This is a genomic window from Paenibacillus chitinolyticus (assembly GCF_045038035.1).
Taxonomy (GTDB): Bacteria; Bacillota; Bacilli; order Paenibacillales; family NBRC-103111; genus Paenibacillus_F; species Paenibacillus_F chitinolyticus_A.
The window spans coordinates 4,313,742-4,429,084 of record NZ_CP173427.1; the positions used below are offsets into that span (position 1 = coordinate 4,313,742).

A 115,343-nucleotide genomic window follows, 5' to 3' on the forward strand; every position below is an offset into this window, starting at 1 on the left:
AGGTACTGGGAGACTACACCGGAAGATGGGAACAGGAAGACGGGGCGGCTTCCCCCGAAGATGCGCTTCAGATTTATAAGCAGGAGTGGCAAAAACTGCGGAAGCTGCGCCCCCGGGGCCACCGTCCCAGCGAAGAAATGCGGATAGCCTGCCTGGAAAAGGCGCTGCACGCTTTTCCCATATCGGTAAACGAAACGTTTGCCAAAGGCTTTTTCGAACAAATTGAAGAAACGGAAGGAAACTACGTCCGGCTTTTTCCCGGCGTCGAAGAAACGCTGGCGACTTTGGGCGAGCGCTACAAGCTGGCGGTCATCAGCAACGGCAGCCGCAAAAGGCTGGAGAGGGACATCGGGCGGCTCCGGCTGTCCTCCTTTTTCCCCGAGGAACTGCTCTTCAGCTCCACGAAAGACGGGCCGCGCAAGCCGCATCCGGGTTTGTACCGGACCGCCCTGAAGGAAACCGGCATAGCCCCGGGCCAGGGCGTCATGGTCGGCAACTCGTGGAAAAACGACATCATCGGCTCCACCCGCTGCGGCCTGGATGCCGTCTGGATCTACCCGCCCCATGTGAAAAAGATTTCCCAGCGGAAAGTCGGCCGCCAGAAAGTCATTATCGTGCGGTCCGTCAAGCAGCTGGTGCATGTGCTCTAGCCCCGGCTTTTTAGGTGCCGTCTCCTTAATACCCGGCAGGAACCCTCTCATAAAATCATGCGCACAGCCGCCCCGAAGGGCGGTTTTTTATCGGCCTTGCCTTGCCCGCACAGACGACTTTTACCGTACACGTCCGGCGATAGGCGGCAATACATGCGGATTAGGATTTCTCGTCTGCTCCTGTCATAAAGAAACAGCCTGCCGGGAAGTTCCCGACAAGCTGTTTTCCGGTCTCGCTTCTTTGTAGCGCAGGCTGAATACGGCTATTTTCTCTGTGCCGCCCGCCATCCTTACAGGGTTACATCCTTGCATTCTGCATACCAGCCGGGTCCTCCGAAACGTACGGCCCGGTGGCCCGGTATCAGACGGCAATGAAGCCGTTCTACACGTTCAAGTCTTTTCGTTTGCCCGTGACCATGTAAATTACGCTTTCGCCGATATTCGTCACATGGTCGGCCACCCGCTCCAAGTAATGGGCCACCATGATCAGATGCGTCAGCTGACGGTTGCGGGTGAAATCCGCATTCATCATCCCGATCACATCGGTCATGATGCGGCTGAATATTTTGTCCACCTGATCGTCCTTCTCCGCCAGTGAAGCGGCCATATGAACGTTGCGGTTCATATAAGCGACCAGGCTTTCGCGGAGCATCTCTTTGGAGATTTCGGCCATCTGGGGAATGTCGATCAATTCCTTGGCCAGCGTCTCTCCGGACAGGCGGATCGTAATCTTCGCGATGTCCACGGCATGGTCGGCGATCCGCTCAAGATCCGTCGCTATGCTGAGCGCCGTGCCGATAATCCGCAGATCGCCCGCCATAGGCTGCTGCAGCGCGATCAGCTTCAGGCACATTTCTTCGATGCGAAGCGTCAGTTCGTCCACCGCGTCGTCATCCTCGACCGTGCGCCGCGCGAGATTCGTATCCAGCCGGGTAAGCGCTTCTACAGCCTGGTGAATGGAATTTTCAACCATAGAGCCTAAATCGAGCAGTTCGTTCTGCAGATCGTCAATCGAATGCTGAAAATTAAGGCGATTATTCATTGAAGCCCCCTTAGAGTTAACCGAAACGGCCGGTGATGTAATCTTCGGTGCGCTGGTCGTTCGGATTTGTGAAAATCTTGTCGGTCTGATCGGTCTCAACGAGAATTCCGTTGAGGAAGAAAGACGTGCGGTCGGAGATACGCGCGGCCTGCTGCATGTTGTGCGTCACGATAATGATCGTGTAGCGCTCCTTCAGCGTCTGCGTCAGCTCCTCCACCTTCAAGGTGGAAATCGGATCGAGCGCCGAGGTCGGTTCGTCCATCAGCAGCACTTCCGGCTCGACCGCCAGCAGACGGGCGATGCACAGACGCTGCTGCTGACCGCCGGACAGGCCCAGGGCCGACTTGTTCAGGCGGTCCTTCACTTCGTCCCAGAGGGCCGCCTGACGCAGGCTGCGTTCCACGATTTCGTCGAGAACGGCGCGTTTTTTCTGGCCGTGGATGCGAGGTCCGTAAGCGATGTTGTCGTAGATGCTCATCGGGAACGGATTCGGACGCTGGAAAACCATACCCACGCGTTTGCGCAGGGACACGATATCGCTCTCCGGCGAATAAATATCTTGGCCGTCCACCTTAATGGTGCCGTTAATTCTTACGCTGTCGATCAGGTCGTTCATCCGGTTGAGCGTGCGCAGAAAGGTCGATTTCCCGCAGCCGGAAGGCCCGATCAGGGCGGACACGGTATTCGGCGCGATGTCCAGATCAATGCTGTGAAGGGCTTGGTTGTCTCCGTAAAAAAGATCCAGCCCGTTTACTTTTATTTTCGTATCGGTCGCAATATTCATGGCAGGAGCTGTCAAGGTTATTTCCCTCCCGTAAGTCTTTTTTGGATGATTCGGCTTGGAATGCCGATAAGCAGGTTGAAGATCAGAACGACTACAAGAAGGAGCGCCGCGCTGCCTTCCGCGATTTTCTTCGCATCCGGCACGATGGCTTCCGCCTGGATGTACCATAAGTGCGTGGAGAGCGTCTCGCCCATCGTCAGCGGATTGAAATCCGGGAAATGCCGGGAAACGGAAAGCCCCGACGTATAAATCAGGATGGCCGATTCACCCAGTGCGCGTCCGGCTACGAGCGTAATGCCCGTAATCAGGCTCGGCAGTGCGGAGGGAATCAGTACTTTGCGGATCGCCTGCCATTTGGTCGAACCGAGTGCGAGACTCGCTTCCCAGTACGATTCGGGCACGGTACGGATGGATTCCTCCGTGACCCGGACAAGAACCGGCAGATTCAGAAGCGCCAAAGCCAGGGAACCGCTCAAAATCGAAATTTTAAAATTCATCAAGTCCACGAAGAGGAGAAATCCGAACAAACCGAATACGATGGATGGCACGGAAGACAGCGTCTCGACGGACATGCGGACAATTTCGGTAAAACGTGATTTTTTGGCATACACCGCCAGGTAAATCCCTGCTCCCAGCCCGATAGGCAGCGAGAACAGCAGAGAAAGGAACAAGATATAGAACGAGTTGAAGAGCTGCGGTCCGACGCCGCCGCCTGCCACGATATCCTCCGGCTTGCCCGTGATGAAATCCCAAGTAAGATGCGGCAGTCCCGCACCGAGAATCCGGATCAGGAACCAGGCCAGGATCAGCAGGATAAAGATGCCGGTTGCCCAGAAGAACAGCGTGGCGATCCGGTCAGTCGTTTTACTGTTCATTTCACTTCACTCCTTCTTGATACGACACGGATGATGAGAATCAGCAGCAGAGAAGTGATCAAGAGAACAAAGGCCATCAAATAAAGCGCGTTGTTCCAGGTCGATCCGTAGTTCGTGTTCCCCATGTCCTTGACGATTGCCGTCGTCAGAACCGTGGTCGAGTCAATCAGCGATTTGGGCATCTGCGGCGAGTTCCCGATGACCATAAACACCGCCATCGTCTCTCCGATGGCCCGTCCGATTCCAAGCACCACGCCGGTCAGGATCCCCGGCCGTGCCGCGGGAAGCAGCACGCGCCATATCGTCTGCCAGCGGGTGGCTCCGAGCGCCAGCGACGCTTCTTCCAGCCGCGGAGGCAGTGCGCGGATCGCATCTTCCGAGATGGACAGGATAGTCGGCAGAATCATAATCGCGAGGATGATTCCCGCCGGCAAAATACCGTATCCTGTCCCGTTCACCACTTTTCCGATAAAAGGCACAATGACCGTAAGGCCGATCAGGCCGTATACGACCGACGGAATGCCCACGAACAGGTCCGTTGCCGGGCGCATGATCTCTCTCACCCATTTCGGTGCGACCTTCGCCATGAAGACGGCTCCCGCTACGGCGAGAGGGACCGCAAGTACAATGGAGAGCATCGTTAACAGAAAAGTACTGAACAGGAACGGAAACGCTCCGTATTTGTCCGCGCTTGGCGTCCAGTCTGTCGAAAAGAAAAATTCAATCGGGCTGACGCCCGAGAAGGTGCGCATGCCTTGTACACCGACAAACAAAATAATCGAAAATATGACAATCGAGACGAGTGCCGCACTGCCGACAAACAGCAGCTTCATCACGCTGTCCTGCCGTTTTTGCAGTTTCATCCAGCGCGTGGGTCCTTTCTGGCTTTGACGGTTTTGTCGGCTCTGCTCCTTCGTCTTCGTTGTTTGCTGAGCGTAAGTGTTCACAAACGGGAAGCCCCCTTCAATCGGAATGCGTGCATAGTCGGTAAGCACAAAGTACTAAATGATTCTTCTTAATCATAGGCCCTGTTTGTAAATACAAAATTAATCAATTGTAAAGCCCGTGTAAATTTTGCGGCAAAAAAAAAAGATGCCCCGAAGTTGGTAAGCTTCAGGACATCCCACGGAAGTAAAAAATTTTATTTTTTCAGAAGGTCAGCCGGAAGGAACTTCAGTTCTTCGACTTTTTTCGTTTGGAACTCAGGGCTCATGATGTAGTCAAGGAAAGCTTTGGTCGCGCCGGTAGGCTCGCCTTTCGTGTACATGCGCTCGGTTCCGAACAGTTTGTAGCTGCCGTCTTTGATCGTTTCTTTGGAGAAAGCGACGTTGTCGAATTTCAGAGCTTTAACGGTATTGTCCAGGTAAGGCGTATCGATGTATCCGATGGAGCCAGATTGGCTGCCTACAGCCGTTTTAACCGCGCCCGTGCTTTCTTGAACGACGCCTTCTTTAGTGAAGTCTTTACCGTCCAGCACGATTTGCTGAACAAGCTTACGGGAACCGGAAGCGTCCGGACGGTGAACGACGTTAATCGGAGCGTCCTTGCCGCCTACTTCTTTCCAGTTTTTGACCTTGCCCATGAAAATATCGGCTGCCTGCTGCTTCGTCAAGCCATCGAGACCGACGTCAGGATTTACGATAAGTGCGAACGGAGCGATCGCAACCACGTGTTCTTTCAGGTTCTTGTCTTTGTATTCGTCGCCGGCGGCAACGTCGGAGTTGCCGATATTCGAAATGCCGTCCGCTACGTCCTTAAGACCTTTGCCGGAACCGCCGGCCGTCGGGTTGATCGTAACTTTCGGATTTTTTTCCATGAACAGCTTCGCCGCTTCTTTCACGAGCGGGAGAAGAGCGCTGGAACCGGAAGCCGTAACCGTACCGGAAATTTCTTGAGCCGCCGTTGTTTCGGTAGGCTTGTTCGATGTTGCTGCGCCGCCTGCGTTTGTGTCTGTCTTTCCGCAGCCAGCCAATACCCCCAGAGTAAGTACTGCAGCTAGCGAGATGGATAACCCTTTTTTCGACATGAACTTCAACATGTTGTACATGTCCTCCTTTGACGTTTCTTTCTTTGTTTTGTGTTTCCTAGGACATCGTAACAAGCGAATGTAAACTGCAAGTCGTCCAAACGTAAATTTCATGTAAAACTTTTTACAGGCTGCCCCTCCCCCCTCAACCTCCTTCGAAATGAGCCTATTTAACTCCCGTTTTACAAAATCCTTCACGTTCTCTAATACTGAAGACTTATAGTTAAAGCGACTATAGACCTATATAAAGGTTAATTTTCAAACAAAAAGACCTATCGGAGGGTGAACATGGGGAATTTCTTCTATCTAAGTACAATGAAACGCAAATTGATCGCCAGCTTCGGGGTTCTGATTCTGCTGTTTGTGGCCATGGCCTTTTTCCTCGTTCATCAAATCAGTAAAATCAACACGCAGATCGCGCTGCAAAACGAGCGGGTCGCCATGAAAACGACTGCGCTTGAGCTGAAAGAAACGGTTCAGGAACTCAGCATTATCGCTTCCGGCCTGGAGCTTTCCAAAGATCCTTCCTATATAGAGAGATACGAGCAGACGAGAAAGGCGTATAGCCGTCTTCTCGACGCCATCAAGGAAACCGCCCGGACCGAAGAGGAAAAAGCGTGGCGCGGTGGGCTTATCGTCGCTTCCGCGGATTACATAAACAATTTCGACGCGGCCGCCAAGCTCGTCCAGGAGAAGAAAGTCAGCCCCAAAGAGATGGAGCTGAGCATGCTTCATTATTACGGCGAAGGGCAGACGCTGCGCGAAACGATTTTCAAGCTGGTCGACAAGTTTTATATCGCCTTCTCGGCCGATGCCCAGGCGGCTGTCGACGACTCACAGAAAGTCATCGCGCAGACCGTGACCGTCACCGTCGCCGCGGCCGTCTTCGTCCTTCTCGCTTCCGCGGTTGTCGCCGTCCTGCTGATCCGCTCCTTCCTCATTCCGGTGCGCAAGCTCCAAGAAGCGGTCGCTCGCATGGCGTCCGGCGATCTGCGGCATGAAATCGGAAGCCGCACGCAGGACGAGCTGGGCGAGCTCAGCCGCAGCTTCGACCGGATGACCGCCCAGGTCCGCGGCATGCTCGAGCATACGAGCGGCATCGCGACGGCGCTGGCCGGGCAGTCGGTCACGTTCCGCCGGGTGTCCACCGACACGGCGGCGGCCAACGCGGACATCGTCCAGGCGATGTCCGCCATTGCCCGCGGCGCTTCCGAGCAGGCGGCGGACTCCGAGCACGCGTCCGTCTCCGTCGCCGGGCTCGAAAGCGAGACGCGCGAGATCGCCGAGTATGCGGCGGTGATGAGCCGGGCGAGCCGGGAAGCGGCGGAAGTCACCGTGCAGGGTTCCCGCTCCGTGCACTCGCTGGAGGAAGCCAGCGGCGCTACGCGGCGGGTGCTCGGGCAGGTGCAGGAAGCGATGGCTACGCTGGCGGGCGATTCCCGCCGCATCGGCACCATCCTGGACGCGATTACCGAGATCGCGTCCAGGACCCACCTGCTGGCGCTGAACGCCGCCATCGAAGCGGCCGCCGCCGGCTCCAGCGGGCGCGGCTTCGCCGTCATCGCCGCGGAAGTGCGTCAGCTCGCGCAGCAGTCGAGCGACGAAGCCCGCCGCGCCGCGGGTACGATCGCATCCGTCGAGAGCCGGATGCTCGAGATGCAGGCCCGCGTCACGGACGCGAGGCGCCATGCGGACGCCCAAGAGCTGACTGTCCGCGAATCGCTCGGCTCGTTCGAAGCGATCGAACGCGCGATGGAAGTCGTGACGAATCAGATTCAATTCGTCAACGGCCGCATCGAGCGTTCCCTGCACAGCAGCGCGCAGCTTGTCGGCACGATCCGCCACATGGCGGAAATTGCCGAGCAGACGTCCGCGGGCGTGCAGGAAGTCACCTCGGCTTCGACCGAGAACGACGCCTCCATCCGGAGCATCGCCGTGCAGGCCGACGAGATGAACGGACTCGCGGAAAGCCTGTACCGCGAAATCAACAAGTTCAAGATCGGCGAAGCTTCGTAAACGCCGGAAACAACCCGCAAGAGCACCCCGTCATGGCGGTGCTTTTTTACATGCCGAGGAGACATTTCTGTGCGGCTCCCGCGGATTTTTTCAAGACAATTGGTTATCGCTCATGAAACCCTCCATTTTAATTGACCCTTGTTCATCTTTCATGTCAGTTCCATGTAAGAAAAGGGCGAAAAATAGAGAAACTTCTCCCTTATCGTCTAATGTTATCCCTTTTGCTTCCCGCCGTTTTCCTTGATACTGAAATTAGTTAGCCGGTTTCATCGCGAGAAGAAGAACCTTGTGCTTTCGCATTTTTCAAACTCGTTCGCCTGTCGCTTATATCCAAGCTTATCAAGGCCGATCGTTCAACTTTCCCCCTTCTTCTCCCATTCCGAACGGTTATCTCATAAAGGAGGTGCATGCAGCCAGGAACCGCAACCCATGCGGAACACTCCGGATGCTGTTGAAGTTTTGTGGACCCTTATTCATGAAAGCGTTACCATTTCCCTTATCCGAAAAGGAGGCATTACTTAATGAACCTGAAATCCCGGCAATCCGCCAAAACCCGGCGTTCCCACTCACCGGCCCGGGTTGCGCTCCGCATCCTGCTGATCGTAACCCTCATTGTGTCTTTATTCCCGTTCCTGGGCTTAAGCGCGCAGAAAGCGTCGGCGGCTGAATCTTATAAAATCGTAGGTTATTACCCTTCGTGGGCGGCTTACGGCCGCAATTACAACGTCGCCGACATAGATGCTTCGAAAGTTACGCACATTAACTACGCTTTCGCCGATATCTGCTGGAACGGCAAACACGGCAACCCCGACCCGACCGGTCCGAATCCGCAAACGTGGGCCTGCCAAGATGCTGCGGGCGCCAACATTAACGTCCCGAACGGCACGATCGTTCTCGGCGATCCTTGGATCGACACGCAGAAAAGCTTCCCCGGGGATACGTGGGATGAGCCGGTCCGCGGCAACCTGAAACAGCTGATCAAGCTGAAACAGGCCAACCCGAACCTCAAGACGATCATCTCCGTAGGCGGCTGGTCCTGGTCCAACCGTTTCTCCGATGTAGCGGCAAGCGCTGCGACACGCGAAGTATTCGCAAACTCCGCGGTCGACTTCATCCGCAAGTATCAGTTCGACGGCGTCGACCTCGACTGGGAGTATCCGGTTGGCGGCGGCCTTGCAGGCAACTCCGCCCGTCCGGAAGATAAGCAGAACTACACGCTGCTCCTCCAGAAGATCCGCGAGAAGCTGGACGCCGCAGGCACGGCGGACAACAAGAAATACTTCCTGACCATCGCTTCCGGCGCAGGTCCGACTTACGCGGCCAACACCGAGCTCGGCAATATGGCCAAGTATCTCGATTGGATCAACATCATGACGTACGACTTTAACGGCGGCTGGCAGACGGTCAGCGCTCACAACGCTCCACTCTATGCCGATCCGGCCGCAATTGCCGCAGGCGTACCGAATGCGGACACGTTCAATGTGGAAAAAGGCGTACAAGGACACCTCAACGCCGGCGTTCCGGCAAGCAAAATCGTTCTCGGCCTCGCTTTCTACGGACGCGGCTGGAGCGGCTGCAAGAACACGGCTAACGGCGAATACCAGCAGTGCGCCGGTCTGGCGACTACCGGAACGTGGGAGAAAGGCTCTTTCGACTTCTACGATCTGGAAGCCAACTACATCAACAAAAACGGATACACCCGCTACTGGAATAACACGTCCAAAGTTCCGTTCCTGTACAACGCTTCGAACGGCACGTTCATCTCTTACGACGATGCCGAATCCATCGGGTATAAAACAAGCTTTATCAAGTCCAAAGGTCTTGGCGGCGGCATGCTCTGGGAATTCAGCGGCGACCGCAATAAGACGCTTCTGAAGAAAGTCACGACCGACCTGTCGGGTTCCGCACCGGTCGGCGATACGATCGCGCCTTCCGTACCGGCCAACCTGACATCGACGGCTAAAACGTCCACAAGCGTTACGCTTTCGTGGAGCGCTTCGACGGACAATGTCGGCGTGACCGGCTACACGGTCACTTACGGCACCAAGACGGTTGACGTTTCGGCGACTACCGCCACAATCACAGGTCTTACGCCAAGCACGGCTTATTCCTTCACGGTAAAAGCGAAGGATGCGGCGGGCAACGTATCCGCGGCAAGCTCCGCCGTATCCGTTACCACCGATGCAAACTCGGGCGGCGGAACGGATACGACGGCACCGACGGCTCCAACCAATCTGGCCGTAACCGCCAAAACATCGACCAGCGTAACTCTCGGCTGGACGGCTTCCACCGACAACGTAGGCGTAACCGGCTACACCGTATCTTACGGCAGCACGAGCGTCAACGTCACCGGCACAACCGCAACGATCAGCGGCCTTACGGCCGGCACCGCTTATACGTTCAGCGTAAAAGCGAAGGATGCGGCGGGCAATCTCTCCGCGGCGGCGACCGTTTCGGCTACGACGGACAGCGGCTCCGGCGGCGCTGTTTGCCCGGCGGCTTGGGACACAAGCAAATCGTATACGGCGGCACAACGCGTCTCCTACAACGGCAAAATCTATGAAGCAAAATGGTGGACGCAAGGCGAACGCCCGGATCTTTCCGGTCCGTACGGCGTCTGGAAATATGTCAGTGATTGCGGAGCGGGAGCGGGTTCTCCCGCTTCTGTTTCTTCCGGCGGCGCGGCGCTTGCCTCTAATCTGATCGCAGGCGCAGGCGCGGCTTTACCCGCCATCGCACCGGGCAGCTCCGCTGCAAGCACATCTTCGGCCCTGGCTCCGAGCACCAAGGTGCTCGTCGGCTACTGGCACAACTTCGACAACGGTTCCGGTTTCATTCGTCTGCGCGATATCTCCCCCAAGTTCGATGTCATTAACGTTTCCTTCGCCGAGCCGGTAGGCGGATCGACGACAGGAACGATCGGATTCACGCCTTTCAACTACACAGATGCGGATTTTAAAGCCGATGTCGCTTATCTGCAAAGCCAAGGCAAGAAAGTCATTATTTCCATCGGCGGCGCGAACGGCCAGGTCCAGTTGACAACGGCCGGCGCACGCAGCAATTTTGTAAGCTCCATGAAGTCCATCATTTCCAAATACGGCTTCGACGGCCTGGATATTGATTTCGAGGGCCATTCCCTGTACCTGAACCCGGGCGATGCCGATTTCAAAAACCCGACCACACCGGTCATTACGAACCTGATTTCCGCTATCCGCGAGCTGCATGATTCCTTTGGCGACAAATTCATGCTGACTATGGCTCCGGAAACGTTTTTCGTCCAGCTCGGCTACTCCTTCTACGGCGGCACTTGCAGCGGCTGCGATACGCGTGCCGGGGCTTACCTGCCGGTGATTTACGGCGTACGCGATATTTTGGACTGGCTGCAGGTTCAGCTCTATAACTCCGGCCCTATCACGGGACTGGACGATCAGTACCACACGATGGGCGTAGCCGATTTCCATGTGGCCATGACCGACATGCTGCTTACGGGCTTCCCAATCGCCAAAAATCCGAACTCCTTCTTCCCGGCGCTCCGTCCGGATCAAGTCGTGGTCGGACTTCCGGCTAACGGCAACGCGGGCGGCGGCTTCACAAGCGTCTCCGAAGTGCAAAAAGCGCTGGACTATCTGATGAAAGGCAAAGCTTTCGGCTCCTATACTCTTCGCGGTTCCGTTCAACCGGGACTGAGAGGTCTGATGACCTGGTCCATCAACTGGGACAAATTCAACAACTTCGAGTTCTCGAACAGCCACCGCGCCTATCTGGACAGCTTCGGCCCGGGAACTCCCGGAGATACTCAGGCACCTACCGTTCCGGGGAACCTCCGTTCTTCCAACGTAACGGCTACGGGCGTCACGCTTACGTGGAACGCATCCACGGATAATACCGGCGTAACCGGCTACGAAGTCTATCAGGGATCGGTCAAAATTGCCGATACGGCAAGCACGACCTATAACGTCGGCAATCTAACGGCAAACACCTCCTACACGTTTACCGTAAAAGCGAAAGACGCGGCCGGCAACGTATCCGCGGCAAGCACGCCGCTGGCCGTCACAACCGCTAACGGCGGCGGCTCCGGCGACACTTCGGCCCCTACGGCGCCAACGGCTCTGAAAGTAACGGCAAAATCTTCGAACAGTGTCAGCCTCGGCTGGACCGCTTCAACGGATAATGTCGGCGTAACGGGCTACTCCGTTTCGTACGGTACCGGCACTGTGAACGTCACAGGTACGACTGCCGTCATCACAGGGCTGACCGCTAACACGACCTATACGTTCACCGTAAAAGCCAAGGATGCGGCAGGTAACGTATCCGCAGCCGCTTCCATCCAGGCAACGACGGACCCGGCAGCTCCCGGAGGTCCAGCCGCATGGGCAGCCGGCGTCAGCTACAAGGTTAATGACGAAGTCACCTACAACGGCTCGACTTATATCTGCCGCCAGCCGCACACCTCCCTGCAGGGATGGGAGCCCTCTAACGTGCCGGCTCTCTGGACTAAAAAATAAGCACTGATCCGGCAGCCATGTCCGACTGACATGAAAGCCAAAAACAGCAGCTCCGCCCCGTTTTGACGGGCGGGCTGCTGTTTTTTATTTTTTCTTCATGGTATCCAGTAAAATCTGCTTTTCTTTGGAAAGGGACTGTTCGATTTTATCTCGTGCGTCCGCGATAATCTGTTTGGTAGCCAGTCTTTTCTCAATGCCGCTTGCGATCTCACTCTCCCAGATCTCCTGGGCTTTGGCGTCCAGCGGCGTGGTCGGAAATTCTTTCACCCGGGACATCAAATCCTCATGAAGCGCATAGGTTCTCTGTCCCCCCAGGAACGAATTCGTGGCCGCCAATTCCTTCGCATTACCGCGGGCGGGTAAATAGGCCGGGACCGCTCCGCTGAGGCCTTCCTTGCTGTATTCGGTAACGGCGAATTCAATGAATTTCCAGCCCATCTCCTTGTTGGCGCCGTCCGAAGGAAGAAGGAAATTGGTGCTGTTCTGCCAGCCGTACAAGCCGAAAGGAAGTCTCGTTTCGCGCCATTTGCCGGCCGTCTCGGGCGCCCATGCTTTAATCTGTTCGACTCCCCATGTCCCAAAATACATCATGGCGATCGTTCCGTCCTGGACCGCCTTCCGGCCCATATCGCCCCATACGTCCAGATGGGCCTCCAAGCCGAAATCGTTGACTTTTTTGGCAATGTCCACCGCTTTGTGAAACGCTTCGTTATACCGCATAAAATTCAGTTTGCGGTCGAAAATGCCTTCCGAACGCTCGAAGAGCTGGATCGTTTCGTTCACCCACTGCGTCAAATAAATATTGTGCTCCCGCAGCTTCTTGGCCATCTGCAGCCAGTTTGCGGGGTCTTCCATATACTTGGCAAGCTCCTCGGGCTCCGAAGGAAACCCGTACTGCCTCATAATGTCCTCCCGGTAGTAGGTGACGGTAGGGGCCGTGGAAAGCGGAAGGGCAATCAGCTCCCTTCCGTCCACCGACATGCCGCTGTCCCAGAGGGACGGGCTGAAGTCATTCCGGTATTTTCCCGCCTGATAAGGAGGCTTGAGCAGATCCTCCACCCCTTCGATCGCGGAGAAATTGCCGAAATCGCTGCTGTCGACCATCATGACGTCCGGCGGTTTCCCGTCCGCCAGCGCCTGCAGATAAGCTCCCACATATTCCGAGTAAGGAATGACCTTCACATCTACGTTTAGATCCGGATAGCTTTCTTTGAATTTGGCGGCCATGGTCTCAATGCCTCCGTAATGGGTCCATATCGACAAATGGTTCGGAACGGCCGCTTGGCCCGTGGAGGGAGCCGGCTTTTCGGCGGGAGCGGTTGAAGCGGGAATGAGCGGCTCGGACCGGAAACAGCCCGCGGTGGTTACTGTGAGCAGGAGCAGCAGCACGAAGATTTTAGTAAGTTTGACCACAACTCGTTTCCTCCCATCGTATAGCTAATCTGTATATCCCCCGGCAAAAAGTCCGGCATAGTTTCCTCTTTGGAGAAGTCTGGAAAATTCCAGGGCAGGCAGAGGTCTGCTGAAATAGTAGCCTTGGAGTTCATCGCACCGGCACTGGGTAAAATAGTCCGATTCCTCGGCGGTTTCGACTCCCTCCGCCACGACGGTCATATTCATGCTGTGAGCCAGCTCGATGATCGCCTTGGCCACGGCGGCTTTTTTGGGTTCCCCGCCGATATCCCGGATAAAAGAGCGGTCCAGCTTCACATGTGAAATCGGCAGCCGCTGAAGCTGGTTAAGGGAAGAGTACCCGGTCCCGAAATCGTCGATCGAAATATGGATCCCCCGCTCCCGGATCCGGCTAATGATTCCGATGACCTGTTCGACATTCTCTATAAATACTCCTTCCGTAATTTCCAGAGTCAGATAGGATTCTTCCAGTCCCGATTCTTCCAGCGCGCTTTCAATCATATCCAGCAGGTTCGTCTGGGAAAAATGCAGAGCCGAAATGTTCACGGCAACCGGCACTTTGGGGAGCCCCTCCTCCTGCCACGCTTTATTCTGACGGCAGGCTTCCTTCAGAACCCATTCGTCGATTTTGTAAATAATCCCCGATCTTTCGGCCAGGGGGATAAATTTATCGGGCGAAATGCGGCCCAGCTCGGGATGCTCCCAGCGCACCAGTGCCTCGATTCCGCTGATCGCGCCGGTAGACGTATCGACTTTCGGCTGATAGTGCAGGACGAGCTGATTGTTCGCAATCGCTTCCTGAATACCGTTATCGATCATCATTTCTTCGGAAAAACGGATTTTCAGTTCTTCTTCATAGAATTGATGACTGTTGCTGCAGCCCGTGGATTTGGCGAAGTACATTGCCATATCCGCGTTTTTGACAATGGTTTCCATCGTGTCTCCGTCTCGGGGAAACATGCTGATGCCGATGCTGACCGAGCTGTACAAGGTCGATTCCATCAGCCGGACCGGTTCCTCCAGAGCGGCGAACATGCTGAGCGCCACGGCCGTCGCTTTCGCGTCATCGGCATCTTCAATGACGATGACGAACTCGTCTCCGCCGATCCGGAACAGCTTGCACGATTCCGTAGCGCTGCGGGCAAATCTCTCGCCGATTTCTTTGAGCAGCAGATCGCCGATATCGTGGCCCAGCGTATCGTTAATCTGCTTGAAGCGGTTTAAATCGGCGAACATGACCGCCACCTGCTTGGGCGCGTGTGCCGCCTCCGAAAGCACGCTCTGCAGGTAGGTTGTGAAATACAGGCGGTTGGGAAGCCCGGTGAGGATATCGTAAAAAGCGAGCTGATGAAGCTTTTCCTCCGAAAGACGAAGCTTATCGGTCTGCTCCTGCAAGCGCTGGTTCATGTTCTGCGCTTGATGAAACATGCTCATCAGGTTCAGCGACATCTGCCGGAAGTTATAGGTCAGCGAGGTAATCTCCGAAACACGGCTGCTCGGCCACTCGATTTCTTTCATCTGCTTTAATTTTTCCGGCAGGTCCGTTGTGGAGGTCGCCAGTTTGGACAGCCCGTGGACCAGAACGCGGCTTAAATATAATGCGGTGGCGGCTGCCGCTGCCGCGAATAAAAGCAGGTACCAGAGCTGCGATAAATAATGCGAGAACACACTGACCTGATAATGGCGGATCGGAATGTCGATGTACACGTGCAGGGGCATCCTGGCGACCGCATTGTCGTAGATGTAGCTGCCCTCTCTCCACTGCTGAGCGGGCAGAGCCGTTCCCTCCCGGACGGGCAGGACCTGGTAAAAATTGTCGTCCAGACCCACTATATTGTTGCCGCCCCTCCAGTCGTAAACCTGGTTCAGCGTGTAGCTCTGACGGTCGGCCGCCAGAACTTTGTTGGACCTGTCCGTAATGACGATCCGGAACAACTGTTCCGAGGTGTATTTATTCACCAGTTCCTGCAGATAACCCACTTGTATCCGCCCCTTGAGCCTGATGCCGAGAATATCCTCGGCCCCCCATTGGTTCAGCTCCTGGTTGATGCTGTTGGCCGTGTTTACCGCAAGCTGCTTGGAGTTCTGGATGGACAATTTCTCGGAATACCAGCTGTTCATCACGATATAAAGGAGCGACGGAAGCGCCACGGCCATAATCGACAAGTGGAACAAGACCTTGCTGTAGGAGTAAGTTCTTTCCCGCTCTTTGACGAGGCCGAACCAGTGGAAAAGAGGCAGGTACTTCAGCAAAATATCGGCGATCAGCGCGTTGAACAGCCCGTTCGAGAGCGTAATCAGGAGCATCAAAATCAGCTCGTCCGATACAAATTTGTAGAAGCCGTAGTAAATGACGATCATCAGCGGAAGCCCGATCAGCAGCCAGTAAATACTGTCCCAGACCAGCAGCCGCCCCGGTTTTTTCCGGTTAAGGAGTCCGACCCCGGCAATTTCAAGAAGGCCGATCCATTCGAATGTAGGATGGTGTAGAAAGAAGAAGGAGAAGAGTTGGGTAATGACGCCGGCCAGGAGGCCCAGACGGACGCCGAACAACGATACGGCAAACAGGAGAAAAATACTGGAAAATTGAAAAGCGATTCCGTAGATAAGATGAAGCCTGCTAGCTTCGAAAAGAAGCGCCAAAGCGATACAGAGCAGGTATCCCAGCGTTAAGCGGGCTTTATTTTGTAAAAGGGACTGAATAGTTTTCACACGCTGTCCTCCATTTCTGCCGAAAAGTACGAATGTGAGCACTGCCCCATGTCCGAACTTACTTAATGGATACCGGCAAAAATAAAAGACCGCTTACAAAACAGCAGCCTCCACTTCCACTTATCCAACTTCGGTAACCCGGCTGTCTAGCTGCGCTTTAGACCCGTGGCTTTGCGTCCTATGCTTTCGCGATAGTTTGCCTTTATCGAGTTATTCAACTAAAGATTCGTTAGTTGATAATTTCGACGCACTGGGTCCTTCTCCTCTTTTTTTCAACAATAAAATAGGGCAAAAGTCGCAGTTTTTTAAAAAAATTAACTAATAGCCGAATGATACGGAAAATAAATCCTTTTAACGGATGAAAATCATTTTTTCCTGAGGGAAGAAGATCCTGCTTTTGCCTCAGGGCGGCTCCGAGAGCGGGAATTTGCCTGGACGCTGCAGCATTGCTCTCTCGGTTCGTCACATCGGCATAAATCTGCATGCATCGGATCGGCAGACGGTTTTTCTACGGGAGCCATCTCTGCTTGGACGCGGAAACCGCTGCCGAAAATCTTTTTCTGGTATCGCTTACATTTCATCGGTACAAAACGGGCCTTTCCTGCGCGGGTTTGACTTTCTTTTTATTATATAAGGAATCCCCAAGGATTACCGCTTTTTTTACGATTGATCCAGAAAATTTCTCTCCGCAGCGTACCGGACGATGTTGGACGGAAGCTTTCCTTGCTCCCGCTGACTTTCCGTTTCATGCATAGTTTTGGCCTTCTCTGAAAATAATGGAAACAGTCTAACAAGAGCAGGAGGAATGGGGTCATGAAAAACGAGATCAACAACGGCACAGCCGTAACGGGAGTCGGCGGCCCTGCCGACCAAAGGCTCGCCGAAGGCGAGCAGGAAACGACGCTGACCAACCGGCAGGGTCATCCGATTACCGATAATCAGAATATCCGCACTGTCGGAAACCGGGGTCCTTCCACCCTGGAAAATTACCATTTTCTCGAGAAAATTTCCCACTTCGACCGCGAGAAAATTCCCGAGCGCGTTGTACACGCCCGCGGCGCAGGCGCTCACGGCTATTTTGAGGCGTACGGTAAAGTCGGCGAAGAGCCGGTCGCCAAGTATACACGCGCCAAGCTTTTTCAGGAGGCCGGTAAAAAAACGCCGGTATTCGTCCGGTTCTCCACAGTCGTGCACGGTGTTCATTCACCCGAAACGCTCCGGGACCCGCGAGGCTTTGCCGTCAAATTTTATACGGAAGACGGGAACTGGGACCTCGTGGGCAACAACCTGAAAATCTTTTTTATCCGCGATCCGCTCAAATTCCCGGACATGGTTCACGCCTTCCGCCCGGACCCGGTTTCGGGTGTTCAAAATATGGAGAGAATGTTCGATTTCCTCTCCAATTCCCCGGAAGCGACGCATATGGTGACGTTCCTGTTCTCGCCTTGGGGAATTCCGGCCAATTACAGGGAAATGCAGGGGTCGGGCGTCAACACGTACAAATGGGTCAATGCGGACGGCGAGGGAGTGCTGATCAAGTACCACTGGGAACCGATCAATAACAGCATCCGCAACCTGACCCAGAACGAAGCGGACGAGATCCAGGGTAAGAACTACAGCCACGCTACCCAGGATCTGTACGAAGCGATCGAACGCGGCGACTATCCCGAATGGGAACTCAGCGTTCAGATTCTGAGCGACGACGAGCACCCCGAGCTGGATTTCGATCCGCTTGACCCGACTAAGCTGTGGGACCACGAGAAATTCCCGTTCCTCCCGGTCGGCAAAATGGTCCTGAACAAAAACCCCGAGAACTACTTCGCGGAAGTTGAGCAAGCCGCCTTCGGTACGGGCGTCCTTGTAGACGGGCTGGATTTCTCCGACGACAAGCTTCTCCAGGGCCGTACTTTCTCCTACTCGGATACGCAGCGCCACCGGGTCGGGACCAACTACCTGCAGCTGCCCGTCAACGCTCCGAAGAAGCACGTCGCTACGAACCAACGCGACGGCCAGATGACTTACTTCGTGGACCGGGCGCCCGGTCAAAATCCTCACGTCAACTACGAACCTTCTTCGCTCGGCGGACTGCAGGAAGCGCCGCCGCGCGGACGGGAACACGAACCGGCATATAACGCCAAGCTCGTCCGCGAGAAAATCGACCGGCCGAACGATTTCGGACAGGCGGGCGACACGTACCGGAAGTTCGAGCCGTGGGAGAAAGACGAGCTGATCTCCAATCTCGTCAACAACCTCAAGATCTGCAAGCCTGTCATCCGCGACAAGATGGTGAACTATTTCACCCAGTCGGATGCGGAATACGGACGCCGCGTAGCGGAAGAACTGGGCAAGGCAATTGCCTCGTCCGAGCACACGGGGACGGTTCAAAACCGGGAAGGCGCCGAGCAGGCGAAACAAGCCGGCCGCAAAACGGACGGCTATTAATAGCGGCTGACGGGCTCGCCCCCGAAAACGGAGAACAGGGAACTGTTTTCCGTTTTTGCGTTTTTCGTTTTTGCAAACCACTATTATATAGAAGCTTCTGCTGTCCGCCGCCGCAAAATATCCTATCACTTTCCATCCTCTATTTAGGAAGCCTAAATGTTTACTAAGTCCGGGATATCTTCTATAATAGATGCATGAATCCTCAAGTTACTCCTCTATAACGGTAGGAAAGGGCGATCCCTTTTCTACCGTTGTTGATTGAACGCAGCCTTTTCTCCTAAACTTAGATTAGACAGGTGGTACTAGCCATGAACGATACGAAGCAGCCTTACCGCATTTTGCTTTACTATAAATTCGTGCCGATCGCAAATCCCGAGGAATTCGCGGCCGAGCACCGGGAATACTGCAAAAATCTCGGCCTGAAAGGCCGCATTCTAATTGCCGCGGAAGGCATCAACGGGACCGTATCCGGTACGGTCGAGCAGACGGAGCAGTACATGTCGGACATGCATGCCAACCCTCTTTTTGCCGATATGGTGTTCAAAACCGATCCGGCCGATGAGCATGCTTTCAAAAAAATGTTCGTCCGCTTCAAACAAGAGCTGGTCACTTTCCGTTACGACGAAGAGCTGGACCCTAACGTGATCAGCGGTAAAAGATTGTCTCCGGCCGAGTTCCACGAGCAGCTTCAAAACGAAGACGTGATCGTCCTCGACGGACGCAGCAACTATGAGTACGATCTGGGTCACTTCCGTAACGCGATCCGTCCGGACGTGGAAGCGTTCCGCGAATTTCCGGAATGGATCCGGGATAACATGGCGGATCTGAAGGATAAGACGATCCTTACGTACTGTACGGGCGGTATCCGCTGCGAGAAGCTGACCGGCTTCCTGATCAAGGAAGGCTTCAAGGATGTCGCGCAGCTTGAAGGCGGCATCGTCACTTACGGGCAGGACCCGGAAGTGAAAGGCAGACTTTTCGACGGCAAATGCTACGTCTTCGACGAGCGGATTTCGGTGCCGATTAATCACACCGAAGAAGATATCGTCGTGGGCAAATGCCATCACTGCGGCAAACCTGCCGACACGTTCATCAACTGCGCGAACGACTTCTGCCATCTCCAGCATATCTGCTGTCCGGAATGCGAAGAGGAGCACAGCGGCTGCTGCTCGGACAAATGCGAGGAGCTCGTTCTTTCCGCGCGTTAAGCAGCTGCACATGTCGGCGCGGCGCTTTACTCAAAGCGGCCGTATCGTCCGCCGCATCGAAACCCCAGGCCTACTTCCGACAAGGAGGGCCGGGGGTTTTTCTTTTTGCGGGAAAGAGCAGCGGAGTTCCGCTATAATGGAAGAAGAACATTCGAGGAGGAGACTTTATGCGCATTGGTATTATCGGGCTCGGCGACATCGCCCGCAAAGCTTACCTGCCGGTGATCACCGCTAGAAACGACGTGGAACTTATCTTCTGTACGCGAAATACCGCTGCCCTTGAGCAGCTTGCCGCCACTTACCGGATAAGCGAAACCGTTACGGAGGTCGGCGAGCTGATCGGCCGGGGCATTCGGGCCGCATTCGTCCATTCTTCAACGGAATCCCACGCGGAAATAACGAAGCAGCTTCTGCAAAACGGCGTTCACGTCTATGTGGACAAGCCTATTGCCTATACATACGAGGAGTCCTTGAAGCTTACGGAACTTGCCGAAAAAAACGGCCTCATTCTGATGGTCGGCTTCAACCGGCGTTTCGCTCCTCTCTACGTTTCCGTTAAAGAGAAATCATCACCGAACCTGATTCTGATGCAAAAAAACCGCCCCCACTCCCCCGACTTTGCGCGCCGGTTCATCCTCGACGATTTCATCCATGTCGTCGATACGCTGCGCTATCTTGTGCCGGGAGACGTACGGGACGTTAACGTTACGTCCCGCCATCAGGACGGCAAGCTGTACCATGTGATGCTTCAGCTGGGCGGTGACGGCTATACGGCCGTCGGCATCATGAACCGGGACAGCGGCGGCAGCGAAGAGACCGTGGAAGCGATCGGCGGAGGCCGCAAATGGTCGGTGAAGGATCTCAATACCGCGGTAGAGCTGGCGGACGGCGGCGAGCGGCATTACAAATTCAACGATTGGGACCCCGTTCTGCACCGCCGGGGGTTCCATGCCATCATCGATCATTTTATCCAAACGGTAAAAGAAGGCGGACAGCCTCTGCAGTCAACGCGGGATGCCCTCGAAACCCACCGCATCTGCGAGGAGATCGTTAAAGAGCTTGAAAAGAACGGAGTATCCGCCTGGGGATAAGGAATGCCCGTTCTCCTGCCGGTCATCTGCAAAGACAACCTTTCATATGAATGCCCTTCATTTGTCCGGCAGTACGGATCGGCCGCCCTTCGTTTAAAGGGACCCGTTCTCGCTTAAACTAAGAAAGAGTGCCTCCCGTTAAACGGGTACCCGTACACTGGACACTTCAAAAAAAAGTGTTTCGCGTACGGGTACCCGTTTACGTTTCCGTGAGGCATGCGCTCTTTCTTTTTGTTTTTATCGCATTAGCGGTTTACCCAACTAACCGAAACCGGAGGTACCGATGAAAATCATCACGACCGCGCAGTGGGATGATAAGCTTTGGCGGGAAGCGGAGCCCCTTTATAATGAGGCTTTTCCGGATCACGGAAGAAAGCCTATCCCGATCATCCGTCAGATGTTCCAAAGGAAGCTCTGCTTCCTTCATCTCGGGATCGTTGAAAATAAGGCCGCCGTAATGGCGATTACCGGAGAGCTGCCTTCGGTACGGGCGCTTCTGATCGACTACATCGCCGTCCGTCACGATTGCCGCGGACAAGGCACCGGCCGGCTTTTTATAGAAGAGCTTAAAGATTGGACCCGAGAGGAAGGCCTCAGCGGCATGCTGATCGAAGCGGAGGCCGGCGACGGACCCGGCCATCGGAGCCGGCGGCGTTTCTGGGAAGCCTGCGGGTTTCATCTGACGGAATATGTCCACGAATACAGCTGGGTGCCGGAGCGTTATCAGGCGATGTATGTGAATTTAAGCCCCGAAGGAAAGCTGGTGGACGACGGCCGGCTTCTTTTTGAGTCGATCACCGATTTTCATAAAAGATCTTATCGGCGCACCTAGTCGAAGGGAGTCGATCGCCGCCCTTTGTTTCCCTGCCGCCTCGTCCTACTTCTGCCGCATGGACAAATGAGCTTCCTTGCGCTATTTTTAAAGAAGCAGGCGACTTTTGGAAAAAAGGAGTACGTATGGACCAACAACGGAAACCGAAAGTGTTTATCGGCTCTTCCAGAGAAGCGATTCCTATCGCGGAAGGTGTACTGGAAAATCTCTCCCCGGCCGCACAGGTGAACCCCTGGTTTGCCGGCGCCTTCAATCCCGGGCGGTATACCATGGAAGATTTGGATAAACAGGTACAAAACAACGATTTCGCTCTTTTCATCTTATCGACGGACGACGTCGTTCAAATCCGCGGCAAGCAGTATGCCTCGGCCAGGGATAACACCATTTTTGAAATGGGGCTTTTTATGAGCCGCCTGGGCAGGGAACGCGTCTTTTTTCTTATGCCGGATCATATTCCTGAAAGCGTTAACGAAACGGCCGTCGGCGGGCTGCGGACACCTTCGGACCTGTTCGGAGTCAATGCCCTAACGTTCGAAATCCGTTCCGAAGCCGACGAGTGGGTTCAGGCGACGGCCGCGGCTTGCAGCACCGTCAAAAGAAAGATGCGCGAATTGGGCTGCCTTTCGGAGCAGCCGACGATCTCCCAGCTCGCACGCATTCTGCGCCTTTTTCGTACCCTGTTAAAGGGGGTTCCCTTCAAACCGGAGGAGGAAAATTCCCTCCAGACGCTAAGCGAAGGAATCCGGATCTCCTACACGTGCCCGCCCCAGTTTACGGTTAAGGGCGTCACGATTCACAGCGCGGAGCAGGACGAGTGGATCAAGCAGGTCGCGGGCACCTCGAACATCGGCACGATGAACCGGACGTACCCCTTGACGGCCAATGAAAATCTGGGCCCCGGAGACAAGCGTATCCTCGTGGTAGACGCTCATTTGAATAACAGAGTCACGATGAATCTGCACTCTTCCTCCATTGAAAATGAATATTTGATATGTTATCCTTTAGCTAAGAAGGTTGTGCTGACCGTGCATATGATCGGCCAGGACACATTAAGTTCGGAGCAGTTGAATAAGATAGCCGGCCTGAACGGGCAGCTGATCAGTTCGGTAAACGATTTGTTGGGAGGGGAATAAGATGAAACCGGTCAGAAACAGATCGAACAGCGGATTAAAGCGTCGGCGTTCCGCCAAATCTGCTGGCAAAGTCTTGACCCAACGGAATTCCTCGGGTCCCATTTATTCCATCGGTCCTTCCGTAGACGGGAAAGAGCAGTCTTTCCAGCTCGTTTTGGAGAAAGAAGCCGTGTACGAAACTCCCGTCTATCTTCAAGGCTGACGCCCATACAGAATGAGAAAAACCCGCTTCCTTTCTTGCGAAAGGAAGCGGGTTTTTGGTGTTGCAGACGCCCGGGTATCCGGAGGTTCGGCTATGATTGCGGGCAGTATGGAAGCGTGGAAGCTTGGAGGTACGGAGGATGGGAGGATGGCATACGGATACATCTGAGTTTGGATCAACGGAACCCTAGAAGCCGCCTTTCCGTCCCCTCGCGGTACTCTTTATTTCGCTAACCGGAATGGGCCCGCCGGATCCGTTTCAGCTGGTGAATATGACCCCACTCGTGAAAAGCGCTGAATTGCAGCCACTGGCAGGCATTCAGCTCCACGCCGAGGGGATGGCGGGACACCAGACGGTTCGTCTCTCTTGCGGCCAAAAGCGGCAAAAACGCTTTCAGTTCGCCGCGGACCTCCGCAAGCCGTTCGAGCCCGTCCTCATACGCCACTTTTCCGGTAGGAAACGCGGAAGGCGGAGATTTTTTCGGCGTGCCGAGCAGCCCGTGCTTCTCGAACAGCGCCGTGATATCCACCAGCTTCCGTTCCTCCGGCTCGGACGGCCGGACCGCTTCGCCGTTCAGCAGCCTTCCGATTTCGGCGACGACCTGCTTCTCCACAATGCCCAGGTGCTCGACGATCTGGACCGGGTTCCAGCCGCCCTCGTACTCGCTCAGGTGCCGTTCACCCGGACCGAAAGCGTCCAGCGCCGCCAGAAGCTCCCGCCTTTTTTTAACCAGAAAGGGTTCCAGTTCGGAAAAAATCATGCGTCCTGCCTCCTTGTTTGAAAGCGTCATCTCCTTCCCATCATACCGCGTCCCCGCTTTTTCTTCATCCTCAAAATCCACACTTCCGGTATCGCAAAGCCTCAATGCGTATAGGTATAGTGAGCCGAATCGTACTGCGGGCCGGATTTCTCGTAGGTGAACCACAGCTCGACCTGCTGACCGGCCGCCAGTCCCTGGATCGTATGCGTCCAACTGCCCCCGCTGGCGGTCATCCGCACGTTTTGCTGGTTCGCTCCGTTCACCTTGTAGTGGATGTCCACATAGGCCGCAGACGTCTTCGGAGCGAACACGACCGTTTCCGAAGCGCCCGACTTCGTAACAGTAGCGGTATAGTCCGAAGCGGGATAGGTCAGCACGTTGTCCGCCGATCCGAACTGCAGCCAGTTCAGGTTGAATTGCGGACCGCTGATAGCGACCCGCAGCGTCTGCGGACCTGCCGCCAGCTGCACCTGCGCCGAGACCGTCGTCCAGGTCTGCCAGCCTCCGGTGTTCGGGACATTCACCGTCGCCAGCGTACTGCTGCCGGAGCGGAGCTGGAACTGGCCGGTGCCGTTCGGACTGGCCACCCGCGCCTGCAGCGTATAGGTTCCGGCCTTCGCGACATTGACGCTGTAGTCCATCCAGTCCCCCGTGTCCAGATAGCCGACATTGAGGCCGCCTCCCGTGTCCGTCGTCGTTTCCGTCTGGACGCCGCTCATCGAAGCGTAGCTTTCGGCTTCGATTTTGCCGGGAATCGGCGCAGCCGACGGAGCCGGTGTCGGCGATGGTGTAGCGGTCGGTGTCGGTGTAGGAGTTGACGTTGGCGTCGGCGTAGGAGTTGGCGTCGAACCTCCCGCCCCTTCCGTGTTCGAACCGTTCGCAGGCACCGACATCGTCTTGCCGTCGGAGAACGTGACCGTAATCGCGGAACTGCCCGCGTTGTATGCCGTGTAGGTGCGGACGCCGTTCTTCACGAATACGGCATAGAGCGGCGTATTGGCTGTCACGGTACGGTCTTGGACACCCATTGCGTCCAGATTGTAGATCCAATGATACGCAAACGCCTTGGAGTTCCCGGCTTCGGCCGAAAGCGCATTGCCGCGCGAGGACCAGAAGCTTTTCGCTTCGGCCGGATTCGATATCGCCCGGTACATATAGACGAGGTCTTCCCAAGCGTCGAAATTCGTGCCGCCGTTCTCCGATACCAGCGCGTTATAATTTTTGGCGGCATAGTCGGGATATTGCGTCAGATAAAGCGAAGCTCCCGTGAAAGGCAGCCAGTTGATGCCGTGAACCTCTTCCGGATTGCCGGTCCACCAGGTTCCGTCGCCGACGGTTTTGCCGCCCCAGACCATGCTCGCCGTCGCCCGGGTGAAACCTGCGGGACGGTTTGCGCCCATCACGTCAAACCAATATTCGTTGATCGCGTTCATCTTGGTCGTGTACAGAGAGATGCCCGTGTCGCGGACAGTGGTGTCGCCCGTCGCCTGTCCCCACAAAATCATGCCCGCCCAGGCGTTCATGCCCTCGGAAGACGATTCGTTGTTGTTGCCGTCTCCGAACCGTGCATGGCCCGAAGCCCATGAGTGGCCGGCATACGGATCAAAGTTGCGGAGGTAAGGGAACATCGTGTCCGTCCGGCTGCTGCCGGCGATGTCGCGGATCAGCAAATTCACCATCGGCCCCCAGGCGGAAGCCCAGGCTTTGTCCACACGTGCGACCTCCGCGGCAGCCTTGATGAAATAGCCATAGTGAAAATGGTGGTCGTTCAGCTCGTTGTTGGAGCCGTAGCTGGCCGGGTAGCCGATCACGGTGCCCCAGTTGCGGTTATAGTAAAACACGTTGCCGCTCTTAAGATTACCGCTGCCGTCGCTCGCCTTGAACCAGCTCTGCAGAATGCTCTTGATCTCGCTGCGGAACTTATTCGCCGCCGCCGTATCGCCGATCTGGTCGGCGATCGGAGCCAGCGAGGCGAGTTTGCCGAGGCGCTTGCCGATCCAGTAGGTGTCGCCGTCGCCGGTGTACGTCTCGGCCTCCGCTTGGTCGATGTACTGCTGCAGCTGCCCGCGGTCGTAGGAACCCTTGTCCGGCAGCGCCGGGAGGACGCCGTTAAACTTCATGCGGGTCTGGAAGGAACTTCCCTCGCCCGTCTTCATCAGGCCGCGCACCGAACCGTACGTATAGGACAGAAGCGGCGTCGGGCTGTTCTTCCATTGATGCGGATACAGGGCAAAAATCGTGCCGCTTTGCGTGCCCTGCTTAGCCTGCGTCGTGAAAGTGAAAGTCGATGTCACCTCGCTTGCGGCGGCATTGTAGCTATAGGACACCTGCGTGCCGGTGACATGGGAGTAAGCGTACTGGGCGAACTTGTTCAGCGTCGACTGGCTGTTATCCGGCAAGACCGCGACGGAAAAGTACGAGCTGCCGTTGTTCGTCAGCGTGCCGCTGCCGATCCCGCTCCATGTGCTGCCGTTCGCCCCGAACAAGCCGTAGTGAGCGCCCGCGACCGTAATGCCGAGCACCGGCGTGCTCGCGCTTCCGGACCATACGGCAGGCGCGTCGTAGAAGCTCAGCTTGGGACTGCCGCCCGCGTAAGTGAAATAGACATACGGCGAACCATGCCCGTAGCTGACGTTCATTTCACTGGCGCCGCTCTTGTACTGCGCCTTCACAAACCAGTCGCTGTAGCCGTCCACCTTCGCGTCGGGAAAAGCGGTCACGCCCGAGTGGCCGACTGTGAAGTCGTGAATATCGTTGATCCAGCCGCAGACGCAGCTGGAATTCGCCGTGATCCGGTTGCCCGGATAATAAATGCGGATGCCGCCGGAGCCGTTTTTCATCGCCAGCGGATGCGGATACTGGGCTTCCGAGAAAGTGTCCCAGGCGAGATTGCTCCACCAGTCGTTGGTCGGCATCGCTCCGGTGACGTTCGCGGTCTTGTAGATCGCGCTCTGTGTATCGACGGCTCCCGGAGGCAGCACGGTCGAGTAAGAGCCCGAACCCAGTGAAACCTCGCCGTTAAAAGCGGAAGTGCCTCGTTCGGGAAGCAAAGAAACGAGCAGGACCAGTGCAAGCAGACCGGCAAAAAGTTTTTTCATTTCGTTCCTCCTTAAAAGTTTATTAACAGGGAAACGCTTTCATTTTATTGGGATTCGAACCTATCCTCTCCTTTCCGTTAGAATGAACGGACAGAGCCCGCACGTCTTCATCGTATCAGCCTATTGAGGGCCTCGAACAGGCGCCTCATTTCGGATCGATTCTCTTTTTTTCTCCTTCCCCCTTCAACGGAACAAAAGAGACACCGAAAAACGCAGCCCGAAGGACTGCGCTTGCAGAAGTACACGGTTAGGATGAACGGAAAACAGTCCTTTCCTTTAAGCCTCCGAACCACCGGACACTTGAGCAATCGGCCGGAGCCACCGGACAAAACCGCCGGATAGCACGTCATCCCGCCAGAGCTATTCCTTCATATTTTGAAGCAGCTGAACCCGGTAAGCTTCGCTCTCCAGCCCCTGAATCTCTTTGTATTCCTCTGCCGTCAGCCTTCTGGGCTCCCCGGCCGATTTGGCGATCATATAAATTTTCGCGCTCTCTTCCATCACTTCGGTCCGGTAATACGCTTCCCGGAGATTTTTGCCCGTCGTCACCAGACCGTGATTTTTAAGCAGCATGGAACTGTAACGGTCGGCCTTCTCCGCCACAAGATGAGCGAGTTTATCCGTCGTGGGCACGACATAAGGGATAAACGCGACATCCCCTACGAGAGCCGCCTGATCCGGAAAAAGCATGGGCAGCTCGTTGTCCACGAGCGTCAAGGCAATGCAGTAGGCGGGATGCGTGTGCACGATAGCCTGAAGCAGAGGGTTCGCCCGGTAGCAGAACAGATGCATCAGCACTTCGGATGAAGGCCGGAAGGCGGTGCCCCCGATTTCACCGGTAGGAATGTGGACCGGCACCCACTGATCCGGCACGATATCTTCCAGCGCAAATCCGCTGGGCGACAGATACATAAATTCTCCGGACCTTGCGCTTATATTGCCTCCGGGGCCGACTACCAGACCTTTCGCTACGCTTTTGGCGGCGTACTTCGTCAATTCTTCTCTTACTTTCCGTTCAGTCATTTCCGTTGACGCTCCTTTCGGAATGATGGGCGTTTGCATTGATCTTCCTGTAACGCGCATAAGCTTCCCGCCACCGGCCGGTATCCTCGGGAGAGTACAAATCCGGCGGGAACGAGGCCAGCACGACCTGGCGCATTTCGTCCCGGGTATGAAGCTCGCCGCGGGCCTTCGCCTGTATAAGCAAGCTGCCGACGGCGGTCGCCTCGATCGGCCCCGCGATGACGCACCGGCCCGTGATGTTCGCCGTCAGCTGGCAGAGCAGCCGGTTGCGGATGCCTCCGCCGACCATATGGACGGCGTCCAGCCTCCGGCCCAGCAGCTCCTCGATTTCGTGGAGGGTCTGGCTGAATTTCATCGCCAGGCTTTCCACGATGCAGCGGATCATCTGCGCCTTCGTCTGCGGAACGGGCTGGCCGGTCTGCCCGCACCAGCTGCGGATGCGCTGCGGCATGTTCCCCGGCGCCAGGAACACGGGGTCTTCCGGATCGACGTAGGCAGCCGCCGCTTCTTCTCCCGCCGCCATCGCCTGCATGTCCCCAAAGGTAAGCGTCTCGCCTTCCAGCTCCCAATACCGGCGGCATTCCTGCAAAAGCCACAGGCCCATAATGTTCTTCTGCAGCCGGATACGGCCGTCCGCTCCGCCTTCATTCGTGAAGGCGAGAATCCGGCTCTGTTCGGTGATGACGGGCCGCTCCGTCTCCACCCCCATCAGCGACCAGGTGCCGCAGCTGATAAACGCATAGCTGCCGCCGGCTTGCGCGGGGACGGACACTACGGCCGAGGCCGTGTCATGGGAAGCTGCCGCCACGACCGGGAAGCTGCGCATCTGCAGCTCCTCGGCTAATGAGGCGCGCAGACTGCCTGCGGCGGTTCCCGGCATCACGATGGAAGGGAACATCGCCCGCGGATGCGGAAGCAGGGCAAGCACTTCTTCATCCCAGCCGCGCAGCTGCGGGTCGAGCAGGCCGGACGTGCTGGCGATGGTGTATTCCGCCGAAATTTCTCCGCATAAATAGTAGCGGAACAAATCGGGCATAAACAGCATCCGCACATCCTCGCCGGCCAGGGAGGACGCCTCCCCTTCCGCTTCGAGCTGAAACAGCGTGTTGATGGACTGGGTCTGGATGCCTGTGCGCCGGTACAGTTCTTCTTCCGGTATCCGGTTCAGCACCCGCCGCATCGCGGGCTCGTTCCGGGAATCCCGGTAGTGATACGGATTCCCGAGCAGCCTGCCCCTGCCGTCCACAAGTCCGTAATCGACGCCCCACGTGTCTACGGCAAGCGAAGCGGGGGCCACCGCCGTAAACGACTTATAGGCCCGGATGCCCTGGAGCAGCTCGTGAAACAGCCGCAGAAAATCCCAGTGAAGATTGCCGCCTAGTCTGACGGGATCATTGGAGAACCGGTGGATTTCCTCAACGGCCAGACGCGATCCGTTGTAAGTGCCGAGCACCGTCCGCCCGCTGCTCGCTCCGAAGTCCACGGCCAGCATGTGAAGGCCGTTCTTCTCTACTCCCATGAAAAGTCCCCCTCCCTGTCCGGCTTTTATTTATACAAAGGGCCGAAGTTTGCGCACGCGCGGAAGTCCGCCGCTTCCCCATCCCGGGTCCCGAAAGAGCTCCATACGCGCGGCCGGAATATATTCTTCTCATCGACGTTGTGCATGGAAACGGGAATTCTCAGCATCGCCGCCAAGGTAATGAGGTCGGCCCCGATGTGCCCGCAGCTGATGGAACCGTGATTGGAGCCCCAATTGTCCATCACGGAATAAACATCGCGGAAAGAGCCTTCTCCTGTCAGGACCGGCGCGAACCAGGTCGTCGGCCACGTGGGGTCGGTCCGCTTATCCAGCGCGTCGTGCACGTTATCCGGCAGGTCGACCGTATAGCCCTCGGCAAGCTGAAGCACCGGACCGAGGCCCTTCACCAGATTGATCCGGGTCATCGTGACGGGCATCCCGCCCTTCGTCAGGAAGTCCGACGAGTAACCGCCGCCCCGGAAATACTCCACGGCCGCGGGCCGCCATGAAGTTTCACCAAGGCATTTGCCCACCTCTTCCTCGGTAATCTCCCAAAAGGGCTTCATGGCCGGCGCACCGTCCCGGGATTGCTGCCCCGTACCGTCCAATGCCGCCGGGCCGGAATTGATGAGATGGAGAATCCCGTGCTCCGCGGCCCCTTCCAGCGTATAACCCGTCACGCGCTTCACCGATTCGGGGCTCCAGTACGTGCGGACGTCGGCGAAAATTTGGGCGGTGTGCGTAAGAAGGTATCCCATCAGCATCGCAACGCCGTTCAGACTGTCGTTCTCGGTCGCCACGAGATAAGGTGCTCTTCTTCCGTTCCAGTCGAAGGAGCTGTTCAGGATCGCTTCCATGAAGTCCCCGTTCGGGAAGTGATCCGTCCAGTGGCGCTGCCCCTGGAAGCCGGACAAAATCGCGTTATGCCCCATCGCTTCCTCGCCGAAACCGAGTTCAGCCAGCTTCGGATTCCCGGTCATCAGATCGCGGACGATCAGGGACATTTTAACGACGGTTTCCCAGTCCTTGTCCTTACGTTCCCGGGACGTTTGAATGGCCGCAGGATTGTTGTCCGGGCCTTCCTTGCAGTTGTCCTTCACCCAGGCGAGCGCGAGCCCGTACTCCTCCTTGTCGTAAATCTCTTCTTCCATCCGGCGGACAAGCTCCGACATATCCACGTATTCATTGCGCATGCCAAGGTAATTCTGGAACAGCTCCTCGTTGACGATCGAACCCGCAATTCCCATGGAAACGGAGCCGACGGACAAGTAGGACGTTCCTTTCATCACCGCCACGGCCAGAGCCGCCCTTGCAAAACGGAGCAGTTTCTCCCTCACGTCTTCGGGAATGCCGGCCGCGCCGGCGTCCTGCACATCCTTGCCGTAGATGCCGAACGCCGGAATTCCTTTCTGCGCATGGGCCGAAAGCACGGCGGCCAAATAAACGGCTCCCGGACGCTCCGTCCCGTTAAAGCCCCAAATGGCATTCGGAATGGAGGCGTTCATATCCATCGTCTCGGTTCCGTAGCACCAGCAAGGAGTCACGGTGACGGATACGCCCACGCCCGACCGGGCGAATTTGTCCGCAGCCGCAGCCGCTTCGGCTACGCCGCCGATACAGGTGTCGGCAATGACGCATTCCACCGGCGTTCCGTCGGGGTAGCGCAAATTGCCGCTGAGCAGGGCGGCAGCCGCCTTCGCCATGTTCATGGTCTGTTCTTCAAGCGACTCGCGCACCCCTTTGCGGCGTCCGTCGATGGTCGGACGGATGCCGATTTTCGGAAAAGGCCGGCTCCATCTGTGTTCACGGTTATTCATTTGATCTTCCCCCTTGTGGAGTTATCGATAAACCCCTTCGTAAAAAATATCCTTCGCAGACACGTCACGTAACGATGCCTTTTCTCAAAATAACGTTCGCATATAAAGCGCTTTCACTCGTGGCGGCAACGGCATAAGCTTCTTTAGCCCGTGCGTAGAAAGCGAATCGTTCCAGCTGACCGATTTGGGCTTCCGGCAAATGCCTTCCGATCAATTCGCCATACGTTTCCCAAATCACCGGCTGAACCGGATCGCCCGGAACGACCGCCATAAGCTGGGCCGGGTGATCTCCGTATGTATCGAGCGGGAACAAGGCAAGAACCGCCTCCAACAGCTCGGGCACGCCGTGACCGTCGCAGCGGACCAGACGTTTGGCATGGCTCGCCGCCGGAAAGTTGCCGTCCCCCAGGACAATCTCATCCCCATGGCCCATCTCCATCAGCACTTTCAGAAGTTCCGGCGAAAGAATGGATGGAATTCCTTTCAGCATCCGCTTGTCTCCTCTCTGCAATTCAGGTAGAATTTGAGTTACCGATAACACAAAATTAACAGCTGCCTCTCTTGCTGTCAACGGTTTTCTTTTATACAATAAACTCACTTAAGCATGAAAAGGTGATAACGATTGATTACCATCTATGATATAGCCGAGAAAGCAAATGTCTCCGCCATGACCGTTTCCAGAGTTATCAATAACTCCGGAAGAATCAGCGAGGCGACCCGTAAGCGCGTCCGCAAGGTGATGGAAGAGCTGAATTATATCCCCAACTCCATGGCCCGCGGCCTCGTTCTGCAAAAAACGAAGCTGTTGTCGCTGTTGATCACGGATATTACGAATCCTTTTTACACCACGATTGCGCGGGGAGCCGAGGATACGGCGAAGCGGTCCGGCTACAAGCTTCTATTCGGCAACAGCGACGAGGATTACGGCAAGGAAAAAGACTACGTGGAGATGATCCTCTCCACTCGGGTGGACGGCGTCCTGTTCGCGCCTACCGGAGACGCTTCTCTTGAGCAGCTCCGGCAGCTGCAGAAGCACGGGATTCCGTTCGTGATTCTGGACCGTGAAGTGCCCGGCATCGAAACGGACGTCGTCCTCGGCGACAGCAAAGAAGGGGCGAGAAAACTGGTCGAGCACCTGATCGGCCTCGGTCATCGACGCATCGCTCTGGTCAACGGCTCGCCCGATGTATCTACGGCCCGGCTCCGGTATACCGGCTACCGGGAAGCTCTTCTGCTCGGCGGACTGCCTCTCGACGAGAGCCTGGTTGTGTCGCTGAACTACCGCCAGTTTCAGGACGAAGCCTCGCTGCAGGCGCTGCTCGCGCTTCCTTCCCCGCCGACGGCGATTTTCGCGGCAAACAATCTGCTCGCCGTGGGGATTATTCAAGCGCTTCGTCAGAAAGGCTTGTCCGTTCCGGAAGATGTATCGGTTGTCTGCTTCGACGACTTCGGTCCCGCCGAGACCGTGAATCCTTTTCTGACCGTAGCCTCCCAACCCGCGTATCAGTTCGGTGCCCTCGGCATGCAGCTTCTGATCGAACGGATCGAGAACGGACCCGGTTCCGAAAGCCGCAAAATCATGCTGCCCTCCGAACTTCTCATCCGTTCCTCGACCCGCACATGGGACAGGTAAGCCGCCGGACTGACTCATAACAGCCGGATTCCTTCTTGGATGTCTTTCCGCCGGTCTTCGATATACTGCTCGATCACTTCAGGCTCCGACCGGAACAGGGACAGACTTTTTTGACGGCCGGGGTCCTTATATACATCCCGGGCAATGCGTCCGTGCATCTCATACACAACGGGCATAATCCGGTCCTTCGTAAACGCCGTGCCCGTAAGGTGTTTCAAAAGAGCCTTGTACCGCTGCCGCGCCTCCTTGCTTTCCAGCACTTTTTCGGTCAAGTCGTTATACCCGGTGATCCTCACCAGATTACTGTCTACTCTTTTCCCGTAACAATTCCGCCCCCAAGTGCCTTCATAATCCCACGGAATCATCCGGTACCTCCGGGTCGGCTTATGCTCGTAGATCGCATAGTTATGCTCGAAACCGTCATAATTCCCCGTCATCACGGCCCCGGCCAGCCACCGCAAGTAATTGTCGAGATCCACATGCTTCCCCAAAAAAGCCTTCAGCCGGTCGCCTTTAAGCGCATGCATGGATTGGATGAACGCTTTCATCTTGTTCCGGTCCTGACCCGTTCCGATAATGAGATCGTATCCGGCAAACAAGGTCTTTTTTCGCTTGCGGGTATCCGGATCTTTCAGTGAAAAATTCGCGCGGTCGTTGCTTGCATAGAGGAGAGACTTCATAAGAATCCCCCTCCGCCGGAAAAAAGACCGCTTAACCGCCTCGATCAGCACATACACGCCTTCATTTCTGCCGTCGATCGTCAGTACGACATGGCGGGTATGCGGACTCGGCACGCCGATCATGCGGAAAAAACGGAACGACAGCGCGTTGCGGATCAGCGAAGGATCGTCGTATTCGGCATTCAGATGATAGGTCCTTCCCTTCATCCGGATTTCATACGATTTTTTCGCATATTCGCGGGTATGCCCGCCCCGGTATCCGATCCGGATAGGCACGCTGCTGCTCCCGTCCGATAACATCGCCGGTACGAAGCGGCTGCTCCATACGTTTTGCCGGAGTTTACGGTCCGCTCCGGAACCGACCGTCAGTTGAAAATAAGGAAGCGACATCAGATTCTTCCGCCTTTCGCTATAAGAAAACAGCCTATCCGTCAGGATAGGCTGTTCTTGTTACGTTACCTTATGCGAAATGCAGGCGCGGCGGCACGGCGCGGACCGACAAAGTCCAACCTACCGCTTTCCGTACGGTTCCGACGCGGGAGCGGTCAGCCGTGCGGGGAGCCCGTGTGTCCGGCGTCCTCCCGTACGATTCCCTTCAGTTCTGTTTCCTCCCGTGCGATTCCCGTCCGTACGGTTTCCTCTCGTACGGTTTCTTCCCGTACGGCTGCCTCCCGTACGATTCCCGCTCGTACGGTTCCCTCCCGTACGGCTGCCCCCGGTATGCCTGTCCCAGGTACGGTCTTCCCTCGCGAATTCCCCCTCCGGACGATCTATAGACGCATTCCATGGAATCGGCCAGATTCCTCCGGGACGGTTTTGCGGATACTGCCGGCCGTAATGGTCTCTCCGCCCTTCCGTCCGGTTACCCCGCGTGCGGTTTTCTTCTTTTCGGTTTCCGCCGCTTCGACCACCTGCAGTACGACGACCTAGGGTCCGACTACCTCCTGTGCGGTTACCCAAAGCCCGGTGATCTGCGGGACGGTTTCCCTTTGTCCGGCTGTCCCCTGCCAAATCCCCTGCCGTACGACCGGCCAAACGATCCCTCCGAAAGCCGGTAGTTTCTTTTATACCTTCAACCGACTGGGCTCGTTCATCCTTTGCCCACCAACTTTCGAACAAATCGGGATACTCGCTCATTTGAACTACCTCCATCTATCAAGATAGTATATACATATGAGATGGCTCGCAGATTGGTATGGTCATTGGTGTACTCTTATCTGGTTTTTGAAATATCCGCCGTAAACAGAGCAAGGGACGTTCGGCAGCCTTCGTTTGTAATTCCGCGCTGCTTAAGATTGTGCCGCAGCCTGGACTTTCAGGTCTGCCGCGTCTTTTTTCGGACCTACGATCGGGGCCTTAGCCTTGTTCAAAAAGCCGGGACAACGGCAACGCCGTATTTGTCCAAGATAAATTTCTTCACTTCCGGGCCGGTAAGCGCCGCATCGAGCTTTTTGATTTCGTCCCGGCTCTCATCGCCTTTGCGGACTACGATCACATTCGCGTAAGGAGAGTTGGCATCTTCCCGGAATAAGGCCGATTTGGGATCGAGCTTGGCTTCCAGAACGAGATTGGTATTAATAATCGCACCGTCCAAATCCGGCAGCGCCCTCGGCAGCGTAGCGGAGTCCGTTTCGAAAAATTTCAGGTTTTTCGGATTATCCGCGATATCCTTCGGCGTAGCCTCGTACGTGGTCAGCCCCTCTTTCAGCTTGATAAGACCCTGCTGCTGCAGGAGGACCAGCGCCCGGTATTCATTGGAGGGATTGTTCGGAATGCCGATCTTCGCGCCGTCTTTGATCTCGTCCTTGGATTTCAGCTTGCTCGAATAAAACCCGATGGGTTCCACATGAACCTTGGCGGTCACCGCAAAGTCAAAGCCTTTCTCTTTCTTGACCGAATCCAGGTACGGCACGTGCTGAAAATAGTTCGCGTCGATCTGTTTGTCTTTCAAAGCCGGATTCAACTGGCCTTCGTCATCGAACACTTTAATGTCCAGGTTGATTCCCTGCTCTTTCAATTTCGGTTTTACGACTTCCAGGATCTCCGCATGCGGAACGGCCGCTGCTCCTACGGTAAGTTTCACCTCTTTGGCGGGTTCTTTGGACGCTCCCGGCGTGCTGCCGGTTTTCTCCGAAGCGGCAACCTCTCCTTTGCCTTGGCTTCCGCAGCCGGCGGCCGTCAACGTGACTGCCAGCAGAATGGCGGCTATAGCGCTTAATCGTGTATGTGTCATGGAATATGCCTTCTTTCTTCTATGTAATGAATAAAAAACAGATAAAGCGGACGAGCCGTTTATTCCAGTTTGTAGCGTTTGCGGATGACCGATTTGGCGATGGAGTCGCCGGACCACTGGATAATCTGGACAATCAGAATAATAAGAATAACGGTGGCAATCAGGATATCTTCCCGGAAGCGCTGGTAACCGAACCGGATGGCCAGGCTGCCGAGGCCTCCCGCGCCGATGGCGCCCGCTACCGCCGTAAATTCCGTGATCGCGATGACGCCGATCGTGACCGCCCGGATCAGGGCCGGAAGCGCCTCCGGAATCAGCACGCGGAGTATGATGGTCCACGGCGAGGCGCCGACCGATTTGGCCGCTTCGATTTTGCCGGAGCTGACTTCTTTCAGCGAGTTTTCGATAATCCGTCCCAGAAAAGGAGCGGCTCCGATCGAGAGGGACACAATCGCCGCCGTCGGTCCCAGTGTCGTGCCGACAAGGAGCCTGGCAAGCGGGAGGAGCAGCACGATCAGAATAATGAACGGCAGGGACCGTACCGCATTGATGGCGGTCCCGATCACTTTATTCAGCTTCGGAGCCGCAAGAATGCCGCCTTTTTCCGTAACCACCAGAGTGATGCCGAGCGCGCTGCCCAGCAGGAAAGCGAACAGCGAGGCCCACACGACCATGAAAAGCGTCTCCTGCAGCCCTTCGACCAGCAAATCGACCAAATCGTCTCTCATATGCCTGCTCCCGCTCCTTCCAGAACCGTCCGCTTGCTGCGGTAGTGGTCGATAATGCTGACGAATCTTCTTGCGGTATCGCTCTCCGGCTGGAGAAAAAACTTATCCACAGTTCCGGTCTCTACAATTCTACCTTTTTCTATGACCGCCATATTGCGGCAGATGTGCTGGAGGACGTCCAGCTCGTGCGTGATCAGCACAATCGTCAAATTCAGCTGGCGGTTAATGTCTTTGAGCAGCTCCAGCGTGGAATAAGTCGTTTGCGGATCGAGCGCCGAGGTCGCTTCGTCGCTCAGAAGCACATCGGGTTCGTTCACAAGCGCCCGGGCAATCCCGACCCGCTGCTTCTGGCCTCCGCTGAGCTGGGACGGGTAGACGTTCTCTTTGTCCCCGAGCTGCACCAGATCCAGAATCTCTCTCACTCTCTCGGCCAGAAGCGGTTTGGGAACTCCCGCCACTTTAAGGGGAAACGCCACGTTCTGGAACACGGTTTTGGAATCGAGCAGATTAAACTGCTGAAAAATCATGCCGATTTTACGCCGGGCCATCCGCAGCTCCTTCTCGCCCAGATCGGTGATGCGCAGCCCCTCGATTTCCACCGTGCCCGAATCGGGCTCCTCCAGCCGGTTGAGGCAGCGGATTAATGTGGATTTCCCCGCCCCGCTAAATCCGATGATGCCGAAAATATCCCCCTTTTGTATGCGCAGATTGATGTTTTCCAGGGCCGTTACGGGACCGCTGGCGCTTTTGTACGACTTGGTCAGATTTTCTACGAGAATCATGTGCCTACACCTGCCCGGAAATTTTTTCAATAAAAAAAACCAAGCCCATCTTACCGGCCGTCCGGTAAAGAGCTTAGTTTCCAGCTATCTGGTCAACTAACGACTTATGAAGTTATTTCCGACTAAACCAATGTCTTTTGTTTAATTTATCTCAGCTTTCGTATCTTGTCAACCGCCTTTTAAGAATAAAAACGAGGATTGACGGCCTCCGGCGCTTGATGTTAATGTTTAACATATTATTCCTATAAAATAACTAGGTTATGAGGAGGAACCCCCTTGGCAGCTAACAGACAAATCAAGCTATCCGCCTACCTCGTGGGCACCGGAATGCATGTCGCCTCGTGGAAACATCCGAACGCGCAAAGAAGCGCCAGCATCTCCATCGATTACTACAAAGCGCTCGCCCAAACGGCCGAACGCGGCAAGTTCGATATCGCTTTTATCGCGGACAGTCTCGCCATCAACGAGGATTCCCATCCGAATATCCTGAACCGTTTCGAACCGGTTACCCTCATTACCGCGCTTGCGGGCGCCACATCCAAAATCGGCGTCGTCGCCACCGCTTCCACGTCCTATATCGAGCCGTTCAATCTGGCTCGTTCCCTGCTATCCGTCGATCAGATCAGCAAAGGCCGGGCAGGCTGGAATATCGTGACGACACGCGATCTGTCCGGCAGCACGGCCCGGAATTTCGGAGCGCAGGATCATCTGGAGCACGGATTCCGTTACAAAAGGGCGGAGGAATTCGTCGAGGTCGTGACGGGGCTCTGGGATTCCTGGGAGGACGACGCCTTCGTGCAGGACAAGGAAAGCGGGGTCTTCTTCTATCCGGATAAAATGCACCGTCTTAACCATCAAGGCGAATTTTTCTCTGTCGAAGGGCCGCTGAATATCGCGCGTTCACCACAAGGGTATCCGGTGCTGGTGCAGGCGGGGACCTCGGAATCCGGCCAGCAGTTCGCCGCCAAGCGGGCGGAAGTGATTTTCTCCATCAAGTACAGCAAGCAGGAAGCCCGGGAGTTTTACGACACGTTCAAAAGCAAAGTCGCCTCTTTCGGCCGGTCACCCGACGAGGTCGTCATTTTGCAGGGAATCTTTCCGGTTATCGGCCGAACCCAGGAAGAAGCGGACGAGAAATACAGGCGGCTCGAATCGTATATTTCCGAGGAAACGGATTTCAGCTTCCTGCAAGACTATTTCCCCGGTGTCGATTTCGCGGGCTTAACGCTGGAATCCCGTGCCGCCGATGCGGGGCTGGACCGCCTTGATCTGGACAAATCGGATTACCGGAAGCACCGGCCTGTCATTGCCCGGGAGAATCCGACGCTCCGTGAAGTCTATTCCCTTCTTACCGGCTCCTTCAGCCGGGAAGACTGGGTCGGCACCCCGGAGAAAATCGCGGATACGCTCGAAGAGTGGTTTACGGAGCGCGCTGCCGACGGCTTTATGCTGATGGCCCCGCTGCTGCCGGACGGGCTTGACGATTTCGTGGAGGAAGTCGCCCCGCTTCTGCAGCAGCGCGGGCTGTTCCGCACGGAGTATGCGGGCGACACGCTCCGTGAGCATCTCGGTCTGCGCGTGCCGGAGAACCGCTACGCCCGGGAGGAAGTCTCCCGCCCGTAAACGGGCGCCCGCGAGCGCGCGCCGGAGGGCGGCCGCTTGCTTCGCGCGGGCTTTTGCAGCGGTTATGTGCCGCCGCAAAAAAGCACACATAGAAAAGGAGCCCGGATTGCACGGGCTCCTTTTGGCGTGGCTGCTAAGGTAAACGGAAGCACGGCTTCAAACATCGTAAAGCCCCGTGCTTAAATATCGCTCCCCCGTATCGGGAGCGATGCAGAGCACCTTCTTCCCTCTTCCGAGCTTCCGGGCAATCCGCATACCCGCCCACACGGCCGCTCCCGAGGAAGGCCCGAGAAGCAGCCCTTCCCGTCGGGCAAGCTCCCTGGCCGTCTCATGCGCGTCCTCGTCCCCTACCTGCAGCACCTCGTCGTAAAGCTGCGTGTTGAGAACCGGCGGAATAAAGCTGGGACTGATTCCCGGGATAAGGTGAGTCCCCGGCTCGCCGCCGGAGAGCAGAGGCGAACAGCGCGATTCGACGACATAAACGCGCAAATCCGGAAGTCTGGATTTAAGCGACTCGCCCGTGCCCGTTATCGTGCCTCCGGTGCCCGAGGTACATACGAATGCGTCCAGCCTTCCCTGCATCTGCTCCCATATTTCCGCAGCGGTCGTAAACCGGTGAACGTCGGCGTTGCCGGCATTCTCGAACTGGACGGGAAAGAAGCTCCCGGGAATCCGCCTTTCCAGCTCCCTGGCCCTTCGGAGGCCGCCTTCGATCTTTTCTTCCGCAGGGTAGAGGACGACTTCCGCCCCGTATGCCCGCAAAATTCCCGCCCGCTCCGAAGACATGTTATCGGACATGACCACGATAAGCTTGTAGCCTTTGACGGCCGCCACCATCGCCATGCCGATGCCCGTGTTTCCGCTGGTCACTTCGATGATCGTTCCGCCGGGGAGCAGCCTGCCGTCCCGTTCGGCCTGCCCGATCATGTGCCGGGCCGCGCGATCTTTCACGCTTCCGCCGGGGTTTAGCGACTCCAGCTTGACGTAAAGCTCGGCGTCGTTCTCATCACAGAGCCGCCGGATACGGACGACCGGAGTATCGCCGATCAGCTCCAGTACGCTGCCCGCCATTGCGGGACTATTTCCGGCCCCCTCAACCCTTTGCCCCTCCCTTGCAGACATGAGAGCCGCCTCCTCCCGCCTCCCGGATCGCCGATATCAGCTTCCGACCGTTACTTCTCCCGCCTCTCCGCTGCCGGAAGAGTGCAGTACCTTCCCCGTTATTTCCTGGGGTCTTTGCAGCAGATTCAAGATAGGGCAGACTTCCTCGACCCCCCGGTGAAGCTCGGCGATTTCTTCCTTGGAAGCGGCCGACTCGATGTGCAGGGTGTAGCGGATGTTGTGAGGCCAGAAAGGAATCTCCTCGTAGCCGTCTTTCCCGGCAAACTTATGCAGCTCCCCTTCGACCTCCACCTCCAGCGATTCCAGCGGAACTCCGCGCAGAGCCGCCTGAATCAGCGTGATGTGCGTCAGGCAGCTTCCGAGAACGCCGAGCTGAATCTCCGCCGAATTCGGCCCCAGGTCAAATCCGGCGAAATCCGGCAGGCTGTCGCTAAGAATCTGGAAATTCCGGATACGGGTTTCCCTTACGCCGCTCCGGTCCTTGGCTCTTACCTTGGCCTTCAGCACGTCCGACGGCCGATTCGCGACTCGTTTGCGCTCCTCCTCGCGTTCCTCCAGCGACTTCTTTTTGGCCGCCAAATAATCGTTTAACTGGCTCATAACGCTCACTCCCGTTCCCATAGATTGAACTGCCGTTCCTTAACTAGCCCCGCCCGCTCTAAAGAACCCCTTCAGAACGGATCAGGTTACGACCGCCCGACGAGCGGACTCCCCGCCCACGGCCCTGTTTCCGCACGCATCCTCTACGCAACCGCGCAGCAACGCAGCCAAACTCTATCCAACCGGCTCAAACTGTCTCCGGCTGTTTCGTATACCGGTTGGCCGGCACCGGCAGCCCGAGGTTGCCCCGGAGCGTATCGCTTTCGTACTCCGTACGGAAGATGCCTCGCTGCTGGAGGATCGGCACCACATGATCCACGAAATCCTCCAGTCCGGTCGGTACGGCGGCGGAAAGCATAAAGCCGTCCACGGCGCCCGCTTCGAAATACTCCTGGATAAGGTCCGCGACCTTTTCGGGCGTTCCGACGAAACGTCCTTTCGGCGTTGCGGCCTGCAAAGCTACCTGACGAAGCGTAAGGTTTTTCTCTTTCGCTTCCTGCTTGATTTTGTCGGTCCCGCTCTGGAAGCTGTTCTTGCCGAGATCGCCGAGATCCGGGAACGGCTCATCCAAGGGATACTGCGAGAAATCGTGATGCTCGAAAAAACGGCCCAAATAATCGAGCGCCGTCTCGATCGTCACGAGGTCCGCAACCTCTTGGTACTTGCGCTCCGCTTCCTCTTCGGTCGATCCGATAATCGGCCCGATGCCCGGGAAAATAAGCACTTCGTCCGGCGAACGCCCGTGCGAAGCGGCCCTCTCCTTCACTTCCTTGTAGAAACGGACGGCGTCTTCCAAGTTCTCATGCCCGGCGAAAATGGCGTCCGCCACTTTAGCCGCATAGTTTTTGCCCACTTCGGAGGCTCCCGCCTGGAAAATAACCGGCTGCCCCTGTCTGGAACGGGCAATGTTCAGCGGTCCCCGGACGGAGAAAAATTCCCCCTGGTGATTCAAAGTGTGCAGCTTCTCCGGATCGAAAAATACGCCGGAATCCTTATCCCGTACGAAAGCGTCGTCTTCCCAGGAGTCCCACAATCCTTTCGTCACATCCAAGTATTCTTCCGCGATTTTGTAGCGCAGATCGTGTTCGGGATGCGATTTGCCGTAGTTTAGCGCGGACCCTTCGAGCGGTGAAGTGACGACGTTCCACCCCGCGCGCCCGCCGCTGATGGCGTCGAGGGAAGCGAACTGCCGGGCCACCGTAAACGGTTCGCTGTACGAGGTCGACAGGGTTCCGACGAGGCCGATGTGTGTACTTACGGCAGCCAAAGCGCTCAGAATCGTAATCGGTTCAAAACGGTTCAGGAAATGCGGGATCGACTTCTCGTTGATATACAAGCCGTCGGCAATGAAAATCAGATCGAACTTGCCCGCTTCCGCCTTCCGCACCCATTTTTTGTAGAGCTCGAAATTCACACTCGCGTCCGGCTGCGCATCCGGGTGTCTCCACATGGCCGGGTTACCGCCGACCCCGTGCAGAAGCGCGCCCAGCTTTAACTGTCTTTTTTTACTCATAATCGTTCCTCCCCTTCCGCTTGTCTTACACCGCCGCTACCACGGATTTGATCCGTTCGATTTGCGCCAGATGAGTTTGCACGTGCGCCGTAAAAGCATTCACGACAGACGCCAGGGTGACGGTCTCCCCTTTGAAATTGACACCGGTTTTCTCCCAGTCTTCCTCCGTAAGCCGCCGGAACAACACCGCGTTGTAGTGCAGCAGTGCCGCATAAGCGTCCAATAGTTCGGCAACGCCGCTTTCATTCGCCCGCTGTCCTTCCACCCATGGGTCCTGGGCGAATCCCGGCAGAGTCTTAGCCGAGCCCGCCAAAATTTCGCGGATGCGGAACGAAACCACGATATTGTGGTCGGCCAGATGCGCCAGCACCTCCGTAATGCTCCATTTTCCCGGAGCTTCTTTCCGCTTGAGCTGCTCTTCGTCCAGTCCCGCGACCGCCAGTTTTAATTGATCGTAAACCGATAAATAAAGTTGGATATCTACGTTTAAAATGCCGGAACCGCTCATTGTTCTTCCTCCTTATGCAGTCGTCCGGGGACTTTGGGCCCCTTGTGTAAAACGCGTCAAAGCAAACGGCCGGATATCGAACGGCGTCCGTCCGTACAGCGTCAGATCGGCGAGAATCTCCCCGACGACACTGGAAAATTTGAATCCGTGACCGGAAAATCCTCCCGCCACAAGAACGGACGGATGGGCCGGGTGACGGTCGATCATGAACGCTTCGTCGGGGGAAAGCTCGTATTTGCAGACGGCGCCCCGGTTCAGACGGCCGGCCGCCCGGGGCATATAAGCGTCCAGCGCCCGGCGCAGATCCCCTTCGTCCTCCTCGTAACGGCCGAAAGGCTCCAGCGCCTCTCCCGCCGTCCATTCCACCCCGGTGTCGTGTCTGCCGATCTTCACCCCCGCGCCGCCGATGTCCGGAAAGCCGTAGTAGCTCCCCGTGCCGTCGCCGATAGTGAAGCCCGGGAAGCGGCCCGCACCGAATAGGGGCTGTTTCGGCTGGAACCAGCCCACCGCTTTGCGGACCGCCCGGACGGGCAGCTTCACGAACGGCTCCAGCGTCCGGAACCAGGCGCCGGTTGCGAGGATCGCCTGCTGCGCATGGTACACGCCCTGGTCCGTATGGACCGCGACGCCGCCCTCCCGGGCGTTCAACTGGCGCACGGGCGTATCCGGCAGCAGCCGGGCTCCCGCCTCTTCGGCCAGCCTCCGGTAGGCGGCGACGCACTTCTCGCTGAAGAGATAGCCGGCGTCCGGCTCATACATCCCGCCGAAATGCTCCGGCAGCTCGAAGCCCGGCCAGCGGCGTCCGATCTCGGCCGCGTCCAGCAGCTCGGCACGGACGCCGAGCTTCCGGGCGTCTTCGGCCCGGGTGCGGAACGCGTCCGCACCCGCAATGTTAATGACCCCGGACGGGACCATCAGCTCCGCGCCGGTCTCCGCCTGGAGCTCCTCCCAGAGCTCCTGGGCGCGCAGCGCCATCGTGATATAGGCGGGCCCTCCGCTGTATGCGTGGCGGATGAGCCGGGGCTCTCCGTGATGGCTGCCTTCCCCGTGCGGCGGGTTGAAAGCGTCGATGAGCAGCGTCCGCACTCCCTGCTTCGCCAGGTGATAGCCTGCGCTCATGCCCATCGAGCCCGCTCCGACCACGATAACGTCGTACGTCATCCCGCCGTTCATCCGTTTGCTCCTGCGGGCCGTTCGGAGAGTTCCAGAAGCGCACGCCGGGCCAGTTCCGAGAAAAATCTCGCGCTCACCGGAAGGGCCGCTTCATCCAGGTCGAACGCCGGATGATGCCACTCGTGCGGTCCGTCCGTCCCGACGAAGACGAAAAGCCCGGGCACTTCCCGCTGATAGAAGGCGAAGTCTTCGCCTGCCGGAGACGGAAGCGGCGTCACCGCTATGTAGCCCAGGCTCTCGGCCGTGTTTCTCGCGAGCACTGCCAGCTCGGCCGAATTGTTCACGGGAGGCGGACCCTGGATCCAGCGGAGCGACGCTTTCGTCCCGCTGGCCGCCGCCACTCCCTCGACGACCTCGCGGAAACGCGTCAGCACGCGGCTCCGGACGCCTTCGTCGAAGGTGCGGATTGTGCCCTCCAGCAGCGCTTTCTCCGGAATCACGTTCCAGGCGGTGCCGCTGTGCAGCTTCGTCACGCTGACGACGGCGCTGTCCAGCGAGCTGATGTTGCGGCTGACGATGGACTGGACCGCCGAAACGATCTGCGCGGACGCCACGATCGGGTCGCTGCCGGCTTCGGGCAGGGCCGCGTGCGAGCCCCGGCCCTCTATCTCCGCGATGAAGCCGTCCGCAGCCGCCATCTGCGGGCCTTCCTTAATGCCGAGCGTCCCGACCGGCAGATCGGGTTTGTTGTGCAGCCCGAATACGGCCCGCACGTTCTCCAGCGCTCCGCTGCCGATCACTTTGAGAGCGCCGCTCGCTTTCTCCTCGGCCGGCTGAAACAGGAAGCGGACTGTGCCCGGAAGCTCCTCTTCCCTCTGCTTGAGCAGATAAGCCGCTCCCAGAACGGCCGCCGTGTGAAAATCGTGGCCGCAGGCGTGCATTTTCCCCGGAATCTTGGACGCGTAAGGAAGGCCGGTCTCTTCCCGGATCGGCAGCGCGTCAATGTCCGCCCGGATGGCGACCACCGGGCCCGGACGCAACCCTCCCACTTCGGCAATCACTCCGGTCCGCAGGGAATAGGGGGCGATGCGGATGCCGGCCTCTTCCAGCCAGGCTTTAATAAAAGCCGTCGTTTCGAATTCTTCGTGAGACAACTCCGGATTCTCGTGCAGATGGCGCCGGACCGCGACAAGTCTTGCGGCCAGCTCTTCCAGCTGCTCTTGCTGCGTCAGCGTTTCGCTGGTCATGGCTTTCACCCTCCTCTTGACTGAGATTGCTTCAGGCTGCTAAAGAAGCGCGATGCGGCGGATTGCCGTCCGCCAATCGGGTGGCAGCTCAAGCCTCTACCGATACGCGCTGCCCGGCCGTGTCCGCTTCTGCTTCCGTTTCAGCCGCCGTGTCCGCACCCGACAGCGCTTCGATCAGCAGCTCGAACGACCGCACCCGCTTCGCAAAATCTTTGACCGCGGTCAAAACGATAAATTCGTCCACGCCGGTCGCCCGCTGAAGCTCCAGCAGCTCTTTCTTCACGGTCTCGACCGTCCCTTTCGTCACCGAAGGCTCCTTCACCTCGATCGTGAAGTTCTCGCTGCTCTGCTTACCGAATTCCTCCGCATGCTCCAAGGTGCTGACCGTAATCGTCCGGCCGCTCTCCAGATGGATCTTGACCAGCTTATGGTCCCCGGCCAGCTCCTCCGCTTCTTCCTCGCTTCCGGCCGCGATGACGGACAAAGCGAGTATGGCCGCCGGTTCGGCGCCGTGCGCGTAATTGAACTCGCTCCGGTACGTCCCGATGGCTTCCACGGCCGTCTGCGGGTCCCCGTTAATAAACAGCGAGAACACGTAAGGCAGACCCAGTTCCGCCGCAAGGCGGGCGCTTCCCGTGCTCGCTCCGAGTACGTAAAGATCGGCGGGCCGATCAGGTACCGGATTCGCACGAAGGCCGGCCAGCGGGTGATCTTCTTCCAGCCGGTTGTGCAGAAATTTGCGCAGCTCGACGATTTTGTCGGTCAGGGAAGCGGCATCCACGACGTTTTTTTGGAGCGCCTGCGTCGATCTCGGCAGGCCGCCTGGAGCGCGGCCGATCCCCAGATCGATCCTTCCCGGTCCGAGCGCGGACAGCACGTTAAAGTTTTCAGCGACTTTGTACGGGCTGTAATGCTGGAGCATGACGCCTCCCGAGCCGAGCCGGATGCGTTCGGTTTTGGCCAGTAGATGGGAGATCAGCACTTCCGGCGAAGAACCGGCGACGTGCGCGGAATCGTGATGCTCCGCCACCCAGAAGCGGTGGTAGCCGAGCTCCTCCGCCCGCCGGGCCAGAGCGACGGTCCGCTTGAAAGCCTCCGTTCCGGTTTCGCCTTCGTAGACAGGGGTCTGGTCCAGAATACTCAGTTTAATGGCCATAACTTGGTTTCCTCCTTGTAAAAAACGAATTCCGGCCGTACGGACAGAACCGTTTTTGCAGCTGCGTTTTTGCACTTGCGTTTTAGCGGCTCCTTCTTTCACCGGCTCCGCGTTTTAAATGGAATAGCTCAGTTCGGGCGTAATCCGCTTCAGAAACTGCCGGGTGCGCTCTTCCTTGGGCGCGTTGAACAGCTCTCCCGGCGGACCCTCCTCGACGATTACGCCGCCGTCCATAAAGACCACATGATTGGACACCTCTCTGGCGAATCCCATTTCATGCGTCACGACAATCATCGTAATGCCCTCTTTGGCGATCTTGCGGATAACCGCAAGCACTTCGCCGACCAGCTCGGGGTCCAGAGCCGACGTCGGTTCGTCGAATAGAATCACTTCCGGATTCAGCGCCAGTGCCCGCGCGATTCCGACGCGCTGCTGCTGACCGCCGGACAATTGGCTCGGATAGTCGTCCAGTTTCCCGGACAGGCCCACTTTCAAAAGCACTTCCGCGCTTCGCGCACGCGCCTCGTCTTTCGGAAGCTTCTGCGCGACGACCAGTCCCTCCATCACATTTTCCAGAACGGTCTTGTGTTTAAACAAATTGTACTGCTGGAACACCATGGCGGTTTTCTTGCGCAGCGTATGAATGTCTTTGCGGCCCGAGCGCTTGCAGTCGACGGTAAAATCCCCGATCGTCACTGCGCCGGCATTCGCTTTTTCCAGAAAATTAATGCACCGCAGCAGCGTCGTTTTGCCCGATCCGCTCGGCCCCAGGATAACGACGACTTCACCTTTATGCACGGTCAGGTCGATGCCTTTCAGCACTTCCTGCTTCCCGAACGATTTTGAAATGCCGGTCAGTTTAATCATGCCACTCCACCCCGATTGTAAAGAGTAAACCGCTTCTCCAGAGCGGACGATGCCTTTTCCACCAGAACCGTAATCCCCCAGAACAGAAGAGCGGCCGCTATATAGGCTTCGAAAAACTTCCAGTTCGTAGACGCCACGATGTTGGCCTGGGCGTTAATTTCCACCACCGAGATGGTAAAAGCGAGCGTAGTCGCATGCAGCATGGAAATGACGGAGTTCGTCAAATTGGGCAGGCTGACCGCAAATGCCTGGGGAAACACGATGCGACGCAGCGCCTGCACAGTCGTCAGGCCGACGGCGTAAGCCGCCTCGATCTGTCCCCGGTCCACCGCCCCGATGCCCGCCCGGACCACTTCGGACATATAAGCCCCCGCCGTGATGGAGAAAGCGATGATCACGAAAGAGACGAGCGGGATGGAGCCCGAGTTGAAGGACCATCCGTAACGGTCCGCGAGCGTATCCAGAACGGCCGGAAGTCCGAAATAAACGAGGAACAGGTGCATCAGCATCGGCGTTCCCCGGATAAAGGTCACATACGCAACCGCCGCCGGATGCAGAACCGGCACCCGGTAAATGCGCACCAGCGCGATGCCCGTACCGATCAGCAGCCCTCCCAGAACGGAGACGGCCGTGATATACAGGGTCACCGGCAGAGCTGACAGCAGGCTTAGAAAAGCCGTGCCGATGAAAGAAGGATCAAGGTTCATAGCCCGGCGCCTCCTTTTTGATTCCCGGCTGGAGCCGTCTGAAGATGTTCGGGCGCGCAGCCGTTTTACCGGCCGTGTCCGCAAGCGGCCTGCTGTGGCGCAGCAGCCTTTTCTCGGCGGCATCGAAGCCTTTCTGCAAAATAAAGCTGACGACGAAATAAATCAGCGAAAGCGCGATATAAATTTCGATAAAATGCTGCGTCGCCGTGCCCAGCGTCTCGGATTTGCCCGTCATTTCCATAACGCCGTGCGTAAAGGCGAGCGAGGAGTCTTTCAGGTTGCCGATGACCAGGTTGCCGAAAACGGGCAGCGCAATCCCGAGCGCCTGCGGCAGGACGATCCGGGTGAACGCTTCGTACCCGTTCATGCCTACCGCGTAGGCCGCCTCCACCTGCCCCCGGTCAACGGCCGCCACCGCCGACCGGATCATCTCGGAGACATAAGCGCCGGTGTGCAGCGAATAGGTGAGAATAACGAACAGGAGCACCGGCGTTTTGGACACGTCCACCTGGACGATTTTCAGCAGTTCCGGCAGTCCGTAGTAGATCAGGAACAGCTGGATGAGAATCGGCGTCCCCCTGAAGAAGGACACGTAGACTCCACTGATCCGCCTCAGGACGGGCACGTTATACAGCCGGGGCAAAGCGATAAGAAACCCGATGATCAGCCCCAGCAGGATGGAGCTTCCCACGATCAGCAGCGTGATGTGCAGATAGGAAAGCAGCTTCGGAATAAAGAAGAAGATATAGTCCGCCTCGAATCTTCTGCCCATGGTACCACCTCTCTCGTACGAACCTTCGGGTTCTTATTTCTTCTGCTTGCCCACCTGCGAGAAATCCTGGCCGAGCCACTGAATGCTCAGCTTGGACAGCGTTCCGTCCGCCTTCACTTCCTTGATCGCCTGGTCGATCCGGTCGGCCAGCTTTCCGTCCGTTTTGCGGAAGACATACAGCACATCCGATTCTGTCAGAGGTTCGCCGACCGTCTTCAGCGCTACCTTGCCGTCTTTGTCCGTATAGTTGCGGAGCGCGAAATCCGACGTCACCGTGGCATCGATGCGCCCTTTGCGGATTTTATCGACCAGATCGTTGGCCGTGGCGTTGTCGTACACGATCTCGATGGCGTTGTTGTTCTTCTTGTTATACTCCTGGAGGATGTACGCTTCGTTGCTTGTCGCTCCGGTACGGACTTTTTTCCCTTTCAGATCGTCGATGGATTTGATGGTGTCGTTGTTGATCTCGACGGCGACTTTGTTCAGGAAAATGCTGTACGGCTCTTTATTGAACAAATATTTCTGCTCGCGCTCCGGATTTTTCTCCATTTGATGGGCAATCAAGTCGATCTTGTTCGTTTCCAGGCTGAGCAGCAGACTCTGGAACTCCATCGTTTTGAATTCGAACTCGTATTCCGGTATCCGCTTGTCGAGCTCTTTGATCAGCTCCACGTCAAACCCCGTCAGCTTGCCGTTCTGGTCGATAAAGCACACCTGCGGGAACTTGGTCCCCGTGCCGACGATGACCTTCTGGACCTTGCCCGCCGGGCTTTCTCCCGGTTTGTCCGTGGCCGCCGAGGTCGTCCCTCCGCCTGTTTCAACGGCTTTGCCGCAGCCAGCGGACGCTGCCGCCAACACTAAAATTCCCGCTCCCGCCAACCATTTGCTAACCTGTTTCTTCATTAGACTTGCTCCCCCGCTTCATTATGGATAGTTGAGAATGTATAGTGATCGTCCAGCCCCGATTAAGTCCGAACCCATGGGGTGTATGTTGCTTGCGGCTGAAGGTCGGCCTGTTTCGTCATCTGGCGCCCCCGGTCTCCTAAATAAAATTTTTTTCTATGAGGCCGTAAAAAAGACGGATTCGCGCAGCTCCAGCCGGTAGCTTTTGACAAGCACCTCGCCGTTATGGAACTCCTTGTCGAACGCCCGCTGGAATCCCAGCCGCTCATACAGGCTCACGGCGGAAGCCATCATATCGGACGTATGAAGATGAAGCGTGGAGGCCCCAAGCTCCAGGGAGCGCTTCGCGCTTTCTTTAATAAGCTCCGTCGCGACGCCTCTGCCCCGCGCTTCCGGCGATACGGACAAATAGCGGATAATCGGCGTATAGATTTCCAGCTCCGGCCTGCCGTAAGCCGCCTCCGAAGAAACGAACAACTGGACGGTTCCGACGATTCTCCCGTCCGCCTCGGCGACCAGCCGCGCGACGGGATTGCCTTTGTCGGCGGCGGCGCCGATATCTTCGCGGTACTGCTGCCATCTTTGCGCGGACATGACGTCGGCATATTGCAGATAAGCTTCAAGCATCACCGCGCGGACCGCTTCGCGATCCGCCTCTGCCGCTTCACGGATGACGATGGAGGGTGAGCTTCCCATAGATCTGACACTCCTTTTTCTCCTAGGTGTGGAACTCCGCGTAACAACGCAAAAAGCCAGAGAGGTCACTAGAAGCGACTTCTCCGGCTGTCCGGTCGATACTCGACAATTCAAAGCGGAATACTAAGTTTTTAATACTGTACCACTAAAGCGGGACGTTATCAACCATTTTTTGTTGTTTTTTTGGGGAAGCCGAACGGTTAAAGTTTTATGAAGATTCCGGAACCCGCCTACCCGGCTGAATACGGCTCCGGCTGTCCGACCTTTACCTCGCGGACCCCGCTCGCGATAAACGGGCTGCACAAAAAAAGGCTGCATGCCGCAGCCGTCTTACAGCTTTTTCTCATACAGGTTGGCGCTCCATCCGTCTCCCGGCACGGTTTCCAAATAAACGAAGCCGGCGTTCCGGTAATACGCGTTGAGCCCGGAATTCTCCGACATGCAGTCCAGCCGGAAATACGTTTTGCCCGCCCGCCTGATGTAACTTTCCGCCCATTCGAGCAGCCGGGTTCCCAGCCGGAGTCCGCTGAGCTTGCGCGTCACAACGAGCCGGTGGAGATACCCCGCATCGCCGCGGTCCCTTTCTCCCCAAAGAGACTTGTCGCTCCACTGGAGCGTGAAGCAGCCTGCGGCCTCGCCGCCCGAATAAGCGATAAACAATTCGTAATCGGCCATCAGGCCCGCGATATACTCCCGGGTGAACGTCTTTTCGTCCCAGAGCAGAATACCCTGCGAAACTCTCCAGCGGGCCGCTTCCACATACAGCTCCTGCAAAAGAACCGTGTCGGCCGGACCCGCTCTTCTGATGTCCAAATCTGCCCCCGCGTCCGGACACATACTCACCGGCAAAACCTCCTTTAAGTCCAGTCGTCCTTATGTTCAGAGATGAACTTAATGTCATTTTGATAATGTTCAAGATGACCGGCATCTAGCATCTTTTGAAAAGCAAGGTCGCCTTCGCCCGCTCTTCTCGTTATCGTTTTACATAATCCTTCCAATCGCAGCAGTACCATTTCTATATAGTTTTCCGCAACTTCTTCCCCGTAAGAATCAAAAAATAGCTTAACTCTGTTTTTAACGCGGGAAGCATCTTGAAAAGAATCATAATAAACGATTTCGCCTGTTTCAGTCAGATACAATCTGCTTAACGGCACACAAGTGTACAGCGTATAAGCTATGTCCCAAAGCCGCGGACCAGGTCCGGCTGCATCAAAATCAATAATACCTATCGGTTTTTCCTGCTGAAAAATAATGTTGTATACGGCAAAATCGTTGTGGCATATTATCTCCGAAGGTTGCGGAGTATTATCCAAAGACCGCCAGTCGTCATCAAATGAAAAGCCGCTTACGGCATCATGATAGAGACGAAGCATTTTCGCAATTTCCTGTAAGACATCGTCTGACCGCATATAGTTTTTCAGAGGATAGTTTCCGGCTTCTCCTTCGATAAAGGATAACATTTCTCTTCCTTTTTCATCGATACCCAGGTATTTAGGGGCATACCCGTATCCTTTGTCGGCAAGATGGTTTAACAGGGCATGAATTTGGGGGCTATTCGGCTTTAATTCCCGTCTGACTGTATGACCCGACCTATATACCTTTGAAACGTTGCCACCGGCTAACAATTCCTCATTAGAATGATTAGACATCTAAACACCTCCTTTTTTTTGTTCGCACCCGAAAAGAAGTACACTCGGCAGATCCGAGCTTTCTACTCCCGGATCTCCGAGGCCCGGACAGTTCCTTCCTCCCATACGCGCTCCAGAATCGCATCCACGGTTTCCTCCGGCGTGAGACCTGTCGAGTCCAGCCACAAACCGACCCGCGGGGTTTCCGCGTGCAGCACGGCGTTCAGCGCGGATACGGTCCATATGCCGTATCCTTTTTTGGCCCGGGCCGCTTCTCTGCGCGCGACTTCTTCCTCGGCGGGACACAATACGATCACGTACAGGGGCCGGTCCTCCAGCAGCGTAAGGAAATCGTTCAGCACGCGGCCTACCACGACATCCTGCATCACGACGGTGAATCCGGCGGAATAGTAGGCGTCCGCAGCTTGAGCCGCCAGCCTGTACCGCAGGAGAAGCTGCTCCATCTGATCCGCTTGTGCATCCGGATGGACTTCCTTGCGGTCGTTGACGATCATTTTACGGAAATGATCTCCCCGGAGATGAACCGATTTCTCGAATCGCTCCGCCAACAGCTGCGCGACCGTCGATTTGCCGCTTGCCATAATGCCGGTCACCAAAAACATCGCATGAATATCCCGAATCATGCCAATCTCCCCCCTTTTGCGGACGATTTCACCTATTTCCATTGTAGCCAATCGCCGGCAAGGCACCGTAAGGAGAGTTTCGTTATAATCAAACCTGCCGACGCACATCCGTGGACCGGCGTATCCTCTGCCGGCATGCGGATGGCCCGGATTCCATACACTAAGATATAACACCTCTTGCATCCAGAAAGGAGACCGGCCATGTACGGTTTTGCACCCCCGCCGCCGCTTCCTCCATCACCCGGATACCGGGCAGGCAAACCCGCCTCCATTGAAGTTACGGGCGACGGAATCGTCTCGGTCGTACCCGACCGGGCGGTGATCGTGCTCGGAGCCGTCACGGAGGGAGAAGCCCTCTCGCTCTTGCAGGCCGAGAACGCCCGGATCATCTCGGCCGTGATCGACTCCCTGCTGCAGCTCGGAATACCCCGGGATAACATCCAGACGGACGAATTCCGGATCGATCCCCAGTACGACTTCCAGGACGGCAAACAAATTTTCCGCGGCTACCGGGTCACTCATCTGCTGAAAATTACGACGGAACGGGTCGGAGAAACCGGGACGATTGTCGATACCGCCGTCTCCAAAGGCGCCAACTCCGTCTCCGGGGTCTCCTTCCGGACGTCCCAGCCGCAGAAATACAGCAAGGAAGCGCTGACCCTCGCCGTCCGGAACGCCCGGGAGAAGGCGCAGACGATAGCGGCTTCCCTCGGGGTCACCCTGGCGGCGGTTCCGCAGTCCGTCCAGGAGCTCGGCCACCAGAACGAGCCTGTCCCGTTCAAGGCCTCGGTGCTGGCCGCCAGTCCGGCCACCCCGATCCAGCCGGGAGAGCTGCAGGTTTATGCGGCGGTGAGCGCGCGGTACACCTTCAGCTAGCGCGGGGCCGGACGCACCGAAAAAAGAGCGCAGCTCGTCAGTTGGGATACGCTCTTTTTTCGGTTAGGGCCGGACAGCACAACGAAGAGAGCGAATCCCGTCAGCCGTGATTCGCTCTCTTTCGCTGGAGCAGGGTCGCGAAAGGCGTTCGCTCCCGCAATGCCCGAACGCGCACCCGGGATTCCCGGGCGGTCCCCGCCCGCTTACGACGCGCTCGCCGCAGCCGCAGGCTCCGAGACGATGCGCGTTACGCTCTTGCGGCCGTCCACGCCGACCGGGACTTCGCCGGCAATCGTGACCCGGCGGACGACCCGGTGCTGGTCGCCGTAATCGTTCACGGCGTAATGCTGCGTGGCGCGGTTATCCCAAACCGCCACGTCGCCCTCGGCCCAGCGCCAGCGCACGGTATTTTCCAGACTTGTGATATGTTCCTGGAACAAGGCGATAAGCTTCTGGGAATCGGCTACGGAGAAGCCTTCGATTTTTTTGGCGAAGCCGCCCAAAACCAGTGTCTTCTCTCCCGTTTCCGGGTGAACGCGGACGAGCGGATGCTCCGTTTCGTAGACCGTGGAAGCGAAGCTCTCCCGGTATTTGCGGGCCGCTTCGCTGCCCAGGGCGTTGACCGTTCTGGCTGTGGCCGCATAATCGAAATCATTGGTGTGCAGCACCCGCAGCTTGTCGGCCAGCTCGCGCAGCTCCGCAGGAAGGAGCTCATAAGCGGCCGCCGTATTCGCCCACACCGTATCTCCGCCCGATTCGGGAATCACAATTCCCCGGAGGATGGAAGCGGCCGGATATGCATCGACAAACGTCACATCCGTGTGCCACACGTTGGCGCGTCCACCGTGAGTCGAATCCAGCTCCAGAACGTAATCCGTGCCGTCTTTGGGCTTGATCGTCGGATGGGCGATGGGACTGCCGAGCAGCTTTGTAAACTCTTCCTGTCCGGCATTGTCCAGGTGATTCTGGCCCCGGAAGAAAATAACCTTATGCTTTAGCAACTTTTCACGGATAAAACCTACCGTGCTTTCATCGAGACTGCCGGACAACGAAATCCCTTCAATAATAGCACCAATTCTTCCTGAAACCGGGGTTACTTTCACTTGTTCACTCATGTTCTTTTCCTCCTTTAAAATGGTTGATTTATCGTCAGCGGCAAGCCCGGTCCGGCAGCACGGCTGCCTTACCCGGGACTATCCCTTGTAATTGTCGCGCCACTTCAGCAGCCGCTCTTCCAGCAGCCGCACGACGGAATCCACAAGCTTGCCGACAACAGCGAAAATAAGGATGCCCACAAACACGGCCGTCGTTCTGGAAAACTGTCTGGCATCCTGGATCATATACCCGATGCCTTCGCTCGATCCCATCAGCTCCGCAACGACGAGCCCCAGCCAGGCGACGCCCAGCGACAGCCTGAGTCCGAGCAGGACATTCGGCAGCGCCGAGGGGAGCACCAGCTTCGTAATTTGCCGGAAGCGGCTGAACTCCAGCACTTTGGCTACGTCAAACAGCTTGGAATCCACGTTCCGGACACCGAGGAATGTGTTCACATACAGCGGGAAGAAAGCTCCCAGCGCGATCAGCAAAATTTTGGACAACTCGTCGAACCCGAACCAGAGTATAAAAAGCGGCGTGATCGCAAGATGCGGAACGGTGCGGAGCATCTGTAAAGTAGGATCGAGCATGTACTCGGCTCTTTTCCTCAAACCGACCAGCAGACCGGTCAGAAGACCGAGCGAGCCGCCGAGCAAAAAGCCGTAGGCCGCCCGCTGCACGCTCACCCTCAGATGATGGAAAAGCTCGCCGGATTGAACCATTGCCGCGAATTCCTCCGCAATGCTGAGCGGTGAAGGAAATAGCGTCGCGGAGACCAGTTTCAGCCCGCTTACCGTCTGCCAGACGGCAAGCGCCGCCAGCGGCAGCACGAGCCCGAGCAGGGCGATTTTCAGTTTGCCTCCTCGTTTGGCGGATGCTCTGTCCGCTGCGGATTGTCTCCCTTCCCTCTCTTCCAGGCCTTTGGCGGCCGGAGAAGACGGATTTAATTGTCCCAAAGCTGACACGGTCTTCGCCTCCTTCTCCTTATTTAGCCGGTTTCACGGCTTCAATCGCTTTGCTGTCCGTGTTTTGCGTCACGTCGATTTTCTTCTTGATAAATCCCGCTTCCAAGAGGATGTCCGCCGAAGCCTGCTGGATGCCGAAAATCTCTTTCGAAATGGGAACGTTCGAATATTCGGTATTTTGTACCACCAGCTCGATCGTCGCCCGGTCCGCCTTCTTCGCCTTCGCTATGAACTCGACGACCTCATCCCGGTGCCCCTTCTGAAAATCGACCGCCTTCTCGAATCCTTTCAGGAAAGCTTCCGCCGCTCCCGGGTGCTCCTTGATAAAATCGGTCCGGCCGATCGTGAGCACCGGCGCTTTGATGTTCAGGGCTTCCCCGCTCGTCAGGACGCGCGCGCCGTTTTTGGCGATCTGGATGCTCGTATACGGGTCCAGTCCGACCCAAGCATCCACCGCTCCCGATTCGAAAGCGGCGACAGATTCTTCCGCCTGGAGCTGGATAAGCTGGAAGTCGGATTCTTTCAGCCCCGCCTGCTTAACCGCTTTGATAAAAAAAACGTGAAGCGTAGTCCCCTTGGCAATGGCGATCTTTTTCCCTTTCAAATCCGCTAGGCTTTGGGCGGTGCTCCGGGCCGGGACGATCACGATGTTGAGCCCTTTCAAGCCTTCGGAGAGCAGAGACAGTGTCGTGACCGGCAGGTTGTTCGCCTGAGCGGATATCGCCGCCCCGTCGCCGAGCCAGGAGAAATCGACGCGTCCCGCGGCCAGTGCCTCCAGAAGAGCCGGTCCGCTCGGAAACTCGGACCATTTGACGTCCCCGCCGATTTTGGCGAACTCCTCTTCGAACCAGCCTTTCTCCTTGGCCAGGAGAAGCAGCCCGCCGCCCCCGTTGTTTGCGAGGTTGACGGTATATTTGCCCTTGGGCGCGTCCGTTCCGGAGGCGTTTGTCGCGGCCTGTCCGGCGCCGCATCCCGTAAGGCCGGCCAAGCCTATGGCGAGTGCCGCAGCCGCTAACGTTGCTTGAAGTTTGTTCATGCGCCGTGCCCCTTTTCACAAAAATTTTGGGTACAAAAAAGACACCCGACAGCGCGCGTTAAGCGGGCCGTGCAAGGTGCCACCAGTGGACCGGTAGGATACCAGAGTTATCCGTTCATACCTAAAAACAATTAAACCTAATATTCGCATAAAAATAGTTGGTTTTAAGATCCGACTAACTGACTAGTCAGTCAGTGCTTGTTGGAATGATTCTATCAGCCCCTTTTTGGGAAGTCAATACTTTTTTAGCAATACTTGAAAAGAAGGCGGCAATCCGTCCGTATCCGCCGGCTTATTTGCAAAGCAAACCGACCAGCTGCTCTTCATCCGGGCTCGCTACGGCGCCCAGTCCTCTGCGCCGGGCCCCGCTGACTCCGTTGAGCAGCGCGAAATAAAGCACCGCCAAATCCTCGGGTCTTCCTTCCCGGAATGTCCCCTCTTCTTGTCCCTGCTTCACGATCGCGATAATCGGCTGGAGATTCTCGACGGCCCTGCGCGGTATTTCCCGCTTTTCCTCCGCGGAAATACTGGCGATCGTCTCCGCATGCAGAACGACATGCATGCCGTTCAACGCATTCTCGTCCTCCCCGATTTTCCGGGCATGCCAAAGAAGCTTATCGCGCGCATTTCCTTCCCGGCGGCGGGCTTCTTCGCAGACTCTGCCGTATCTTTCCTGAAGCATTTTGACCAGGCTGACGAACAGCTCTTCCTTGGAGGAGTAATAGTTGTATACATGGCCGTGGGAAATGCCCGCCGCTTCCGCAATATCCGATATTTTGGCCGCCGCGAGGCCCTTTTTCGCGAAAATTCCGATAGACGCATGCAGAATCTGCGACCTGCGTTCTTCTCTCTGCTGCGTAACTTTTTCCGGGTTGTTCACAGACATGGCGGGTCCCCTTTCTCCGATACCGTGGATTATAACATATTTAAGGAATCTGAAAACTGAGGTTTCTCCCGGCTCCTGGAAATATTCGTTTTGAGCCCCAGGAAATTTCCCCTTCTTGCCGAATAGTGTAGGGATCAGATGAATAAAACCATGTCCAGAGGGTGAGCGATATTGGCACAGATCAAGGATCTTATACTTCAGCTCTTTTTTTCCCTTATGCCTTTCGTACTGTACAGTTTCTATTACCGGGACAAGGACACCAATTACTCCAAGAAATTTATTCTAACGACCTCCATGATCTGCCTGTTTCTTTCCATGACATTCGCTTCCAGCGTCGAAAAAGGCATCCAGTTCGATGTCCGTTACGTCATCCTTTTTTTCGCGCTTGTGTTCGGCGGGTTCCGCATCGGCCTTCTGCTTATGCTCGAGTTTGTTCTGTACCGCCTTTATTTGGGAGGACCCGGTACCTCTTCGGCTATGAGCATTTTGCTGGTTACGTTCCCCCTGTCGGTCTTGCTGTGCCATGTCTACCACAGGACAAGCCAGAAATACCTGGTCGCCCTTATGGCCGGACTTTGCTACTCTTTCTTCCCCCTTCTTCTTCTGTATATCGACCGGCCCGATTATATTCTGACTCATTTGACTTACCATATTTTGATCATGCCCGTTCACAATTTGGTCGGAGTTTTGCTGCTGATCTACTTGTTCGAGAAATCCGCGACGGATAAGGACATGTACCTGAGGTACCTGCAAAGCGAGAAAATCGAGGCCGTCGGCCAGGTCGCCGCATCCCTCGTGCATGAAGTGCGCAACCCGCTTACAACCGTGCTCGGTTTTTTGAAGCTGATCCGCCAAGACCAGGCAATGCCTCCCGAAAAACTTCACCGGTTCATTGACATCAGCATCGAGGAAGTGAAGCGAACGGAAGCGATTCTGTCGGAGTATTTATCCATGTCCAAGCCTTTGACCCAGAAGCGCGAAGAAATCGATCTCGTCCACGAGCTGGAGGCTGTCGCGGAGGTTATGACTCCCTATGCCACCATGAACAATGTGTCGCTGATCCTGCAAGTCCCGTCCGAACCCGTACGGCTAACCGCTAACGGAGCCGAAATGAAACAGCTTCTTGTCAATTTCGTAAAAAACGCCGTCGAAGCCTGTTCCGCCATACAAAAAGGTAACGTCACGCTGCGTATGCATACGGATGGGCAGCTCGTGAAAGTACATATCCGGGACAATGGGATCGGGATGAACAAAGAACAGCTGAGACGGCTCGGCTCGATTTATTATTCCACCAAAAATACGGGCACCGGCCTGGGCCTCACGTATTCTTATCAAGTGATCCGGTCCATGAACGGCACGGTCTCGGTGTTCAGCGAGCTTCACGGGGGAACGGAATTCACTCTCTCGCTCCCCCTTGCTTCCGATGGCCACGACGGACGATAAAAAAACCGCCGGTCCTTACATGCTCTGTCGGAGCATAACGGGACTGGCGGTTTCATTGATTGGCCGCGGACGGCCGGGATTGTACATGGCGGGTACTTACAGGGTGTTACACCTGATAAGCCAGCTTCCCCTTCTCCATGACCAGCTTGCCGTCCAGATATACGGTCGGCTCCTTAACGAGTCCGTCGATATGGACGCCGGCCGTGATCGTTCCTCCGAACGTATTGTTGCTGCCGAAGGCCACATGTATCGTGCCGTACACCTTCTCGTCTTCCAGGATGACGCCGGTGATTCTCGCTTTATCGTTCGTTCCGACTCCGAATTCGCAGAGAAGCCGGCCGTATTTGTCTCCGAGCATGCCCAGTAGCCGCGGTCCGGCTTCGCCTTCCGCCTTTACGATACGGCCCTGCTCGATGGTGAGCAGAAGAGGCTCGCTCAGCTTGCCTATTCCGGCAATGGACCCGTCGATCAGGATTTGCCCTTCCGCCGTTCCTTCCAGCGGCGCGATGTACGCTTCGCCGGACGGCAAATTTCCCGACTCGCCGGGATTAAGATACAGCCCTGTGCTCGGCACGCCGTCTCTTCCCTCCACAGGGAAAGTGAGCGTGTAGCCGCCCTTCTCGATGCGCACCTCCCGGGCCCCGGTTAAGAGCTTAGTCACTTGCTCCGTCAGACGTTTAACCCCGGCATAATCGGCCGTGATGGCGCCGTGAAGGAACATATCCTCCGTAATGCCCGGCATCGTGGCCAGCCTTGCTCCGGCGGCAGCCGCATTTTTGCGGGCCTGCGTATGTGTGAGAGACTGCTTCGTGATGCAGACGACCGCGTTCGAGGTGATCATGGCGGCGGCAACTGCGGCAGGAGGCTCTTCCCCCGGTCTGTACCGGTCCTTCATGACCATAAGCACAGCCTCTGCTCCAAGAGCTTTTCCCGCTTCGTAAAGCGGTTCCGCGAGATGTCTCTTGTCCTCGTCCGAGACGACCAGGAAGGATTCCCGCGCCTGCAGGCCCAGACAGCTTTGCAGCACGTGTTTGCCGACTTCAATGAGTGATTCGTTCATGATCTTCATCCTTTCCGATTCGGGAATAGAGCGGGAAGAGGCTGACGTCCGATTGCTTCCCCCATCAGCCTCAGCCCGTCTCAACATGGCTTCTTCTATATCATTTCCGATACGAGCTTGCCCATCAGAGCATTGGACAGAACCACCGGCCTGCCCGAGGCCTCCGCCATGAACTGCCTTGCTTCCTCCGTGTACCCCATACAGTCCAGCACGATGATATCGCTCTTCTCTTTCAGTTCCCCGGCGGCACGCCGGAATTCGGCTTCGTCCAGTTTATACGGCGAAGCGACGGCAAAAACCGGGCCCAAGCCGTAGGGCTCATACTTCTGCGCGAGCGTTGCGCACTGCTCCGCCAGCGGTACGAGCACGCCGAGCCTGCGGCCGCCGGCCATCGCTTTGACAGCGGGAGGGATCAGGTGGTCAGGCTCGATCAGATACGACCGCTCTGTAGTAAGGCCGGGGAATACGCCTGTGCACAGCAGCAAAATGTGCCGGATTCCGGCCTCCTCGAACTCGCTAATCCGCTTCTGCAGCAGAGGCTGCAGCTTCTCGCGCGACATCACGACGGATTCTCCGGTCGCCAGACGCGACGTCAGCACGTACTGCCCTTCTTCCGGATAAAGGTCCCTCTCGATGTCCGCTTTGCCAAGCCCGTCCAAGGCACCGCCCTGAACGAGCTCGGCGCGCCCCTCCAGGCAGCGCTCCACAATCGGCGCCACGTCTGTCCTCGGCGCTTGGCCGATTGTGATCATTCCTAGTTTTTCCATGTTCTCCACCCCCATGAAAGATCCGCCCGAAGCGGCTGAAAAAAAAGGACAGGGGAAACTCCCCTGCCTGCTGTCCCTGTCTGGCTGTCCGTTCCCCGCTTACTTGCCGCTGGTCTGCAAAATTTTCATGGACCCGTACAGCTTTGTGATCCGGCTAAATTCCTCCGGGTCGTAGAAAGCGCACGTGCCCGCCGTCATCTCCTTGGCCGCTTCAATGGCGAAACGCGCCGCCGCCGCGATGTCCGTCTCGTGGCTCGCTCCCGTTCCGCAGCCCGGCACGACGGATTGCGCCGTTACCGCAACACCGACAACGGGAGCATCCGTCGCTACGGCCGGCTGAAGGATGGAGTTGATGTGATACAGGTCGTTGCCGTACGGCGTGATGTCCTGCATCGTAACCGGGAACGTCACCGCATGCCGGCCGGTCGTCATCTCCATAATGCGGAGCAGATCGTCGCTGACGCGGAGGATGTACCCTTCCTTCACGGTCGGCGAAATCGCGATGCCTTTGTGATTGATCACGCGGTTGCCCTTCGTCGTGTCGATGGACAGAATCGCGTCCATTTCGGGCACGACTTCCTCCCGGTTCATCGTCAGGATATCGACCGGCGAATCCATAAAATCGACCGGTTCATGCGGACGGGTCGGCGCGTCCGGGCAGATGTGAGTCGTGACGATCACATCGCCCGGGAGCGCGTCGCCCTTCGTCTGCATATCCGCCAGCTTCAATGCGGCGGCAACAGCCGCAACCGCTCCGTCGGCATCGGAGACGAGTCCGATGCGGCTGGGGCGTGCCCCGATGCCGCCGAGACGGCCGATAATGCCGAAAGTCGGCGCGCTGCCGCCCTTGCTTTTGCCGTCCGTGCCGGGGATCACGACTTTGACGAAATCCGTGCTTCCTTTTTCCCCGCTGACTTTGGAAACGGTCACCGATACGCCGGGATAGGCGTCGAACAATTCTTTTACCTTCGCTCCGCTTGCATAAATGCTGTCGAGTGTATCGAGAACGGTCATCGTTTGTTTAAGGGTCATGTTAATTTCCTCCGTATGAATTCACTTTGATGTCGAAATGAACGAGTCCGGATTTAATCCAGGTAAGAAAGCACCGGTTTCTTGATAATGTCTTCCACCGCTTGCAGCAGCTTGCGGTTTCTCATCGTCGTGCTGAGCAGCAGTTTCTCGGCGGGCACGGTAATGACGGCAATGTGCTGCCCTTTCGCGATGGCGGCCGATACGATCGGCTTCGCAGTTTTCGCGTCCAGCGTCATGATCAGATCCGGGAAGGTGCCGAAGCGCTCCCCGTCTTTCTCGAGCGTCATGTACTCGTTCCAGAAGGTCATCTCGTACGCGTCGTCGATCCGGACGGTTCCGGCATCGAAGCCGCCCGCCGTTTCCAGCACGAAGTCCGTTACCGTGCCGGCGGTCACGATTTTACCTCCGAGCTGCGCGACCACGGCCTCGATGGCGGCCTCCCCCTTGGCGGAAAGCAGCGCCCGGCCGACTTCGATCGCCTGCGTGATGGCCCCCGCCGCGCCGTTGGCTCTCGCGTAAGCCGCGGTCACCGGGTTCCGCGCCACGGCCACGAGGCCGCCCGCTTCGATGGAAGCCTTGCGGATCATCGTCGACGCCTTGTCCAGCGTCCCGGAGATGCTCAGCTCGATGTAGCGGTCGCCACGGCCGCCTGCGGCAGCTTGATGGGACACATAGTCCTCCACCTCGGACAAGTTCATCGAGCCCATGGAGCCGGTCGGGTGAGCCCGGCCGTTGCAGGCGAAATCGACGAGCGGCACGCCGGTGATCGCCGACTGGAACCAGCCGTTGACCGTCGTCCCGGCCCCGTTCTCGTTCGTGTGGAGCCCCTGGATGGGCCGGCCGATCTGGGCCGCGAGCATCTCAAGCGCCTTCGCGTAGTGAACGGGCTTCACGAACTGTTCTTTGGCGGCCGGAGCGCCGACCATGGAGACGGTGACCAGCAGGTCGTCGTCCCCGAATTCGTCGAGAGAGATCAGCTCGGGCTCGCCGACTTCCAGCGCCAGGCGTCCGAGCTTCAGCCCCTCCTCGATCCAGCCGCCGCCACCGCCGCCCAGAACGGCGCCGCCGTATACGGCCTGCTCTGCCATTTCTTCGTTCAGCTTAAGTCTCGTCATCGGAGTCACCTCATTTTTTCAGTTTGAATACGGAGCTAAAGAAGCTGTACAGGGCATCCCCCGCGATAAAGCCGGCGGCGAGAATGCTCATCGGTGTTTCGGCTTCCTTCTTGAAAATTTTCAGAACGACGATCCGGATCAGAATACCGGCGAGTACCGCCCAGCACGCATTCGGCGAAACGATCAGAAGACCCGTGGCGAAAAGCACCCCGATCTGACGGGAAGGTCCTCCGAGCAATTGGACAATCGCGCCGGGAATCGCCCAAAGCAGCAATTGGCGGGCAATATCGGCCGAAGCTCCGGCCTGGATCGTGGACACATACACTTTATCGATCGGCGGAACGAGGTTTTGCGCAAAATAGCCTTTGTACGAGAGCAGCACGGTCAGCAGAGCGACGCCGAAGGCGATCATCGCCGTGATGTACTGCTGTTTTCTCCCGTGAAGCTCAAGCTCGGGATCTTTGCCGCTGCCCCGGAGAATATATCCGGCTTTCAGATCGTAGCCCATATCCGCAAACGCCGGTCCCGTTGCCGCGCTGAAGCCGGCCAGAAGCGCTAGCGCAACCGGCGGAAACCCGATCAGCATGCCGAAGAGCAGCGTGATAAAAGCGACGGCAAACGCCGGGAACCAGCCGGAATGCATGGCGGCGATCCCTACGATGATCTCGTGCACGAAGGCGGCGAAAGCGGCGAAAATGATGAAGCCGATCAGCATGCCGAGCGACATTTTCGTCATAATGCCGCCGATGACGGCAATGAGCAGCGCGATGGCCAGGTAAGCGGCAAAGCCGAGGCTGAGGGCGCGGCGGGCTTCTTTATCCGTCCGTGTCAGCCTGCTGTCCGTGACTTCTTCCTCGCCTCCCGCTTCGGAGTCCGCCGGTTTCGGACGCTTGAAAATGAGCATCCCCGCCTGAATGAGCGCGACGATACCGGCGCCGATCATGACCCCGTGGGCGATGTACAGCCGATTGACGTCGATATCGAACCACGGCACCGAATACTGCCGGATCATCAGGCCGATGCCGAACATCGTGAGCGCCCAGATGTTACCTATAAACGCGACGCCGAAAGCGGACATCGAGATTTTAAAATACGAGCCGATAAGCCCGATAACGGTTCCGACACCGAGCAGCAGCGCGCGCTTGCCGCCTTTATCCCCCGCCAGGATCGATTCCGCGGTAGCCACGCCGGGCGCCCAGGTTCCTTTTGCCGGGAAGAGTTTGGAGTCGTAGAGCTTGTACAGCAGTGTCGCGTCGACGAACATCGCCAGCGCGGCTCCGATCAGCATCGGCACGATCAGTTCCGTCGCCCCCATCGCAAACGGAATCCCGATCGGAATAAGCAGGCTGTTGGCCGCTCCGAACGTAGCCGAGGAGATGGACGTCTGAACCAGATTTTGACGGTGGATCGATTTGTATTTACGGAAGATCATCACGGGAATCCGTGCGATCAGCATCGCGACAAGTGCGCCGATAATCGCGGTATTCGGGGTTACCCCCAGTGTCGTGACGAGCTGCATCCCGATAATGGCCCCGATTACACTCGTGATAATGTTCAAGATCAGTGCGAACGGCTCGAAAATACTCGGGTGCTTCTTTTCTTCCTTTACCTCTTTCTCTTCCATGGACAATCCCCCTAATCACTTGATGTAGAACCGTTTTCCCGTCCTTTGTTTCCTTCAGGAAACTATTTTTCTGTCGCGGGAATGAAGCCGAAGGCAGAGGCGCAAGTATTTTTTGCACAAGTAGTAAGCGAAAAATGGAATTATCCGACAAACGAAAGCGCGGAGCGGAAAGGCCGGCTCGTAAACCGGGTGAGTTATAGCCTTCACAGACGTCCTAGCCGAGCTCATGCAACATGTACATCATAAACATACTAGGCATGTCTCATTCGTCGCGTGCCGGCATTCCTCGTATACATTCCATCTCGCCCATACCGCTTTAAAGCTTTACTAGAATATAGCCCGAGGGTATGACAAAACCTGTTCGCCGGCGTTTTCCGAAAGGGATTACTTTCCGGCCGTATCCGGCAAAACCTCCGGTAACGTCCGCTTCTTTTTCAAGGAAAATATACGCAGTTGAACCGTCCCGAGAAGAACCCCGGTAAAAACAAGCGCAGCTCCGAAAAGCTGTGAACCCGTAACGGCGCGGCCGAGAAGAAGAAACTCAAGCAGCATCGTCATAAGCGGCTGCAAATTCAGCATGATGGCCGCTTTGGCCGCGCCGAGCGTCTGCATCCCTCTGTTCCACAGAACGCCCGTAAGCCCCTGCGCCACGATCACCGTCACGATCACGAGCGCCCACATCCCGGCCGGATGAATCCATGTGACCTCCCCCGCCGCCAGAACGAACGGATCGAAGAGCACAGCGCTGAGTGCGAAGCTGTAAACCGTCACGATAAAGGGAGACAGCCGCCTCGTCAGAATGCGGGCGAAAATCAGGTTGCACGAAAAGGTAAACGTCGCGCCCGCCATAATCCAGTCCCCCGCATTGAACTGCAAACCGCGGACATTCAAGGCGATGGCCAGTCCCGAAATGGCGAGCACGCTGCCTGCCACCATGCGCCAGGTCACCCGTTCTTTCAGGAAAAGAGCGGCCAGACCGGCCGTAAACAGCGGAGATAGCGTAAAAATAAGCGAAGCGTTCGTAGCCGTCGTGAGCTGGAGTCCCCGGAGCAGCAGGATCTGGTTGGCGATGAGGCCGATTCCGGCCGAGCAGCAGAGCCAGAGCGCGTCTTTTCCCGTTATTTTCACAAAAGCGCGCGTCCCCCACGCCCACAGCAGAAAGGTGCCGGACACGATCGTCAGGCTGAGCGCCGAGAGAAACAAGGGAGGAAACTCCCGGAGCAGCACCTGTCGGACCATGTAGTTCAGCGCCCAGACGAAGACGCAGAAGATCAGAAGCAGGTAGGATCTGGCCGATGTCCAAGTCACGAGCTTGGCTTAATTCGGCTCGCGGACATCATCGAGCTGCTTGTAGTAATGGGAGGCGAACAAGCCCTCCGCTTCGACGGCGTCGACGACCGGAACATGCAGTTCGCTCCGGAGAACGGCGGCCAGGCCGATGGTCGAGAAGCCCGTGCAGGCGAACACGATGACCTTCGTCCCCGCATCCAGCAGGGCCCGGGCGGCTTCGACCGCTTTCTCGCGTCCGGCGGGTGTCATGAGATCCGTCGTGTTGGTGACGCCTTCGGGACGCGCGTAGCGGACGAGCTTGCCGCCGAGCAAATCGCGGATGACCGCGGGCGCTTCCTCCGTAATGCCCAGCACGCCGACAGGCCGGCCCATGGACAATGCCGCGTACGCCGCGGCGCTTCCCGCTCCGATGACCGGCACCGAGACGCTTTCGCGCAGAGGCTCGATCGCCGGGTCCGCCGCGCAGGAGATGACCAGCACCGTGCAGCCTTCCCGCTCCATCCTCTTGCCGAGCTCGACAATTTTCGGAACCGCGATGGCTTCCGTCTCCCCGTCGTAAATGCCAAGGGGCTGATCCGGAATGCATTTGCTCACAACGGGCAGTCCATACGTCTCATTCAGTAACTTTCCGTGCTGCTCGAGAACCTTCGTATCTTCCGTCGTTAATACGCGGATCACTCCGATCATGGCTTCCCATCCTTCCTCGTTTTCGTTTGCTTTTGTAGATTTCGTGTAGCTTGTTAAAGTTGGATTGGTAATATTGTATTCGTTTCCAAAGAGGCGGACCATGTTCCCTGCTGCCAAAAATAACGAAGGCCTTTTGTGCTCGGAGCACAAAAGGCCGATTTTCATTCCAGATTTTTCAATAAATAAAACGACGTGCACAAATAATACATCAGCCGTTTCGACGTATCTTCCATGTCTATGTCAGCTATGTCTTTGATGCGGTCGAGCCGGTATTTTACGGAGTTCCGGTGAATGTACAGCTTGTTCGCCGCTTCGATCAGACTGCCCCCGGCCGCCAAGTAAGCATGGAAGGTGGGCACAAGATCGGTTCCGTTGTCCCGGTCATACTTGGAGAGCCTGCCGATCTTCTTCTCCGTGAACGCGTCGAAGCCCACATAGGCCGACGATTCCAGCAGCAGATCGAACATTTCGATCTCCCCGTAGCTGAACGTACGGCGTTCTTTGTCCAGCCGGCAGCCGATGGTCATCGCTTTTTTGGCCTTCACGTAGCTGCGGTACACTTCCCAAAGCGGAGCTTTGCCGCCGAAGCCGGTCCGGATGTGGCTGTGGGAGTCCAGCAGCGGGGCCAGAACATCGGCCCACCCGGCCGTTTTGCCGCTGACCGGCTGCTTCGTCCCTGGCTCCGATGCCGCCTGGGAAGCGAGCAGAAGGACAAGCCGGTCCCCCTGCCGGAACAGATGGGACTTCACCTTGCGGGCCGCCGATTCGCTTTCCACAAGCTCGCCCAGCGCAACCGGAAGGGCCGCGTGCTCCTCGAACAGATGCGGCTCGCCCTCGACGATGCAGACTTCCCAGCACCAGTCCGGCTGGAGGCCAAGCTGCCTCCCCTTGTTCTCCGCGTCCTGCCTGGACAAGGGCAGGCCCATCAGCAGCTCCTCGAAGAAGCTGCCCTGCAGCCGCTGCTCCGTGTCGTAGGCGATCTTGCGGCGCATCAGCTCCAAGGAGAACACCAGCCGCGCATGCTCGATGCAGACCAGCTCCAGCTCGTCGAGCCGCTCCTTCCCGATGATGAGACGGCCGGCGAACTGCTTGTCCACCGACACGTCCCAGCTCTTCGTCCGCCCGGCCGGCGGATCTCCCGCATCAGCCGGCGACGAAACGATGACGCGGCCGTTCTTGTGGACCACCCAGATGGGCGCCTGGACCAGCTCCGCCACGCTGTCCGCCACCACCTGGATGCCTTTGTTGTGCAGCACAAGACCGGTCAGCGTCTTGTTCACTTCCTCGGACCTGCGCAATAAAGCGGCTTGTGTATTCAGAATCTGCTCCATCACCGTATGCGTGATATCGATGTACGGAATTCCCGGCGGAATCTGGATTACCGGAATGCGATACCTGTTGCTCAGCTCCACCATTTCGGCGGGAATGCCGCCCATGAACCGCTCCGGCTTGATCGCAAGCGCCGCGGCATCCGCTCTCCTCAGCTCTTCCATCAGCTCCAGCACCAGGCCCGGATCGTTGCGCATGGAGTACCCGGTGGTCAGAATGAGCTCGCCTTCCCGCAGCCAGCCCTTGATATCCGGGACCTCCATAATGTCGATATAGCGCACGACGCGGTCCAGCCCTTCTTCTCCGCTGATCAGCGACGCGTCTTTCAGTATGGGAAGCTGGAGCAGCTCCCGGACCGTCATCCCTTTGAGATTCATCGTGTTCACCCGATTTCAGACAGTTTGTGCGTTTCTTGGTGCGTGGGGCAAAGGTAAAAAACTTCTGCGTCTATTGTATCATTTCTGCGTTTTTTGTGGGGGAAGGGGCGTGGCAGGCAAGGGAAAAGAAGGATGCCTGTTAGGAGGCTCCTTCTTTGGGGAGTGATGGTTTGGATTTTATTGGGACCAGAAAAGGGGCGATGCTTATAATCAGCCAGTACCAGATCATATAGGTGGTGGTTAGAGGGAACTTACCTATTTGAATAAAATCTCCGTTTTTAATATAAACAATCAGATTCGCAAATACGGGTGCTAAACTAACGAAGAAAAAGATACATCTACTGAACAAACTGACTTCAACATCACCCATACAGTGAGCGCAGGCTACTTTCTTATTCCTATATAAAGCTATGAAGACTTTACTCCATTTCAGATAACCGTTACAACTCCTACATCGCTTTCTCATGAAATTCCGTACTCCCCTAATTGAGTTATAGAAACCGGCTTATTCCCCACTCATCATAGATGGTCGAAGCTTGAAGGCACTGTTTATTATAATCAAATCATCCAAAACCGTTATTTCATGCAAAGCTGATTCATGCTGTAAAGAGAGACTTTCGGCATCTCCATGAAAATGGCTCACTCCCACATGCTCAGGCAGGCACACAAAAACAGCACGGCGAACCGATAACGAATCGATCAGCATCCCCTTTATTTCCTTGAGAGATAGCCTGAGAAAACCTTCCTCTTGGAATTTTTGGATCATCGTAAGAAGCCCGTTGTGGTTCGGCTTTCCCGCTTGGGTGGTAATCCCCGATGTAAGTCGGAACCAGTTCCAGATCACCTACTAGCCAGGATACATTCGGATGTAATTCCGTATAAAATTGCAGCAATCCCAAAATTTCTTCGCTGTTATGATTGGAATCCTTCGATTCATAAGTAAACGAATGCATGAGTAGCTTCCTCCAAGCGTCTATCTATCCTTCTTCCGGCCTTTCTGAACATCACTGTTTTCAAATTCCCTTCCACAGAATAATCTTCGTTCATACTCCGTGAACCAATCATACCTGTGTGCTTTTATCAAAGAGAGGGCTTCACATAAAGCAGCATCTTTCAGTAGCAATAATTGATCATAATTGATGTCCGATTTTCTTAACCATATGTATGCTAACGATTCGCCACAGCTTGCAGCAACCATTTCCCCTATACCGTCTTGATTAGATACCTTCAGAAGCACAGCGATTGTTTCTTCATCTTCAAAATGCTCACCCAGAACTATCGCCGCGTCGTCTTTTTCAGCTTCCGTTGAATAAGGATCCAGTAAAATATCGATTAGTGCTTTTTTCATTACCACACCCTCTACATCCTCTGTTGTAAAATACACCCCCGGGTATTTTTGATGATCTTCTTCAAACGGAGAGAATCTCGCCGCTACTGCAGCAATTTCTCTAAAAAGAACTCTTTCCGTTTCAGTTAATTCCGCGTCATTAAGTTCATAATGGTAAGTCATATGAAATTCATCGCAGAACGTTTCTGCCTGTATTTCTTTATCCTTGTATAGTCTTAGCAGCCAATACAGGCGCTCTTTGGGTGTCCGTTCCATGTGAGATTCCCCATTTTTCCCAGCGCTATTTAGCTCAAATCAATCGTAGTCCAACCGGCCGAGGCAATTCCTCTTTTCCATCGGGATAACTCGGTTTGCAAATCTTTCTCGTCTACGGAAATTTCGAACTCTATTCTAGTAAAGGGTTTTGTAAAAAATTCGATATAAGGAGGGCTGGCCGTAAAATCTCTTTGTCCGATGCAAAAGTCTGTTTTTCTGATTTCATCTGTCATCTCATCCGTTAAATTCTCGGTTCTCCTCCGGTATTGGACCCAGTGTTCATGGCATTGTTTAAGATCTATCTTTTTGTTTTCTCCATTTTCATCGGTATAGACAAGACCATCCACTGTAAGGGTTTCAATGATTTTCATGCGCTACCCCCTATCGACTTTCATGATCCTCCTGTTTGCTTATCCGCTACAGCCAAGATACTGATAACAATAGCAAACACCAAGAAAATCATGCTCATAACCAACGGTTCCGTTATTTCAAACTTATTTTCATAATAAAGAAGGAGGGCATCCACAATAAAAACAGTTAAAGTAAATAAAAAGAAAACAAGGAAACGTCCCGTCTTTGATGGCATTCCATGCACAGTCCTTTTCCAGATCAAATACAAGTTCTTCTTTATTTAATCTCTTGCTTGTTAAAGATTCGTTTAGGAGCAATTTCAGATCAAAAATATGGAGCACTCCCTTTTTTAATATTCGATAAAGTAAGCTTGTCTACTTTTCTATTATCTACTTTATTCCTAATATATCCAATGAATTTCTCAAAATGAAGTGCTTTTCCTGCAAAAATAAATCAATATTTCTTATCTTAAAAAGCCACGTATCTACAAAACAAAAAGCAGCATGTGATGGGCTAAGGTATCGATTCATGTTCGAAAGTGAGTAGGTAAAAAAGAAAGACCATGAAAGATATCCTCATGGTGAATTACAAGGTAATTATCAAAGAGGTTTTGACGATTTTGGTTACCAAGAATTTTTAGAGGTTGATGAAAACACTATCTCACACGAAATATTATTTGCCTCGGGAGCACAAGTTTTGATTCACTTTCAGAGAGATTCAATTCGGATTTCTCAAATAAAAATTGTAATGTAGGCATGCTTGGCGATACATGGAGCGCATCCGCAGATCTTGAGTAAGTGTAGATCGGAGTGGTTTATTTGAATTAAAGAGAATTTTGTTCTGTGGTGAACCTGAGAGGTAATATCTCCCATATTCATTTCTTGCCAAAGTTCTTTTTTAAAATATTTCATTTAAAATACTCCTTCCACCTTAAAAATAATTTTTGGAAGACGTAATAGAACTATTGGTGTGTATATGCCTTTTGGCGATTCCTTTCTGGCAAGTCCTCATCAAAAGTAAGTTAGCTGTATAATATTTACTGTTTTTATCCAAAGAATTAATTACGTCCTGAGCTAGAGCCCAATTTTCAGTATAAAGTTTAATTTGATTTCTTACACTATCGGGAAGATAAACATCACTTGATTTTTCATGCCCACTCGGATCCACATGCGTTCCTAATTTATAAAGCGTTCCAACTCTTTAACATTGTTAAATCAAGATAAAAAACCACAATACGAGATTAAATCGCATTGTGGTTTAAAATTATTTCAATTCAGATTGGAATATCCATTTTTCCTCAAACCCACCTTCAAGTGTAGCCGGGTTCTTTCCGTGAATATCATTTAGAACGTTTATCCCTCTATACCAGGCTAGAAGTTCGGAATCAACATTGTTTTTTTTATAGATTATTCGGTAAATAATATTACTCTTATTAAAATCATTTTTAAATGCACTAGTTTCTGGCGCTACACGCTCAATCTTTAGTACAATACCACCCTTTTTAGAAATAACCGTCTTAATTTCTTCTTCATGCTGCTTTTCTAAAGCATTTAAACCAATAACTAATACCACCGCAACTATTCCTAAAAGGGATACGATAATAATTGCCATCCACCTGGTTAATTTACTTTTAAAGATCATAAAAAAATTACCACCCCTTTCCTCCCAGCATATTATCCCATTCTGCATAGCTTGGTGCTCCGTTATAGGAAGGATATATTGTAATAATATCATTAGGCGTTATATTAAATGGCAATTCCGGAGGAATATAACTATATTCTTTTTCAAAAGAACCTCCAAGCGGTATTAAATCCATACTAATACCACCACCTAATCCTATCCCCTGACTAATCTCAACATATTTCTGATCAGATTTATAAGTAAATTCACCCAATAATATTTTACCACCTGAGACATTCCCATTAGTAGTAGTAGAATTCATTTCCCCTTTTAAGTCACTTGAAATGGTATGATTAATCATTAAACCACCACTCATTCCAACAGTACTTCCAGCGCTACCGGTGAAATAAAACTTTACTACGTTACCCTTTACTTCTACACCAAACTTGCCACCAATAAATACACTTGCCGATCCTTCCAATTTAATCGACACAGAATCTGCAACTTTGTGACCAGATCTTATTTTATTCGCCCAGGCACTCATACTAGCTTGATATTTTTCCCATGTGCTTACATCATTACATCCCGAGCATGTTAACCCTGTTTTATTTCCTGCATTTATTGTATCTATATACCTTTGAGCATTCCACCAATTATTTTGTGCTGTTTGTATATATGATTTGGGATTCTGACTTTTGGTAGGCATAGGCAATGCAGCACCAAAACTATCTTTCATATGCCCACTCGGATCTCTATACTTTAGCGGATTATTCTCCACATACGTATACAAATTCAAACTCAGCGGATTAATCAGCTTTCCTCCAAACGTATCCTCGTTAATAAACCGTCCCAGATTCGGATCGTACCACCGAGCGCGAAGATACTGAAGTTTGGTCGCATTATCCCAGTATTCACCTGAGTATCGGAAGTTATTAGGCACGGTCTCTTTCTCGGTTACCGGATTTCCCCAAATATCATAGGTGTACTCATTCAATACATTGCCGTTCGAATCTCTCAATGCAACGACATCGCCATGACCGTTTAGCGTATAGTATTCGAGCCCCGTATTTGCGGTCATCGGTTTACGCGCCAAAATGCTTCCAGCCGGAGAATAAATATATTGGTACACGGGAGTTATTGTTCCATCTGTCCCCACTTCCGCTTCGCGAATCAAGTGCTGGGAATCATCATAATAATAACGGATGGTTTTACCGTTTTCCGTACGCTCATAAAGGAGCCCGTCCCCATTATACCGGTAGCTGACTTCTTTCCCGTCGGCAGTCACTACTTTCTTCAACCGGTCCCGATCATCGTAGGTGTACGTGGATCCACTCTCGCTTAATTTACGGTCCGTCATGAGAGAAGCCCGGTTGCCGCGGTTATCATACTCGTACGTTTCATTAAACTGGCTCGATGTTTTGACCCGATTGAGTGCATCATACGAGTAGGTCGAAGCGGTTCCCAGTTCGGTTTTTTCCGTAATATTACGGTTGGTATCGTATTTATAACCGAACGCACCCAGAGTCGCATTTTGCTTCTGATTCTGTAATCCCGTCATATTAAACCCGTCATAGGTGTATACCGTTTGCAGACCGTTACTCAGATTGGACTGCTGAAGAAAACCATTCTTCTTGTATTGATATTGAACAGTGCCGGCTATCGTTTCGTTACCGGAAGTTTTGTCCTTTATCTGGAGGCCAACGATGCGGTTGCGTTCATTATAGGTGTAGGTCTGTCCGACATCGCTGATTGCATCGGTCCGCTGGCCTTGAATATCGTAAGCATAGTCAATTTTATAGGCATCCGGATACTGAATTGAAACTAGTTCACCCTTAGGGGAGTACTGGTAAGATGTAGTTCCCGTCGCATCGACCAAGCTTTTACGTTTCCCGGCTTTATCGTATGTGTATGAGATACTTTCTTCCGGCGTCTGGTCTTTAATAAGCCAGTTCCGGTTGTTGTATTCATACTCCCGTACAGTCCCTTTAGGATCGACTTTTTTAATCATATTGCTGTTTAAATCGTAGTACGTTGTTTCCGTCTGGCCTTGCGGTTGAATCTTTTGAATCTGCCGTCCGATCTCGTCGTATTTCTTACGCTGCACGCTGCCGTCTGCGTAACGAAGCTCAATAAGGTTACCGGCCAAGCTGTAGGTATACTGTGTGCTGTTCATATCCGGATCGGTTACCGCAACAAGTCGGCCCAACAAATCGTATTTGTACGTGCTTTGTTTACCGTTTCCATCCGTCTTGCTGACTAGATTTCCTGCAAAATCGTAGGAAACTTTCCCCAACTCTACAGCGCCACTGCTTTTAACTTCTTCGCTCTTGATCACTCTTCCAAGAGTATCGTACGTTTCTCTTATAGAGTTATTTTCCTCATCTGTGGATGTCTTTGTCCGACCGACATCATCATACGATGTTACAGAGCTTGATCCGTCAGGGAAACTCGTTTTTATGTTTCTTCCCCATGCATCATAAGTATAGCTCGTCTGATTCTCCTTGGCATCCTTACTCCAGATCGTTCTTCCAAAAAGATCGTAACCGTACGCAGCGAATCCTCTGCCGAGTGTTTCACGAGTCTTTAACCCGAGGGGGTTAAATTCCTGAATACTTTGTTCTCCATTAACGTCGGTCAAAGTAATTTTATTGTTCGCGTCGTCATAAGTAATGCTCGCTTCACTTGAATCTACACCGGTCTCCCTTGTGATCCGTCCCAACTTATCGTACCGGTATGTTGTTGCATACCCTTTGGGGTCGGTCAATTTCGTTAATGCGCCCGTGGATTTGTCATATTCCATTTGCTGAACAATCGCGGAAACTTCCCCATCGGCATTCGTAACGTTTACGGACTGCTTGGTAAGATAAGCACCGTTATATTGGGAGCCGAATTCTTGCGTAATGACGCTGTCTTTTTCCGTATCTTTAACGGTCACAGTCGTCATATTTCCATATCCGTCATACCCGTAATTCACTTGCTGCTTCAGAGCGCCAGTGGCTTGATTTTCTTTAACCGTTAGCTGAGTCACGCTGCCCTGTGTGTTTCGGAGGATTTCCGAATACGCATTCAAACCGCTGCTGACAGGCACCAAGCTTGACACTAATAAATGCGAAGTCGCATCATAACTATTGGTAGTCGTGTTATTCAGCGGATCTGTCTCTGTCAGAACATTACCGTAATCGTCATAGGTCCGTTTAACGGTAACCGGGGAGCTGGAACTGCCTCCGTTTACAGCTGTTGTGGTCACCTCGATCGGAACGGGTAAATTGCGTTTCTCATCAAAGGTTTGCTTGGTGACACGTTTTTCCGCCCCTGCTTGAGAACCAACTTCCGTGTTGTAGAATACATCCGGCAGCAGGTCATTCATGTATTTCTTCTTATAGGTGAAAGTCGTTTCAGTAAGAGCATTTTTTACAGTGGTGGAGAAAATGTTATCGCGGGAATACCTGCCTCTGTAGTTCCCATCATAAATATACGTACTTGCATTTGACTTCTGGGACGTTCCATCTACATAATCCACAATATCTTCCTTACTGGTTGCCCGGAAAACATCTTCGGCAGCAGTCGGACCGGTATAGCCCCAGAAATTATTATAATCGTAAACGGACCTGGCGCCGGTAGGATGAATAATTTGTTTCAAGAGGGCAATATAATTCTCTCCCTCCTTATATTGTACGTAGTCAAAACGACTGGCTCGGATGTCATAGGAGTAACGCGTTGTTCTTCCTTCAGGATCAACCACCGCGTTCAATAAATCTTTGTTCCCCTTCGCATCCTTGCCCTTAATTAGTTTTACCTGCCTATCTCCATAATGAACGATAACTTCGGAAGAAGAGTAAGAAATATTGATTTCGTTGGCAGCAGCGTCTCTGACCTTCGTTAATACTTGGCCGTACGGATCAACATAGGAATATTCAAATTGCGTTGAATTTTTATAACGATCGGAAATTTGGATGAGTTTTCCGTTACTAAAGTAATACGAAATACCATCCAAGGTAGTGAGTACATCGTCGGATGTTTTCCCCCCTACAATCACCGAAATATCACGCGTAAGTGTGAGATCTTTCCACGGATAGCCCTTGAGCGTTTTATCATCGTTAATTTCATAAGACGCTCCGCCGGGTATGTGCATGTACCGTTTATCACCCTTTGTTTCAATGAAAGGAAGATCCCAGCGCCACCCTTCACCTAGAGGTTCCAGTGGTTTATCGGACGGTTTATTATAGTATCCTTCATTCAAATAGACAGGTATCTCATCATAAGCGTTATTAATTCTCCCTGTAGGGAAAAGCTTGGCTCTAAACGGAGCTCCATTCAGCTCGAAATGATAGGTATAAATAGGTTCATCCGTGTCTTTATTTCGTTTCGGAAACTGAAGCTGCACAATTTTTCTTTCTTCATCTTGTCCGTACTCTATTTTATCTTTTTGAACAAAAGGAGAAAACCATGTTGTCGTATCACCGCGATATTGAAAATTCGCAACTTTATCAAATGTAAACTCGTAGAGATAATCAATCTGATTCCCTTCTATTTTTTCCACAACAGCCAGTAATTCCGGGTAGTAATTTACTTGAAAAAATGCCGTATAAAAAGGTTCGGACTTATAATACAATGCCGAAGAGCTGTCGTAAATTCGTCTCAAAGGAAATGAGAGACCGTTTCTTCCAGGTAAAGTGAAATCATTCGCCTGTAGTTGCAAGGCCCCTGTTAATGTAGATACGTCTGCACTGCCTGAAGAAACCAGATAAGGAGCCTGATCCGCCTTCATTCCTTCTCGTTGTACCGCAATCTTGTCATAGGTTGTAGGAAGTACGCCAGTAGCCATCAACCTCAGCCCATAGGTATCCGTCGTTACCGTAGGAAGCTCTTGATAGGTAGCATCCGTCACGCTGTAGGTATCGCTCGTGACCGTATCTTCACTTGGCTTGCTATCATAATTCAGCTCGTCAAGACGCTGTTTCACGGCCGGATTTAACTCGTTAATAATGTCCGCATAAGCTCTTCCGGACTCTTGCTGCAGCTGCAGAGCTTTATAAATCTCCGTTAACTGGTATCCTTTGTTCAGCTCGGCCATCAAGAAATCTTCGGTTACGCCAAAACGGTCACTCAGCCAAGAAACCGTGAGAACTTGTTGTCCAACCGCAGCCTCTTGCCCTTTAGCTTGTATATGGCTTGCAGAAACTGCCGCTGAAGCGTAGTAAGGAAACAGCGTACTTACAGCTATTACAATAATCATAATTTGACTTAATATTTTTTTAGCCACCATGCTCTCTCCTTATCAATCCGATGTTACTTTTACTTTTACCCTCTCGAAAATCGTTCCCATATTTCCATCTCCATCAAAAACATTCACGTTGGTTACATAAATCCCTCTCTCGTAACGATGATCTTTGAACGTTACAGTAACTTTCCAACTGGTATCGGAAACTTTAATTCCTTCCGAATAGACGATGTCATCCGTTCCGTCGTATTCGGTCCAAGTAGGAAAGCTGACTCTTTTGATATCCGGGCCAAGTCCATCCACGTAAATATCGTAAGAAATCTTATAAACGCTTATGGATTCAGGCGCCCGGACTGTCGCCGTGGATGGAGCCACCTCCGTAATACTTTCAGCCATTTTGGCCCCGTCGACGAAAATATCGGTCAAATACTTGCCTGTTTCATTGGAATGCTGGTAGAAAGGAACCGTGGCTTTCCAGACACCGTTGGATATTTTTTTGCCGAGAATTGTCCTAAGATCGTCTTTCCCGTTGCGCTCGGTCCACGTCGAAAATTCAACTTTTTGTGCATTTTGAGGAGCGCCGTATACAACAATCGGGTAAGCAGGGTTGGAAAGATTAGTAGTGGGCGGGGCAGACACAGACAGATTCGCTTTCGTATTGCTTGAAGCGAATCCGATTTTATTGCCTTCGGCATCCACGGAATAAATATGTGTAATATAGTTTCCGGTATCGCTGTTGTGTTTCGCGAACGGAACTGTGATCTTCCACGTATGAGCGGATACTTTAGTTCCTTCCGGCCAAGGATTCTCCAGATCATCCTGCCCGTTGTTCTCGCTCCACGTAGGGAAAAGCACTTTGTTGACCTGATCGCTTACGCCATCCACAACTATTTCATAAGAACCGGCTGTTATATTTACATCTGAAGGTGCGCGTACGACTGCTGCCGTTGGAACCACCATTGTCGCGCTTTGTCCGAGAAGCTTGCCGTCCGTATAAACATCGGTTAGATAATTTCCCGCTTCACTATTATGACTTGTGAACGGAACTACCCCTTTCCAGACACCTTCAGCCAGCTTTTTCCCTTGTACGGTTTTAAGATCATCTTTGCCGTTTTGTTCCGTCCAAGTTTGAAATTCTACTTTCTGAGTGCCGTTTGGAATATCGTAGACCAGAACTTCATAAGAAGGAGCTGTCATATTCACTTTTGGTGGCGCAGCAATCTGCGAAGTTTGTATGATTTTTACGTCATCCACATCCAGACTAATGCCTTCTCTTCCGCCGATAGCAAACCGGATGATCACATCTTTTGTATTTTCTTTAGTCGTAAATGAATTCATGTTTTTATGCCACTGTAAATCACCGTTTGTATAGGTTTTATGGATTTCATTAATAGTGGTCCCGGCTGCATCCAATTCAAGTATGGTGAATTCCGCACGCTCTCCGGAAGATGCCGCCTGTTCCTTGCCGATCAAGTTTCCATTCTCATCATGCTGATATTTCTGCGATTGGCCATTGGACAAAATCACGTTGTTAATCCTTCCTGAAGCATCGTACACATAAGTAGTTGCTCCCTTTTTCATTCCGTGCCGCATAAAAGCTTGCACTTCATAGGAAGTTTTGCCGATCACACTAATTTTGTCGGAAGCGGCATAGTGAATAGAACTTGCATCACCCGTACCATTGTTTAGACGGTATATATATTTGCCGTTTATCTCCTCGTTAGGCGTGCGGTTAGCATACGGGTTCTTGCTGTTTCCGTTTCGCCAGTTATTTTCCCAGAAATCCGGAACATTGGTTCCATTCACATCATCTTCAAAGCTTCCGTTTAACACATAAGGTTTCTTCTCTATATCGATTTTGCCGTTGTAGGTTGCACCTACGGTCCCCCATTCCCCGTTCTTGGCAGTAACATTAATCCCCGTATACGTTCGTGAAGGAATCTTGTCGGAAACAAGCCCCCATTGCAATTTCCAATTCTGGGTTGTTGCGGTATTCGTTAAAGTAACGGATTTTGTTACACCCTCGATAGTCGCGCTGACCGTAATCGAATCGTTATCCGGGTCGCTCACAGTACCGGACAAAGTGATGGCTGAGGTTCCGTCATTTTTTACATACTGGTCGCTATTATCGACAGACAAAGCAGGCAGCACATTCAACATAGCGGAGTAATAAAAACGGCCATTATACGCAATGGCTCTTGAATTTGTCAGATCCGTGAATCTATCCGTTAAATTTTGGTCTCCCGCTTGGCTTTTTGTATTTACGGTATTATCCTTATTTTGGGTGAATTTATAACCTTCGCTGATAGATATAGATTTGGCATTAGCCGTGTTCGGAAAATAGGTAGTTCTGTCTTCGATGCCGTTAGGGTTTCCTTTTGCATCATTAATGTAATAAGATTTACATAAAACCGTTCCATCTCTATAGAGTGCATAAAAGTAAGATCTATCCGTAGCGATAGAAATGGCATTCGTTAAATCCGGAAATTTCCATGTCCAGTCTTCAATTCCGCCGGGATTTCCTTTGGCGTCATTAATGTAATAAGATTTCGCATGGACAGTTCCGTTACTATATAAAGCTAGAAAATAGCCGCCATAGGCCGTAATCGTTTTAGCGTTTGTTAAGTTGGGAAATTTGTCCGTATGGTCCTCGATCACCCCTGTATTGTATTCTTTCCCGATCACTTGAAGCGGGATGATAGCATGAGTTTTTATAGGAAAACTCAGTAAAACTAAAAATAAACTCAACAGCAATCCGCTAGTCAATCCTATTATTTTTCTCATTTTGAATTGATAACTCCCCAAAGTATTTTTTCTGCAATTGAGTCCGACAAGTCAAACAAACTTTTAGCGCTTTCAAATTCAATCATAAGTTCCAATTATTTATCAATATAACCACTACTTTCTGTTTAAAATACACATACCAGCATATTATCGGCTGTAAATATCTCGAATTACTTAGCTTTTTTTATCGTAATTTGTTAATTAATGACGTAATTCATAAAATTATAGTTATTAATAAAATATTTTGACGTATGATATGGACACACCGATCATGATCTTCTCACTAGTTGAAGTCCCAAAATCCGAGGCAGGCAAGAAGCCGTAAAAAAGCGGCCTCTCCCCGGTTGGATTCCGGGAAAAGGCCGCCTCTAAAACATTATTCACTTATAAGCAAAACGCGACTTCGATATGGCATAAAGTTTTCTTAACTAACGACTGCCCACAAAGCCGGAACGATAGCCGGTTCCCAGCCTGGCATTGCCGTATGAGCCTGGAGCGCTCTGTAGGTCTTCCCTTGATAAGTGACGAGATCGTTGACTTGGTAGCTCGTATATGCGGCCCATGCAGCAGCGCCGGAACCTGTATCCGTCACGACGGTCACCGCGTTGCTCGCCGGCGATACGTTGCCTGCGGCGTCTCTCGCTTTGACGGTGAAGGTGTAGGACGTTCCGCCCTGCAAGCCGCTGACGGTCGCGCTCGTGCCTGTCACTGTAGCGGCAAGCGTCGAGCCGTTGTACACGTCATAGCCGGCTACGCCCACATTATCCGTCGACGCGCTCCACGACAAAGATACACTGCTGGACGTTTTGCCTGCCGCCACCAGATTGCCCGGAGCCGTAGGCGGCTGCGTATCCGTCGGGTCGGTCGACGAGCTGGTCGTCACCGTCACCGCGCTGCTCGCCGGAGATACGTTGCCGGCCGCATCCTTCGCTTTCACCGTGAAGGTGTACGCCGTGGCGGGGCTCAGACCGCTGACGGTCGCGCTTGTGCCGGAGACGGATGCCGCAAGCACAGAGCCTCTGTACACGTCATAGCCGGTCACGCCCACATTATCCGTCGACGCGCTCCACGACAAGGTTACGCTGCTCGAAGTCTTGCCTGTCGAGACCAGATTCGCCGGTGCCGACGGCGCTTGCGTATCTTGAGCCGGCGGAGGGCTTCCGACGCCGACAGCGGCATAGGCCGCTTTTACCGAGTTAACCTGGGCCGAGTTGGCACCGAAAAGATCGGTGGCCGAGCTGATAGCCGCTTGACGCATGGCCGCAAAATTGGATGTGCTCGTCAAGTAGTAAGTAAGCGCTTTATATACGATCTTGGCAGCATCGCCGCGGCCGATGCCGGTTACGCTGACGCCGCGGTGCGTACCGCCCTGGGCCAGCAGGTAAAACGCTTTGTTGGGAATGCCGCTGTTTGTATGCACGCCGCCGTTATCGTCGGACCCCCGGTAAATGTTGCTGTAATGGTCCGGCTGATTGAACAGAGGCGGATTTTCCATCGAGCGCAGCGCATCGCCTGGGATGGACGGCGTATAGATGTCATCCCCGATCAGCCAGTTCTTTCCTTGGATGGTGTTGCCGAAAACATCCGAGATCGACTCGTTCAGCGCGCCGGACTCTCCTTGATAAATAAGTCCCGCCGTTTTCTCGGTAATTCCGTGCGTCAACTCATGGCCGATGACATCGAGATCGCCGGAGAACGCGCGGAATGTCGTGCCGTCGCCGTCACCGTATGCGATTTGCGTTCCGTTCCAGAAGGCGTTGTTATAGCGGCTTCCGTAGTGTACCGTCGACCTGATGGCCATTCCTCTGCCGTCCAGGCTGTCGCGGTTAAAATTATTTTTAAAATAATCATAGACGACTCCCGCATAAGCATGCGCATCGACAGCCGCCGGGTCCGTCCACACGTTGTCCGTATCCCTCATCAGCGTTCCCGGAAGCGATTGGGTATTGCCGGCCGTGTAAGTAACGATACCGCCTCCGCGCGTCGTATCCTGCATCACGTATTGGGTGCCGCTTTGCGTTGTTGTAAACGTTTTCGTATCGCCAAGCACGCCGACGCCCGTACCGGTCGCATGGTCCAACATGCCGTACTGGTTCACGATTTTGCCCGTTGCCGCATCGATAAAATACGTTTCGCGCTGCGGGGAAGGCTCAAGCACATTCACTTCCGTGATGTACACCAGCAAGTTCTGCCCTTTGACCGGATAGAAGTTCAGCTCCGCCTGCTGCTCCCGCTGCTGGGCGCCCAGCTTGCCGATCCGTTTCTCCATATCCTTGTTCGCGATCGCAATCGCCTTTTCTGCGCTGATCTTCGGCGCGATAGCGGTGAGTGACTGCTGGCCGTTGTCGGCAACCGTACTGCCCAAATACGCCGAGACGTTGCCCTGCTTGTCAAAATGAAGCGTCTGGTCCGTGCCGAACACCGGAATTCCCTGGATGTACTGCTTCAGACGCACATGCTGGGTTCCCGTCTCGGCGTCCGTCGCCTGATCCGTAATCCGGATGCTTTGCTCCGCATCGCCCGTCAGGTTCAAAATCCCCTTCTTGGCGTTCAGGTAAGCCCACACCTTCGCTTCCAGCGACGCCCCCTGTGGAGCAATCCACTTCTCCCCGATAAAACGCGGAGCGGCCAAATCAGCCGGAGAACCCGATGCGGAATTGCCGGAGGCTGCGCCTACCGGAATTGCGGACAACGCCATTATCGTGCTCAAAACAATTACGGATAAACTCTTTTTCATTCATCATTCATCTCCCATCATTTTTTTACTTGCAAGGTTCTTCAACCCCGTTATGATAACGCTTTCAAAACACTCCCCTTTCAAAAAGCCCATTGTCTCAAATCTCTATGTTGGTTAAACTGGATGCACACATGGAATGGAACAAAAAAACAGCCCCTTCAAATCGTTAGTCAACACCGGCTGTAATTTTGTTGGTAAATATGTAATTATTATGTTATTTTCACAATTTCATCATACTATCGGTTTTACGAGTTGTCAATTGACCGAAGGTTAATTTTCGAGAAAAAATTTTTGAGATGAGGGGGAATATTTTTAAAAGACAGCGGCCGTTTGAGGCTGTAAAACCTGCCAGATCTAGAAGATGTACGAATAGCTGGCCTACAAACAAAGATGCATAATCTTTTTCGCGACTTCTAGTGTTTGTTCGCTTTGTGTATAAAAACCTTCAAATGTTTTGCTAAATATTTCGTTTATTTTATCTCTTAATGCAAGAAGAGTCAGTTCGGTCTTGTGTTCGTTTATAAATTCAATAATGGATCTGATTTCTAAAGAATACTCATCGTCCAGTAAGGGTTCGATCTCAATAGGGTTCCATTCATTAATAACTTCTTGGATTTTGTAAAAATTCGCAGGCAATGTTTCTCCTCCTCGGAAAGGCAGCAATCGAAAATAAACTCTCGTTCAAGATGCTTGATTGCTTTGTTTGTTTATAAACCCCCTACCAGAATAGCCAATATCTATAGCCTTACTCAATCTTCAAGTCCGCTAGAACCCAAGAAACCTTCCTCCCATTCATTTTTATCCACTTGATATTCATCAATATAAAAATCTTCCGGATATTCTTTAAAGCCAGGCAATTCTTTGTATTTATGTACTACCTCTTCAGCCTTATCTCTAGTAGAAATTATTTTTGTACTTTCATTTTGGTTTATTTCATAACTATGTTGCAATAAAAAAACTGATTTCATGGTCATTCTCCCCTTTTAGTTTTATTCAAAATCTCTGTACTCTAATCTTTTTAAATAAAGATAATAACAGTGAAATCTCTTCTTTACCGATCATAATATCCGCATCTCCGCCGCGCGTTAGAGATACTACGAGAATAATCGAATGTTCAAAAACATTGACTGCTATAAATCCCTGTCTTTTTAATGACGGCCCGCTGACGTTTATAAAATCGACTGCATACCTTTCTATATGAAAAATATCACTTAAAAGGATGTCATTTGCCTTATCAACTGCTTTTAAAACTCTCTCATACTCTTCGAAAGTTAAATCTATCTCAGCAGTCATTCCATGCTCATAGCTCTCAGAAATACTAACCTCTACATAACCCATCTCGTTCAAGGATACTTTTATAATTCCAGAATGTTCTTCAAAAACAGAATGAATGCTTAAAGAGCCTATTTCTTTGTACGATTTCTTTGTCATTGAACACCTCTCGCCTGATAATTACTCCTGTCTTTCCGTTAATCCGTTAATATGCCAGCTGCTCCTTGTTACCTTCAATTCACCATTCGATAAGTCCGGCCAAAAAGCTAGCGAGTATCTTTCCGGTTTGAATTCTCGTGGAGAGAACTCGATATGTGCTTCAAGGTCACAAAACGCATAATCAAATTGCAATGCCGGATAAATTTCTGCAACAAGCTTTACAACGGTTTCGGTAGCTGTTTCTAATGACTCTTCTGAGTAATCCGGAAGCATTTCACTCTCTCTAAAAGAAACCAGAAAACCAGAATACCCCTCACACTTTTCTATCTCTATTTCAACATTCAAACCTTTAAATGGAACCAGATCGGCAAACAAATCAATGTGCCCGTAATACGATCGTGTGAGCTTTTCAAAGATTGCAGGATCATTATGTGGAAAATCGTACTGAACCCACCGTTCGCCATCCACATCCTCACAGAACTTTACATTTTCAATTCGACCTTCATTCTCAATCAGTAGTTCAATCAACTTCTTCAAATGAGCCTCATTGGCTTCCGTACTACTGTAAACTAAGCCGACATTGATATAACTGCCCAAATAATCCCTCCTGATCCGTTGTGAAACTTAATCGTTAGTTGCCCAGCGATAAAAAGTCCTTAAGATCTCCTCAAGATTTCCACTTTCATGTTTCCAATCTCCATTACAGTGTATGTGTACCACTTCTGTAACCACCTCAAAATCTCCAATTGTCTGCACTCCCTAAGAATTACTCAATTTCGTGCAAGAAAAATTTTATAAAAAATCTTGGTTTAATCGCTTTAACCAATCCGATAATTGAATAACGTTCATTTCTAATTCGTTATAAGTAAAACATTCCTTTCTAAGGATCGGCTCGTCCCAGTTTAAATCCCGTACAATAAAAATCAAAAAACTCTGAGTTCCTAAATACCAACCTACATCTAATGCGTAGTTATTCGGATACCTGACAAAAAACATATCTTCTTGTAAATCGTCATTGTCCCCATGCAATATGATATTGTTATCGATCTTATACTCGTTATATTTAACCAATCCAGGATAAAAATTTATGTTTTCAAACATGACTTCACCTCATACTGCAGATTGCGGTTCACTACTTATTAGAATTCTTTTAAGCTGCGGTATGACCAAATCCAATTTCTCCCCTAAGTATAAATTAAACATATACAAAATATAACAGATATAACACGCCTCATATTCTAATATTTCTTGATCACCTGTGGTTGGTCAAAACTAGCTATTTTCGCGAATATCTCCAAAAATTTGTCTAAGATACGTTAGTAAACGTGTTCTCTTGTCTTGAATGGCTATAGCTTGCTCATTATTCGCATAGATTTCCTGTATCTCAAGTTGAGTGTAGAGGTAGAATAGATAGCCGGCAATTTTCCTGCTAATAACCGGTTCATCCATTATCGCACCTTGTAAATATACTAATTTCTTAAATAGTTCAGCGAACGAATGCTCGTTTATTTCCTTACCTCTGAGTGGAACGATAATTTTCTTCACCAAGTCTGGAATATCGGAATCTAAATTCTCAGATGTGTTCATTTTTATCCTCCCTTTGGCACCAATATCTTACCTATCCTAATTTATAAAGCGCTGCAAGCAAAACAAAAAGGACGGGGTTCTGCTCCATTAAACATGCACCCTAAACATTGTTAAATCAACACAAAAAAACACATTGTATGCAAATCACGATGTGTTTTTTCAAATGAAGTCTAAATTCTACGAAAGAAACAAACAGATTTCTACAAAGACTTATTTAATTACTATACTATCAAAAATGATTATAATTACACCCAATGGTAGAGTGATATAACCTCCTTGCTTAATTTGTTCTGAGTTCTTTATACCAAGTGGTTTTAGTTTTAAAATGAACTTAGGAAACATAATTTGAACCAAACCCATACTTGCAGAAACTGCTCCCAAAATTGTTAGTGGGCCCATGTATTCATACCTCCAATGAACTTAGGTCAAGTTCGATTGGGCTTAACCGCCCGATTCAATCGTCTCTTCCCGCGTGCAGTTCTGACACTGGATTTGCTTTAAACTATCCCTGGCTGCTTGGTTCATTTGATGTTCATAGGCGGCCCTTTTCAATGGCCTCCAGAATTTCTTCGGTTGTGTACGTCTTGTTACCTGCAATGTCCATTTTGGCCTGCCTAATCAGCATTTTTAATTCCTCATCGCTCTCAATTTCCTCCTGAACCCATGTCTTAAATAATTCGGCATTCAAGCCTTCAAGCATTCTGGGCATTTGAAAACCTCCCTGCTTGATATAAATATCCATTATTGCGAATTATCCCTTATAGATTGTGCGGTTGTCCTGAAAGCAATCTGTGTATACCTCGGCCTATTCCTCCGTAGCTTATTAATCCGTAACCAGTAAAAATTTCAGGTTTTTTCTTCAAGACTTCTCCTGTAAGAGAATAGAATTTTTCCCTTGTCATGTCCCAAAATCCGAAATCAATACTTTTCTCTTCGTCCGTAACGATTTCTGAGCCAATCGTCTCAAAATAACCTTGCAACCAACCTTGTTTATTAATAACCATGGGGGGAATTAACAAATTATTGGGATCAAGATTATCCGAAATTTCTTTAGTGTCAGAAGGAGTATTGTAGAGATAAACAAGATACCACCCTTTAAAAAAAGGATTTTTACTCTCCACATTAGCGTTGATCACTTTTCCGAAATAAAAGAGATTTTCTTTCGGTTCCATGACAAAAATGTCTCCATCCTGCGGCTTCTTCCTTGTTCGTTTTAATACACGAAGTTCTGTAAACTCTTCTGACATTACGTTCATCCCCTCTTTCTATAACTTAGCAAAAAGGAAGGCAACATTTGAATTCAATTGCTACTTAAAATTAGTCTGAAATCTATCATCCGAGTCTGTTACATTCTTTCTTTCGCAAGAAACAGCTCTTCACCAAAATGCTGTCTAGCATTATTTTTTCATCGGGCTCCACTAACTCTTAGGGTCCTCGCTCAGAAAGCCTTTCTAGATAAACGTAATTGAAGCTATCTTTACTTATGTTTGATCCAATAGAGCCGTAACTCCCCTTCAAATGTGCTAATAATTCATCGTAGCTTTTTCCCTTACTAACAAAATCCGTAGATTGTGTGTACTCAGATGTATAAATGGGTGGACCAAAAACGGGAGATAAACTAGAACATAACTGCCGTAACCATAATTGCATTGATGCACATTCTACAAATTCTTTCCAGTGAGTATTATGGGTCAACTCAATTAATTTTAAACCAAAAGTTATATCAATATCACAAGGACCACTCATTGTTACATAACCAAATAGCTAATTTCATCTTCTCCGCACATCCACTTCCATTCTTTATTACAAGTTAGTTTTCTTAATCTATAGAAATCGTCTGATGTTTTTATTGTTACTGGCATACTAAACAAACCTTTAGTATTTATTTTATTCTCAAAAATGGCTGTAAAATATCTCCCATCCTGACCCTCCTGTATCTTAAATTGCATTACCTACATCTCCTACACTTAACTTAAATTTCCGTATATCAAGTATAGCCGCGTATCCAGTGGTATTTCTCTAGTTCTTCCTTGATTTCTTTTAGTTCCGAAGTTAACCTTTCAAAAAGAATTTTGTTTTGAGGATCGTTCCTATCTTTAAAGTTTGTGCCGCTCGATTTCCTACCGAAAATTCATATAAAATCTTACCAGAGTCAATAATCCTGTGTTACACCAATTTGCTGCCTATTTTCTTTCATACGTATTTAACTTCTTTCTTTCGCAAGAAACACCTCTTCACCAAAATGCTGTCTGGCATTTTCCTCTAAAGAATTGGGCTCCACCAACTCTTTAGGGTCTTCGCTTAGAAAGGTCATTGTCCCTTCTTCCATATCCTCTTTCTTCCACCAATCAAATGATTCCACTTGCTCTCTGCAATTCATTAACGCTAGATACTCGTTTGAATAATAATTGCACCAAAACACACCGGGCAATCTCAATTCCGGAGTACCTGTGACATGCTGTCGATCTTTTGAAAATCGATGCGTTATATAGCAATATTAACCATTAAATAATTTAATATAATGCTTAAGAATAGAGGTTAACTCTTTCTTTTTTGTAAAAAAACCATGCAAAAATCAGCTTACTCCTCTTCTCCCCCACCGCCTCGAATAAAATAAAGAACCAACAACCTACAATGTTAGTGGACAATGCTTCATTTAGCATTAGGAACTTTTGTCGTATTTTGTAAAATCGAAGCACTTTTTGATGAAGTACAAAAAAAGGCCAACCGGGCTCTCCGGCTGACCTCAATTCCCTAACATCCTACTGAATTTTATAGCCACGCTCTCAGCCTTCCGGCTGTCAAACCAATCGACATCCGACCAGAAATCAACATAATTGTTCATCTGAAGCTGCGTCGTCCGTAATACTTCCTTCGGAATGTCTTCGAACCTGACACGATTGTTCAATAAATCCGAAAGCACCTTAAAGCAGACCATTTCAACTCCGTCGGCGGTCATACCCTTACATAATTCTTTTAAAAGCTCAATTTCCTCGATTTCTTCCGCTGAAAAGTCGATACCGTTCAGTTTCATGAATCTAACCTACTTTTCCAATTTGTATTGGTACAACAAACTCACACCCTTAAATACATAAATACGTGCACATTCGGGACAGCGCCATACGTCGTATTTAGGCTCAAAATCATAGATATCTGCTCCATCGTGCACTTTTTCTTGTATGGAATCCCATTCGTAATCCGTAAAAAGAATCAATTGGATGTCGTTAGGACACCTCGAATTGGATAAATTTTTACCGCAATCGCATCTAAATACGGCCATATGCTGCTCCCCTTTTCTAAAACATCTGCTCTCCCCAGCTTCATGGTTCTCCACCTAGTATAGCATCCTCTGTCACAAAACTGTTTCCTTTCATACATATTTCTGCCAATATCCCCCTCTTTAATTGTGAGCGTTATCATGGAATAATTTAGGTAACGGCAGGATAACCGATCCGCTTCCGAAGCTTCTGAACTGTCCTTGTTCACAATTCAAGGGAGGTGTTGGTTTATGCACAATCCGCTTAAAACGGCCAGCGTAACGGGTGGGGCTTCCGGTATCGGGCGCGCCCTGTGCAAGCAGTTAGCCGCGAAAAACGTCTACGTGGTCATTGCCGACATTCATGCCGCGCAAGGAGAAGAGCTGGCGAAAGAAATCGCCGGTGAGGGAGGTCAGGCACGGTTTGTTCCGCTGGACGTAACGGACGCTTCCCAGGTCCGGAAGGTTATTCAAGAAACGGCCGATGATTTCGGGCGGCTGGATTATTTGTTCAACAACGCGGGAATTTCGATGTACGGGGAATTTCAGGATATGAGTCTGGACGACTGGAATAAAATTGTAGCGGTCAATTTCTGGGGTGTCCTTTACGGCACTCATGCGGCCTATCCCATTATGCGGAAGCAGGGCTTCGGCCATATCGTCAATACGGCATCGGCCGCCGGTCTCGGTCCGACTCCGATGGTGTCCGCTTATACCGCTACCAAGCACGCGGTTGTCGGTTTTTCGACCTCGCTGCACTACGAAGCGGAGCTGTACGGGATTAAGGTCACGACACTTTGCCCTGGACATGTCGATACGGCGATTTACGAGAACGGCTGCGCCATCAATCTCGATAAGGAACGGATCAATGCATCGGTGAAGCAGCGCAAAATGATGAGTCCCGACCGATTCGCCGCCCTGGCTTTGAAAGGGATCGAGAAGAACAAAGTTCTCATCTGCCCGGTCCCGCTCCGCATCACGACGAAAGTGTTCTTCCATCTCTTCCCCGCCATGGAAAGAAAGCTGATGCGGCTGGTCTGCAGAGTGATGAGAGAGGCAAAGCCGGCGAATTAAGCGAATTGAAAAAGATCCTTTTCCATCTAACCCCGGGTTAGTGGAAGAAGGATCTTTTTTGGCGGAAACAGGGTGAGGACTCTTCAAGAGCAACCCGGGTCAAACCTTACAGCCCGTGAAGCTCCCGGTACTCGTGTTCGAGGATAGCCATCAGAATCGAGTCGTGGTATTTGTGATTGTAATAGAGGGCTTCTTTCTGCACGCCTTCTTTTTTGAAGCCGATTTTCTCGTATACGTGCAGAGCGCGCTCGTTATAGGCAAATACGTTCAGTTCGATCCGGTGCAAGTTCACGATGCCGAATCCGTAATCCAGCATAAGGTTGAGCGCTTCCGTGCCGCAGCCTTTGCCCTGGTTTCCGCTGCTGTCGATGGAGATGCGGATGCCCGCGCTGCGGTTGTAGCTGTCGATATCCTGCAGGGCGATGTCCCCGATTACCTCGTCGGTTTCGGTCAGGGCGATCAGCAGCAGAATGCTTGACGTATCCTGCGATTTCCCTTCGATGTAGCGTTCGATCTGGTTTCTTGTAAAATGTTTCTGCGTACCGGTCAACTTGCGGGTTTGCGGCTGAAACAGCTGCTGAAAATACGTCTCCGTGTCCCCGGTATCAACGGGACGCAAATAGACCTTTTTCCCTTCCAGAAAACGTACGGGCACCGGTTCTCCCGTTTTGCTCAGGCAGTCGCTTTTTTCATTCATAGCTTTCAAATCCTCCTAGATCATGTGTACCTTAGTTATACCAATAAACTATCTATTTCAAAATGAGCAGATTCGGAAAATTCAAGACGACAGATGTGCGCCGCCGAACCACGCTTCTTTCAGTTTCCGTATACCCGGTTCGATGTCCTCTTCCGCAATTCCGCTGAATCCGACCATAAAATCTTTCCCGCCTTCCGGCGGAACCGTCCCCGGCCAGTAAAACGCCGCCGATGACACATGAACGCCGGCCGCTTCCGCCAGCCGTAGCAGTTCTGCCTCCGGCCGTTCGCTGCGCACGCGGAGCACGATGTGGAACCCGGCGTCCCTGCCGATCACCGCGGCCCGGCTGCCGAAAATGCGCCCGACGGCTGCCGTCAGCCTGTCGTGCTTTTTCCGGTAAAGCTTGCGCATCCTGCGCACATGCTTCTCCAGATAGCCCCGCTCCATAAAAAGTGCCAGCGTATGCTGATGCAGCCTGGAGGCGGACTGCTCGAACATCATTTCTCTGCGCAGCGCGTCGAAAAGCGGCACGAGCTTGTCCGGCAGCACCATATAGCTGACGCAGAGAGCCGGGGCCATAATTTGGCCGAAGCCGCCCAAATAAATGACGGGGGCCCCGGGAACGAGCGCCTGCATGGCCGGAACGGGACGCCCGTGGTAGCGGAATTCACCGTCGTAATCGTCTTCGAGGATGAAGCCGCCCGTATCGCGCGCCCACTGGAGCAGCTTCAGCCGCTTGGAGACCGGCATCACCATGCCGCGGGGAAACTGGTGCGAAGGCGTGACGGTGACGAGACGGGCCCCGGTGGCGTGAAGCCGCCCGATGTCGATGCCGTCGTCTTCCAGCGGGACGGGTAAGATCTCATAGCCCGCCCTGCCGAAAATCGACGGGATCAGCGGGTAGCCGGGGTTCTCTATGGCGAGCCGCGCACCGTACCGCTTCAAAATCTGGCTCAAAATGACGCCTAGATTAAACGGATCGGCTCCGACGACAACCTGCCCCGGAGAACATTCCACGCCCCGCATCTGCCGGAGGTAGGCGGCGACCTGCTCCCTCAGCCTTCGCTCGCCTCTCGGGTCCCCGAAGAACAGCAGATTCTCGTTATCCGGGGCGAGCATTTCGTTCGCAAGCTTTTTCCAGGTCCCGTATGGAAAAGCGGTAAAATCGTTCCGCGACAGATGAAAATCGTAGCGGAACCTCCGCTTCCTGGCCGCGTCAGGCTCCTCCTCCTGGAACGGCGGGGGCTCCGCCACAGGTAATGAGCTGAGCTTTCCATAGGGCTCGGGGAGCTTTTCCACATAATAGCCGCTCTTGGGCCTGCTCGCGATATAGCCTTCCGAAAGAAGCTGATGATAAGCCGATTCGACCGGTGTCGTGCTTAGTCCGAGAAAGCCGGCCAGTTTGCGGATAGACGGCAGGCGGGTATGTTCGGCGATCTCGCCCCGGATAATGCCGGTCTTAATATGAACGTAGAGCTGCATATACAGCGGCTGCGGGTCCCTCTCGTCCAGCTTAGGGTAACCGATCATATGAATCCTTCCTATCTTCCTAGGTTTAATGCTAGAATACCACATTTTACAACTTTACCGGTTTTTCGGTATGATGATAGGGTTAACGACGCGATGAGAGGAAGTGCAGCATGAATCAATGTACGCTTTATATCTCGATAAAAGGGTACGAAAAAATAACGGAGGCCATCCGCACCTCCTTCGGGGACAAGCAGGTTCAGATTTCGCCGGACGGGAACCAGATTACCGTTGTGGATAAAAAGCTTTTCAGCAAAACGACCGTTACGTTTTCCCTGATGACGCTGGACGGCAATCCCGGGGAATTCGAGCCGATGATCCGGGGGATGTACGGCTTTTTCAGCCAGATCGAAACGCCGCACGAACACATTCAAGCCAAAGTGCTCAAGCAGATCTCCGCACTTAATGCCGCTGTCGGCATCGTATCCTCCAAGGAGATCGACCCGGACACCCTGAACCGGATATTGGAGGCGGCGTCCCGCGTGCATGCCGTTTTGTTCCTGCCGACCGGCCAGCTGCTGAACCCGGAGGGCCGGGTGGTTTTGAGCGCACAGGGGGAGTCCGAGGTAGAAGATTTCACCGTCACGGTCAGCACGGATCTGATCGACGCCCATATCCAGTCGTCACCGTCCGCCGAAGCGCGAAAAGAACGGAATATGGCTTTGCTGACGGAACAGGGCGTGCCCGTCATCGAGCATTTGCCGGTCATCGACGGCGATGAATTCGCCTCTATCCGGACGAAGGAGGAAATCGCCGCCCGCGCAGCCGCTCTATGCATGATCGCCATGTACGGCGCGGACCTTGCCGAAGGCGCGGACATCGAAGAAGCGAAAGAGTTTATCGAGGGCGTTATCGAGCTGTACGGCGCTTCCCCTTTCTTTACGGAGAAAGAACGGACTTTTCTCGAAAGCGATTCACCCGATCCGACGGATGCCATCCAGTTCGCCTGGATGTACGAATGCTACTGGGTTCTGCTCTGGTCCCTCGGATACGTGGAAGAACTGGGCTATCCCGGCTCCGTATGCGACGTTCAGGCCGCCGTGGACACTTTGAGGCTGGCCGGGAATTTTGAAACGTTCCATGAGCAGGCAAAAGTCCGTTCGAAAGCAGACATCCTCGAGGAAGCGGACCGGATTTACCGCTATGACTGGGCTTGCGTAGACGCCCGTATCAACGGCCGCCCCGCTCCTGCCGGACTGGACGGCGGCGTCGTTATGGAAAGGCACCGGGCTCTGAACTGGCTGGTCCGCTATATGGATGCGGAGTGGGATGACGTAAGCACGGATACGTAGGGCCGGGTACATAGGGCATGGGATGAGGCTCCAAGCATAGCCGATAAACCACGCCGCCTCATACCAAAAGGAGCAGCTCATTTATGAGCCTGCTCCTTTTTGGGCTGCTTGCGCTGCCGACACGCAGCTTATGATTTTATCCGGCCTTCGCTCATCGTCCGTCCTTTATGTAGGACAGGCGGCCTCCGTTTATGTGAACCCCGGGTTCCGCATCACAAGATGAGATCCTGCCGGGCGTTGCGGTTTCGCATATAAAGGCGTCTTACCTTCATCCGGCAGCTATCAGGCCCCGGCAGCTTCCTTCGTCTCCCGCAGAAAAGCGTCCAAACGCTCCTTCTGGCGCAGATGGTGGCGGTAGTGCATTTCCACCAGCGAGAACCATTCCACCGCGTTCAATCCCCCGAAGCCGGGATGCTCCACCGTATTGGCGGCCGGAATATCGGCAAGAGTCGGCTGGATGGCACGCATGGCGCGGATGACCTCGCGAAGGCCGCTTACGAGCTCATCTTTGCTTTCCGGTTGAAGCGGCGTGTATTCCTTGGACGGCGGAACCTGAATCCGGATCGGCGGGTAGCTGCCCCGGGCGTAAGCTTCTACGCCGCTCTCCGTTTTCCCGGCCGCCTCTTCCGAACCGGACGAAGTGCGGCAGGCCTCCATAATAGGCAGGTGCCGGTATAAAGCCGACTTGATCAAATGCACGTACATTTGACCCAGCGACCATTGATCTTCATCGGGCTTGCGGGTCAGCTCCTCCAAGCTGTAATTTTCCAGTTCCTGAATGTAGGTCTCGGCCAATTGTTCGAAGCGGTTCAGAGCGTCGAGCGTGTTCAAGTTCAAGTTCTGGTTCTGGTTCTGGTTCAGGCTTTGGTTTTGGTTCGTTTGCATGGGTCGTTCTCTCCTTTAAGGTGAAGTTATACCCAGTATAAAAGAGCGCTGCTGACAACAGTATGTCAGTAGCGTTTTGCCATGCGCCGAATTTCTTCCCGCAGCCGGACGCGCAGCGATTCGGGTTCCAGCACTTCAACACCCGCTCCCCAGCTCAATACCCAATGGAGGATTTCTTCGGGCGATCTGACCTTTAACGTGACGAGCAGGCCCTGCTCCACATTTTGCGTTTCTTCTATATAATAGTAGTTCATTTCCCGGACCCGGTTTGCAAGCTCGCGGCGAAAAAGCAGCCGGACCTCCTCCCGCCGGTCATCCGCCGGCTTGTACGACCGGAGGTCGAACTCTTCCGGCTTCTCGAAGGTGGTCTCCAGGAGCGCAAGCCCGCTGATCCGGGACAACCGGAAATGCCGGATTTCACGCCGCAGCCGGCAGAAGGCGATCAGCATCCACGAGCTGTTCAAGTACACCAGCCCGTAAGGATCGGCTTCGCGCACCGTCAGCCGTTCGCCACCCGGCATGGCGGTATCCTTCGCCGCGTAGGCGAAGCGCACTGTGCGCTCCTGCAGCACCGCGCCGCGCAGCAGAGCCAGCGCCGCCGTCCCGTTCCCGGCGGCGCTTCCCGGGCCCGCGAGGAGCTTCATGCCCTCGCGGTGCCTCTGGGACTCCCGGCGCACCCGCTCCGGAAGCACGGCCTCGAGCTTCGCCCGCGCGGCATCCGCCTGGGCGCGGGAAGCCTCGTCGAACTGCTGCTCGACAAATTCGATGCCGAGCAGCAGGGTGACGGCTTCTTCCGCCGTGAAGCTGACCGGCGGCAGGAAGTAGCCTTCGACGAGCGAGTACCCTTGTCCCGGCGCCCCGACGACCGGGACCCCCGCTTCGCAGAGCGCCTGCATGTCGCGGTAGATCGTGCGCACGCTCGTCTCGAAGGCTGCGGCGAGATCTTCCGCGCGCTGCGTGCCCTTGCGCTGGAGCCGCAAAATGATCGCCAGCATGCGGTCGGTTTTGTTCATGGCGTGGAACCCCCCCTTGTCGCCAACGTGCCTAATAGTTACTCCTATCGTAACCCCGGCGGCGGGAGTGTGCCAGCCTTTCTTGCCGCCGGGCAAAGAAAAGAAGAAGCTCCGGCACCATACGGCCGCTAGCTCCTTCCTGTTTTTGCTGCCTGTTCGTGGCAAGTCAAATTTACGCGAATGATATCGGCGGAAGAATCTTTTCATCCCTGCCGCTTATGGTTTTCCGTTTCTCGGTTCGATCATTTATATCTGCTGCGCTTTCTATGATCTCCATAGCTACTCCGCGTTAACAAACATACTTGCGAAAAATTTCCCGCCCAAGTAAAAGTCGAGGCGCCACTGTCCGCTTTCGTCCAGCTTGATAAGCGAGGGCAGGCTCGCGTCCGCCCCGTTGATCGGACCGTAGGCCGGCCCCCACTCGTATTCCCATATGACGCTGCCGTCTTCCTGCAGCAGCACCGGTTTTTTAACGCCGTCACTCGTATGAATGCCTTCGATCCGTAAATTTTTCCCTTCGAACTCTTCCCGGGCTCCCCAGAAATGCCAGACGATTTTATTAGGACTGGAGGTAAGAATTTTCTGATTCAAGATGCCGAGCTTACCCGGAATTCCGGTAAACCACAAATTTCCGGAGCCAAAGGTCTGGTGAGGGCTGCGGGCTCCGGCTTCATCGTATCCCAGCACTTTCCCCTGAATGTTCCCCTGCGCCAATGCTCCGAACTCCCGGCTGTCATGGCTCTTCGCCCAGAAATCTCCCAGGACGAAGAGAGATCCGTCCGGCACTGTCGTCTCCGCCATATTCGTGTTGAAATAGTTTTTCGTGTCTTTAACGCAGTCCGGGGAACAGGCATCCTTTCTGCCCGATGCTTTCATGTTCTTGAAGTATGCGGCTTCGTCCAGCCCAACCGTCTTCGCCTGTCCATAGAACGTATCCAGCTTCTTCCCGTTCACGTAAACCCGGCCTTTCTCGATCTTAATCTTTTCTCCCGGCAGTCCGATCACACGGGCCGCTTGAGAGTCCGACCCGCTGATTTCGGGATTGGGCGTAAACCCGGGAATGGCCGGCAGCCGGTAATACAGCACATCTCCACGGCGGAACTGCTGCACCGTCTTAAACCCGGGATCGACGACTAACCTGCCGTAACCGCCGCTGTAGTATTCCATTTTTTGGCCGGCCATGCTCATCGAGTAATCGTCTACCAGCATCAAGCCTTCTTTCGCTTCTACACGCTGGGGATACCGGGGTGTCGTCAAGTCCCGGATCGTTCCGTTCGCTTTATCCCCGAGAGGCCCCATAAACAGAACGGCACAACAAACGAGCAAGGCAGTCAGGGCCGTTCCCGCCAGATAGAGCCGTTTGCGTCGATTTGCCGGCCTGCCCGCTTCAGGACCGCCCCCGTTCCATACCTTCCGTTCCACGGCATCCATTGACTCCGTTCCGAACATCGGCTGGTTAAAGGGCCTCTCCGAAAGCTCAAACGGACCCGTCTCAATTTCCGTTTTCTTCATACCGGAATCCTCCTTTCGCTAGTTGAGCCGCTTTCCGGCGCGCTCTATGGATGCGGGATTTTACCGTCCCTTCCGAAATTTCCAGGGCGGCCGCTATTTCCGTTACCGACATCCCGTGCATGGATTGCAGCACCAGCACCTCCCTGTAGTGGGCGGGAAGCTCCAGCACGATTTTCCATGCCTCGTCGGCCACATGACGTTCCAGGAATTCGCTTTCGGCGGACGGGCTTTCTCCCCGGACGTAATCGGCCAGGATCACCCGCCGGAAAAAAGCTTTTCTCCGGTACGAATACGCGGTATTCCGGGTAATTTTCAGCAGCCAGGTCTTCACGCTGCATTCTCCCCGGAAGGAAGCGACGCCGCGGAACGCTTTTACAAACACATCCTGCGCGATGTCGTCGGCGAGATCCCGTTTTTTCGTTAAAAAATACGCATAGTTCCATACATCTTCCCCGTGCCGTTCCATTAAGGTTCTTAAATCGGACGGATGAAGTTCGGACACGTACTTCAAATACTCGTCGTCCACGCGCTCCCCCCTTTCTTTTCTGAACAAACAGACTCCCCGCAAAAGAAAAAGTTCCCGCTTTCGGGAACTTTGGACGTTTTATTTTCTGTTGTTTAGTATACCATACAGAGCACGGGAAGTTAGGCGAACATGCTGCTGACCTCGGCATCGCGGGACGGCAGTGAATTGGCTTTCTCCTGCATAAGCCCCGCCAATTCCACGACACGGCAGGCATACGCCCATTCGTTGTCGTACCAGGCAAGCACTTTGATCTGATCGCCCATCGCCATCAGGGAGAGACCGTCCACGACAGCGGAATTCGGGCAGCCCACATAGTCGACGGACACGAGCGGCTCTTCGGAGTAGGCGACATACGGGGACATGGCACCTTCCGCCGCTTTACGGAAAGCCGCTTTAACGTCTTCCAGAGAAGCCGTGCGGGACACCTTCACAGTCAAATCCACCAGCGAAACGTCCTGCGTCGGCACGCGAAGCGAAACGCCTTGAACATGTGCCGCCAAGTGAGGCAGGACATCTGTAAGCGCTTTACCTACGCCCGTCGTTGTAGGAACGATCGACTCCGTGCACGCCCGCGCTCTGCGCAAATCGTTGTGCGGATTGTCCAGATGCTTCTGATCCGATGTATAGGAATGCACCGTGCTCATCCATCCGCTCTGGACGCCGAACGCCTGATCCAGAATATGAAGCACGGGAGCGACGCAGTTCGTCGTGCAGGATGCGGCGGATACAAGGGTATGCTTGATTGGATCATAGAGCCGGTCGTTGACGCCCATCACGACGGTAAAATCCATCTGCTTGCCGGGCGCGGTAATGAGAACTCGGGAAGCTCCGGCGGCCAGATGTCTCTGAGAACCTTGACGGTCGTTGAATTTGCCGGTGGCGTCAATGACGAGATCGATTCCCATCTGTCCCCACAAAATGTTCTCCGGTTCCCTTTCGTATGTCAGCCGGATGGATTGCCCGTTAATGACTAGGCACCCGTCGGCGATCGTCACATCCGCGTCCCATCTTCCGTGGACCGAATCGTATTTTAAAAGGTGAGCCAACGTTTCCGCCGGATAAATGGTATTAATCGCCTTGAGCGGAGAAGTCTGCCCTTTATCCGAAAACATTTTCCGGACGACAAGACGCCCGATTCTCCCCATTCCGCTGATCCCGATTCCTCTAATTCCTGCAGCCTGTGACAAGCTAACTCCTCCTCTATAAGGTGAAATAAGATGATTCGCAAATGCCGGTTAATTATTACATCACAATTATAATTTATGACGTCATAAAAGACAATAGTATGTTTGTATTGTTTATATATGAGTATTATACGTAGGTTAATTAAATCAAAAAAGAGAGACCCCTCAAGATCTCTCTCCGCTAACGTTTGCGATTCCGTTTCTTTGGCACCTCCGGATCTCAACCTCATGCGTCCTTATTGCATCCGCACTTTATCGCCATCCTGCAAAGGCTCGCTGCTCTCGACTACGATTTGCTGTTGTTCGAATAGGCCTTGAGTGACCGTCGATACTTTATCATCCGAGTCAGTGACGGTAATGGATGTTCTGCGGATATAAAAGGCGTTGCCAAGCGGACCGTTTCTTTCTTCGATTGTAAAGACGTATTTTCCGGTGTTGTCTTCGTGAATGGCTTTATTGGCTACCACTAGGATATCGGGATCTGTCGCTCTGTTCAGCTCCACCCGGACACCGGAGCCTTCCTTCAAGCCCGTATCTTGCAGCGTCACCAGAAGACGCTTCATTGGCACACTCATGGCCGTTTTACCGCCCTCACCGGCGCTGCCTTCATCTGTCTTGCTTTTATCCGGGGCACCGGGCTCGTGGATTTCCGAAATTTGACCTTCGACTTTTTCGGCAGCGGGACCATCCACTTGGACTTCCAGCTTGTCCCCCGCTTTTAGCGCGGCAGCGATATCGACCGGGACCGACAGCTCGAATTCATAACCGAGGCTTTCGTCGGATAGGCGGACATCATAGCCTCCATTTTCGGAAGAAAGCCCCTCCTTGGCGTTTACCTTCGTGACGATTCCGTTGAACGGAGCCGTCAATTTGACGTTCTTTTTCAACTTTTCCTGAAGATTTTGTATTTTCCGCTGCTGGACTTCCAGATCGATTTTATGAATTTCCATGGCACGCTTGGCGTCTTCAATACTCTTCTCTTCTCCGTTCTGGGACGCTTCGATAAAATGGCTTTGCAGTTCTTCCATAGTAAGCTTGAGCTTATTAAGACCGGCTTGCTGGTCCAGGATATCCTGCTCCGCATCTATGCTGTCGTAAGTCACCAGCGTCTGCCCTTTCTTGACGCGATCCCCTTCCTTCACTTCCACCTTCTTCACTTTCCACCCCGTGCTGTTCGTTAAGGCGGTTTCAGCTCTCCACTTGATGACGCCGCTGCCTTTGAACGTATGAACAAGCTGGCCCCGGCTCGGTACTACAACCGCGACCTTGGGGATAGTCAAAGCCAAGAACGTGTTGCTGAGCAGCGTAAATACGACCAGAAGGCCGATAAATAAACCGGAAAAGAGACGAATCTTTCTTTTGCGTCTGTCACTCGCCTGCCCGGCATGCAGCAATTCCATTAGGACCACCTCTTACATTTCAGAAGGAGCTTTTGACTCGCAGGCCCCGGCTATCCTTTAATTCCCGATAACTGAATCCCTTCGACAAAATGGGACTCCGCATGTAAGAACAGCAGCACCATGGGAGTCATATACAGCACGGATGCGGCAAAAGCGACGCCCCTGGCTCCTTCGTTGATACGCGACAAATATAAAGATAACGGCTGCTTGAACGAATCTTCCAGAAAAATAAGCGGTTGCTCGACCATATTCCAGTTGTCAACAAACAGCAGGACAATCAACCCGGCGATTCCAGGCTGAATGAGCGGAAGAATAATTTTGTAAAAAATCCTCACATGCCCGGCCCCATCCATTTGGGCAGCTTCGATATAGGAATTCGGAATATGCAGCATGAATTGTCTGAGCATAAAAACTCCGAAAGCGCTGAAGATGCCCGGCAAAATAATGGCCGATGCCGTGTTCAATAGTCCAAGCTTCTGAGCCATCATATAATTGGGAACGAGGGTAACTTGAAACGGCATCAGCATCGTCATGAGATACACGACAAACAGCTTATCCCGCCCCCAAAACCGGAGCTTGGCAAAAGCGTAACCGGCCATAGACGCGACCAGAGCTTGCCCGGCGATGATAGGTGCGACCAGCCCTGCGGAGTTCCAGAACATCTGGAGGAACACCGGCTTGTACACCAGCACTTCCATATATTGATGGAACGACAGCCAGTCCGGGATCAGCTTCAGATTGACAAAGCCTTCTTTCTCTCCTGCCGCGTTTTCGGACATTTTGCCGATGAGATCATAATTATGGGCGATTTCGCCCTCCGTCATCAGGGAGTTTACAAAAGTGACCCCAATGGGAAACAGCATCATCGCGGCGATAACTCCCATCACGAGCGTCAGCAAGACCTTCCGGAATAAAGTCAACGTTATCACCGTCCTTGCATCTAATCCATGAACTGTCTAAAGCGCCGTTCTATGTAAAGCAAAAGGGTCACGAGGATGAGAATGCAGCCGACCATTAAACTTGCCGCGGCCGTCAGCTTCTGAATGTCCAGCGACAGAAACATGTTGTTCATATAATGCTGAAGCATATAAATCCGGTCGTACGGATAATCGCCCGCGATCAGATACGTTTCCCGGAAAATCTTGAAGGAATTGATAATGGACATCAGCACGACCAAAAACATCGTCGGAGTCAGATACACGAGCGTAATATGAACCGTTTTGCGGAATGTTCCGGCGCCTTCGATATCCGCCGTTTCGTAATAGTCCCTCGGTATACTTTGGAGACCCGCCAAAAATAAAATGATGTTGTACCCGATATTTTTCCAGCTGTACACGACAGCCAGCACCCCGACGGACCAGTCCGATTTCATCCAGTCGATCCGCTCCAAATGCAAGCTCTGCATCCACGCGTTCACAGAACCGTTCCAGTCGAATAAAATTTGCCAAATCATCACGACAGAAGCTGCGGGTACCACCAGCGGCAAAACAAAAGCCGTCTGCAGCCAATTCCGGATAAACAGTTTCTGGTTCAGCAAGAGAGCAGCTGCCAAGGACAGGACAAGGATCAGCGGCACGCTTACAAAGGTAAAAAGAAAGGTATTGGCTGCCGCATTGCGGAAAGATCCGCTCGCGAGCAATTCCTTATAATTTTCGAAACCGACAAAAGAGCCGTCAAGCGTACTGTCCTGAAAAGAGTAGAAAAACCCCATGGCAAACGGAATCAGATAAAAAATCGCAAATCCTGTTAAACTCGGCCCCAAGAAAAGAAAAACGGCGGTCCAATCCTGGGCCATTCGTTTGAACGGCTTGCCCCGATAAAGCTTGTCCGCCATGTTATCACCTCGAACCCTGATCATTCATTCAGATAAGTGGTCACTCTGTTTTGAATTAACTTCGCTGCGGCTTCGGCTGATTTCTGCCCTTTGAAATAAGATTTGGCCTCTTCCGAGATAATTTCTTCGATCTTGGAAGGCTTAAATTCGACGGGATAAATCGCTTCGGATAGGAACCGGTCCAAATCTTGAATATCCTGGGCCGTGATGTCGAACACTTTGTCCTTCAGAACACCCATTTCCTGATCGGATTTCACTTTCCCTACTTTCAGCAGCTCCTTCACCCGCTTCTCGTAAACGGATTTGTTCATCGGAAACCCGGCATGGTCTGGCCCCTGTTGAACCTCATCGGACAGCATAAATTTAAGGAAATCCCATGCTTCCTCTTTCACGGTAGACTTTTCGTTAATCCCGATGGTTTTATAAGTCCGGAAGTACCCTCCGGCTTTCTGCCCTTCCGCGTGCGGTTTGGCGTAAAGCTTGGATGTAAACTCATACCCTTTCGAGAAATATTCGCTCTGCTTCAAATCGCGGATATAATATTCCGGCGAAACGATCGATTCATTTCTGAACAAAGCCGGAACCGGCTTTTCCGTGGCAATTTGGTCATCGAAAAGGGATTTCACCTGCTTCATGAGCCCGGTAAAAGCAGCCGTCTCGAAATTCGCCTTTTTATTCACGGGATCCACAAACGCGGCGTACTGCTCCTTAACCCTCTCATTCAGCAGATACTCCGGCGTACTAAATAACGCGGCTTTATTCTTCAGATTTCCGTCTTTCATCAACTCTTTGGCAACGTCGGCGAATTGGCTCCAATTCCAGTTCTTGTCGTCGATTTTCAATCCGCTTTTCTTTATCGCCGTTTCATTCCCGATGAATCCGTAGGTAAAGAAATTCAAGGGCATTCCATAAATCCCGCCGTTTAACTTCACGTTGTCCAATATATTCGTGAAATACTGCTCTTTCTTAAAGGTTGGATCTTTATCCATCATTTCGCTTATATTGGCCAACAATTTTTTGTTCACATAATTTCCGATGGGCAATAAATCCATTTCGATCAAATCGGGGCCTTTCCCGGATAAGAGGGCGGTATTCGTCGTTTTTATAAATTTTTCGCTATTCTCTTCTCCGTGTGCATCGTCCGTCTCCACATATTTCAGCTCGATTGTGATATTCGGATGCTTCGCTTCATAGTTCTTTTTAGCTTCCTTAAAGAAATCATCCGGAAAAAACGTAGAAAACACGATCGTTTTCGGGCCGCCGTCGGATTTCTTTCCTTCCGTCTTTCCTCCGTCCGGACTTTGTGTTGTCTTATCCCCGTTTTGGGTTCCGGCCGCCTCTCCGGTGCCCGTACGACTGCTGCAAGCCGAGGCCGAAACCATAAGGACGATGGCGATTAGAATGAATGAAACTTTTCTCATGTGGATCCTTCCCTTCTTTTGCATATGAAGTTAAAACTCCGCGAAATATTGTTTGATTCCATTCGCAATGGCTTGGGCGGTTCGAATCTGATGGGCTTCACTCAGCATATCCGTTTCGTCATCCCGGTTCGTGAGATACCCGACTTCCAGAAAAACAGCCGGATGTTTACTGTCTCTCAGTACCTTCCAGCCTTCCTTTTTCACACCGCGGTCCTTGAATCCGGTCGATTTTACCAGCTGCCCATGAATCTTGCGTGCGAGCGCAAAACTATCGTCCGCGTAATAAAACGTTTCGGTGCCGGATACATCGGGATCCTTGTAGGTGTTCCCATGAATGGAGATGAATACGTCCGCATCAAGCTCATTCGCGATTTGGGCACGGTCCTCCAGTTCGACGAAGGTGTCGTCCGTACGTGTCATAAACACCTCAAATACCGGATCCTGCCGGAGCTGGTCGAACACCTTTTTAGAAAGTGCGAGCGTGTACGCTTTCTCCTGCTTACCGCTCGCTCCCGCAGCGCCGGGATCCTTGCCCCCATGCCCCGGATCGATCACGATTTTATAACGGCTTGTCCCATTTTGCAGCGCTGCATGGTTTTTGCCGGGCGAGACGGCCAGCTCCGTCAAAGGTAGGCTTGCACTCGCTAAAGTCAGGGACGCGGACAGCTTATATAACGACCAGACCATTCCCGTTAACACGATTATGCTCATCCATATCGCTCGGCGGTACTGAAGTTGTTTCCTGCTGCTCCTTCTCATACTCTCTCCTTACTCCCATTTTCTCTGACGTTCTCCTTCACTCGCGGGCGGCACTCCATCAGTGTAGTACGCGAATATAGGATAAGTTAGATAGACTTATATAGAACTTGTAAAAAAGACAAAAAGGACCACACAAAAAAAGCCGGCTGCCTCTGCAGCCGGCCTGTAATACCCTGGCCTACGACACTGAAAAATAACCGAGAACAGCCATGATGTCCTTGCTGAATCCGATCACTTGATTCGTTCTTAAATTAACCCTGACACTGTAGACTAACGAGTGAGTTTCCTTGCTCGTGTAATACACTTCCGCAGCAATGCCCTTCCGGACTGTCTTCACTTCCGGAATCAGATCGGATAAGGCATAAGCTCCCTTTTCCTGAATAAACCGGTTAGCGGTCTCGATCTCCCCGTCCTGGATTACGCTCGGTTCCTTTTCGACAGGGGCCGGTTTTGAGATGTCACTGGAAACTTTCAGTACCTCGCCGTCTCTCGCGTTCAGAACAAGTTCATACACTTCATTGGGATCGGCTAGGCGGGTCAAGGTTACATAAAATAAACCGCCCGGGACTTTATTCAATTCCGTTTCGGAATCGATTTTTAACTTCTGATTCTTATCCAGCATCGGTCTGACCCCGTATTCCGTCTTATTCAGCAGATCTTCGAGCTTCTTCCGGTCCACCGCCATCAGTTCGAATCGGGCTTCTTCCAACTTCAGCTTCACGTTGTAGGTTTTGTTGACCGCATTGAGGCTGAGTGTCTTCACCGTATCCTGAGCAAGAACGCCTTCGTATTTCACTTCGTCCGGTTTATGCTCCCGGGTGATTTTTTTTACCAGAACCGTGTCTTTCTTAACCGTATTGAAAACCCCCTCGCACCCTGTCGCCAAAACCAGAAATAATGCGCATAGAATAATCAGGGCGAGCTTGTTCATGGATTCATCCCGCCTTCCGGATTTGTCCGCTCGAAAACGACTCCGATTGTCGTGCCCTCGTTTTCCAGGCTGCTCACTTCGATCACGGCATGATGAATAACGGCTACGCTTTGACAAATCGCGAGGCCCAGGCCCGCTCCGTTGCTGCTTCTCGTTCTGGCTTTATCCGCCATATAGAAAGGTTCAAAAATTTTGTCCCGATGCTCTTCGGCAATCCCGATGCCTTGATCCATCACTTCAAGGATGCAGCGGCTGTCCCGCCAGTAAGTCCGAATCGTAATGCTCTGTTGTTCTGCGGAGGCTTTGAGGGCATTGTCGACCAGATTAAAAATCAAAATTTTAATCAAATCCTTTTCCAAGCGCAGCCTCCCTTCCTCCAAATCGGTGATAATCGTAACCCGGTGTTCCTTGGCCATCATCACGAGCGCAGGCACGATTTCGGCAACGACGGTTCCCAGATCATGCTCCTCCAAGTGGAAATGATCCTCCTGAAGTACAATCAGATCCATCAGCTTCAACGAAAGCGACTCCAGGCGTTTGCCTTCCGAATAAATGACGTTCAAGCCGTCCAAGTACAGCGTTTCGTTGTATTTGGTTGTCCTCAAGAAGTTGGCGTATCCGATAATCGAAGTCAACGGCGTTTTTAATTCATGGGTAAAATTATCAATGAACCTTTGTTTCTCTTCATTATGCCGCTTCAGATCATTTATTTTTTCCTCGACAGCCGAAGCCATCTCATTAAAATTTTGTGCCAGAACGCCTATTTCATCCTTCGATTTCAGGCGGACGCGTTCCGAAAAGCCGCCCTGTGCGATAACCCGGGCCGTCCGGTTTAGACGATCAATCGGTTTGGTCAATCCCCTGCTCACGAAAAACATGATGAGCATATAGAGCAAACAGGCGGCAATGTCCACTTTGATGAAAAAACCGTATTGATCCATGCGATCCTGGTATAAGGGAGTCACGTCTTTCGTGTAGGTGAACACATAGTTCTTGTGATTGATTTCCGTATGGTTCGATGTAAATAACAGGGTACGATTGCCGATATCCCGTAAAATATAATGGATTTCATCCATGGCCAGCTTGTCCAGTTCCTCGCGGTGCTCCGGCATCTTGAAATCGTTGTTGCTGAAAATGACCCGGTTCGTATCGTCCAAGATTTCCAAATAAATGTGCTGGTCGCTATTCTTCGCCACAAATTCGCTGGCTATGTTCGTTAGTACCGTTTTCTCATAATCGATGGAATCGTAGATACGAAGAATCGGAACAATGGCATCGACGCTGGAATGAATGCTCATGTTCTGGCTTAACGCGCCGTTGATTTCCTGATCCAGCATTTTGCCGTGGCTCCGCTCGATGACCATGACGGAAGCCGCATTAAAGATAAAGACGAAGACCAGAATCGAGAATAAATAAATCTTTTGCCAAAATTTCATCGGTTAATCCTCCAGCCGGTAACCGATTTTGTAGATGGTCTTAATGTGATCCTGCAGGTGAAGCTTCTTGCGCAGCGATTTGATATGCATATCGACCGTTCTTGTTTCCCCGTAATAATCGCTCCCCCATATTTTATCAATGAACTGTTCCCGGGTTAAGGCGATGTTCTTATTCCTCAGCAGCACGATCAGCAGATCGTATTCCTTCGGTGTCAGCTCGACGGGTTCCCCATGCAAGGTCACTTCTCTTTTGTTCAAGTCCGCTTGAAGGTTCTGAAACTCGATCACGCGTTCTTCTTTGCCGTACCTGCGTAACACGGTTTCGATCCGGGCCAGCAGCTCGATGGCTTCGAACGGTTTGACCATGTAGTCGTCGGCCCCCAGCCTCAGTCCGTTGACTTTGTCGTACACCGAGTTTTTCGCCGTCAGAAAAATAACCGGGATTCCGGAGGACTGAATTTTTTCCATCAGCGCAAATCCGTCCAGCTTAGGGATCATGACATCCAGCAGAATGAGATCGAATTTGTCTTGTTTGACCGCATCGAGCGCGGATAAACCGTCGTACACTTCCGCCGTCGCATAGTTCACGATGTTGAGATTCATTTTAATGATGTTGGAAATATGGATATCGTCTTCCACGATCAAAATCTTTTTCTGCATCCGGTAATCCCCTACTTTTAGTTTGAGCGTCCGCTATCTTCTATATGATAACGCACCGTCATTAAACATGCACACGGCATGATCCCTCCAATCTGCTCCAAAGGTTCAGAAACACGGAAGGTACCCGGCAAACTTCATGGCAAAAAAAACCGCATCTTATAAATAAGATGCGGTTAATCCTCCGAAATTGTCCGGCTGAGTTTTATTTGCGGGTTGTTATTTCCAAACTTCCCGGCCGTTCACTTTCTTGTACTCGTGGTAGATGGAAGCCTCCATCACGTCTTTATATCCCCAGAAGGCGGAAGGGACATCGGACCATGCCTGCGGGGTTCCCGCAGGAACACGATCCGGATTCCGGTCGAGGAGCTTGTTGAAAATGACGACCGCCTGCGCCCGGGTAAGCGCCTGATCCGGTCTGAACGTACCGTCCTCGTATCCCGAAAGCAGCCCGGCTTTCTCGGCTTTCCGGATATTTTCGGCGGCCCAGTGGCCTTGCAGGTCCGTGAAGGCGGAAGCTCCCTGCACGCCCGGAAGCTGCCTCAGCTTCACGAGAATCGTGGCCATTTCGGCACGCGTCAGGATACGGTCCGGATAAAACTTGCCGTCCGGGTAGCCGTCCATAAGCTTGCTGTCGAAAACAGCTCCAACGGATTTGGAAGCCCAGTGCGAGGCCGGAACATCCGTAAACCGGCTTTGGGAAGCTGCAGAAGTTTCTTTACCGAAGAGCCTCTCCAACACGGTTGCCAGCTCCGCCCGTGAAATCCCTTTGCCCGGCTGGAAAGTCCCGTCCGGGTAGCCTTCCATGTAAGGCTTATGCTGGTCGTATGTCTCCGACAGAGGCTTCAGGCTAATATCGGTTTTGAAGGCTGTAAAATCCGTCTGAATAATTCCGCTGCCGCTGTCATTTCTGCTGTCGTAGCTTTCATAACCGGCTTTTTCGGCGATGATGTAGTAGGACCCTTCCGGATAAACCAGCCAGCCGAACCGGCCGTCGCCTGAAGTCGTCTGACCATTGAGGTTGTGCCCCGGAAGCATCTTCTCAAGCTCAGGTAAAGAAACCGGCGTTCCCGCCGCTCTTCCTTTAGAACGGTTTCTTTCTGTATCGGCCCAATACAGACTCACCTTGACTCCCGCAAGAGCGGCGCCTGTAACCGAGTCGCGGACCGTCCCGAACGGATCGATTTTTTGCGTCCGGAATACGGCCGTATCCGAGCTTACTGTGAGCGTGCCTGCCGTTCCGGCAAGCTTTGCCCCATTAGGAGCGGTTAAGGAAAGAATCATTTTATAAGTTCCGGCGGAAAGCGAGTACAGCGTAAACTTTCCTGAAGGATCGACGCTTACGTTTTGCTTGAAAAGCGCAGCGCCGTCGGTGCTGTAAATGTCCGCAAGCATCGTCAAGTTATCTCCGATTAGCTTGGTAAAGGACTCGTTAAGCACCTCTCCGGAGGAGGAAACGACCTCGATGCGTCCGTCGATCGCGCGCTCCGTTGAGCCTCCACCTCCACCGCCGCCACCGCTGCTTTCGCGTGTAAACGTGACGGTGTAGGTTTTGGTGGTCCCGTTCTGTGCGGTAACGACAACCGTAACCGGATTGGCGCCGACGCTCAGCGGGATCTGACGGCCGCTTCCGGCCGGTACGGCAGCGCCGTTAACCGATACGGAAGCCGTAGGATCCGCAGCCGTCGGCGTTACCGTGACTTCCGCCACGGAGTTTTTCACGGAAATCGTGTATGCCGTCACCGCCGGAGTAAATGCCGGCGTCAGAGAACCGGCGCTTACGGCCAGACCGCTGAGGTCCGCGTTGCCCGACGGAGGAACGGCCCGGGTTACGATGATCACGTAGGAATTCTTCGTTCCGTCCTGGGCCGTAACCTCGATAGTAATGGTGTTGGTTCCCGCTGCAACCGGAATGATTTCAGAGCTTCCGGCAGCCAGAACGTGTCCGTTCACCGATACGGATGCCGTGCTGTCCGCTGCCGTCGGTGTTACCGTAACCTCGGCTGTATCGTGGGCGATATCCGCCGTATAACTGGTCTGCGTTCCGGCAAAAACCGGACTAAGTATACCGGGGCTGATCGTCAGCCCGCTTAGCAGCGCGTTGCTTGAAGGCGACGCTGCCCGGTTGATCGTGACCGTGTAGGTGTTCGTCGTTCCGTCCTGCGCCGTCAAGACGATGGTGACCGGATTGGCCCCCGTGTTCAACGGGATATTTACGGTCTGCCCGCTCGAAGCGGGATTTCCGACGATTGTCATTGTCGCGGTCAGATCCGCAAGCTGTGCGTTAAGATCCAGATCGTACACATCCGATGCCACGGTGGCCGTGTACAATTTCGTTCCTGCGGCGAAGGCAGGCGTCAGCGTCCCCTTACTCAGAGTCAAAGAGCTGAGATCCGCATTGCTAGAATCCGCGCGTGTGACCGTCACGGTGTACGTTTTAACCGTGTTGTCTGCCGCTTTAACGACAATTGTGATCGGGTTAGCACCCACATTCAGCGATACCGGATTTGGAGTTCCGCTCGCTGCGGCATTGCCGTTCACAGTGATAGACGCGGTCGTATCCGCAGTCACTGCCGTAATGTCGATTCCCGCCGAAGCGTTCGGTACAGCCGCCGTGTAGTTAAGCTGTGCCGGATCAAAAACCGGCGTTAACGTTCCCTCGCTAAGCGAGATACCGCTTAAGTCCGCGTTGCCGGATGCGGCGCGGGTGATCGTCAACGTGTACGTTTTGATGGTCCCGTTCTGCGCCGTCACCTGGACTTCTACCGTATTGGCCCCTACGTTCAAAGTTGCGGCAGAAGCGGTTCCGCTCGTTACCGGTGTTCCGTTCACCTCGATGGAAGCCGTGCCGTCCGCTGCCGCAGGTGTAACGTCAACCGTGTTCACAGCGTTGGCCACATTTGCCGTATAGGCCGTGGTCCCCGCCGCAAAAGCCGGATCGAGCGTACCTGCGCTTAACGTCAGCGAGCTTAAATCCGCATTGCTCGACAGCGGAGCGGCACGCTTAACCGTCACCGTGTACGTTTCGCTGGTCGTTCCGTCCTGTGCCGTCACTATAACGGTGACCGTGTTGTCGCCGACGTTAAGCGACACCGGAACCGCCGTGCCGCTTGGCGCCGATTGACCGTTCACGGTCAGGTTTGCCGTGCCGTCCGCGACTACCGCCGTCACATCGATGCTCGATACGCCGGTTGCCACTTGCGCCGTATAGCCTGTGGTACCCGAAGCGAAACCCGGGGTTAACGTGCCCGCACTCAGCGTCAAGTTGCTCAAAAGCGCGTTGCTGGACGGCGCGCGGGTGATCGTCAGCGTGTACGTTTTGGGCGTACCGTCCTGTGCGGTGACGAGCAGCGTAACCGTATTGCTTCCCACGTTCAAGGTGACGGGAACCGGAGTGCCGCTTGTCACTGCTGCGCCGTTGAATTCAAGCGTCGCCGTGCTGTCCGCCACCGACGGCGTTACGTCTAAACCGGAGACACTGTTCGGAACATCTACCGTATAACTCGTAGTGCCCGGTGCAAAAACGGGGCTTAACGATGCGCCTCCGCTCAGCGTGATTCCGCTCAGATCGGCGTTATTGGAGCCCGCCGCCCTGGTTACCGTAACCGTATAAGTCTTCGTCGCGCCATTCTCTGCCGTAACGACAACCGGAATCGGGTTAGGCCCTACGTTCAGTGTCACGGATGATGCCGACCCGCTCGTCACGGGACGGCCGTCCACCGTAACCGTCGCCGTGCTATCCGCCACTGTAGGTGTTACGTCAACAGTAGTGACTCCATAAGCCACACTGGACGTGTACGTAATCGTACCCGAGGCGAATCCGGGATTTAAGGCGGCTCCGCTCAGGACCAAGTTACTTAAATCGGCGTTGCCGGATAACGGTGCCGCTCGGTTAACCGTCACCGTGTAGGTCTTCTGAGTCGTGCCGTCCTGCGCCGTTACCAGAACGGTGATGGTGTTGGCGCCCACGTTCAGCGATACGGAAGACGGGCTGCCGCTGGCAACCGGGCTGCCGTTCACTTTAACCGTCGCCGTGCCATCCGCAAGGGTCGGCGTTACGTCGACGCTCGCTACGCTGTCCGCCACATTCGCCGTATAGCTCGTCGTGCCGGATGCGAACGACGGGTTGAGCGTTCCGGCGCTTAACGTTAAGCCGTTCAAGTCGGCATTATTGGATGCCGCTCGGGTTACGGTGACCGTGTAGCTCTTCTGTGTCGTACCGTCCTGCGCCGTTACCAGAACGGCGACGGTATTGGAGCCCACATTCAGCGGTACGGATGACGGGCTGCCGCTGACGGCCGCGCTGCCATTCACTTTAACCGTTGCCGTACTGTCTGCAACGGTCGGCGTTACATCGACGCTCGTCACGTTGTTAGACACACCGGCCGTGTAGCTCGTTGTGCCGGATGCGAAGGACGGGTTGAGCATTCCCGCGCTCAGCGTCAAATTATTCAAGTCCGCGTTGCTTGAAGCTGCTGCCCGGGTAACTGACACTGTGTAGGTTAATTGTGTCGTGCCATCCTGTGCTGTTACCAGAACGGCGATGGTATTGGAGCCCACATTCAGCGGTACGGAAGACGGGTTGCCGCTGGCAACCGAGCTGCCGTTCACTTTGACCGTCGCCGTACCGTCGGCAACCGTCGGGGTCACATTAATGTTCGCCACGCCGTTTGGCACACTGGCGTTATAATCGGTTGTCCCGGATGCAAACCCAGGGTTTAACGTTCCCGCGCTTAACGTTAAATTGCTCAAATTAGCGTTCGTGGAAACCGTGTTATACTGCGTCAGCATAAGCCCGTTTTCCCCTAAAGTCACAAACCTTCCGCCTGCAAATCCCACATGGTTTAAGTATCCGCCGACCCCCGTTTTCTCCGAACTCCAAGTAATGCCGTCGGGAGAGGAGACTATCGCTCCGGGCCCCCCGGTATCGCCCACGGCCACATACTTGTTCGCGCCATAAGCGACGCCGTACAAGTTCATCCCGGCCACGGGAACCGTTCGAGGCGTCCAAGTGATACCGTCAGGCGAAGTAAGCGCCCTCTGACCTAACCCGCCGGCAAGGAATTGACCGGCTCCGTAAGTGATACCCATCAAGTCATCCGGGCCACCCGAACGCGTTGTCCAGGTGATACCGTCGGGGGAAGTTCGTATCGTGCCTGCACTCCCAACCGCAGCGAACAAACCGCCTCCATACGTAACGCTGTAAAAATTGGCTGTAGTTCCCGAAGTCCTGGGGGTCCAAGCGATACCGTCCGGAGAGCTCAGAAGAACCCCGTTATATCCCACGATGACCCATACGGTGCCGTTATGTGCAACCGCACTCAGATTGGCGGACGTCACCGTCGTGCGAACCGTCCAGGTTGCGGCATCGGGCGAGGTCGCGATTTTACCGTCCGCTCCCGCCACAATCCACTGGTTTCCCGCATAGGTTACCCCTACCGCTGACGAAAGAGCAATGGTTGTCTTGCTCCAGCTCAGCCCGTCGGACGAGGTCATAATCGTTCCCGAGTTACCGACGGCCACCCATTTTCCGTTTCCGAAAGCAACCTGGTTTAAATCCGTTCCCGCACTGTTAGGAACATTATCCCACGTGCCCGCCGCTTCCGCTCTTCCTACCCAGCTTCCCGCTCCGCCTGTACCGGCAACAAGCAGGAACACCAGGGCTATCCGCAGAAAGCGGCCCCAAAATCCCGTTTTACCCAGCTCCCTCATGTAAACCTCCTATATCGATTTATAAATGGTGACTGAATGTGTGTCATCTGGATGTTTAAAAGACGCAATTGATTTGCATTTCCCATAAGATCATCGGAATGTATGTGCCTGCATTTTGCGACTTAATTACATATTAATAGAAATTGAAGAAAAACTCACCAAATAAATTAAGACAAACAGCCCATTACATGTCACAAAATGTATATATTTTGGAGAAACCTTGTGGTATTCTGAAATGGAAAATAGTTCTTAACTCCTTGAAAGGGAGGCAGCCTGTTGTTTAAAAAAATGTCCGGGCCGGAAGACCAGCCGTTTCTGTTCGAGCTTTATTGCAGCTCCAGAATGGCGGAAGTACAGGCTTGGGGGTGGGATGAAGCCGCTCTGCGGTCTTTTCTTCACATGCAGTACAGCGCCCAGACCGGATCCTACCGGCAGCAGTATCCCGAAGCGGAGCCGTACATCGTCTGCCAAGACGGTCAACGGGCCGGAAGAATTCTGATCCACCGGTCGCCCCGCTGCATAAGAATTGTGGATATCACCCTCCTCCCGCAATTCCAGAATCAAGGACTCGGTACAAACCTGCTTCACACCTTTATGGAAGAATCCCGCGAACAAAACCTCCCGATCCGGCTTTCCGTACTCAGAACCGGCAGAGCGCTGGCCCTGTATGAACGGCTGGGATTTCAAATCGCGGGAGAAAGCGACATGTATCTGGCTATGGAATGGAATCACGAAACTTGTAAAGAAGGTGACCGCTGATGAGTGAAGCTTATTTAGGCGAAATACGGATGTTCGGAGGCAATTACCCTCCGCAAGGTTGGGCGCTGTGCAACGGCCAGCTTTTGAGTATTGCGGAGAACGAGGCTCTTTTTGCTCTGCTTGGCACGACCTATGGAGGAAACGGCCAAACCACGTTCGGGCTGCCGGACTTGCAGGGACGTATTCCGATTCACCCGAGTTCGGCATATATCCGGGGATCGAAGGGCGGCACCGAAACCGTGACGCTAATCCAGTCACAGCTGCCCCAGCACACCCATATCCCTGTTGCGACATCAAATCCCGGTACGGTGAACTCCCCAGTCAATTCCACTTGGGCATCCGCTACGACCAACATCTACGCCTCATCCGGAACTACAACACCCATGAACCCGCAGACAGTTTCCCCCGTCGGCGGCAATCAGCCGCACAGCAATATGATGCCAACGGCTGCCGTTACATTCATCATCTCCCTTTACGGAATCTTCCCGCCGCAACCTTAAACACAGTTGATCATATAAAGGAGGAACTAACTATGTCCGAACCATTTGTGGGGGAAATCCGGTTGTTTGCCAACAACTACGCTCCGCGCGGCTGGGCTTTTTGCGAGGGACAAACCCTATCCATTAACGCAAACCAGGCTCTTTACTCTCTAATCGGCACCATTTACGGAGGCGACGGTGTCACAAACTTTAAACTTCCCGATCTTCGCGGCCGTGTCCCGATTCACGTAGGCTCCACGAATCCTTTGGGTCAGTCCGCAGGAGAGGCGGCTCATACGCTTACTATCAACGAGATGCCTGCCCACACACATCAAGTAGCCGCTTCCGGCAATGCCGGTTCTACCTTTTCACCCGCAAACAACGCTTGGGCCGTGGAAACGGCACTGTACGAATCCCCTTCTGCTGCTGCCGTTTCGATGAACGGCGGCGCCCTGTCCGCCGCCGGACAGAGTCAGCCGCACAGCAACATGCAGCCTTATCTGGCCGTTAATTTTGCCATCGCCCTAGTCGGCATCTATCCTCCAAGGAACTAAAGAAAGGAGCATTATTTTATGGCTGATGCTTACTTAGGAGAAATCCGCATATTCGCAGGTAATTACGCTCCAAGAGACTGGGCGCTTTGCAACGGGCAGCTCATGCAAATTAGACAGTACACCGCCTTATTCGCGATTCTCGGCGTACAATACGGCGGGGACGGCAAAAACACATTCGCCCTGCCGAACCTAATGGGCAGAGCTCCGATGAACCAGGGCGCCGGTCAGGGTTTAACCCCCCGCAGCGTCGGTCAAGTGACAGGATCGCCTACCGAGACTCTGCTCACGACGGAAATTCCTTCGCATACCCACATTCCCCAATCGGTGAATGCCGTAGGCAGCGACACGAGTCCCGCCAACAATTTCTGGGCGCAATCTCCGCCGGAAGGACGTCCCGGCCGGGAAAAGCAGCGGAACCTTTACGATGCCACACCGAGCATACAGATGAATCCGGTTATTCTTCCCGTTGCCGGCGGCAGCCAGCCGCATAACAACATGCAGCCTTATCTCGCGCTGAATTATATTATCTGTTTATACGGGGAGTTTCCGCCCAGACAGTAGATGGGTGTCAAAGAGCCTTTTCGTCTGCTCGCAGGACGGGAAGGTTTTTTGTTGTGTATGGGGTTACTTCGTCCTAATGTATGTTAATCCGGCTTTTTAAGTATTGAAGGCTCGCTTTGTCAACAAAGGTCTGTTTTTCAACAATGCTTTGGCTCATACTTGAGGGTGCATTTCCCATTACAACAAAATCTACCATGACACTTGTTGTTTCAAATTAATACCACCGTCTATTTTTATTTTATTTTTTCACCAGTCGGTTAGAGGATGTTCACAGGTCTTCTCATAAAGCAGATAATTACTTGTTTCTTCTTTTTTCCTTCACTCGTGATACGCATGGAATAAAGGATTTAGCGGCCTTTTTGGAAGTTCTAGCGGACTGGACTTGTCGCTAGCCCCCACAAAATCTTGCTCAAGGCTCTATTTCCTTGCCGTTGGTTACGGTCTTTGCCCCTGCCGCCGCTACTCATTTGGCTCGGTGTAAGCCCTGCATACTTGTCTAACTTGCCAGCACTCGTAAAACGGCTCATATCCCCGATTTCCGCCACGATAGCCGAAGCCGTTACGTCATCAATACCAGTAAACGTGGTTCAGCTTGAAATCTTCTATCGGGGTGCATATTCTTCAGTTGCGATTTTATTCAAAAAAGTATGAGAAA

At 53.4% G+C, this 115,343-nt stretch carries 100 protein-coding genes, 1 pseudogene and 1 riboswitch (1 of these 102 only partly in view); of the genes and pseudogenes, 19 read left to right on the forward strand and 82 right to left on the reverse strand.

The genetic code is table 11. From position 1 onward, the window contains the following. Positions 1-650 carry the 3' portion of an HAD family hydrolase gene (locus ACI48J_RS19490; protein ID WP_405079826.1) on the forward strand. It extends 100 nt beyond the left edge of the window, so the window shows 650 of its 750 coding nt (coding positions 101-750); its start codon lies beyond the left edge, outside the window; it ends in the stop codon at positions 648-650. A 382-nt stretch (positions 651-1,032) separates the two neighbouring features. Here the strand turns inward: ACI48J_RS19490 and phoU are convergent, their stop codons facing one another. The 5 genes from phoU to ACI48J_RS19515 form a co-directional block, all read right to left on the reverse strand. Next, positions 1,033-1,692, reverse strand: a complete 660-nt coding sequence (gene phoU, locus ACI48J_RS19495; RefSeq protein ID WP_326056225.1) for a phosphate signaling complex protein PhoU — start codon at positions 1,690-1,692, stop codon at positions 1,033-1,035. Between the two features lie 16 nt (positions 1,693-1,708). Beyond that, positions 1,709-2,476, reverse strand: a complete 768-nt coding sequence (gene pstB, locus ACI48J_RS19500; RefSeq protein ID WP_326056234.1) for a phosphate ABC transporter ATP-binding protein PstB — start codon at positions 2,474-2,476, stop codon at positions 1,709-1,711. Positions 2,477-2,493: 17 nt separating this feature from the next. After that, a complete protein-coding gene (gene pstA, locus ACI48J_RS19505; RefSeq protein ID WP_009671372.1) occupies positions 2,494-3,351 on the reverse strand; it encodes a phosphate ABC transporter permease PstA in 858 nt (285 codons plus the stop codon). After that, positions 3,348-4,214 carry a phosphate ABC transporter permease subunit PstC gene (gene pstC, locus ACI48J_RS19510; RefSeq protein WP_405083255.1) on the reverse strand — a complete coding sequence of 289 codons (867 nt, stop codon included), beginning with the start codon at positions 4,212-4,214 and terminating at the stop codon, positions 3,348-3,350. The genes pstA and pstC overlap by 4 nt, the downstream gene beginning before the upstream one ends. A gap of 278 nt (positions 4,215-4,492) precedes the next feature. Next, entirely contained in the window at positions 4,493-5,389 is an 897-nt protein-coding gene (locus ACI48J_RS19515) for a phosphate ABC transporter substrate-binding protein PstS family protein (protein ID WP_405079827.1), read from the reverse strand. Positions 5,390-5,665: 276 nt separating this feature from the next. Between ACI48J_RS19515 and ACI48J_RS19520 the strand changes: the two genes are divergently transcribed. Both ACI48J_RS19520 and ACI48J_RS19525 read left to right on the forward strand, forming a co-directional pair. After that, positions 5,666-7,393 (forward strand): methyl-accepting chemotaxis protein, encoded by a 1,728-nt coding sequence (locus tag ACI48J_RS19520; protein WP_405079828.1) that lies wholly within the window; start codon positions 5,666-5,668, stop codon positions 7,391-7,393. A 521-nt stretch (positions 7,394-7,914) separates the two neighbouring features. Continuing rightward, on the forward strand, positions 7,915-11,898 hold the full coding sequence (locus tag ACI48J_RS19525) for a glycosyl hydrolase family 18 protein (protein ID WP_405079829.1): 3,984 nt from the start codon (positions 7,915-7,917) through the stop codon (positions 11,896-11,898). A gap of 84 nt (positions 11,899-11,982) precedes the next feature. Here ACI48J_RS19525 and ACI48J_RS19530 read toward each other — a convergent pair whose 3' ends face one another. The 3 genes and pseudogenes from ACI48J_RS19530 to ACI48J_RS19540 form a co-directional block, all read right to left on the reverse strand. After that, positions 11,983-13,311: an ABC transporter substrate-binding protein gene (locus tag ACI48J_RS19530; protein WP_405079831.1), complete on the reverse strand. Its 1,329-nt coding sequence runs from the start codon at positions 13,309-13,311 to the stop codon at positions 11,983-11,985. Between the two features lie 24 nt (positions 13,312-13,335). Then, positions 13,336-16,023, reverse strand: coding sequence for an EAL domain-containing protein (locus ACI48J_RS19535; protein WP_405079832.1), 2,688 nt, complete (start codon positions 16,021-16,023; stop codon positions 13,336-13,338). Positions 16,024-16,152: 129 nt separating this feature from the next. Continuing rightward, positions 16,153-16,234: riboswitch (cyclic di-GMP riboswitch) on the reverse strand. 192 nt (positions 16,235-16,426) lie between these two features. Then, positions 16,427-16,531 (reverse strand): annotated as a pseudogene (locus ACI48J_RS19540) (Ribulokinase); the annotation flags it as partial. A gap of 305 nt (positions 16,532-16,836) precedes the next feature. Here ACI48J_RS19540 and ACI48J_RS19545 point away from each other — a divergent pair. The 6 genes from ACI48J_RS19545 (at position 16,837) to ACI48J_RS19570 (ending at position 22,931) form a co-directional block, all read left to right on the forward strand. Continuing rightward, positions 16,837-18,465, forward strand: a complete 1,629-nt coding sequence (locus ACI48J_RS19545; protein ID WP_405079834.1) for a catalase — start codon at positions 16,837-16,839, stop codon at positions 18,463-18,465. Between the two features lie 308 nt (positions 18,466-18,773). Next, a complete protein-coding gene (locus ACI48J_RS19550; RefSeq protein ID WP_405079835.1) occupies positions 18,774-19,673 on the forward strand; it encodes a rhodanese-related sulfurtransferase in 900 nt (299 codons plus the stop codon). A gap of 167 nt (positions 19,674-19,840) precedes the next feature. Then, on the forward strand, positions 19,841-20,764 hold the full coding sequence (locus ACI48J_RS19555) for a Gfo/Idh/MocA family protein (protein WP_405079836.1): 924 nt from the start codon (positions 19,841-19,843) through the stop codon (positions 20,762-20,764). A 283-nt stretch (positions 20,765-21,047) separates the two neighbouring features. Further along, positions 21,048-21,596: a GNAT family N-acetyltransferase gene (locus ACI48J_RS19560; RefSeq protein WP_405079837.1), complete on the forward strand. Its 549-nt coding sequence runs from the start codon at positions 21,048-21,050 to the stop codon at positions 21,594-21,596. A 125-nt stretch (positions 21,597-21,721) separates the two neighbouring features. Further along, complete coding sequence (locus ACI48J_RS19565) at positions 21,722-22,729, forward strand: TIR domain-containing protein (RefSeq protein ID WP_405079838.1); 1,008 nt, start codon at positions 21,722-21,724, stop codon at positions 22,727-22,729. A gap of 1 nt (position 22,730) precedes the next feature. After that, positions 22,731-22,931, forward strand: a complete 201-nt coding sequence (locus ACI48J_RS19570; protein WP_009671363.1) for a hypothetical protein — start codon at positions 22,731-22,733, stop codon at positions 22,929-22,931. 229 nt (positions 22,932-23,160) lie between these two features. On the opposite strand, the gene ACI48J_RS19575 is transcribed toward ACI48J_RS19570, so the two are convergent. From ACI48J_RS19575 to ACI48J_RS19600, 6 genes are all read right to left on the reverse strand, one after another. Next, positions 23,161-23,691, reverse strand: coding sequence for a DinB family protein (locus tag ACI48J_RS19575; RefSeq protein WP_405079840.1), 531 nt, complete (start codon positions 23,689-23,691; stop codon positions 23,161-23,163). A gap of 101 nt (positions 23,692-23,792) precedes the next feature. Continuing rightward, on the reverse strand, positions 23,793-26,789 hold the full coding sequence (locus ACI48J_RS19580; protein WP_405079841.1) for a glycosyl hydrolase: 2,997 nt from the start codon (positions 26,787-26,789) through the stop codon (positions 23,793-23,795). 360 nt (positions 26,790-27,149) lie between these two features. After that, a complete protein-coding gene (locus ACI48J_RS19585) occupies positions 27,150-27,812 on the reverse strand; it encodes a class II aldolase/adducin family protein (RefSeq protein WP_405079842.1) in 663 nt (220 codons plus the stop codon). Continuing rightward, complete coding sequence (locus tag ACI48J_RS19590; protein WP_405079843.1) at positions 27,805-29,331, reverse strand: rhamnulokinase family protein; 1,527 nt, start codon at positions 29,329-29,331, stop codon at positions 27,805-27,807. Before ACI48J_RS19590 ends, ACI48J_RS19585 begins: the two co-directional genes overlap by 8 nt. A gap of 26 nt (positions 29,332-29,357) precedes the next feature. Further along, the gene (locus tag ACI48J_RS19595) at positions 29,358-31,148 is read right to left on the reverse strand and encodes an L-fucose isomerase (protein ID WP_405079844.1); all 1,791 of its coding nucleotides are present in this window, start codon (positions 31,146-31,148) and stop codon (positions 29,358-29,360) included. Between the two features lie 64 nt (positions 31,149-31,212). After that, complete coding sequence (locus ACI48J_RS19600; protein WP_405079845.1) at positions 31,213-31,638, reverse strand: RbsD/FucU family protein; 426 nt, start codon at positions 31,636-31,638, stop codon at positions 31,213-31,215. Positions 31,639-31,770: 132 nt separating this feature from the next. Between ACI48J_RS19600 and ACI48J_RS19605 the strand changes: the two genes are divergently transcribed. Continuing rightward, complete coding sequence (locus tag ACI48J_RS19605) at positions 31,771-32,781, forward strand: LacI family DNA-binding transcriptional regulator (RefSeq protein ID WP_405079847.1); 1,011 nt, start codon at positions 31,771-31,773, stop codon at positions 32,779-32,781. A gap of 14 nt (positions 32,782-32,795) precedes the next feature. On the opposite strand, the gene ACI48J_RS19610 is transcribed toward ACI48J_RS19605, so the two are convergent. The 4 genes from ACI48J_RS19610 to ACI48J_RS19625 all read right to left on the reverse strand — a co-directional run bounded on the left by ACI48J_RS19610 (position 32,796) and on the right by ACI48J_RS19625 (position 37,204). After that, the gene (locus ACI48J_RS19610) at positions 32,796-33,851 is read right to left on the reverse strand and encodes a CotH kinase family protein (protein WP_405079848.1); all 1,056 of its coding nucleotides are present in this window, start codon (positions 33,849-33,851) and stop codon (positions 32,796-32,798) included. 976 nt (positions 33,852-34,827) lie between these two features. Then, positions 34,828-35,694, reverse strand: a complete 867-nt coding sequence (locus ACI48J_RS19615) for a MetQ/NlpA family ABC transporter substrate-binding protein (RefSeq protein ID WP_405079850.1) — start codon at positions 35,692-35,694, stop codon at positions 34,828-34,830. Positions 35,695-35,753: 59 nt separating this feature from the next. Beyond that, positions 35,754-36,422 carry a methionine ABC transporter permease gene (locus ACI48J_RS19620; protein ID WP_326052686.1) on the reverse strand — a complete coding sequence of 223 codons (669 nt, stop codon included), beginning with the start codon at positions 36,420-36,422 and terminating at the stop codon, positions 35,754-35,756. Further along, positions 36,419-37,204, reverse strand: a complete 786-nt coding sequence (locus ACI48J_RS19625) for a methionine ABC transporter ATP-binding protein (protein WP_009675287.1) — start codon at positions 37,202-37,204, stop codon at positions 36,419-36,421. The genes ACI48J_RS19620 and ACI48J_RS19625 overlap by 4 nt, the downstream gene beginning before the upstream one ends. Positions 37,205-37,480: 276 nt before the next feature. Here ACI48J_RS19625 and ACI48J_RS19630 point away from each other — a divergent pair, with 276 nt between their 5' ends. Then, on the forward strand, positions 37,481-38,827 hold the full coding sequence (locus tag ACI48J_RS19630; protein ID WP_405079851.1) for an LLM class flavin-dependent oxidoreductase: 1,347 nt from the start codon (positions 37,481-37,483) through the stop codon (positions 38,825-38,827). Positions 38,828-38,983: 156 nt separating this feature from the next. Here ACI48J_RS19630 and cysK read toward each other — a convergent pair whose 3' ends face one another. The 15 genes from cysK to ACI48J_RS19705 all read right to left on the reverse strand — a co-directional run bounded on the left by cysK (position 38,984) and on the right by ACI48J_RS19705 (position 52,303). Beyond that, entirely contained in the window at positions 38,984-39,949 is a 966-nt protein-coding gene (cysK, locus tag ACI48J_RS19635; protein WP_405079852.1) for a cysteine synthase A, read from the reverse strand. Between the two features lie 36 nt (positions 39,950-39,985). Continuing rightward, complete coding sequence (locus ACI48J_RS19640; protein ID WP_405079853.1) at positions 39,986-40,549, reverse strand: OsmC family protein; 564 nt, start codon at positions 40,547-40,549, stop codon at positions 39,986-39,988. Between the two features lie 187 nt (positions 40,550-40,736). Then, positions 40,737-42,062 carry an LLM class flavin-dependent oxidoreductase gene (locus ACI48J_RS19645; RefSeq protein WP_405079854.1) on the reverse strand — a complete coding sequence of 442 codons (1,326 nt, stop codon included), beginning with the start codon at positions 42,060-42,062 and terminating at the stop codon, positions 40,737-40,739. Positions 42,063-42,087: 25 nt separating this feature from the next. Beyond that, the gene (locus tag ACI48J_RS19650; protein ID WP_326052680.1) at positions 42,088-42,570 is read right to left on the reverse strand and encodes a DinB family protein; all 483 of its coding nucleotides are present in this window, start codon (positions 42,568-42,570) and stop codon (positions 42,088-42,090) included. Between the two features lie 12 nt (positions 42,571-42,582). Next, the gene (gene solA / locus ACI48J_RS19655) at positions 42,583-43,743 is read right to left on the reverse strand and encodes an N-methyl-L-tryptophan oxidase (protein ID WP_405079855.1); all 1,161 of its coding nucleotides are present in this window, start codon (positions 43,741-43,743) and stop codon (positions 42,583-42,585) included. Beyond that, positions 43,740-44,930: an amidohydrolase gene (locus ACI48J_RS19660; protein WP_405079857.1), complete on the reverse strand. Its 1,191-nt coding sequence runs from the start codon at positions 44,928-44,930 to the stop codon at positions 43,740-43,742. Before ACI48J_RS19660 ends, solA begins: the two co-directional genes overlap by 4 nt. An 88-nt stretch (positions 44,931-45,018) precedes the next feature. Next, a complete protein-coding gene (locus ACI48J_RS19665) occupies positions 45,019-46,086 on the reverse strand; it encodes an LLM class flavin-dependent oxidoreductase (RefSeq protein ID WP_405079858.1) in 1,068 nt (355 codons plus the stop codon). Positions 46,087-46,200: 114 nt separating this feature from the next. Next, on the reverse strand, positions 46,201-46,953 hold the full coding sequence (locus tag ACI48J_RS19670) for an amino acid ABC transporter ATP-binding protein (RefSeq protein WP_405079860.1): 753 nt from the start codon (positions 46,951-46,953) through the stop codon (positions 46,201-46,203). Next, positions 46,950-47,660 (reverse strand): amino acid ABC transporter permease, encoded by a 711-nt coding sequence (locus tag ACI48J_RS19675; RefSeq protein WP_405079861.1) that lies wholly within the window; start codon positions 47,658-47,660, stop codon positions 46,950-46,952. The genes ACI48J_RS19670 and ACI48J_RS19675 overlap by 4 nt, the downstream gene beginning before the upstream one ends. Continuing rightward, positions 47,650-48,432, reverse strand: coding sequence for an amino acid ABC transporter permease (locus tag ACI48J_RS19680; protein WP_405079863.1), 783 nt, complete (start codon positions 48,430-48,432; stop codon positions 47,650-47,652). The genes ACI48J_RS19675 and ACI48J_RS19680 overlap by 11 nt, the downstream gene beginning before the upstream one ends. Positions 48,433-48,465: 33 nt before the next feature. Further along, positions 48,466-49,335 carry a transporter substrate-binding domain-containing protein gene (locus ACI48J_RS19685; protein WP_405079864.1) on the reverse strand — a complete coding sequence of 290 codons (870 nt, stop codon included), beginning with the start codon at positions 49,333-49,335 and terminating at the stop codon, positions 48,466-48,468. 156 nt (positions 49,336-49,491) lie between these two features. Beyond that, positions 49,492-50,031 (reverse strand): GNAT family N-acetyltransferase, encoded by a 540-nt coding sequence (locus ACI48J_RS19690; RefSeq protein WP_405079865.1) that lies wholly within the window; start codon positions 50,029-50,031, stop codon positions 49,492-49,494. 330 nt (positions 50,032-50,361) lie between these two features. Beyond that, positions 50,362-50,868, reverse strand: coding sequence for a GNAT family N-acetyltransferase (locus ACI48J_RS19695; RefSeq protein WP_405083256.1), 507 nt, complete (start codon positions 50,866-50,868; stop codon positions 50,362-50,364). Positions 50,869-50,888: 20 nt separating this feature from the next. Then, positions 50,889-51,680 (reverse strand): phosphotransferase, encoded by a 792-nt coding sequence (locus ACI48J_RS19700; RefSeq protein ID WP_405079867.1) that lies wholly within the window; start codon positions 51,678-51,680, stop codon positions 50,889-50,891. A gap of 62 nt (positions 51,681-51,742) precedes the next feature. Further along, on the reverse strand, positions 51,743-52,303 hold the full coding sequence (locus ACI48J_RS19705; protein WP_405079868.1) for an AAA family ATPase: 561 nt from the start codon (positions 52,301-52,303) through the stop codon (positions 51,743-51,745). Between the two features lie 201 nt (positions 52,304-52,504). On the opposite strand from ACI48J_RS19705, the gene ACI48J_RS19710 reads away from it, so the two are divergent. After that, positions 52,505-53,179, forward strand: coding sequence for an SIMPL domain-containing protein (locus ACI48J_RS19710; protein ID WP_405079870.1), 675 nt, complete (start codon positions 52,505-52,507; stop codon positions 53,177-53,179). A 203-nt stretch (positions 53,180-53,382) separates the two neighbouring features. On the opposite strand, the gene ACI48J_RS19715 is transcribed toward ACI48J_RS19710, so the two are convergent. The 4 genes from ACI48J_RS19715 to ACI48J_RS19730 all read right to left on the reverse strand — a co-directional run bounded on the left by ACI48J_RS19715 (position 53,383) and on the right by ACI48J_RS19730 (position 57,161). After that, positions 53,383-54,294 carry a TauD/TfdA dioxygenase family protein gene (locus ACI48J_RS19715; RefSeq protein ID WP_405079871.1) on the reverse strand — a complete coding sequence of 304 codons (912 nt, stop codon included), beginning with the start codon at positions 54,292-54,294 and terminating at the stop codon, positions 53,383-53,385. 78 nt (positions 54,295-54,372) lie between these two features. After that, positions 54,373-55,128, reverse strand: coding sequence for an ABC transporter permease (locus tag ACI48J_RS19720; protein WP_326055046.1), 756 nt, complete (start codon positions 55,126-55,128; stop codon positions 54,373-54,375). A 130-nt stretch (positions 55,129-55,258) separates the two neighbouring features. Beyond that, complete coding sequence (locus ACI48J_RS19725) at positions 55,259-56,275, reverse strand: aliphatic sulfonate ABC transporter substrate-binding protein (RefSeq protein WP_405079872.1); 1,017 nt, start codon at positions 56,273-56,275, stop codon at positions 55,259-55,261. Positions 56,276-56,567: 292 nt separating this feature from the next. After that, complete coding sequence (locus ACI48J_RS19730; RefSeq protein ID WP_326055038.1) at positions 56,568-57,161, reverse strand: TetR/AcrR family transcriptional regulator; 594 nt, start codon at positions 57,159-57,161, stop codon at positions 56,568-56,570. Positions 57,162-57,332: 171 nt separating this feature from the next. Between ACI48J_RS19730 and ACI48J_RS19735 the strand changes: the two genes are divergently transcribed. Next, positions 57,333-58,604, forward strand: coding sequence for an ATP-binding protein (locus ACI48J_RS19735; protein ID WP_405079874.1), 1,272 nt, complete (start codon positions 57,333-57,335; stop codon positions 58,602-58,604). A 106-nt stretch (positions 58,605-58,710) separates the two neighbouring features. On the opposite strand, the gene ACI48J_RS19740 is transcribed toward ACI48J_RS19735, so the two are convergent. The 28 genes from ACI48J_RS19740 to ACI48J_RS19875 all read right to left on the reverse strand — a co-directional run bounded on the left by ACI48J_RS19740 (position 58,711) and on the right by ACI48J_RS19875 (position 88,253). Next, a complete protein-coding gene (locus tag ACI48J_RS19740; protein ID WP_405079875.1) occupies positions 58,711-59,664 on the reverse strand; it encodes an aminopeptidase in 954 nt (317 codons plus the stop codon). A gap of 95 nt (positions 59,665-59,759) precedes the next feature. Continuing rightward, entirely contained in the window at positions 59,760-60,431 is a 672-nt protein-coding gene (locus tag ACI48J_RS19745) for an AroM family protein (RefSeq protein ID WP_405079876.1), read from the reverse strand. A gap of 99 nt (positions 60,432-60,530) precedes the next feature. Continuing rightward, a complete protein-coding gene (locus ACI48J_RS19750; RefSeq protein WP_405079878.1) occupies positions 60,531-61,463 on the reverse strand; it encodes a DUF1177 domain-containing protein in 933 nt (310 codons plus the stop codon). Between the two features lie 53 nt (positions 61,464-61,516). Next, positions 61,517-62,578 carry a DUF917 domain-containing protein gene (locus ACI48J_RS19755; protein ID WP_405079880.1) on the reverse strand — a complete coding sequence of 354 codons (1,062 nt, stop codon included), beginning with the start codon at positions 62,576-62,578 and terminating at the stop codon, positions 61,517-61,519. Between the two features lie 10 nt (positions 62,579-62,588). Further along, positions 62,589-64,202 carry an OPT/YSL family transporter gene (locus tag ACI48J_RS19760; protein WP_326055025.1) on the reverse strand — a complete coding sequence of 538 codons (1,614 nt, stop codon included), beginning with the start codon at positions 64,200-64,202 and terminating at the stop codon, positions 62,589-62,591. Between the two features lie 384 nt (positions 64,203-64,586). Further along, a complete protein-coding gene (locus ACI48J_RS19765) occupies positions 64,587-65,510 on the reverse strand; it encodes a DMT family transporter (RefSeq protein WP_405079881.1) in 924 nt (307 codons plus the stop codon). A gap of 9 nt (positions 65,511-65,519) precedes the next feature. Continuing rightward, entirely contained in the window at positions 65,520-66,179 is a 660-nt protein-coding gene (locus tag ACI48J_RS19770; protein ID WP_405079882.1) for an aspartate/glutamate racemase family protein, read from the reverse strand. 161 nt (positions 66,180-66,340) lie between these two features. Continuing rightward, positions 66,341-67,885: a PucR family transcriptional regulator gene (locus tag ACI48J_RS19775; protein ID WP_405079883.1), complete on the reverse strand. Its 1,545-nt coding sequence runs from the start codon at positions 67,883-67,885 to the stop codon at positions 66,341-66,343. Positions 67,886-68,538: 653 nt separating this feature from the next. Next, entirely contained in the window at positions 68,539-68,838 is a 300-nt protein-coding gene (locus ACI48J_RS19780; protein ID WP_405079885.1) for a hypothetical protein, read from the reverse strand. Between the two features lie 20 nt (positions 68,839-68,858). Then, complete coding sequence (locus tag ACI48J_RS19785; RefSeq protein WP_405079886.1) at positions 68,859-69,488, reverse strand: hypothetical protein; 630 nt, start codon at positions 69,486-69,488, stop codon at positions 68,859-68,861. 29 nt (positions 69,489-69,517) lie between these two features. After that, positions 69,518-69,859 (reverse strand): hypothetical protein, encoded by a 342-nt coding sequence (locus ACI48J_RS19790; RefSeq protein WP_405079888.1) that lies wholly within the window; start codon positions 69,857-69,859, stop codon positions 69,518-69,520. A 20-nt stretch (positions 69,860-69,879) separates the two neighbouring features. Next, positions 69,880-70,074, reverse strand: a complete 195-nt coding sequence (locus ACI48J_RS19795; RefSeq protein ID WP_405079889.1) for a hypothetical protein — start codon at positions 70,072-70,074, stop codon at positions 69,880-69,882. A 1,028-nt stretch (positions 70,075-71,102) separates the two neighbouring features. After that, the gene (locus ACI48J_RS19800; protein WP_405079891.1) at positions 71,103-71,450 is read right to left on the reverse strand and encodes a hypothetical protein; all 348 of its coding nucleotides are present in this window, start codon (positions 71,448-71,450) and stop codon (positions 71,103-71,105) included. 37 nt (positions 71,451-71,487) lie between these two features. Continuing rightward, positions 71,488-76,725, reverse strand: coding sequence for an RHS repeat-associated core domain-containing protein (locus tag ACI48J_RS19805; RefSeq protein ID WP_405079892.1), 5,238 nt, complete (start codon positions 76,723-76,725; stop codon positions 71,488-71,490). 12 nt (positions 76,726-76,737) lie between these two features. Next, positions 76,738-79,464, reverse strand: coding sequence for a GBS Bsp-like repeat-containing protein (locus ACI48J_RS19810; RefSeq protein WP_405079894.1), 2,727 nt, complete (start codon positions 79,462-79,464; stop codon positions 76,738-76,740). 424 nt (positions 79,465-79,888) lie between these two features. After that, the gene (locus tag ACI48J_RS19815) at positions 79,889-82,201 is read right to left on the reverse strand and encodes a M4 family metallopeptidase (protein WP_405079896.1); all 2,313 of its coding nucleotides are present in this window, start codon (positions 82,199-82,201) and stop codon (positions 79,889-79,891) included. A 378-nt stretch (positions 82,202-82,579) separates the two neighbouring features. After that, positions 82,580-82,837, reverse strand: coding sequence for a hypothetical protein (locus ACI48J_RS19820; RefSeq protein ID WP_405079897.1), 258 nt, complete (start codon positions 82,835-82,837; stop codon positions 82,580-82,582). 113 nt (positions 82,838-82,950) lie between these two features. Further along, positions 82,951-83,169 (reverse strand): hypothetical protein, encoded by a 219-nt coding sequence (locus ACI48J_RS19825; protein ID WP_405079899.1) that lies wholly within the window; start codon positions 83,167-83,169, stop codon positions 82,951-82,953. A gap of 25 nt (positions 83,170-83,194) precedes the next feature. Then, on the reverse strand, positions 83,195-83,632 hold the full coding sequence (locus ACI48J_RS19830; protein WP_405079900.1) for a hypothetical protein: 438 nt from the start codon (positions 83,630-83,632) through the stop codon (positions 83,195-83,197). A 21-nt stretch (positions 83,633-83,653) separates the two neighbouring features. Continuing rightward, positions 83,654-84,229: an Imm64 family immunity protein gene (locus tag ACI48J_RS19835; protein ID WP_405079901.1), complete on the reverse strand. Its 576-nt coding sequence runs from the start codon at positions 84,227-84,229 to the stop codon at positions 83,654-83,656. Between the two features lie 195 nt (positions 84,230-84,424). Further along, positions 84,425-84,733, reverse strand: a complete 309-nt coding sequence (locus tag ACI48J_RS19840) for a hypothetical protein (RefSeq protein WP_405079902.1) — start codon at positions 84,731-84,733, stop codon at positions 84,425-84,427. Between the two features lie 171 nt (positions 84,734-84,904). Continuing rightward, the gene (locus ACI48J_RS19845; protein WP_405079903.1) at positions 84,905-85,219 is read right to left on the reverse strand and encodes a hypothetical protein; all 315 of its coding nucleotides are present in this window, start codon (positions 85,217-85,219) and stop codon (positions 84,905-84,907) included. Between the two features lie 210 nt (positions 85,220-85,429). Then, positions 85,430-85,618 (reverse strand): hypothetical protein, encoded by a 189-nt coding sequence (locus ACI48J_RS19850; protein WP_405079904.1) that lies wholly within the window; start codon positions 85,616-85,618, stop codon positions 85,430-85,432. Positions 85,619-85,751: 133 nt separating this feature from the next. After that, positions 85,752-85,961: a hypothetical protein gene (locus tag ACI48J_RS19855; RefSeq protein ID WP_405079906.1), complete on the reverse strand. Its 210-nt coding sequence runs from the start codon at positions 85,959-85,961 to the stop codon at positions 85,752-85,754. Between the two features lie 16 nt (positions 85,962-85,977). Further along, positions 85,978-86,466 carry an immunity 26/phosphotriesterase HocA family protein gene (locus ACI48J_RS19860; RefSeq protein ID WP_405079907.1) on the reverse strand — a complete coding sequence of 163 codons (489 nt, stop codon included), beginning with the start codon at positions 86,464-86,466 and terminating at the stop codon, positions 85,978-85,980. 501 nt (positions 86,467-86,967) lie between these two features. Next, positions 86,968-87,168 carry a hypothetical protein gene (locus ACI48J_RS19865; RefSeq protein ID WP_405079909.1) on the reverse strand — a complete coding sequence of 67 codons (201 nt, stop codon included), beginning with the start codon at positions 87,166-87,168 and terminating at the stop codon, positions 86,968-86,970. A 254-nt stretch (positions 87,169-87,422) separates the two neighbouring features. Then, a complete protein-coding gene (locus ACI48J_RS19870) occupies positions 87,423-87,599 on the reverse strand; it encodes a hypothetical protein (RefSeq protein WP_405079910.1) in 177 nt (58 codons plus the stop codon). A gap of 366 nt (positions 87,600-87,965) precedes the next feature. Then, a complete protein-coding gene (locus tag ACI48J_RS19875) occupies positions 87,966-88,253 on the reverse strand; it encodes a hypothetical protein (RefSeq protein WP_405079912.1) in 288 nt (95 codons plus the stop codon). 474 nt (positions 88,254-88,727) lie between these two features. On the opposite strand from ACI48J_RS19875, the gene ACI48J_RS19880 reads away from it, so the two are divergent. Next, complete coding sequence (locus ACI48J_RS19880) at positions 88,728-89,549, forward strand: SDR family NAD(P)-dependent oxidoreductase (protein WP_405079914.1); 822 nt, start codon at positions 88,728-88,730, stop codon at positions 89,547-89,549. Positions 89,550-89,655: 106 nt separating this feature from the next. Here ACI48J_RS19880 and ACI48J_RS19885 read toward each other — a convergent pair whose 3' ends face one another. After that, entirely contained in the window at positions 89,656-90,246 is a 591-nt protein-coding gene (locus tag ACI48J_RS19885) for a GNAT family N-acetyltransferase (RefSeq protein WP_405079915.1), read from the reverse strand. 81 nt (positions 90,247-90,327) lie between these two features. Further along, complete coding sequence (locus ACI48J_RS19890; protein WP_405079917.1) at positions 90,328-91,776, reverse strand: PLP-dependent aminotransferase family protein; 1,449 nt, start codon at positions 91,774-91,776, stop codon at positions 90,328-90,330. Between the two features lie 110 nt (positions 91,777-91,886). Between ACI48J_RS19890 and ACI48J_RS19895 the strand changes: the two genes are divergently transcribed. Then, complete coding sequence (locus ACI48J_RS19895; RefSeq protein ID WP_405079918.1) at positions 91,887-93,065, forward strand: DUF4272 domain-containing protein; 1,179 nt, start codon at positions 91,887-91,889, stop codon at positions 93,063-93,065. A gap of 282 nt (positions 93,066-93,347) precedes the next feature. Here the strand turns inward: ACI48J_RS19895 and ACI48J_RS19900 are convergent, their stop codons facing one another. The 14 genes from ACI48J_RS19900 to ACI48J_RS19965 all read right to left on the reverse strand — a co-directional run bounded on the left by ACI48J_RS19900 (position 93,348) and on the right by ACI48J_RS19965 (position 112,335). Continuing rightward, positions 93,348-93,950 (reverse strand): DinB family protein, encoded by a 603-nt coding sequence (locus ACI48J_RS19900; RefSeq protein WP_405079920.1) that lies wholly within the window; start codon positions 93,948-93,950, stop codon positions 93,348-93,350. 65 nt (positions 93,951-94,015) lie between these two features. Next, on the reverse strand, positions 94,016-94,963 hold the full coding sequence (locus ACI48J_RS19905) for a helix-turn-helix transcriptional regulator (protein ID WP_405079922.1): 948 nt from the start codon (positions 94,961-94,963) through the stop codon (positions 94,016-94,018). Positions 94,964-95,242: 279 nt separating this feature from the next. After that, a complete protein-coding gene (lepB, locus tag ACI48J_RS19910) occupies positions 95,243-96,475 on the reverse strand; it encodes a signal peptidase I (RefSeq protein ID WP_405079923.1) in 1,233 nt (410 codons plus the stop codon). Further along, on the reverse strand, positions 96,456-97,028 hold the full coding sequence (locus ACI48J_RS19915; RefSeq protein WP_405079925.1) for an RNA polymerase sigma factor: 573 nt from the start codon (positions 97,026-97,028) through the stop codon (positions 96,456-96,458). The genes lepB and ACI48J_RS19915 overlap by 20 nt, the downstream gene beginning before the upstream one ends. A gap of 92 nt (positions 97,029-97,120) precedes the next feature. Then, complete coding sequence (gene gap / locus ACI48J_RS19920; RefSeq protein ID WP_326050548.1) at positions 97,121-98,188, reverse strand: type I glyceraldehyde-3-phosphate dehydrogenase; 1,068 nt, start codon at positions 98,186-98,188, stop codon at positions 97,121-97,123. A 233-nt stretch (positions 98,189-98,421) separates the two neighbouring features. Continuing rightward, positions 98,422-99,585: an efflux RND transporter periplasmic adaptor subunit gene (locus ACI48J_RS19925; RefSeq protein WP_405079927.1), complete on the reverse strand. Its 1,164-nt coding sequence runs from the start codon at positions 99,583-99,585 to the stop codon at positions 98,422-98,424. 50 nt (positions 99,586-99,635) lie between these two features. Beyond that, entirely contained in the window at positions 99,636-100,505 is an 870-nt protein-coding gene (locus ACI48J_RS19930; RefSeq protein ID WP_405079929.1) for a carbohydrate ABC transporter permease, read from the reverse strand. A gap of 20 nt (positions 100,506-100,525) precedes the next feature. Continuing rightward, positions 100,526-101,380, reverse strand: a complete 855-nt coding sequence (locus ACI48J_RS19935) for a carbohydrate ABC transporter permease (RefSeq protein WP_405083257.1) — start codon at positions 101,378-101,380, stop codon at positions 100,526-100,528. Between the two features lie 59 nt (positions 101,381-101,439). Then, positions 101,440-102,840, reverse strand: a complete 1,401-nt coding sequence (locus tag ACI48J_RS19940) for an ABC transporter substrate-binding protein (protein ID WP_405079930.1) — start codon at positions 102,838-102,840, stop codon at positions 101,440-101,442. Between the two features lie 30 nt (positions 102,841-102,870). Beyond that, complete coding sequence (locus ACI48J_RS19945) at positions 102,871-103,551, reverse strand: N-acetylmuramoyl-L-alanine amidase (protein ID WP_405079932.1); 681 nt, start codon at positions 103,549-103,551, stop codon at positions 102,871-102,873. Between the two features lie 226 nt (positions 103,552-103,777). Next, entirely contained in the window at positions 103,778-104,530 is a 753-nt protein-coding gene (locus ACI48J_RS19950; RefSeq protein ID WP_405079934.1) for a hypothetical protein, read from the reverse strand. Next, entirely contained in the window at positions 104,527-105,966 is a 1,440-nt protein-coding gene (locus ACI48J_RS19955) for an ATP-binding protein (protein ID WP_405079936.1), read from the reverse strand. The genes ACI48J_RS19950 and ACI48J_RS19955 overlap by 4 nt, the downstream gene beginning before the upstream one ends. 3 nt (positions 105,967-105,969) lie before the next feature. Further along, the gene (locus ACI48J_RS19960) at positions 105,970-106,626 is read right to left on the reverse strand and encodes a response regulator transcription factor (RefSeq protein WP_405079937.1); all 657 of its coding nucleotides are present in this window, start codon (positions 106,624-106,626) and stop codon (positions 105,970-105,972) included. Between the two features lie 216 nt (positions 106,627-106,842). After that, entirely contained in the window at positions 106,843-112,335 is a 5,493-nt protein-coding gene (locus ACI48J_RS19965; protein ID WP_405079938.1) for a cadherin-like beta sandwich domain-containing protein, read from the reverse strand. A 276-nt stretch (positions 112,336-112,611) separates the two neighbouring features. Here ACI48J_RS19965 and ACI48J_RS19970 point away from each other — a divergent pair, with 276 nt between their 5' ends. From ACI48J_RS19970 to ACI48J_RS19985, 4 genes are read left to right on the forward strand one after another with little or no spacing between them, the layout of a single operon-like run. Beyond that, positions 112,612-113,094, forward strand: a complete 483-nt coding sequence (locus ACI48J_RS19970) for a GNAT family N-acetyltransferase (protein WP_405079939.1) — start codon at positions 112,612-112,614, stop codon at positions 113,092-113,094. After that, complete coding sequence (locus tag ACI48J_RS19975) at positions 113,094-113,594, forward strand: phage tail protein (protein WP_405079940.1); 501 nt, start codon at positions 113,094-113,096, stop codon at positions 113,592-113,594. The genes ACI48J_RS19970 and ACI48J_RS19975 overlap by 1 nt, the downstream gene beginning before the upstream one ends. A gap of 32 nt (positions 113,595-113,626) precedes the next feature. After that, positions 113,627-114,127 carry a phage tail protein gene (locus ACI48J_RS19980; protein ID WP_405079941.1) on the forward strand — a complete coding sequence of 167 codons (501 nt, stop codon included), beginning with the start codon at positions 113,627-113,629 and terminating at the stop codon, positions 114,125-114,127. Positions 114,128-114,145: 18 nt separating this feature from the next. Then, positions 114,146-114,688: a phage tail protein gene (locus tag ACI48J_RS19985; RefSeq protein WP_405079943.1), complete on the forward strand. Its 543-nt coding sequence runs from the start codon at positions 114,146-114,148 to the stop codon at positions 114,686-114,688. Positions 114,689-115,056: 368 nt separating this feature from the next. On the opposite strand, the gene ACI48J_RS19990 is transcribed toward ACI48J_RS19985, so the two are convergent. After that, on the reverse strand, positions 115,057-115,215 hold the full coding sequence (locus ACI48J_RS19990) for a transposase (protein ID WP_405079944.1): 159 nt from the start codon (positions 115,213-115,215) through the stop codon (positions 115,057-115,059). Between the last annotated feature and the right edge of the window lie 128 nt (positions 115,216-115,343).

Bases quoted from the DNA above. Each gene is read 5' to 3' on its own strand.
- ACI48J_RS19515 (WP_405079827.1), bottom strand. From the start codon at position 5,389: ATGTTGAAGTTCATGTCGAAAAAAGGGTTATCCATCTCGCTAGCTGCA.
- ACI48J_RS19845 (WP_405079903.1), bottom strand. From the start codon at position 85,219: ATGAACACATCTGAGAATTTAGATTCCGATATTCCAGACTTGGTGAAG.
- ACI48J_RS19590 (WP_405079843.1), bottom strand. From the start codon at position 29,331: ATGGGAGTAGAGAAGAACGGCCTTCACATGCTGGCCGTGGACTTCGGA.
- ACI48J_RS19940 (WP_405079930.1), bottom strand. From the start codon at position 102,840: ATGAGAAAAGTTTCATTCATTCTAATCGCCATCGTCCTTATGGTTTCG.
- ACI48J_RS19560 (WP_405079837.1), top strand. From the start codon at position 21,048: ATGAAAATCATCACGACCGCGCAGTGGGATGATAAGCTTTGGCGGGAA.
- ACI48J_RS19795 (WP_405079889.1), bottom strand. From the start codon at position 70,074: ATGCCATCAAAGACGGGACGTTTCCTTGTTTTCTTTTTATTTACTTTA.
- ACI48J_RS19865 (WP_405079909.1), bottom strand. From the start codon at position 87,168: ATGCAATTTAAGATACAGGAGGGTCAGGATGGGAGATATTTTACAGCC.
- ACI48J_RS19960 (WP_405079937.1), bottom strand. From the start codon at position 106,626: ATGCAGAAAAAGATTTTGATCGTGGAAGACGATATCCATATTTCCAAC.
- ACI48J_RS19685 (WP_405079864.1), bottom strand. From the start codon at position 49,335: ATGAAGAAACAGGTTAGCAAATGGTTGGCGGGAGCGGGAATTTTAGTG.
- ACI48J_RS19950 (WP_405079934.1), bottom strand. From the start codon at position 104,530: ATGAACAAGCTCGCCCTGATTATTCTATGCGCATTATTTCTGGTTTTG.
- ACI48J_RS19710 (WP_405079870.1), top strand. From the start codon at position 52,505: ATGTACGGTTTTGCACCCCCGCCGCCGCTTCCTCCATCACCCGGATAC.
- ACI48J_RS19880 (WP_405079914.1), top strand. From the start codon at position 88,728: ATGCACAATCCGCTTAAAACGGCCAGCGTAACGGGTGGGGCTTCCGGT.
- ACI48J_RS19825 (WP_405079899.1), bottom strand. From the start codon at position 83,169: ATGAAATCAGTTTTTTTATTGCAACATAGTTATGAAATAAACCAAAAT.
- ACI48J_RS19830 (WP_405079900.1), bottom strand. From the start codon at position 83,632: ATGACAAAGAAATCGTACAAAGAAATAGGCTCTTTAAGCATTCATTCT.
- ACI48J_RS19575 (WP_405079840.1), bottom strand. From the start codon at position 23,691: ATGATTTTTTCCGAACTGGAACCCTTTCTGGTTAAAAAAAGGCGGGAG.
- ACI48J_RS19520 (WP_405079828.1), top strand. From the start codon at position 5,666: ATGGGGAATTTCTTCTATCTAAGTACAATGAAACGCAAATTGATCGCC.
- ACI48J_RS19810 (WP_405079894.1), bottom strand. From the start codon at position 79,464: ATGAGAAAAATAATAGGATTGACTAGCGGATTGCTGTTGAGTTTATTT.
- ACI48J_RS19885 (WP_405079915.1), bottom strand. From the start codon at position 90,246: ATGAATGAAAAAAGCGACTGCCTGAGCAAAACGGGAGAACCGGTGCCC.
- ACI48J_RS19815 (WP_405079896.1), bottom strand. From the start codon at position 82,201: ATGAAAAAGAGTTTATCCGTAATTGTTTTGAGCACGATAATGGCGTTG.
- ACI48J_RS19650 (WP_326052680.1), bottom strand. From the start codon at position 42,570: ATGAGCGGTTCCGGCATTTTAAACGTAGATATCCAACTTTATTTATCG.
- cysK (WP_405079852.1), bottom strand. From the start codon at position 39,949: ATGTCTGCAAGGGAGGGGCAAAGGGTTGAGGGGGCCGGAAATAGTCCC.
- ACI48J_RS19705 (WP_405079868.1), bottom strand. From the start codon at position 52,303: ATGATTCGGGATATTCATGCGATGTTTTTGGTGACCGGCATTATGGCA.
- ACI48J_RS19745 (WP_405079876.1), bottom strand. From the start codon at position 60,431: ATGGAAAAACTAGGAATGATCACAATCGGCCAAGCGCCGAGGACAGAC.
- ACI48J_RS19660 (WP_405079857.1), bottom strand. From the start codon at position 44,930: ATGACCAGCGAAACGCTGACGCAGCAAGAGCAGCTGGAAGAGCTGGCC.
- ACI48J_RS19755 (WP_405079880.1), bottom strand. From the start codon at position 62,578: ATGACGAGACTTAAGCTGAACGAAGAAATGGCAGAGCAGGCCGTATAC.
- ACI48J_RS19680 (WP_405079863.1), bottom strand. From the start codon at position 48,432: ATGGGCAGAAGATTCGAGGCGGACTATATCTTCTTCTTTATTCCGAAG.
- ACI48J_RS19545 (WP_405079834.1), top strand. From the start codon at position 16,837: ATGAAAAACGAGATCAACAACGGCACAGCCGTAACGGGAGTCGGCGGC.
- ACI48J_RS19525 (WP_405079829.1), top strand. From the start codon at position 7,915: ATGAACCTGAAATCCCGGCAATCCGCCAAAACCCGGCGTTCCCACTCA.
- ACI48J_RS19980 (WP_405079941.1), top strand. From the start codon at position 113,627: ATGTCCGAACCATTTGTGGGGGAAATCCGGTTGTTTGCCAACAACTAC.
- ACI48J_RS19725 (WP_405079872.1), bottom strand. From the start codon at position 56,275: ATGAACAAACTTCAAGCAACGTTAGCGGCTGCGGCACTCGCCATAGGC.
- ACI48J_RS19805 (WP_405079892.1), bottom strand. From the start codon at position 76,725: ATGGTGGCTAAAAAAATATTAAGTCAAATTATGATTATTGTAATAGCT.
- ACI48J_RS19780 (WP_405079885.1), bottom strand. From the start codon at position 68,838: ATGCATTCGTTTACTTATGAATCGAAGGATTCCAATCATAACAGCGAA.
- ACI48J_RS19640 (WP_405079853.1), bottom strand. From the start codon at position 40,549: ATGAGCCAGTTAAACGATTATTTGGCGGCCAAAAAGAAGTCGCTGGAG.
- ACI48J_RS19620 (WP_326052686.1), bottom strand. From the start codon at position 36,422: ATGAGAGACGATTTGGTCGATTTGCTGGTCGAAGGGCTGCAGGAGACG.
- ACI48J_RS19760 (WP_326055025.1), bottom strand. From the start codon at position 64,202: ATGGAAGAGAAAGAGGTAAAGGAAGAAAAGAAGCACCCGAGTATTTTC.
- ACI48J_RS19740 (WP_405079875.1), bottom strand. From the start codon at position 59,664: ATGAACGAATCACTCATTGAAGTCGGCAAACACGTGCTGCAAAGCTGT.
- lepB (WP_405079923.1), bottom strand. From the start codon at position 96,475: ATGAAGAAAACGGAAATTGAGACGGGTCCGTTTGAGCTTTCGGAGAGG.
- ACI48J_RS19675 (WP_405079861.1), bottom strand. From the start codon at position 47,660: ATGAACCTTGATCCTTCTTTCATCGGCACGGCTTTTCTAAGCCTGCTG.
- ACI48J_RS19610 (WP_405079848.1), bottom strand. From the start codon at position 33,851: ATGTCGCTTCCTTATTTTCAACTGACGGTCGGTTCCGGAGCGGACCGT.
- ACI48J_RS19565 (WP_405079838.1), top strand. From the start codon at position 21,722: ATGGACCAACAACGGAAACCGAAAGTGTTTATCGGCTCTTCCAGAGAA.
- ACI48J_RS19595 (WP_405079844.1), bottom strand. From the start codon at position 31,148: ATGAATAACCGTGAACACAGATGGAGCCGGCCTTTTCCGAAAATCGGC.
- ACI48J_RS19550 (WP_405079835.1), top strand. From the start codon at position 18,774: ATGAACGATACGAAGCAGCCTTACCGCATTTTGCTTTACTATAAATTC.
- ACI48J_RS19695 (WP_405083256.1), bottom strand. From the start codon at position 50,868: ATGTGTCCGGACGCGGGGGCAGATTTGGACATCAGAAGAGCGGGTCCG.
- pstA (WP_009671372.1), bottom strand. From the start codon at position 3,351: ATGAACAGTAAAACGACTGACCGGATCGCCACGCTGTTCTTCTGGGCA.
- ACI48J_RS19900 (WP_405079920.1), bottom strand. From the start codon at position 93,950: ATGCAAACGAACCAAAACCAAAGCCTGAACCAGAACCAGAACCAGAAC.
- ACI48J_RS19570 (WP_009671363.1), top strand. From the start codon at position 22,731: ATGAAACCGGTCAGAAACAGATCGAACAGCGGATTAAAGCGTCGGCGT.
- ACI48J_RS19800 (WP_405079891.1), bottom strand. From the start codon at position 71,450: ATGGCAATTATTATCGTATCCCTTTTAGGAATAGTTGCGGTGGTATTA.
- ACI48J_RS19870 (WP_405079910.1), bottom strand. From the start codon at position 87,599: ATGAATTGCAGAGAGCAAGTGGAATCATTTGATTGGTGGAAGAAAGAG.
- ACI48J_RS19860 (WP_405079907.1), bottom strand. From the start codon at position 86,466: ATGTCAGAAGAGTTTACAGAACTTCGTGTATTAAAACGAACAAGGAAG.
- ACI48J_RS19785 (WP_405079886.1), bottom strand. From the start codon at position 69,488: ATGGAACGGACACCCAAAGAGCGCCTGTATTGGCTGCTAAGACTATAC.
- ACI48J_RS19985 (WP_405079943.1), top strand. From the start codon at position 114,146: ATGGCTGATGCTTACTTAGGAGAAATCCGCATATTCGCAGGTAATTAC.
- ACI48J_RS19990 (WP_405079944.1), bottom strand. From the start codon at position 115,215: ATGAGCCGTTTTACGAGTGCTGGCAAGTTAGACAAGTATGCAGGGCTT.
- ACI48J_RS19855 (WP_405079906.1), bottom strand. From the start codon at position 85,961: ATGGATATTTATATCAAGCAGGGAGGTTTTCAAATGCCCAGAATGCTT.
- ACI48J_RS19615 (WP_405079850.1), bottom strand. From the start codon at position 35,694: ATGACACATACACGATTAAGCGCTATAGCCGCCATTCTGCTGGCAGTC.
- ACI48J_RS19690 (WP_405079865.1), bottom strand. From the start codon at position 50,031: ATGGGAAGCTCACCCTCCATCGTCATCCGTGAAGCGGCAGAGGCGGAT.
- ACI48J_RS19945 (WP_405079932.1), bottom strand. From the start codon at position 103,551: ATGAGCATAATCGTGTTAACGGGAATGGTCTGGTCGTTATATAAGCTG.
- ACI48J_RS19555 (WP_405079836.1), top strand. From the start codon at position 19,841: ATGCGCATTGGTATTATCGGGCTCGGCGACATCGCCCGCAAAGCTTAC.
- ACI48J_RS19935 (WP_405083257.1), bottom strand. From the start codon at position 101,380: ATGGCCCAGGATTGGACCGCCGTTTTTCTTTTCTTGGGGCCGAGTTTA.
- ACI48J_RS19840 (WP_405079902.1), bottom strand. From the start codon at position 84,733: ATGTTTGAAAACATAAATTTTTATCCTGGATTGGTTAAATATAACGAG.
- ACI48J_RS19790 (WP_405079888.1), bottom strand. From the start codon at position 69,859: ATGAAAATCATTGAAACCCTTACAGTGGATGGTCTTGTCTATACCGAT.
- ACI48J_RS19585 (WP_405079842.1), bottom strand. From the start codon at position 27,812: ATGACTGAACGGAAAGTAAGAGAAGAATTGACGAAGTACGCCGCCAAA.
- ACI48J_RS19670 (WP_405079860.1), bottom strand. From the start codon at position 46,953: ATGATTAAACTGACCGGCATTTCAAAATCGTTCGGGAAGCAGGAAGTG.
- ACI48J_RS19895 (WP_405079918.1), top strand. From the start codon at position 91,887: ATGAATCAATGTACGCTTTATATCTCGATAAAAGGGTACGAAAAAATA.
- ACI48J_RS19600 (WP_405079845.1), bottom strand. From the start codon at position 31,638: ATGCTGAAAGGAATTCCATCCATTCTTTCGCCGGAACTTCTGAAAGTG.
- ACI48J_RS19645 (WP_405079854.1), bottom strand. From the start codon at position 42,062: ATGAGTAAAAAAAGACAGTTAAAGCTGGGCGCGCTTCTGCACGGGGTC.
- ACI48J_RS19875 (WP_405079912.1), bottom strand. From the start codon at position 88,253: ATGAAACTGAACGGTATCGACTTTTCAGCGGAAGAAATCGAGGAAATT.
- ACI48J_RS19975 (WP_405079940.1), top strand. From the start codon at position 113,094: ATGAGTGAAGCTTATTTAGGCGAAATACGGATGTTCGGAGGCAATTAC.
- ACI48J_RS19955 (WP_405079936.1), bottom strand. From the start codon at position 105,966: ATGAAATTTTGGCAAAAGATTTATTTATTCTCGATTCTGGTCTTCGTC.
- ACI48J_RS19890 (WP_405079917.1), bottom strand. From the start codon at position 91,776: ATGATCGGTTACCCTAAGCTGGACGAGAGGGACCCGCAGCCGCTGTAT.
- ACI48J_RS19925 (WP_405079927.1), bottom strand. From the start codon at position 99,585: ATGGAATTGCTGCATGCCGGGCAGGCGAGTGACAGACGCAAAAGAAAG.
- solA (WP_405079855.1), bottom strand. From the start codon at position 43,743: ATGAACGGCGGGATGACGTACGACGTTATCGTGGTCGGAGCGGGCTCG.
- ACI48J_RS19715 (WP_405079871.1), bottom strand. From the start codon at position 54,294: ATGAGTGAACAAGTGAAAGTAACCCCGGTTTCAGGAAGAATTGGTGCT.
- pstC (WP_405083255.1), bottom strand. From the start codon at position 4,214: ATGAAACTGCAAAAACGGCAGGACAGCGTGATGAAGCTGCTGTTTGTC.
- ACI48J_RS19730 (WP_326055038.1), bottom strand. From the start codon at position 57,161: ATGTCTGTGAACAACCCGGAAAAAGTTACGCAGCAGAGAGAAGAACGC.
- ACI48J_RS19965 (WP_405079938.1), bottom strand. From the start codon at position 112,335: ATGAGGGAGCTGGGTAAAACGGGATTTTGGGGCCGCTTTCTGCGGATA.
- ACI48J_RS19665 (WP_405079858.1), bottom strand. From the start codon at position 46,086: ATGGCCATTAAACTGAGTATTCTGGACCAGACCCCTGTCTACGAAGGC.
- ACI48J_RS19775 (WP_405079883.1), bottom strand. From the start codon at position 67,885: ATGAATCTCAAAGGGATGACGGTCCGGGAGCTGCTCCAGCTTCCCATA.
- ACI48J_RS19905 (WP_405079922.1), bottom strand. From the start codon at position 94,963: ATGAACAAAACCGACCGCATGCTGGCGATCATTTTGCGGCTCCAGCGC.
- ACI48J_RS19580 (WP_405079841.1), bottom strand. From the start codon at position 26,789: ATGAAAAAACTTTTTGCCGGTCTGCTTGCACTGGTCCTGCTCGTTTCT.
- ACI48J_RS19850 (WP_405079904.1), bottom strand. From the start codon at position 85,618: ATGGGCCCACTAACAATTTTGGGAGCAGTTTCTGCAAGTATGGGTTTG.
- pstB (WP_326056234.1), bottom strand. From the start codon at position 2,476: ATGAATATTGCGACCGATACGAAAATAAAAGTAAACGGGCTGGATCTT.
- ACI48J_RS19750 (WP_405079878.1), bottom strand. From the start codon at position 61,463: ATGACCCTTAAACAAACGATGACCGTTCTCGATACACTCGACAGCATT.
- ACI48J_RS19700 (WP_405079867.1), bottom strand. From the start codon at position 51,680: ATGTCTAATCATTCTAATGAGGAATTGTTAGCCGGTGGCAACGTTTCA.
- ACI48J_RS19625 (WP_009675287.1), bottom strand. From the start codon at position 37,204: ATGATTCTCGTAGAAAATCTGACCAAGTCGTACAAAAGCGCCAGCGGT.
- ACI48J_RS19770 (WP_405079882.1), bottom strand. From the start codon at position 66,179: ATGATCGGAGTGATCCGCGTATTAACGACGGAAGATACGAAGGTTCTC.
- phoU (WP_326056225.1), bottom strand. From the start codon at position 1,692: ATGAATAATCGCCTTAATTTTCAGCATTCGATTGACGATCTGCAGAAC.